Below are 112728 nucleotides of genomic sequence, written 5' to 3' on the forward strand. Positions count from 1 at the left end.
GGGCGTGGGGCGACGCGGAGCGCACCCTCTCCTCGACGCGCGCCGTGACGACGCCCACGCGCAAGGCGGCGGACTTCCTCGAGGCCACGATCGACGTGTCGGATGTCATCCCCGTCAGCTGCGGCATCGACAAGGGCAACTACACCCCCGACCTGGAGCCGCGCGCCGAGAACCGGGTGCTGTTCGTCGGACGCCTCACCAGCGAGAAGCAGATCGACGTCGTGCTGCGGGCGCTCGCCGCCCTCGACCCGGCGCTCCAGGCGGGCTTCGACATCGTCGGGGGCGGGGACCAGCGCAAGAGCCTGGAGAACCTCGTGCACGAGCTCGGGCTCGAGGATCGGGTCGTGTTCCACGGACACGTCTCCGACGAGGAGCTGCGGCGCCTGTACTCCCGGGCCAGCGTCTTCGCGATCGCCTCGATCGCCGAGCTGCAGTCGATCGCCACGATGGAGGCGATGGCCTCGGCGCTTCCCGTGGTCGCCGCCGACGCCGTGGCGCTGCCGCACCTCGTGCACCACGGCGAGAACGGCTACCTGTTCACCCCCGGCGACGTCGACGAACTCGCCGCTCGGCTGACCGACGTGCTCACCGCCGACGCCGATGAACGCCGACGGATGCAGCAGGCATCTCTCGACGGGGTGGCCGTGCACGACATCAACCGCACCCTCGACACCTTCGAAGCCCTCTACCGCGGCGAACCGCTCCCGGAGTGACGCCGTGCACGTGGTGATGTTCGGCGATCAGCACGTCGAATCGCTCGGTGGCGCGCAGGTCTCGATGCGCCTGCAGCGCGAGTTCCTCGAGCGAGCCGGGCACACCGTCACGATCGTCGCCCCCGCCCTCCACGGACGCCGGGCGGCGGCGGTCGCCCCCGACGATGCCTACGTCGACGTGCCGTCGATCCCGATAACGTTCGATCGCGAGTACTCGCTGTCCTGGCCCGGCGGTCGCACCGACCGCTGGGTGGATGACGCGCTGGCCGCGCGCCCGCGCGTCGACGTCGTGCACGTGCAGGCCGATTTCTGGGGAGCCTTCCTCGGACACCGCTACGCCGCCCGCCACGATCGGCCCGTCGTGCACACCATGCACAACCGCGTGGATGTCGGCATCGCCGCGACCACCCCCGCGCCGCGCGCCGTGCTGCGGATCCTCGGCGGTTGGCAGCGGCGCGCGATCGGCTCGCGCACGCGCGGCGCCGACGGCTGGGCCTACCTCCGCCGATTCGCCGAGCGCGCGTCGGCCGTGACGGCGCCCTCGACGCACTTCGCGCGCCGCCTCGAGGCACACGGCGTCTCGCCGGCACGCGGCGAGGGCGTCGACGTCGTGTGGAACGGCATCCACGACGACCTCCTCGATGCCGTGCGCGCCGAGGCGCCGCCCGCTCCCGGCGGGCGACCGCGACTGGTGTGGCTCGGCCGGATGAGCCCCGAGAAGCGCCTGATGCCCTTCCTCGAGGCTCTGGCCTTCGCCCGGCCCGCCGCCGACGTCGAGATCATCGGCGGCGGTGGCCAGCTGCGCGCGGCGCAGCGGTTCGTCACGGCACACGGCCTGCACGCGCCGACCGGGACGAACGTCGGCTTCGCCGGACGACTGCCCTATGCCGAGACGCTGCGGCGCATCCATCGCGCCGATGCCGTCGTGCAGACCTCGATCGGGTTCGAGACCCAGGGGATGACGGTCTTCGAGGCGGCCAGCCTCGGCACACCCGCGATCGTGAGCGACCCCGACATCGGCGCGGAGCTCGGCGCCGGAAGGTGGGATGTCGCCGGTGCGTCGGTCGAAGCCCTCGGCGAGGCGCTCCGGCGGGCGGCGTCCGACATCGCCGCCGGCTCCGCCCCGGTCCCCGAGGAGCGGGTCGCGGCGGCCTTCCGCCAGTCCTCGCGCACCGCGGCGATGCTCGAGGTCTACGCCGGCGTGCTCTGACGCCCGCCGGCGAGACCGGGCCGCGCGACCGAGACCCGGCTGCGCGCACCGGGGTCTCGGACATTCGCCCGGGTCTCGTCGGCCGTGCTCTCGCGTTGCGGGATGCGTGCGGGGTCGGTCGGGATGCGGCGACGCGCGTCGGTGACGAGGGCGACGAGAGTCCCGGCGAGGCCGAGGGCGGCCAGGGCGGCGAAAGCGGTGAGGATGACCATGGCAGAAAAGCTACGCCGAGCGGGAAAAAGACAGAAGTGGCAGAATAGTCACGCATCGGTGTAAAACTGCCATAACGTCCCCGATCCCGGAGGTCGAAGTGAGAACGGTCGCCTGTATCGTCCAGGACGGCTTCGCGCCGTTCGAATTCGGCGTCGCGTGCGAGGCCTTCGGGCTCGATCGCAGTCGCGACGGCATCCAGAACTTCGACTTCCGCGTGCTGGCACCCGACCCGGGAATCGTGCAGTCCGGGATGGGCTTCTCGATCAACGTCGAGCACGATCTGTCGTTCGCCGCCGAGGCCGATCTGGTGATCGTCGCGCCGCTCCCGCGCGAGAAATGGGGCCGCACCGATGCGCGCGTGCTTGACGCGGTGCGTCAGGCCGACGCGCGGGGCGCGTGGCTGCTGAGCCTGTGCAGCGGCGCGTTCATCCTCGCCGAATCCGGCATTCTCGACGGGCGCCGAGCCACCACGCACTGGATGTACACCGACACGATGATCGAGATGTACCCGCGCATCGACGTCGACCCCGACGTTCTCTACGTGCAGGATGGACGGATCATCACGAGCGCGGGCACGGCCGCGGGTCTCGACGCGAGCCTGCACCTGCTGCGACAGGAGCTCGGCGCCGAGGCCGCGAACACGATCGCGCGGCGCATGGTCGTGCCGCCGCAGCGCGACGGCGGCCAGGCCCAGTTCATCGACCATCCTCTCCCCGAAGTCGCCTCGCTGTCGCTGTCGGCGGTCACCGACTGGATGCTGGAGAACCTCGCGCTCGACCTGACCGTCGACCAACTCGCCGCCCGGGCTCACATGTCGCCGCGCACCTTCGCGCGGCGCTTCAAGGCCGATCACGGCACGACGCCCGCCGCATGGCTCGCGCGGCAGCGCGTCATCCACGCCCAGCGTCTGCTCGAGCGCACCGATCAGGGCCTGGACCGCATTGCCGAGGCGTGCGGATTCGGCTCCGCCGCGGTGCTGCGGCAGAACTTCTCCCGCATGCTCGGCGTGACCCCCACGGCCTACCGGTCGCGCTTCGCCTGCGTCGACGAGGCGGTCGCGGCGGTGGCGCCGTCGGTGCCGGCAGCCTGACACGAGGGTCTTGGCGGACCGCCGCCTCCGCGTATCGTGACAGATGTGACTGACGAGCCGTTCCGCGTGATCGTCGTGGAGGACGATGAGGACGTCGCCCTCTATGTCCAGACGATCCTGCACCGTCGCCTGCCCTGTGAGGTGAAGGTGCTCGCCAGTGCGGACGGCTACGAAGCGCTCGAGTCGGAGTTCGATCCCGACGTCGTCATCACCGACCTGGAACTGCCGGGGCGCGGGGGCTTCGAGCTTCTCGGCGACATCCGTGCGCGGCGATCGGATCTCGCCGTGGTGATCATGACCGCTCACGCCGGCGGCGAGTACGCCGAGCGCGCACGACGCGAAGGCGCGAACGACTACCTCGCCAAGCCGCTGTCGTCGAAGGACTTGGTCGCGATCGTCGAACGTCTCGCGCGCGGCCGTCGCGAGCGTCCCGCTGTGGAATGATCCTGGGATGAGCGCTTCACCCGACGTGCTGGTGATCGACGATGTCGACGATCAGCGAGAGCTGCTTCGGACACTCTTCACGCGCGCCGGATGCGACGTGCGCACGGCGGCCGGTACCGGCGCCGCGGAGCCGCTCCTCGTGGAGAAGGCTCCCGACATCGCGGTCGTCGATCTGCTGCTCCGCGGACGAGACGATGGTTGGCGGGCGATGGACCGCGTTCGGGCCCTCGCCCCGGGAGCGAGTATCGTCATCTGCTCCGTGCTCGATCCGGCACAGTTTCCGGCCGCAGACGCGCACCTGCCCAAGCCGTTCACCGCCGCGCAGGTGCGACGGGTCCTTGATCAGCTGAAGCCCTCCCGATGACGCCGACGGCGAGCGCGCGCACGCCTGGCAGTGGTGCCGGCAGGCGCTCGCATCCGGGGCTGCTCCTGCTGCCCACCCTTCTGCTGGTCGTGCTCGCACTTCCGGCGGTGTGGCTGTTCGGAGCCGGTCAGATCACCGACCCGGTCGCGATGTGGTCGTCCGTGATATGGCTCGCGCTCCTGGAAGTCGCGGCCGTCCTGGTCCCCTGGCACCGAGTGCGTCGCGACGGGGTGGCCGTCGTGCCGATCCTGGCGATTCTCGCGATCGGGCTCTTCCGCGTCGGAACCGGTGGCTCGGCGTCGATGTTCTCGGTCATCATCCTCCTCCCGATCGTCTGGGTCGCCACGCTCCCCGGCCGCCGCATGGTGGCCTTCGGGATCGGCGCGCTCGTCGTGGCTTTCCTCGGGCCCTACTTCTCCGGGCTGGAGGCCTGGGGCAACGGGCAACTCGTGCGCGTCGTCTTCGTCGCCGTGGTGATCGCGGCCGTCGCGATCGTCGTGAACGAGACCACGCGCTCGGCGACGGCGCGATTGACAGAAGTGGCCGAACTCTCGGGCGAGCGTGCCCGGCTGCTCGAGGAGGCGGAGCGCGGCAGGACCGAGCTCGCCGCCGCTGCCGAGGGGCTTCGCGAATCCGAGGCATTCGCGAAGAGCATCTGGGAGGCGATGGACAACGAGGCCGTCATCGTCACCGACGAGCGGGGCCGCATCGTGGGGTGGGGGCCGGGGGCTGAGCTGCTCCTCGGCTACGACGTGGCCGATATCCTCGGCGGTGACGGAGCGCACAGCGGCGAGGAGGCCGTCGGCGACCTGTTCGTTCCCCGCACGGTGGGACTTCCTGCTGCCGACGACAGTGTCGCAGACGAAGCCGAGATCCTGCCGCGACTGGTCGAGATCGGTCGCTCTGCCGGTCAGGGCGAGGGTGACCTGCTCGTGCGCTCGGTCGACGGGGTGGAGATCCCGGTCTACCTCACATGCGCTGAGCGGCGCGTCGGCGACGAGAGGGTCGGCTACACCTTCGTTCTGCGCGACGCCCGTCACGCCAAGGAGATCACGCGCCTGAAGGACGAGTTCGTCGGCACGATCTCGCACGAGCTGCGCACGCCCCTCAGCTCCATCCTCGGCTATCTCGAGCTCGTGATCGAGGAGGAGGAGACCCTCTCCGAGGATCAGAAGCGGTTCATCGGGGTAGCGCAGCGCAATGCCAATCGCCTCCTCCAGCTGGTCGGCGACCTCCTGTTCATCGCGCAGGTGGAGGCGGGGAAGATTCCCCTGCGCCGCGAGAGCGTCGACATCGCGGACATCGCGTCTGCTGCGGGCGAGTCGATCCTCCCCGTCGCCGAGCGTGCCGGCGTTGCCGTAGCCGTGCACGTGCCCGACGCGCCGCTGCATCTGCACGCGGACGGCCGCCGCATCGGCCAGTCCATCGACAATCTCGTCTCCAACGCCGTCAAGTTCACCCCGTCGGGCGGTTCGGTCACCATCGTCGTCGGTCGGGAGGACGGGCACGCCGTCGTCACCGTCACCGACACCGGGATGGGCATCGAGCCCGACGATCTCGAGCAGCTCAGCGAGCGGTTCTTCCGATCGAAGATGGCTACACGTCAGGCGATCAAGGGCGTCGGACTCGGCCTGTCGATCACGAAGGCGATCGTCACCGCTCACGACGGCACGATGTCGGCCACGAGCGCCGTTGGCGAGGGGACGCAGTTCCGCATCGCCCTCCCCGCGCGTCCGAACTGAGGGCGGCGGAACGAACCGTACCGGCCGGAGATCCGGTCGTTGCTCGCGTGCATCCACTTCCGGTGCTAAACTTGAGTCAAGCAAACTCAACTTTGGAATCGACGTCAGGAGACGTGACACATGAACGCCACCCAGATGCCCGGGCAGGAGGAGCAGCAGAGCGCCCTCGAACAGTTCGGGATCAACCTCACCGACCGCGCGCGGCAGGGAAAGCTCGACCCGGTCATCGGCCGCGACTCCGAGATCCGTCGCGTCAGCCAGGTGCTCACGCGACGCACGAAGAACAACCCGGTGCTCATCGGGGAGCCCGGCGTCGGCAAGACCGCCGTCGTCGAGGGTCTCGCCCAGCGGATCGTCGCGGGCGACGTCGCCGAGTCGCTCAAAGACAAGGAGCTCATCACGCTCGACATCTCCGCGCTCGTGGCCGGGGCGATGTACCGCGGCCAGTTCGAGGAGCGGCTCAAGAGCGTGCTGAAGGAGATCACCGAGTCCGAGGGGCGCGTCATCACGTTCATCGACGAGCTCCACGTGCTCATGGGGGCCGGTGGCGGGGAGGGATCGGTCGCCGCGGCGAACATGCTCAAGCCCATGCTCGCCCGCGGCGAGCTGCGCCTTATCGGCGCGACCACGCTCAACGAGTACCGCGAGTTCATCGAGAAGGATGCCGCCCTCGAGCGCCGCTTCCAGCAGGTCTACGTCGGCGAGCCGTCGGTCGAGGACACCGTCGCCATCCTGCGTGGACTCAAGGAGCGCTACGAGGCGCACCACAAGGTCGCCATCGCCGACGGCGCGCTCGTGGCCGCGGCATCCCTGTCGCACCGCTACATCCCGAGCCGTCAGCTTCCCGACAAGGCCATCGACCTGATCGACGAGGCCGCGTCGCGGCTGCGGATGGAGATCGACTCCGCGCCGCTCGAGATCGACGAGCTGCGCCGCCACGTCGACCGCCTCAAGCTCGAGGAGCTCGCGCTGAAGAAGGAGAAGGACGACGCCGCCATGGAGCGGCTCGCGGCCCTGCGCGCCGACCTCGCGGCCGAGGAGGCGAAGCTCGGCGAGCTGCAGTCGCGATGGGAGCGCGAGCGCGCCTCGCTCAACCGCGTCGGCGACCTCAAGACCCGCCTCGACGCCGCCCGCATGGAGGCCGAGCGCGCTCAGCGCGAGGGCAACCTCGAGCGCGCCTCGCGCCTGCTCTACGCCGAGATCCCGGCGCTCGAACGCGGCCTGCTCGAGGCCGAGCGCGAAGAGCCCGCCGGCGAGCGGATGGTCGGCGACCAGGTCACCGAGAACGACATCGCCGGCGTCATCGCGTCGTGGACCGGCATTCCCGTCGGACGCCTCATGCAGGGCGAGACCGAGAAGCTGCTGCACCTGGAGAAGGAGCTCGGCAAGCGGCTCATCGGGCAGAAGGATGCGGTCAAGGCCGTCTCGGATGCGGTGCGCCGCTCGCGCGCGGGCATCAGCGACCCGGACCGCCCGACCGGATCGTTCCTCTTCCTCGGCCCCACGGGCGTCGGAAAGACCGAGCTGGCCAAGGCCCTCGCCGAGTTCCTCTTCGACGACGAGCACGCCATGGTGCGCATCGACATGTCGGAGTACGGCGAGAAGCACTCGGTGTCGCGACTGGTCGGCGCCCCTCCCGGATACGTCGGCTACGAGCAGGGCGGGCAGCTCACCGAGGCCGTGCGCCGTCGGCCCTACTCCGTGGTCCTCCTGGATGAGGTCGAGAAGGCGCATCCCGAGGTCTTCGACGTGCTGCTGCAGGTGATGGACGACGGCCGCCTCACCGATGGGCAGGGTCGCACCGTCGACTTCAAGAACGTCATCCTGATCCTCACGTCCAACCTCGGCTCGCCCATCCTCATCGACCCGACCATCCCCCTCGAGCAGAAGCGCGAGCAGGTGCAGGGCCTCGTGCGCCAGGCGTTCAAGCCGGAGTTCGTGAACCGCCTCGATGACATCGTGATCTTCCAGGCGCTCACCGAAGACGACCTCGCGCAGATCGTGGAGCTCGCGGTCGACGCGCTGCAGCGCCGCCTGCGAGATCGTCGGCTGACGCTCGCGGTGACCCCCGACGCACGTGCGTGGCTCGCCGAGCGCGGGTACGACCCGATCTTCGGCGCGCGGCCGCTGCGGCGGCTCATCCAGTCCGAGGTGCAGGACCGTCTCGCGATGGCCCTGCTGTCGGGCCATGTGCGCGACGGCGACGTGGTGCGGGTCGACATGGCCGCCGACGGCTCGACCCTCGTGCTCACCAGCGACGGCCCCGCGACGGCCCCGGCCGCCGCCGAGCCCGACGAGGACGAGGTGATCGAGGCGGAGCTCCTCGACGACTGACGCCCGTGCCGCCGCGCCCCGGGCGGGTGCCGCGGTGAACAACGCAGGTGATTTCGCCGGAATCCGCGCCGCAGCCCCCTCTTGTCGGTCATGCGGCGCGGATCTCCTGTGTTGTCGACGCCGCGCGGGCGAGGCCGTGCGGCCGACGGGCGGTGCCGGGCCGGTAGCGTGCAGGCATGGGGGAGCGGCATCGACGGAGCGTGGCGGGAGTCGTCCGCGCGCTGTGGGGCTCCTCCCACCCCGGCCCGACGCTCGTCGTCACCGCCCTGGCGCTCGCCCTCGGTGCCGCGGCGGGCGTGCCGCCGGCGCACCTGGCCCTGCTGACGGCGGCGGTGTTCTTCGGGCAGCTCTCCGTCGGCATCTCCAACGACGTCATCGACCTTCCCCGCGACCGCGTCGTCGGGCGCACCGACAAGCCGCTCGCGCGCGGCGACGCGACGGCCGCCCAGGCCTGGACGGCCGCCTACGCGTGCCTCGCCCTCGCCGTCGGACTGTCCCTCGCGATCGGGTTCGGGATGCTCGCCGCCCACGCCCTCTTCCTCGCGGCGGCCTGGGCGTACAACGCCGGGCTCAAGGCGACGCCGGTCTCGATCGTTCCGTTCCTCGTCGGTTTCGGGGCCTTTCCCTCCCTCGCGCCGCTGTCCGCCCAGCCCCCGGCCCCCGCCGCACCGTGGGCGTGGATCGCCGGCGCGGCGCTCGGCGCCGCCATCCATCTGGTGAACGTGCTGCCCGACCTCGACGACGACGCCCGCACCGGGGTGCGGGGTCTGCCGCACATCCTCGGCGCCCGCGTCTCGACTCTGCTCGCCATCGGCGGGCTCTTCGTCGGTGCCGTCGCGACGCTGCTGGGTCCGGTCGGGGCGGATGCCGCCGCCATCCCGCCGCTGGGCTGGATCTTCTTCGGGGCTGCCCTCGCCCTCACCGCGGCGACGGTGGTCGTCGCGCTCTCACGCCCCCGCGCGCGTTTGCTGTTCTCGCTCGTCATGGCCGCCGCCCTGCTGCTCGCCGTGCAGCTGGTCGCGACCGGCGGGGCGCTCGCCGCCTGACTCCCCCCCCCCGCATGGTCGCGCTGCCCGCGCTGCCTGCGCTGCCTGCGCTGCCGGCCGGGCCGGGGTCGCCTCAGGCGTCGGCGTCGAAGCCCATCGCGTAGGCGTGGGCGAGAACGAGGGATGCGGGTGTGGCCAGCAGGGCGCGCAGCGCGCCCGTGCGCAGGCGGTCGATGCGGCGCGAGGCGGGGCGCCCGAGCGCGGTGTTGCCGGCCGCGATCGCCGCGGACACGCGTGCCGATCGAACGCGCCGGCGCTCCCACGCGTCGAGGGTCGTCGGCGCGGTGCCCGTGCGCATCCACTTCGCCAGCAGCGGCGCGAGGGTCATCGCGTCGAGCAGACCCAGGTTCATGCCCTGCCCGCCGATCGGGCTCACCTCATGGGCGGTGTCGCCGACGGTGAGGATGCGGTCGCGGCGCATGCGCGGCGCGACCATCCTCCGCACGCCGAACGAGGTCGCCGCAGCCACGCCCTCGCCCGCCTGCGCCTCGCCGCGAACGGCCATCGCCTCGCGCAGGCGCGCGCCTCGCGTCGCGGCGGTGTCGGATGCGTGCGGGGCGGCGTCCCACGCGACGAACCGCCGCCGGCCGCCCGGCAGCGGAAACGACTCCAGCACGCCGGCGGCGTCGAGGTGCACAGCCGCGACCGAGGTGTCCGCGTCGATCGCGGCGGTCGCATCCGTCATCAGGTAGCGGTCCGGATACAAGCGCCGTGCGAGCGCGTCGGTGCGATAGACGACGTCGCGTCCGCCGGAGCCGGTCGCGACGACCACGACGCGTGCGTCGCGCTCGGTGATCCCCCCGGAGACGGCGGCGCGCACGCGCACGTGGTCCGGCGCCGGCAGCACCGCCGTGACGGTCGCCGAGCGCACCGGCTCAGGTGCGGCCTCTGCGAGCACGGCCTCGGTCGCCGCCTGCGGCAGTGTCGCGACGAATGGGAACCGGCGCGAGAGCCGGTCGAACCGCACCACGCCGAGCACGTCGCCTCGGGACCGCGCCTCGCCGCGCGTGACGCGTGCGGCGGAGGCGAGCACCCGCTCCGTGAGGCCCGACGGCTCGAGGGTGGCGAGCACCGGGGAGTGCACGCCGATCGCGCGTGTGCCGCCCCCGGCCGACGGGCGACGCTCGAGAAGCTCCACGTCGACACCGAGGCGCGACAGCTCGCCGGCCAGCAGCATCCCGACCGGCCCCGCGCCGACGACGATCACCTCACGCACGGCCCGACCCCTCGGCCAGCACCCGGAACGGCGCCGGTGTCGAGACCGTCCAGCGCCCCGGAACCGCGGCGAGGGTGGCGCGAAGCTCGGCCGGCGTGAAGCTGCGACGAATGGAGCGAAGTCCGTCGGTGCGCAGGAAGGTACCGGGCGCGAGCGGCGTGATGCCCACCGCATAGAGCCCGTAGGCGAGACGCCCGCGGGCGATGTCGCCGTGCAGCACGGGACCTCGGGCGAGCGACGCGGATGCCGCCACGACGGCGGGCAGAGCGTCGTCGAGGTGATGGAGCACGTGGTTGGAGACCACCGCGTCGAAGCGCTCTCCGCGCGCGACGAGCGCGGCCGCGTCGGCGCACACGAACGCCGCGTTCGGCGGCGCAGGCGTAGAGGTCGCCACCCGATGCGCCCGGGGGTCGGGATCGGCGCCGACGACGGTGACCGCGAGGCCGTCGCGCGCGGTGGCGGCGGCGAGCCGCCGCACCAGGTCGCCTCCGCCGCAGCCCAGGTCGAGCACGCGCGCGGGGCGCTCCAGGCCGCGGAGATACGACCGCAGGCGGGAGCGGTAGACGGTGCCCCAGCCGGACACGAGGCGGTTGACGAGGTCGAAGCGCCGCAGGGTCGCATCCAGTCGCACCGGATCGCAGGCGGGGTCGTCCATCAGCTCGCGCAGCGCCGTGTCGCGCGCGGCGAGCGTCATCGGGGGGTCCGCTTGGTCAGGCGGGCCGACTCGACCGTGAGGCCCGGCCCGAAGGCGAGCGCCCCGACCGTGCGACCGTCGGCGACGGCGTCGTCGGCGAGCTGGTCGCGCAGGATGAACAGCAGCGTCGCGCTGGACATGTTGCCGTAGGTCCGAAGCACATGCCGGGAGGCCTCGAGCGCCTGCGGGTCGAGATCCAGCCCGCTCTCGACGCGGTCGAGCACGCTGCGCCCGCCGGGATGCACCGCCCACGCGTCGACGCCGTCGAGCACCGGTCCCACGGCGTCGCGGATCTCGCGCCCGATGATGCGCGGCACCTCGGCGGACAGGATCATCTCGAACCCGTGGTCGCCGATCGTCCACGTCATGTCGGTCTCGCCCTCCGAGGTGAGGGTCGTCGCGAAATCCGCCAGCTCGAGGCCGCCCGCCCGACCGATCCCGGGCGCGCCGGTGACGATCGCCGCCCCCGCCCCGTCGCCGAAGACGGACGCCGCCACGATCTGCTGCGGATCATCGGAGACCCGGATGTGCAGCGAGCACAGCTCCGCGCACACGACGAGGACGACCGCGCCGGGGTCGGACCGGGCGAGCCGCTCGGCGACGCGCAGGGCGGGAAGGGCCGCGGCGCATCCGATGAACCCCAGGTGGTAGCGCTCGACATCGGGGCGCAGGTCGAGGTGGCGCACGAGACGGTAGTCGGGGCCGGGGGCGAAGAATCCGGTGCACGAGACGGTCACGACGTGCGTGATCTCGGATGCGGCCACCTGCGCGTCGGTCAGTGCGGCCCGTGCCGCCCGTGCGTAGAGTCCGGGCGCGTGCCGCACGTAGAGGTCGTTACGCTCGCCGGTCGTCGGCGCGTGCAGGGTGCCGGCGGCATCCCGGAACAGCGCCTCCGTCGGGTCGGCGGCCTGCCCGGATGCGAGTTGGGACAGCACGCTGTGGCGCGTCTCGATGTCGGCGGCGTCGAACGCGGCGTGGATGAGGCGCTGTGTGAGTCGGCTGGTTCCCGGCTGCGCGGCGAACATGTCGCGCACCTCGTCCTGCGTCAGACGCGCGGTCGGTACGGCGGTTCCGATCGCGACGATCCGGGGGGCGGCCATGTGGCCACTCTAGGCACGCCGCGCACCGCGTCGGGTCGCTTCGCCGGCGGGACTACCCGCGGGACGACCCGGCGGTGGGGGCATCGGGCAGGCGGCGGAGGCTCCAGAACGGACCGAACAGCACGAAGCCGGCGGCCAGAAGCTGCCCGATCGCGCCGATCCACATGGTCGGGATGACGCCGAGCCACGTGCCGAGCCCACCGGCGAGCAGTGCCGCCAGCGGCATGACGCCCCATACGATGAACCGCACCGAGGCATTCATGCGTCCGAGCAGGCGCGGCGGCGTGATCCGCTGCCGGAAGGTCACCTGGGTGATGTTGTACAGCAGCACCAGGAAGCTCAGCACGAACGACTGCACGACCAGCAGGGGGAAGGCGAAGGCCGGGGTGATCGCGGCGACCGGGAGCACGAGGGCGGCGAGGCTGCACCCGATGGCGCTGAGAGGGATGGCGCGGGCTTCGCCCACGCGCGCGACGATGTGCGGTGTCGCGATGGCGCCGAGGAGTCCGCCGACCGCGCCGAGGGAGAACACCACGCCCATCGCGGCGGGGGTGAAGCCCAGCTCGCGCAGCAGGAACAGGGGGAGGAGCGTCGTGGAGATGACGGCGAAGAAGTTCGACGTGGCGGTCGTGCCGACGATCCGCCGCAGGAGTCGCTCGCCGAAGACGAACTGCAGCCCCTCCCGGATCTCGTGCAGGATCGGCGCGCGGTCATCGGCGGCGCGCGGCTCCTCGCGGTCGCGCGTGAGCAGCAGCGCGACGACCGACACGGCGTACGTGCCTGCGGTCGCGAGCATCGCGACCGGGGCGGTGAGCACGCCGACGAGCCAGCCGCCGATGCCGGGGCCGGCGATGTTCGCGAGCTCGTAGGTGGCCTGCAGCTTGCCGTTCGCCTCGGCGATCTGCCGGGGTCGCACGAGCGACGGGACGATGCTCTGATACGACACGTCGAAGAAGACCGTCGCGACCCCGACCACGAACGCGATGGCGACCAGCTGCCAGATCTCCAGAATCCCGAGCATCCACAGCGCCGGCACCGCCGCGAGCGCGAGGGCGCGCACGACGTCGGCCGCGATCATGACGTGGCGCTTGCGCAGGCGGTCGATCCAGGCGCCGGCGGGCAGGCCCACCAGCAGGAAGGCGGCGACGTTGGCGGCGTTGAGCACGCCGATCTCGAACTCGGATGCGCCGAGCAGCAGCACGGCGAGCACCGGAACGGCCAGTTCGGTGATCTGCGCGCCGAACTGCGCGAGGGACTGACCGCTCCACAGGGTGAGGAAGTTCGCGTCGCGCCACAGCGAGGTCTTGGTGGCGGGGACGTCATCCACCCCGTCTGATTGGGACATGCCAATCAGTCTGAGGGGATAGATTGAGTTCTGTCAATCACTGCGGCGTGTCACGTACGGTGGAGGCGTGGAACGAGACGAGCAGCAGCAGGCCGAGTTCGCCGCGCGCGCCCTGAGTTCGCCGCTTCGCCTGCGCATCCTGCGTCTGTGCGGGTTCGACGCACGCACGAACAAGGAGCTCGCCGAGCTGCTGGATGTGAACCCCGGCACGATGCTGCACCACGTGCGCACGCTCGTGGAGGCGGGGATGCTCGCGCCCGAGCCGGAGCGTGCCGGGCGGCGCGGCGCGCGCGAGGTGCCGTACAAGGCGACGGGACTGTCGTGGCGCACATCGCTCGGCGCGAACCAGTCCGTCGTGCTGATCGAGACGATGCGGCAGCAGCTGGAGGGCGTCGATCCGGCGGACGTGCGCTTCACGTGGCTCGGACTGCGCCTGAACGCCGAGCACAAGGCGGAGCTGGACCGGCGCGTGTTCGAGCTGGCGATCGAGTTCAAGGAGCGCGGCCCCGATCCCGACGGCGACGCGTACTCGTTCGTCGCCGTGACACATCCCGACCTCAACCCCCGCCCGGACCAGCTGGCGCAGCGGATCGGCGTGACCGGCGATCAGGCCGGCCCCGCCCCGGCCCCCTGACCCAGCCGGGGCGGCCGGGGGTCACGGGAGGGTGACGCCAGCGGATGCGGGTCAGGCGTCGAGAAGGACCGAGGCGTCGAGGGCGCGACGCACGCGCGGGGCGTTCTCGCGCTGGCGGAGCTCCTCGGAGATGCCGGCGTGGGATCCGATGGTTCCGATGGCGATGATCGTGACCGGTTCGAGGTTCGCGCCGAGCTCGAAGGCCCGCGCGACGGCGTCGTGGTCGAAGCCGCCCATCTGGTGCGTGGCGAGTCCGGCCGCGTGCGCCTGCAGGCTGAAGTAGGCGGATGCCTGTCCGGTGTCGTACTCGGCCCACCGCTGCGGCGTGCCGTCATCGCGCGAGGTCTGGGCGACGAACACGACGAGGGCTGCGGCATCGCGCGCCCACGCCCTGTTGAAGCCGCCGAGGGTGTCGACGAGGGCGGCGTGCGGAGCGGATCCGCGGCGGGCCACGATGAAGCGCCACGGCTGGGAGTTGTTGGCCGACGGCGCCCAGCGGGCGGCCTCGAGGGCTCGGCGCAGCGCTGACTCGTCGAGCGGGGTGTCGGTGTCGAACACCCGCGTGCTCCATCGTTCGGCGATCACGTCGAGCACGGGGTGATCGGTGTCGGCGGTGCGGTCCTGCAGCAGGGTCATGGGAACTCCATTCTCGAAAGGATCCGGCGGGCCCCGTCGTCCGTCGCACTCCTGAAACAACATTCGCGCGAATTCATTCCCGCACGCCGGTAGCGTGGGCGCATGACCGCGACCGCCGATCTCTACGACGAGCGCGGAGACGCCCTCGCCTCCGTCTCCGTGCCGTTCCAGGACCTCGGCGGACGCCGCGCGTTCGAGGGCCCCATCCGCACGATCCGGTGCTTCCGCGACAACGGCCTGGTGAAGGATGTGCTGGCCACGCCGGGCGAGGGAGCCGTGCTCGTCGTCGACGGCGGCGGATCGCTGGAGTCGGCCCTCATGGGCGACATCATGGCCTCCTCGGCGGTCGAGAACGGATGGGCCGGCGTCATCGTCTACGGCGCGATCCGCGACCGCGACGTGCTCGCCACGCTCGACCTGGGCGTGAAAGCCCTCGGATCCAACCCGCGTAAGAGCGTCAAGGACGGCGTCGGCGAGGTCGACGTGCCCGTCGAGATCGGCGGGGTGGTCTTCACCCCCGGCAACCTCGTGTGGGCCGACGCCGACGGCATCCTCGTCTCCTGACGCACGCCGCCACTGGCGCTGAGGGCATCCGCGGGTGGATGCTTGCTTCGACGATTCGGAGGCCCCATGTTCCGCACCACAGACGCCTTCAGCGGGTTCGCCGTCGACGATCTCGACGCCGCGCGCACGTTCTACGGCGACACACTCCGCCTCACCGTGGAAGACAACGCGATGGGCTTCCTCACGCTTCGACTCGAATCCGGCGCGGCGATCTTCGTCTACGCCAAGGATGATCACGTGCCGGCGACCTTCACCATCCTGAACTTCCCCGTGCCCGACATCGACGCCGCGGTCGATGACCTCAACGCCCGCGGGGTCGACACCAGGATCTACCCCGACGTCGGCGACGAGAAGGGCATCGTGCGCGGCGGCGAGAACGGCCCGGACATCGCGTGGTTCCGGGACCCCGCGGGCAACGTGCTCGCGGTGCTCCACGCCTGAGTCGCGGCGGCTGCGCCCGCCTCAGTGCTTGAGCGGCGGGGTCGCGTGCGACGGCCAGCCGGTGGGGTTGGCCGCACCGGCCGGGTACTCGTCCAGCGGCACGTCGTCGGCGCGCCACGCGTCGATCACCGGCTGCACGATGCGCCAGCACTGCTCGGCCGCATCCCCGCGCACCGCGAGGGCGGCATCGCCGTCGAGGATGCTCGAGAGCACCTCGCCGTAGGCCCGGAGCGCGCCGGCGCCGAGGTCGGCGGTCAGGCCGATGCGCTCGAGTTCGAACGGGTCGTCGGCGCCGTTGACGTTGAGCTCGAGCGAGAGCACGTCGGGACCGAGGGAGAAGCGCATGACCGAGCCCGATGCATCCCCGGTGAGCCCCGTCGGCACGTGCCGCACCGGACGGAACTGCACGACGATCTCGCGCACCGGCTCGCCGATCGCCTTGCCCGATCGCAGCGTGAACGGTACGCCCGCCCAGCGCGCGGTGTCGACCGCGAAGGTCACCTCGGCGAGCGTCTCGGTGTGGCGCGACGGGTCCACGCCGGGCTCGTCGACGTAGGAGGGGAACGTCCGGTCTCCGATCGATCCGGCGGTGTAGCGCGCGCGCCGGGAGGCGGACGCGGGGTCGTCGTGCCACACGTGTGTCGCGCGCAGGGCCGCGCCGGTCGCATCCCGCAGATCGCGTTCGTCGAGGGATGCGGGTGCGGTCATCGCGAGGAAGGCCAGCACCTGCAGCAGGTGGCTCTGGATCATGTCGATCATCGCGCCGGCCTTGTCGTAGTAGCCCGCGCGTCCCTCGAGGCCGAGCGCCTCGTCGAAGCGCACGAGCACGCTCTCGACGTGCTCGGCGTTCCACACCGGCTCGATCACGCGGTTCGCGAAGCGCACGCCGAGCAGGTTCAGCAGCGTCGAGCGCCCCAGGAAGTGATCGACGCGGAAGATCTGATTCTCGGGGACGAGCTGCTCGAGCGTGCGGTTGAGCGCGTGCGCGCTGTCGGCATCCGTTCCGAAGGGCTTCTCGAGCGCCAGGATCGTGCCCTCGGGAAGGGTCACGTCGGCGAGGGCCTCGCACGCGCGGGCGGCGATCGCCGGCGGAACGGCGAAGTACAGCGCGAGGGGTCCGTCGACGCCGTGGACAAGGCGCTGCAGGTCATCCGCCTTGGTGATGTCGGCGCGCGTGTACGTGGTCTGATCGACCGCGGCGAAGGCGGCGTCGGCGTCACCGGCAGCGAACGAGGTCTTCACCACATCGCGCCAGTGCGTGTCGTCCCAGTCGTCCATACCGGCGCCGCGCAGGTGCACGTGGCGATCGGGTTCTCGGGTGAGGAGCTCGCCGAGGGCGGGCAGGAGCAGGCGGGAGGTGAGGTCTCCCGAGGCTCCGAGGATGAGCAGCGTCGTGGTCGCGGAGGTCACGGCGCCCACGATAGCGTCGAACCGCTGCCCACCACACTGCTCCCGGGAGGCTGCCGTGCCCGCACCCATCGAGGACTACGCTCTGCTCAGCGACTGCCGCACCGCGGCGCTCGTCTCGCGCGAGGGCAGCATCGACTGGTTCTGTCCGCCCCGCTACGACGCCGCCTCCGTCTTCGGTGCCCTTCTCGGTGACGAGGACCACGGCAGATGGATGCTTCGACCCGCCGACCCGCACGCGACGCCGACGCGCCGCTACGACGGTGACACCTTCACCCTCGTCACCCGATGGGAGAGCGTGGACGGTGTCGCCGAGGTGCACGAGTTCATGCCGATCGACGGCGACCGCACCGACATCGTGCGCCGCATCGTCGGCGTCTCGGGCGAGGTCGCCTTCGATCACGAGCTCGTGGTCCGGTTCGACTACGCGCGCTCCGTGCCGTGGGTGCGTCAGATCGGCGACGACGAAGCGCCCGCGCTGCTGGGGATCGCCGGACCCGACGCGGTCGTCGTGCGGGGTGCCCGCCTCCGCGCCGTCGACCACCGGCATCGCGGCACCGTGACGGTCGGGCCCGGCGACGAGGTCGATGTGACGCTGACGTGGTTCGCATCCCACCTGCCGACCCCGCCGCCGGTCGACGTCGACGCCGTCCGCGCGTCGACGCAGTCGTTCTGGGGCGACTTCGCCGAGACGATCGAGCACCACGGACCGCACCACGAGGAGGTCGTGCGGTCGCTGCTGGTGCTCCGGGCGCTCACCCACCTCGACACCGGCGGGATCGTCGCCGCGGCGACCACGTCGCTGCCCGAGGACTTCGGCGGGTCCCGCAACTGGGACTACCGCTATGTGTGGCTGCGCGACGCATCCCTCACCCTCGAGGCGCTGCTCGAGCACGGCTTCACGCGCATCGCGTTCCGCTGGCGGCGCTGGCTGCTGCGGGCGGTCGCCGGAGACCCCGCCGACGTGCAGATCATGTACGGCATCGCGGGGGAGCGGGAGCTGCCCGAGAGCGAGCTGACGAGCCTGCCCGGATACGAGGGGTCGGCGCCGGTGCGCCTCGGCAACGGTGCCTACACGCAGTTCCAGGCCGACGTGATCGGCGAGGTGATGGTCGCTCTCGAGGCGGCCCGCAACGCCGGCGTCGACGAGTCGGACTTCTCGTGGGCGCTGCAGAAGGCCCTGCTGGATCAGGTCGTGGAGTGGTTCGACCGACCCGACTGCGGCATCTGGGAGATCCGCGGCGAGGAGACGATGTTCACCCACTCGCGGGCGATGGTGTGGGCGGCGCTCGACCGTGGTGTGCGCGCCGTGAGGGAGACGGGGCTGCCGGGGGACGCATCCACGTGGGAGCTCCTGCGCGACCGGGTGCGCGAGGAGATCGACGCGAACGGCTTCGACGCGGAGCGAGGGCACTTCGTGCAGCATTACGGCTCGACGGAGGTCGACGCGTCGCTGCTGCTCCTGCCCCAGGTGGGCTTCTGCGACCACGACGACCCGCGCATGCTCGGCACCGTCGCCGAGATGGAGCGCACGCTCATGCGCGACGGCTTCCTGCTGCGCTACCGCACCGACAGCGGCGTCGACGGCCTCCCCGGCGACGAGCATCCCTTCCTCGCCTGCACGTTCTGGCTCGTCGAGCAGTACGCCAGCAGCGGCCGGCTCGACGACGCCGATGAGCTGATGAATCGGGCGTGCGCCGTCGCGAACGACGTCGGGCTGCTGTCGGAGGAGTACGACGTCGGGCGCGACCGCCACGCCGGGAACACCCCTCAGGCCCTGTCGCACCTCGCCCTCGTGCGCGCCGCGGATGCCCTCGTCGGCCACTCCGGTCGCGCCGCCTACCGCGTCTGACCCGCCCCCGCCTCGGCCGGACGCGCCGTCGCCCCGGGTCGGCGGACCCGTCGTCCTCCCGGACCCCCTTGTGCACCAATTCAGGCTGCGCGGTGACGAAGTAGCCGATTCCGGGCCCGGGGCCAGATTCGGCCGCGCCGAGCCTGAGTTGGTGCACACCGCGCGCGGGTCCGCTCCGCCCGGCCGCATCCCCGGCGCGGGGTCGGCGGGGACGGTGGGGACGGTGGGGTCAGCGGGGCGGGCAGGGCCGGTGGGGACGGCAGGGCTGGTGGGGACGGTGGGGCCGGCAGGGCCGGTGGGGAGGGCCGGGGGAGAACCTCCTGCGCGCCTCAGCCGCTCCGCCCGCCCCACCGCCCGTACACCCAGCCGCCGGCGCTGCCGCCTCCGCCGGCCCTGCCGCCTCCGCCCGCCCTGTCGGTCGCACACCACGTGCACCAATTCAGGCCCTGAGGGGACGAAGCGGCGCCGGGACCGGGATTCACCCGGGCCCGACGCCCGCCAGCCTGAGTACGTGCACGTGCACGTGCACGTGCGCCGCCGTCCGCCGCCCGCCGTCCGCCGCCGTCCGGCGTGCGCCGACCGCCCGCGCGTCAGCGGGAGAGGGCCTCGGAGAGCTTGACGCGGGCGCCCATGCGCAGCAGCGAGTTCTCGTAGATCTTCGCGGCGACGATGATCGCTCCGAGGCACGTGGCGATGAGGATCGCCAGCGACAGCAGCGGCTCCCACCACTGGGCCTCGCCGAGGAACATGCGCATGGGCATTCCCACCGGCGCCGAGAAGGGCACGTACGACATGATCCCGAGCACGACGGGGTTCTCGTAGAAGAAGATCACGAGGAAGTACGGCGCCATGATCAGCATCGTGAGCGGCGTGGTGGTCGAGCCGATGTCCTCCTGGCGCGAGACCATCGACGCGGCGGCGGCGAACAGCGTCGCCAGCAGCACGAAGCCGAAGAAGAAGAACACCGCGAACCAGGCGATCGGCGCCCCGAGGCCCTGCAGCAACTCGGACTGTCCCGTGACGGTCAGGCCCACCACGGCGATCGCCACGAGGATGAGGATCTCCCCCATCGCGAGGATCGTGTTCCCGATCACCTTTCCGGCCAGCAGCGAGCGCACCGGGATCGCCGAGATGAGCAGCTCGACCACGCGCGTCTGCTTCTCCTCGACCACCGATTGCGCGATGGTCCCGCCGAACAGGGATGCCGCCATGAGGAAGACCACGCCGAAACCGATGGCGGCGACGAACCCGAGCGCATCCGACCCGGCGTCGGGGTCGAGCAGCTCCACGGTGGGCAGCTGCGACAGGGAGAGCAGCAGATTGGTCGGCGGGCTGGATTCGGCGACGACCGTGAAGCCCGTCGGCGACGCGGAATCGCCCACGATGGCCGCGTCGACCTCGCCGGAGCTCACGAGCTCGCGCGCTTCGGCGTCGGATGCGGCGTCGGTCACGTCGACGCCGGGCACGTCCACGACGTACTGCTGTGCGTCGGACGTCACCGCGACGGGCGTGCCGGAGGTGTTCTGCGCGGTGAAGCCGCCCCACAGCACCAGCGCGAGCGCGCCCACGAAGAGGATCGCGAACGAGATGATGAAGGCCTTGCTGCGCAGCTTCGAGCCGATCTCCCGCTCGGCGACGAGCCAGACGCTCTGCGCCGTCGTGGGGCCGGCCGTCGTGGGGCCGGCGGTCGGGGTGGCGTTCACTGGATGACCTCCTTGAAGATCTGCGACAGGGTCGGATGCTGCGGGGCGAAGCTGGCGACGTCGCCCTGCGCGACGGCGCGGCGGAGCACCCGCTGGGCCGTCTCGTCGGAATCGGCGTCGAACACGGCGTAGCCGCCGTCGAAGTCGCGCACCTCGACGCCCTCTTCGTCGCGCAGCCACCCGGCGTCGCCGGTGGAGACGAGCTCGTAGCGGCGCTGCGCGTGGGCGGCCCGTAGCTCGTCGCGTGCGCCCTTGGCCCGGATGGTGCCGCCGGCGATGATGACGAGGTCGTCGCACAGCCGCTCGACGACGTCGAGCTGGTGCGAGCTGAACAGCACGGATGCGCCCGCGGCGGCCCGCTCCTGCAGGACGGCGGCGACCACTTCGACGGCGAGCGGGTCGAGACCCGAGAAGGGCTCGTCGAGGATGAGCACGTCGGGGTCGTGCACGAGGGCTGCGGCGATCTGTGCGCGCTGCTGGTTTCCGAGCGACAGCGTCTCGATGTTGTCGCCGAGGCGCTCGCCGAGACCGAGGTCTTCCAGCAGTGCACGCGCGCGCGATTCGGCGTCTGCCTTGCCGAAGCCGTGCAGGCGGGCGAGATAGACGATGTGCTCGAGCACCTTCATCTTCGGGTACAGGCCGCGCTCTTCGGGCATGTACCCGAACCGCCGTCGGTCGGCGGAGGTGACCGTCGCGCCGTCGAGCGTCACGGTTCCGGCGTCACCGCCGAGCACACCGAGCACGATGCGCATCGTGGTGGTCTTGCCGGCGCCGTTGCCGCCGACGAATCCGGTCAGGCGTCCGGCGGCGACGTCGAACGTGACGTCGTCGAGCACCCGGCGCTCGCCGTAGCTCTTGGTGAGGCCCTGCAGTCGCAGCATGTCGCGCTCCTTCCGGCGGAGATCTTCCACCGACACCGACGCTACAAACCCGGGCCGATGTGGACATCCCCCCGTGGGCGGGTCGTCGCCTCCGTCCCGGGGAGGAGGATCAGACCAGGCCGTGCCGGTGCGCGTAGACGACGGCCGCGACGCGGTCGCGGGCGCCGAGCTTCTGCAGCACGTTCGAGACGTGCGTCTTCACCGTCGCCTCGCCGATGTAGAGGCGCTGGGCGATCTCGGCATTGCTCAGCGCCTGCGCGACCAACCGCAGCACCTCGGCCTCGCGCTCGGTCAGCTCCGCCGCCGGCACGGCATCCGGCGTGCCCGCGACGCCGCCCGCACCGCCCGCGCCGGAGGAAGTGGATGCCGCCGACGCCGCCGCGGACGACGCTGCCGCGGGCGGTGCATCCGACGGCGTGGCGTCGGTGGCCGCATCCGTGCCCGCGAAGCGCGCGATCACGCGACGGGTCACCTCGGGGGCCAGCAGCGCGTCGCCCGAGGCGAGCACGCGCACGGCGTGCACGAGCTCCTCGGGGCCGGCGTTCTTGAGCACGAACCCGCTCGCTCCGGCCGACAGGGCGCGGAAGAGGTAGTCGTCGCGGTCGAAGGTGGTCACGATCACGATCGCCGGTCCGTCGGCGGCGCCCGCGACGATCCGTCGGGTGGCTTCGATGCCGTCCATGTCGGGCATCTGAACGTCCATGCAGATCACGTCGGGGTGCAGGGCGGATGCGGCGGCGATCGCCTCGGCGCCGGTGCCGGCCTCGCCGACGACGTCGATCTCTCCCGTCGCCTCGAGGATCATGCGGAACCCCGCGCGCATGACGGCGTGGTCGTCGACCAGCAGCACCCGGATCACGCGGCGACCTCCGCGGTGATGGGCACGTGCGCGCGCACGAGGAACCCGCCGCGCTCGCGGGGCGCGGCGGTGAGGGTGCCGCCGATCGCGGCCGCGCGCTCGCGCATCCCCACGATGCCGAGCCCGGAGCGCGGTGACAGGACGGTTCGTCCGGTGTTGGTGATCTCGAGCTCGACGCCGTCGTCGGTGTAGCGCAGCCGCACCTCGGCGGTGGCGCCGGGGCCGCCATGGCGGCGCGCGTTCGTGAGCGCCTCCTGGGCGATGCGATACAGGCTCACCTCGGTGACGGCGGTCAGCGGATGCGGTTCCCCGACCGTCGTGAGTGTCGTGGGCAGTCCGTGGTCGCGGGCGTGGGCGACGAGGTCGCCGAGGCCGGCGAGGGTGAGGGTGGAGCCGTCGACCGGCTCGGCGTCGTCGGTGCGGAGCGTCTCCAGCAGGTGCCGCAGTTCCGACAGGGCGCCGCGGGCGGAATCCTCCACGCCCGCGAGGGCGGCGCGGGCGGCGGCGGGGTCCCGATCGAGCACCGCGCGTGCGGCACCGGCCTGCACCCCCATCGCCGAGACGTGGTGGGCGACGACGTCGTGGAGTTCGCGGGCGATGCGCACCCGGTCGAGGGCGACCGCCTGCGCCGTCGTCACCTCGCGCTCGCGCTCGAGCTCACGTGTGCGCTGCTCGAGGGCGGTGCGCTGCTCGGCGGCGGTGAAGGCGCGCTCGCCCATGTAGTAGGCGCCGCCGAAGAAGGCGGCGTTGATGAGGAACTGCAGGATCATGAAGGCCGCGAAGGGCGAGAACAGTCCGGCTTGCGACAGCGCCTCGTCGGAGGGGTCGATCGCGGCGCGGAAGGTCGTGACGATCAGCCACACGAACATGCCGGCGATGATGCCCGTGCGCACGATCGTGGCTCGCCGGCGATCGACAAGCCACGCGCCGACGGTGTAGAAGCTCACGAAGATGGCGATGTTGCCGACGTAGACCTCGGGAATGCGGGCGGTCATGCCCACGAAGTACGTCACGGCGACGGCGATCGCGACCGTGGCGGGATAGCGCCGCCGCACCGCGAGCGGGGCGGTGAGGGCGAGCGCGTAGACGAGGCCCCACTCGGGGCCGGGGGCATCGCCGCCGAAGATCCCGGCGACGGAGTTCAGCGCGATGCTGAGCACGGCGGCGATGAACAGTCCCGCGGCGAGCCAGACATCTGACCGCAGCGATGCGCGGGTGGTCGCGCGCACACCGCGCGCGCTGTCGAGGGCGGACATTCCTCCACCGTACGGGCGGCATCGGCGGCGGACATCCCTCGGACGGCGGAGATCCCGCGGCGGGGCGGGATGTGCTGGTTGACTGTGCGGGGGAGGGGAGCCGGATGAACGACCGAACGCGTCGCCGCCGCGAGCATCGCGAAGCGTCGACGTCACGCCGTCAGGACGGCCGCGTCGGCGTCGCCATGGTCGGCATGGCGGTCGTCGTCTGGTGGCCCGCCTTCACCCTCGGCGCGTGGGGGGACCTGTTCTTCGACCAGCTGCTCGCCGTCTGGGCGGCGGCCACGGCGGCGTTCGTCTTCGTGCTCGTCGAGCGTCGCCCCGTCGGCGTGCGGCTGCTGCGCGCGTTCCTGCTGCTGCTTCCGAGCGTGTGGCTGGCGCTGATGTTCTTCATCAACGACGAGGAGGAGGACCTCTTCGTCTTCCTCATCGATCTCGGTGCGATCCTCGCTGTGCTGATCGGGCTGCCGTTCACGCTGTGGCTGCTCGTGCGGATCGTGTGGCCGGAGTTCGGCGACGAGACGCGCGTGAGCACGAAGTGGCTGATCGCGCTGGTCGTGGTCGGGGTGGCGGTGGCGTCGTTCCTGCTGGGCCTGAACCACAAGGCGTTCCTCACGTGCGAGGACTTCACCGAGAGCGGCAACTCCGCCCCGCTGGACTGCACGCCCGAACCGGAGGAGACGCCGGACCCCGCGCCGACGCCGACGACGTCGGCGAAATGAGCCCGGTCACGCGTGGCCGGATGAGGCGACGCGCAGCACGAGCGCGTCGGTGACCCCGAAGATCGCGATCGCCGCCCGATCCTTCTGCGCCATCGGCGTGGTCTCGATCGGCACCACCCGCGGATCGACGACCTCGATCTCCTCGCCGCGCGTGATCAGCGTCGCACCTCCTGCGGCGAGCACGTTCCGAAGCCACTGCGTGCCCGGGCCGTAGGGGATGGTGACGTAGAAGAGGTCGCCCTCCCGGTGCGTGCCGATGGGGGTCTCGTAGACCGTTCCCGACCTGCGGCCGCGGTGACGGATGATCGTCCACGGCGACTCCGTCGTGCCGGCGGTGCGCATCGCGCCGCGGTTCATCACGTCGCGCTGGATCACGCGGGCCGCCCGCAGCACGGACGGATTCTTCGTTCGGACGCCGACGACGAAGGCGGCCAGCACGGCGACGGCGCCCACGAGCGCAACGGTGAGGACGGAGAGCAGGACACGCGCGAGCGGCTTCATGCGACCAGCTTCCCGAGCCGTCCGCGGTGCCACAACCCCGGGAGCGTGTCAGAAGATCATCGGGCGGTCGTCGTCTTCCGCGCCGTCGAGGTCGAGATCGACGACCACCGGCACATGATCGCTCGGCCCCTCGCCCTTGCGCTCGTCGCGATGGATGGATGCGCCCGTCACCGCGTCGGCGAAGGTCTCCGATCCGAGGATGAAGTCGATGCGCAGGCCCTCGTTGCGGGGGAAGCGGAGCCGCTTGTAGTCCCAGTACGTGTAGCCGGTGGGGATGAGCGGGCGCACCACGTCGACCACGCCCGCGGAGGTGAGGGATGCGAAGGCCTGCCGCTCCGGCGGCGACACGTGCGTGGAGAAGCCCGGCACGATCGCGGGGTCTCCGTTGTCGGCGTCGGTGGGCGCGATGTTGTAGTCGCCGACCAGCGCGAGGGGCAGGTCGGGGTCGGCCGCGAGCACGTCTCGCGTGTGCTTCTCGAGGGCGGCGAGCCAGTGCAGCTTGTAGTCGTAGTGCGGATCGCCGAGGCCCCGGCCGTTCGGCACGTACAGGCTCCACACCCGCACGCCGGCGGTGGTCACCCCGATGGCGCGCGCCTCCTGCGGCGCATCCGGCCCCTCGTGCCCCTTCGCGAACCCGGGCATGCCCGGGAAGGCGGTCTCGACGTCGGTCATGGGTTCGCGGCTGGCGACGGCGACGCCGTTCCACTGGGAGAAGCCGTGTGCGCGCACCTCGAATCCGGCGGCTTCGAACGCCTCGTAGGGGAACTGCTCCTCCTTGCACTTGATCTCCTGCATCGCCAGCACGTCGATGTGCTCGCGGACGGCGAAGTCGACGATGCGGTCGACGCGGGCGCGGATCGAGTTGACGTTCCAGGTGGCCAGGCGCATGGATTCCAGCCTAGGCGCGCCCGCCGACTCTCCTAGACTCGACACCATGACCGCCGCCTCCACCGCAGACCTCGAGATCGACCGGCAGAACCTCATCGCGCTGATCAAGGCCGAGGCCGTGTTCCACGGCGACTTCACCCTCTCCAGCGGCAAGAAGGCGTCGTACTACGTCGACATGCGCAAGCTCACGCTCGACCACCGTGCGGCGCCGGCGATCGGGCGCATCATGCTCGACCTCATCCGCGACGTCGACGGCATCGTCGCGGTGGGCGGTCTCACGCTGGGGGCGGATCCCATCGCCAACGCCGTGATGCACGAGTCGGCCCGCACCGACGCACCGCTCGACGCGTTCGTCGTGCGCAAGGAGCCGAAGGACCACGGGCGCGGGCGGCAGGTCGAGGGGGCGGATGTCGCCGGCAAGCGCGTCGTGGTCGTCGAAGACACCTCCACCACCGGTCAGTCGGCGCTCAAGGCGGTCGAGGCCCTGCGGCGAGAGGGCGCCGAGCCCGTCGCGGTCGCGGTCATCGTCGACCGCAAGACGGGTGCGCAGGCCGCGGTCGAGGCGGAAGGCCTGCAGTGGCTGGCCGCCGTCGATCTCGATGACCTGGGGCTCGCTCCGCAGTAGGTCCCGGCTCGGGAATACGGCACCGCGGTGGGGTCGTTGGCGGTCACCATGGATCTCTACTCTCCCGCGACCTTCGGATCGCTGCACCTCGCCAACCGCGTCGTGATGGCGCCGCTCACCCGCACCCGCGCCGGTGCCGACGGCGTGCCCACCGACGCGATGGTCGAGTACTACCGGCAGCGCGCCGGGCAGGGGCTCATCGTCAGTGAGGGCGTGTGGCCTGTCGCGGAGGGCATGTCCTACCCCGGCCAGCCGGGCATCGAGACGCCCGAGCAGATCGAGGGCTGGCGCCTGGTCGCCGACGCGGTGCATGCCGCCGGCGGCGTCATCGTCATGCAGCTGATGCACGGCGGTCGTGTCTCGCACACCGCGATCACCGGCACCGAGCGGATCGTCGCGCCGAGCGCCCTGCCGGCTCCGGGACAGACGCGAACCCCCGAGGGCAAGGTCGACATGCCCGTCCCGCACGCGCTGGAGACCGACGAGATCCCCGCCGTGATCGCGCAGTTCGCGCAGGCCGCACGCAACGCGGTCGCGGCCGGGTTCGACGGCGTCGAGGTGCACGGCGCGAACGGCTACCTCGTGCACGAATTCCTCTCGCCCGCCTCCAACGGGCGCGAAGACGCCTACGGGGGCTCGCCCGAGGCGCGTGCGCGTTTCGCCGTCGAGGTGACGGCAGCCGTCGCCGCCGCCATCGGCGCGGACCGCACCGGCATCCGCCTGTCGCCGCAGCACAACATCCAGGGCGTCCTCGAGACCGACGACGCCGACGCGCACGCGACCTACGCCGCTCTCGCAGCGGGGCTCGCGCCCCTCGGGCTGGCGTTCGTCGACATCCTCCACGCCCACCCCCAGGGCGACCTCGTGCAGCGCATCCGCCGCAGCGTCGGTGCACCGGTGATCCTGAACTCCGGGTTCTCGTCCCCCACCACGCGGGAGGAGGCCGAGGCCCTCGTCGCCGAGGGCTGGGCCGACGCGGTCGGCGTGGGGCGCCCCGTCATCGCTAACCCCGACCTCGTGCACCGCTGGCAGCAGCGCGCCGACCTGAACGAACCGCGCCCCGAGCTCTTCTACGGCCGCACCGCTGAGGGGTACACCGACTACCCGGCGCTCGCCGCGGTCTCCTGACGCATCTCAGTCGTCGCGACGGCGGATCCAGACGACGATCCACGTGATGAGCGTGCCCAGCAGGATCACCGCGGAGCTTCCCAGCAGCAGAGTCTGTTCGAACTCGCTCATGAGGGGCGCCTTCCTTCCCGGGCGGCGGTGACGATGCTCGTGATGCGGGCCAGGCGCGTGGCAGGGCGCCGCGCCAGATCGACCTGAGCGATGCCGAACTTGCGCGCCGAGGGCGGGAATGCATCCCACGCGGCGCGAGCCGCGCCGTCGGCGTCGAGGGCGGCCGCGAGGTCGTCGGGCTCGCGGAGCGCCTCGGAGTTGTCCAGCACGCTCCACGATCCGTTCTCGCGGGCGACGGCGATCGCCCGCCGTCCGGCGTCGGTCATCTCGCCGGTGGCCTCGAGGTCGACCACGCGTGCCTTGTTCGTCGCCGCCCAGCCGCTGCGCGGCCGGCGCGGTGAGAACCACAGGCCGCCGAGGCGCTCGTCGAACGAGCGGGTGGGGCCGTCGATCCATCCGAAGCACAGCGCCTGCCGGATCGCGTCTTCGTACGCGACGACGGTGACGTCGGACCCGGGACGCGCGCACCAGCCACGCGCCCGTCGAGGTGGTGTGGTTCTCGACCAGCCACGCCCGCCACGCCACGGCGTCGGCCACGACCACGCGCTCCCCGTCGTCGAGTGCACCCATGCCGCCGACCCTACGCGCGCCCGCCGACGTCGCGTCCGAGTTCAGTCGCGTCGCCTGCGCCGCCCCATCCGCCGTTCATAACTCCGCAATATCGCCCGGTCACAGCCCCGACAACCCCCAGAGAGCGTCGCGACGCAGATTCTTGCGGAGTTGTGAACGACGAGGGGCGGGTGACGGCTCAGCGCACGGCGCCGGAGGTCAGCCCGCCGACGAGCCAGCGCTGGAAGAAGACGGCGGCAGCGAACACCGGCAGCACGCCGATGACGGATGCGGCGGCGATCTTGCCGAAATGGGGCGTGCGTTCGCCGTAGAACAGCGAGAGCACCACCGGGAGCGTCTGCGCGTCGGGGTTCTGCGTGAGGAAGGTCGCCAGCAGGAACTCGTTGTAGTTCAGCACCCCGACGATGATGCCGATGGCCGCCAGCGCCGGAGCGACCAGCGGGGTCACGATCCACGTGAGCACCCGGAACGACCCGGCGCCGTCCAGCCGGGCGGCCTCCTCGATCTCGCTGGGGAGTTTCCGGAGGAACCCCTCGAGCAGCCAGATCGCGACCGGCACGTTCACCAGGGCGTACACGAGGGTGAGGCCCCACAGGGTGTTGTTGGCCCCGATCACGCGGAGCAGGGTGAACAGCGGCACGACCGCGACGATCGGCGGCAGCAGCCAGGGGCTCATCAGCGTGCCGGCGAGGGTGGTTCCACCGGTGCGGAACCGCACGATCGCCCAGGCTCCGGGCAGGGCGATCGCCAGGGTGAGGGTCGCGCCGCCGATAGCGGCCACGAGGGAGTTCCCGATGCCCTGCAGCAGGTCCGAGCCGGTCAGCACATCCACCCAGTTCGAGAACTGCGGGACGGCGGGCACGAGCACCCCCTGACCGGTCTCGTCCCGTCCCATGAGCGAGACCGACACGAGGTAGAGCAAGGGCGTCACGAAGAAGGCGAGGAGCACCGCGAGCACCACCGTGGCTGCTGCGCCGCGGGATCCGGTCGTGCGGCGTGGCCGGTCGAGGATGCGGTCACTCATGATTCACCTGCCATCGTCGAGCCACGAGAGCGACGGGGATGGTGACCGCCGTCACGAGCACGGCCAGAAGAAGCGTGATGACGGCCGCCTTGCCCACGTCGAACTCCCGCAGCGCCGCCTGGTAGATGAGATACGACGTGGTGGTCGTGGCCTGTCCGGGGCCGCCGGAGGTCATCATGAAGACCAGGTCGAACACCTTGAAGGCGAGCACCAGCCGGATGAAGAAGGCCGCCGCGACGACCCCGGAAACGGCGGGCAGGGTGATGTGGCGGAACGTGCCGAACCCGTGTGCGCCGTCAAGCGATGCGGCCTCGAGCGTCTGCGGGTCCTGGGCGAGGAGTGCCGTGAACACCAGCAGAGCCACGAGGGGCGTCCACTCCCAGACGTCGGCGACGGCGATCGCCGGGAGCGCCCACAGCGTCGACGACAGGGGCGCGATGGTCTCGGAGGGCAGCCCGATGAGTTTGAAGAGGGTCGCGAGGAGCCCGCCCCCGGGGTTGTAGATGAGCTTCCAGAGCGTGCCCACGATCACGGGAGGTGTGATGAGCGGGAGGAGGAGGAGCGTGCGCACGAGCGCCCCGCTCCGCACCGCGCCGTGGAGCGCGAGCGCCGCGACCACCCCGAGCACGACGCTCGCAGACGATACCGCCAGGGCGTATGCGAGGGTGCGCCACAGTGACGCGACGGCGTCGGCATCTGTGAGCACCTGCTCGAACGTGGCCGTGCCGACGAACTCCTGGAACGGCCTGCCGAGAGACGATTCCGTGAACGCGGCAGCCACGATGAACAGCAGCGGATACGCCCCGAGCACGAGCAGCGCGAGCACGCTCGGTGAGACGAACAGGCGGTGCGCCCACGCCGGCCCCCGAGGGAGGCGCCGTGGGCGCACCGTCGCGGATGCGTCAGCCAAGGAGCTCTTCCCACTCCGCCTGCGCGGCATCCAGTGCCTCCTGCGCGGTGACCTCACCCGCGACGAGCTTGGCGAGCTCGTCGGTGAGCACCTCGGCCGCCTGCGTGGCGTTCTTGCCGGTGGGCCAGGCGAGTGCGCCGTCGAGGGTGGCGCGGTTGACGCGCTGCAGGTCGGGATAGGCCTGTCCGTACGCCTCACTCTCGAGCGAGGAGATGCGGTTGGGGTCGATACCGGTCTGCGGGTCGGCGACGAGCAGTTCCTCGTTGATCTCGCTCGAGGCTGCCCACTGGATGAAGTCCCGCGCGAGCTCGGTCTTGTCGGTGTGGGCCGCGATCACCCAGGTGAACCCGGCCACGAGCGATGCGCGCGCCTGGGTGTTCTCCCCGCCGACGGGGAGCAGCGTGACGCCCCAGCCGTCGGCCACCGTGGAGTCGGGGTTGATCTGCGAGCCCACGCCGAGGTCGGTCCAGTTCTCGATGAACGCCGCGTTGCCCGCGTACCACGCGGAGTTGCCTTCGCCGAAGGCGGTCTCGGTGGGTGTGGGGTAGGCGGATTCCAGTGCGTCGGCCAGGGACTGCGCTGCCGCCACGGCCTCCGGGGAGTTGATCACGGGTGCGCCCGCGTCGTCGACGAACTCGCCACCGAACCCCGCAAGGCGGTTGGCGAAGCTCGCTCCCAGGATGAGCGGGGACTTCTGGCCGAAGATCACGTTGCCGTAGACGCCGTCGGCTCCCTCGTTCTCGGTGATCACGCGCGACTGCTCGACGTACTCGTCCCATGTCGCGGGCGGAGCGTCGAAGCCGTTCCGCTGCAGGATCTCGGTGTTGTAGAAGAGCACGTGGGTGTCGCCGTCGAACGGCAGCCCGTACCGGCGATCCTCCACCAGGGTGTACGGATCGTAGATCGAGGGGATGAAGTCGTCTTCGTCGGCGGCGGGGTCGCTCGCGATCCAGTCGGTGAGGTCCTGGATCGAGCCGGAGTCAGCCAGGTCTCCGATCGAGACGTACCAGGGCGCCGCAACGTCGATCGTGTTCGCGCCCGACTGCTGGTCGAGCGCCAGGGTGTTGCCGATCTCGTCGTAGGGGACGATCACCGGGTTGATGCGCACCCCCGTCTCGGCCTCGTAGCGCTCCGCGAGGAGGTCGGAGGCGCCCTCGTGCGATGAGATGAGCAGCACGGTCAGCTCCTGCTCGCCGGCAGCGTCCGATGCGTCGGCGTCGCCGCCGGCGCACGAGGCCAGCATGACCGCGGAGGCGGCGACGACGGTGGGGACGGCGAACCTGCGCAGCGTGCGTGCGCGGCGTGACGAATCGGACATGGCGAGCCTCTCGGATGGATGCGGTGCGCGGCGAGGGCCGCACGAGAGGACATTGTGGAGCGAGCGATACCGGCGCAGCATGCCCTCTCGTAAGACGGCGACATCGTGTGACGTCCTGTGTCGCAGCGTGTCGGCGTGTGTCGGGCTCGTCTCCCGTCGTGAGGGACCGTTGATAGCGTTCCCGCGGCGCGCCGCTTTCGGCGCAGGAAGGAAGGTGCCCGGTGACCAAGCCGATCATCCTCAACGCGTTCGAGATGAGCTGCGTGACCCACCAGGCGCCGGGCCTGTGGCGGCATCCCGACAACCGAGCGGACGAGTATCACCGCCTGGACTACTGGATCGACTTGGCGAAGCTGCTCGAACGAGGCGGTTTCGACGCGGTCTTCCTGGCTGACGTGCTCGGGGTGTACGACGTCTACCGCGACTCCGTCGCGCCCGCCCTGCGCGACGCCGCGCAGGTGCCCGTCGGGGATCCGCTGCTGCAGATCCCGGCGATGGCGGCGGTCACCGAGCGTCTCGGCTTCGGAGTGACGGTCGCGACGACGTACGCCCAGCCCTACGCGCTGGCGCGCACGCTCACGACGCTCGACCACTTCACCGGCGGCCGAATCGGCTGGAACGTCGTGACGTCCTACCTCGCCAGCGCCGCGCGCAACCTCGGACTCGGCGACCAGATCGCGCACGACGACCGCTATGGCATCGCCGACGAGTTCCTGGATGTCGTCTACAAGCTGTGGGAGGGATCGTGGGAAGACGGCGCCGTGCTCCGCGATCGTGACACCGGTGTCTTCACCGACCCCGAGAAGGTGCACCCGATCGACCATCGCGGTGAGCACTTCGACGTGCCCGGCATCCACCTCGGCGAGCCGTCGCCCCAGCGCACCCCCGTGATCTTCCAGGCGGGCGCGTCGCCCCGTGGGCAGGAGTTCGCCGCTCGCCACGGGGAGGCCATCTTCATCAACGGGCTTGCCCCCGAACTCACCCGCCGCACCACCGACGGCATCCGTGACAAGGCCCGCGCCGCCGGGCGCGATGGTGACGACGTGAAGATCCTCACCCTCGCCACCGTCATCGTCGCCGAGACGGACGAGCTCGCGAGAGCGAAGCGCGACGACTTTCGTCGGTACGTCTCGCTCGAGGGCTCTCTCGCTCTGTACGGCGGCTGGTCGGGGATCGACCTCGCCGCGCTCGACCCCGACGAGCCGCTCCGGTACGTCGATACGGATGCCGCCCGCTCCGCCCTGTCGATCTTCACCAAGGCCGACCCCACCCGCGAGTGGACACCGCGCGACATCGCCGAGTACGTCGGCATCGGCGGCATCGGCGCGGTCATCGTCGGAAGCCCGACCACCGTGGCCGACGAGCTGGAGAGATGGGTCGACGTCGGCGGGGTCGACGGATTCAACCTCGCCTACGTCATCACGCCCGGCACGTTCGAGGACATCGCCGAGCACCTCACGCCTGAGCTGCGTCGGCGGGGTCTTCTCGCCGCCGACGCCCGCCCCGGCGCCACGCTGCGCGAGCGGCTCTCCGGCAGCGCCGTGGTGCCCGAGTGGCACCCGGCGCACGCGTATCGGGGTGCGTTCGCCGGTTCGCGCACCGCCGCCGACGGCGGCGCATCCCTCGTTCCCACCACCGTCTGAGGAGAAACGCATGACCGCCACCACCAGCCTCGCCCCGCCCCGTACCCACTGGTCGGGCACCGCCACCGACGCGGAGCTCGCGCGATGGGATGCCGTGGCCGAGGCCGTCGCCGAGACGCTCGGCGCCGACGCCCTCGCCCGGGACCGCGCCAACGCGCAGCCGTTCGCCGAGGCTCGGCTGCTGCAGGATGCCGCTCTCACGACCCTGCTCGATCCCGTCGAGTTCGGCGGCGGCGGGGCCCAGTGGGAGACCGCCGCGAGGGTGGTGCGCATCATCGCCCGACGCGACGCCTCGATCGCGCAGCTGCTCGGATACCACTACATCAACGAGGCGAACATCGCGCTGGTCGCCGCGCCCGACGAGCGGGAGCGCTGGTTCCGCTCCTCGATCGACGGCCGCTGGATCTGGGGCGACTCGGTCAACCCGGTGGATCCGAACCTGACGCTCACGGTGGACGGCGACGGCTACCGCCTCGACGGCTTCAAGCGGTACTCCACCGGGTCGGGAGTCGGTGAGGCGCTGCTCATCAACGCTGTTGTCGAAGACGGCCCCGACGCGGGAGCGTTCGCCTACCTGGTGCTCCCCCATGGGCATCCCGGCGTCGAGCTCGTGGACGACTGGGACAACCTGGGCCAGCGGCTGTCGGCCAGCAACACCGTGACCTACCGAAACGTGCGCGTCGACCCGGAGCATGTTCTCGGGTTCGGCACCGACGAGCCGATCCAGAGCTTCGTGACACCCGGCATCCAGCTGATGTTCGGCAATCTCTACCTCGGAATCGCGGAGGGCGCGCTCGCGCAGGCGCGCGACCTGACCGTTGCGCGGCCGAACGCGTGGTTCCTGTCCGAGGCCTCCACCTACCGGGACGACCCGTTCGTCCGACGTCTCTATGGCGAGCTCGTGTCGAAGACGGCTGCGGTGTCGGCGCTCGCCGATCGGGTGAACCGCCGATTCGACGAGACCATCGCCCTCGGCGCCGACGTCTCCGCGAAGGACCGCGCACGACTTGCCGTCGAGGTCGCGCAGCTCAAGGTGGTCGCCAGCGACACCGCCACCGACGTCGCCCACCGCGTGTTCGAAGCGACCGGCACGAGTTCGACGGCGAGCCGCGTGGGTCTCGACCTGCACTGGCGCAACATCCGCACGCACTCCCTGCACGACCCGGTCGACTACAAGAAACTCGAAGTGGGAGCCCACTTTCTCACCGGTGCCGTCCAGCCGATCTCCCTGTACACGTGAACGGCCAGACGGTGGCGGCCCCTCTCCGCACGGATTTCACCGACCAGGTGTGGGCGGCGGTGCCGCGAGACCTCGAGGAACGGTTCCGCCCGACAGTGGAGCGCATCGCCGAGGAGGCGGCAGCTCGTGACCGCGGGCGAGATCTGCCGTTCGAGGCGGTGCGCGAGCTGCGCGACCTCGGCATCGGACGCGCGCGCGTCAGCGTCGAGGACGGCGGGCTCGGTACCGACTGGGCGAGCCTCACGCCGCTGCTGATCGCGATCGCGGCCGCCGACGCGAACGTGCCGCAGATCTTCCGCGGCCACTTCGCCCTCGTCGAGCAGGCGCTGACCACGACCGACCGCGGGTTCGGTGACCGGTGGATCCGGCGGGTGGTGGAGGGCGAGACCACCGGCAACGCGTGGAGCGAAGCATCCGGATCGACCACGTCACGCGCGGGCACCGAGCTGCGCGTCGACGTCGACGGCACCCTGCGGGTGCGTGGACGCAAGTTCTACACCACCGGTAGCATCTTCGCGGAATGGACCGACGCGGTCGCCCATCGTGTTGCGGACGGCGTCGATGTCGCGGTGCTCGTGCGGCTCGATCAGCCCGGGGTGAGCGTGAGCGACGACTGGGACGGATTCGGGCAGCGAGGCACGGGGACCGGCACCATCGTGTTCGATGACGCCGTTGTCGACGCCGCCGACGTGCTGCCGGTGGCCGAACGCTTCGGATACCAGACGGCGCTCTACCAGCTGGTGCTGCTGAGCGTGCTGGCGGGGATCGCGCATCGGGCGGTTTCCGATGCGGCGGATGCGGTGCGGTCGCGAGCGCGGGTGTACAGCCACGGAACGGCCGATCGCGCGCAGGACGACGTGCAGATCCAGGCTCTGATCGGTGAGCTCGCGGCCTCCGCCTACGCGGTCGAGTCGACGGTGCACGCCGTGGCAGGCGCCGTCGACGACGCCGTCGCCGCCGCGCGAGCGGTGCGCGACGACCCCGGTGACGAGGCGCTGCGAGAGCGCGCGCGGGCGGCCGACGCGATCGCGGAGATCCGGGCTGCACAGGCGCAGTCGTTCGCCACCGGTGCGGTGCAGACGATCGCATCGCGCCTGTTCGACGCGCTGGGTGCCTCATCCACGGCGCGCGGCGCGTCGCTCGACCGGCATTGGCGGAACGCCCGCACGGTCTCGAGCCACAATCCGGTGCTCTACAAGAACCGCTGGGTCGGCGCGTGGGTGCTCACCGGCGACCTGCCGCAGCCGCTCTGGGCGGTGGGGAGCCCGAGCGTCACAGCCCGTGGGTGACTTCGCCCTCGGGCATCTCGGCCTCGATCGGGTCGTCGGCGAGCAGTTCGGCGACGGAGTCCAGGATCTCGTCGGGGCGGAACGGATAGCGCTCGATCTCGGCGTCATCGGAGATGCCGGTGCGCACCAACACGGTGTGCAGGCCCGCTTCGATCCCCGCCACGACGTCGGTGTCCATCCGGTCGCCGATCATGCCGGTGTTCTCGGAGTGCGCGCCGATGCGGTTCAGGGCCGAGCGGAACATCATCGGGTTCGGCTTGCCGACGACATACGGCTCCTTGCCCGTCGCCTTGGAGATGAGGGCCGAGATCGCCCCGGTCGCCGGCAGCACGCCCTCGACCGAGGGGCCGGTCGCATCGGGGTTGGTGGCGATGAACCGGGCGCCACCGCGGATGAAGCGGATCGCCTTCGTGATCGCCTCGAAGGAGTAGTTGCGCGTCTCGCCGATCACCACGTAGTCCGGATCGGTCTCGGTCATGATGAACCCGGCCTCGTGGAGAGCGGTCGTCAGGCCCGCCTCGCCGATGACGAAGGCGCTGCCGCCCGGCATCTGCGAGCGCAGGAAGTCCGCGGTCGCGAGGGCGGAGGTCCAGATGGCCTCCTCGGGCACGACGAGACCGGATGCGCGCAGTCGCGCACTGAGGTCGCGCGGCGTGAAGATCGAATTGTTCGTGAGAACGAGAAACGGCACTCCGAGATCCCGCCACTGCTGGAGAAGCTCGGATGCGCCGGGGATGGGGGTGTTCTCATGGACGAGCACGCCGTCCATGTCGGTGAGCCAGCATTCGACCTCGTCACGGGTACGCATGGGCACAGCCTATGCGGCGCGGCCCGCGCTGTCCGACGAGAGGCCGACCGCGACGCGCCCGCGCGCCCCATTCCGCATCGGGCATGTGCGGCATAGGGTCGTCGTGTGAGTGGACCCGAGTGGCATCTCCCCGACCTCACCGGCCGGACGTACCTCGTCACGGGTTCCAACGCGGGTCTCGGCTACTTCTCGTGCGAGCACCTCGTGCGGGCCGGGGCGGACGTGATCATGTCGGCGCGCAATCCCGCTCGCCTCGCCGCGGCTCGCGCGGCCCTCTTCCGCCGGGTGCCCGAGGCTGCCGGACGCGATGCGGTCGAATCCCTCGTCATCGACACCAGCAACTCCGGCTCGCTGCGCGCCGCCGCCGCCACCCTCCGCAGCCGCGGTGCGCTCGACGGCGTGCTGCTGAATGCCGGCATCGTGCATCCGCCGAAACGGCGCACCCTCACGCGCGACGGCAACGAGCTCGTCTTCGCCACCAACGTGCTCGGCCATTTCGCGCTGGCCGGCGAGCTGCTTCCCGCGCTCGCCGCGGCAGGCGGACGCATGGTGTGGGTGGGGAGCATGTCGACCTCGATGTGGCGATACGACCCGGTCGACCCGCAGCTGTCCGAGGGCTACACGCCCTGGCGCGCCTACGTGCAGTCGAAGATCGCGACCAGCTCGCTCGGGTTCGAAGCCGACCGCCGCCTGCGCGGCGCCGACGTGGCGGTCGCGAGCGTCGTGGCGCATCCGGGCTACTCCACCAGCGGACGCACCGCCGGCATCCGCGGCGTGAACAATCCCTCCCGGCTGACGCGCTTCGCCGACAATATCCAGGCGCCCGTCACCCAGTCCAAGGAGGTCGGCGCGCAGCCCCTCGTGCACGCGCTGGCGGCATCCGATGTCGCCGGGGGCGAGTACTGGGGACCGCGCGCCCGGCTTCGGGGCGAGCCTCGACGCGGCACGTCGTCGCGCGTCACCCAGGACCGTGAGGTCGCCGCGCGCATCTGGGAGGTGTGCGAGCACGCGACCGGCGTCGCCTGGCCCTTCGCCAAAGCCGCCAAGACCAAGCGGCTCAGGCGCTGAGCCACACCGCCTGTCGCACGTCGTCGTCCAGCGCCGTCTCCGCGTCGCCGACCCGCACGCCGGCCGCCGTCACGGTGACCTCGGTGGCGACCGTCATCCCGGCCGCTTCGGCGACGCGCAGCACGTCGGCGTCGCGGTCGCTCACGCGCAGCACCCGGCCGGTGTGGCCGGCCGCCGCATCCGCGAGCAGCACGAACGGCTCGCGCACGACCGTTCCGTCGGCCCGCGGGATCGCGTCGCCGTGCGGGTCGAACAGCGGATGACCGAGGAGGTCGTCGATGCCGGCGAGAAGGCGGTCGCTGATCGCATGCTCGAGCACCTCGGCTTCGTCGTGCACCTCGTCCCACGCGTAGCCGAACTCGCGCACGAGCCACGTCTCGATGAGGCGGTGCCGGCGGATGATGGCGGCAGCGCGACGCTCGCCCGTCGCCGTCAACGAGACCGGACCGTACGGGCGGTGGGTCACCAGCCCGAGGCTCGCCAGCTTCTTCACCATCTCGGTCACGCTCGACGGGGCGAGGCCGAGCACGCCGGCCAGCTGGGACGGCGTCATGCGCTCGTCCTGCCACTCGGTGTGGTGGTAGATCGTCTTCAGGTAGTCGTCGACGGCGGGAGAGGCCACCGCTCCAGGCTACTCAGAGGATGTTTCCGGCGTCGTCACGCGCGGTGGCGTCGTCACGCGCGGTGGCGTCGTTACAGGCGGCGTCGTTACAGGTGGCGTTGTCACAGGAAGGGTCGCGTCTCGTAGACGCCACCGTGCTGTCCGGCGAGGGCCACGGCGCGCCCATCGACGGACTGGACGAATCGGTGGGCCGTGTCCGCACCGCCGGGAATCTGCGCGTCGACCTCGGGATACGTGCCGGCCGACTCGTTCGACAACCACACCACGCGTCGGCCCAGGCGCTCGCCGAGAGACAGCGCGAGGCTGGCGAAACGCGCACGCGAAGGTGTATCGAGGTAGAGGAGCACCGCGCTGTGGAACAGCACCAGCGTCGCGTCTGCGGGGGACTCGGCGGCGAGGGTCGTCACGCGCTCGAGCAGGTCGCCGGTGTCGACGCGCGGCGGATCCGCCGCGGCGATCGCGGCCGCTCCGCGCAGGCGGGCGACGCGCGCATCGTGATCGGGGCCCGGCCAGACGAGCGTGGCGAGCCACGCGACGGCGTCGGGGTCGGCGGGGTCGATCGGTGCCAGGTCCATGCCGGCGCGCCATTCGATGTGAGGCATGCGTGTGGGGGCATCCCGTGCGTCGTCGATACGGCACTCCAGCAGCACGGCGCTCGGGCCGCCCGCGGGGTGCAGGTCATGCACGCCGGCGGGAGAGAGGAACCGATACGAGTACCGGTCGGGGAGCAGGCACAGGCCGGCCGCTGCACCGACCTCGAGGAGGGCTACCGGGCCGTCAATGCGCGACAGCATCGGCAGCAGGGTCGCGCACCGCGCGACTTCGTTGGGCTGTGTGGCGCGGACCGACGCGGTGGCGAGGACCGCATCCCAGTTCTCGGCGAGCCACGATCGCCATCTCTCGTAGTCGTCGAGCGGGGCACCCTCCCAGCGCGCGGCCGCGAAGAGGAGATTCGCCTGCTGCAGGCGAGGTGGGAGGCGGCGGATGCGCGCGATCATCTCGAGGTCGGCAGCGATCCCGGCCGCCCAGTCCTCGTAGAGCGGCGACGTGCCGTGCGCCCACCGCCGCGCGAAGTCGTCGTAGTACGCGACGAGGCGGCCGGCGTCGTCGGGCATCGGTCGGGCGTGCACCATGGCCGCACCCTACGCCCGCGTCGTCCGCCGCGTCCGGTCCACCCGGCATCTCCCGGCCCGGTCCCACCGGCACCCCGCCCCGCCCCGCCCGCCGTTCCGCCGCCCGGTTCGCCGCCCTTCCGCCCCCCGTCCCGCCCCCGTTCCGCCCCCCGTTCCGCCCCGCATCGCGCACCGTGCACCAGCTCAGGCTGCGCGAGGCCGTTTGCCGCGATTCCCGCCCGGGAGGGGCCTCACCGAACCACCCAGCCTGAGTTGGTGCACGTCGGTGGGAGGAGGCGCGCGTCCCGGCGCCGCGTTGATCCCCCGTCCGCCTTCCGCTCACGGGCATTCCCGGTGCCGTCGACATTCCTGGGCGGCATCGTCCGGCATTGCCGGTCCCGCCCCGCATCGTGCACCAACTCAGGCTGCGCGAGGCCGTTTGCGGCGAATCCGGTCCGGGAAGGGTTTCCCCGGACCTCCCAGCCTGAGTTGGTGCACGTCGGCCGGGCTAGCCTTTCGGAGTGACAGAGCCGAGGAACGACGGCGGAACGGCCGCCGCGGATGAGCCGCAGACCGCGCACGGCGTCGGACCGTGGCCGGGCGGCGCGGCGGCGTGGCCCGACGACCCGCGGTACGACCGCGAGCTACTCGCCGATGGTGACCGCCGCAATGTGGTCGACGGCTACCGGTACTGGACGATGGATGCGATCGTCGCCGACCTCGACGCCCGGCGGCACCCGTTCCACGTCGCGATCGAGAACTGGCAGCACGACCTCAACATCGGCTCCATCGTGCGCAGCGCCAACGCGTTCCTCGCGGCGGAAGTGCACATCATCGGGCGCCGGCGGTGGAACCGCCGCGGCGCGATGGTCACCGACCGCTATCAGCACGTGCGTCACCACGACGACGTCGCCGCGTTCACCGCATGGGCGGTGGATGCGGGTCTGCCGATCGTCGCGGTCGACAACGTCGCGGGATCGCAGCCGGTCGACCGCGCCGAACTGCCCGAGGCGTGCGTGCTGCTGTTCGGGCAGGAGGGCCCCGGGCTGTCGCCCGAGGCCCTCGCCGCGGCATCCGGCGCCGTGCAGATCACCCAGTACGGCTCCACGCGCTCGATCAACGCGGGTGCTGCGGCCGCCGTCGTGATGTACGAGTGGTGCCGCCGCTACGCGGCCGGCTGATCGACCGCTCCGTCGCTTCCCTCACGCCCCGGCGGTGAGCCACGCCCGGCCGCGCACGCGCCAGCCGAGTGTGGCAAGGCGCGCGAGCATGAACACGCCGAAGAAGGCCACCGCCAACCACGCCAGCCCGGCTGCTCCTGCGAGCGACAAGACGTTCAGCGCCACGAGGACCGGAACGTAGGGGATGAGGTTCAACCCGCCCGCGATCGCGAGGTACCGTGCATCCCCGGCGCCCATGAGCACGCCGTCGAGCACGAACACCGCTCCGGCAACCGGCTGCGCGACGGCGAGCACGATGAGTGCCGGCTGCACGAGCGCCGCCAGCTGCGGATCCCCGGTGAAGACGAGCCCGATGACCCCGGAGGACGCCCCGATGACGAGCCCGACGAGCACCCCGAAGGCCACTCCCCATGCGAGCGTTCGCTGCAGGACCCGCCGCACTCCGGCCTCATCTGCGGCGCCGAGCCCCTTGCCGATGAGTGCCTGGGCGGCGATCGCGAGCGCGTCGAGGGCGAACGCGGCGGTGGAGAAGATGGTGAAGGCCACCTGCCACCCGGCGAGCTCCTCGGTGCCGAGCGTCGTGGCCACGGCGACGGTGGCGAGCAGCGCGACGCGCAGCGCGACGGTGCGCAGGAACAGCCACCCGCCGGAGCGGGCGCTGCCCGAGATTCCGTCGCGCTGCGGCCGCAGGCCCGCGCCGTGCCGGCGGGCGTGGCGGCCGATCACGACGACGTAGGCGGTCACCATGCCCCACTGCGCGAGCACAGTGCCGACGGCCGATCCGGCGATACCCCATCCGAGCCCGTAGATGAAGAAAGCGTTGAGCAGGGCGTTCGCGGCGAAGCCCAGGCCGGCGATCCACAACGGGGTGACGGTGTCCTGCAGGCCGCGCAGCAGGCCGGTCGCGGCGAAGACGATGAGCATCGCCGGCAGCCCCCACATCGAGATGCCGAGATAGGTCTCCGCATCGGCGGTGACCGCCTCCGTCGCGCCGAAGAGGCCGACGAGGAACGGCGTCGTCAGGTAGCCGGCGAGGGCCAGCAGCGCTCCGAGGCCGAGTGCGAGCCACATGCCGTCGATGCCCGCCGAGACCGCTCGCGTGGGATCGCCGGCGCCGAACCGGCGCGCGACGGCCGGCGTGGTCGAGTACGCGAGGAAGACCATGAGCCCGACGATCGTCTGCAGGATGGCCCCGGCGATGCCGAGCGCAGCCAGCGGGGTCGTGCCGAGATGGCCGACCAGTGCCGAATCGACGATGAGGAAGAGCGGCTCGGCGACCAGCGCACCGAGTGCGGGCACCGCAAGACGCAGGATGTCCCGGTTCAGGGTGTCGCGTGCGGTGGCCACGCTCCGAGCCTAGAGTCGCCCGCGGACACCCACGCGCCGTCCGACGGCCCAGACTCCGACCGACGACCCAGACTCGGTGCTTATCCTGTACGCATGACCGACGCCCCCGCATCCGGTCTCGCGCTCGACGAGCTCAGCGACGAGATCCGCCCGCAGGACGACCTGTTCCGTCACGTCAACGGATCGTGGCTGGACCGCACCGAGATCCCCGAGGACAAGGCCCGGTGGGGCGCGTTCCACCTGATCGCCGAACAGGCCGAGAAGGATGTGCGCGCCATCATCGAGGAGTCCCAGCGCGCCGACCCGGGCACCGAGGCCCGCAAGATCGGCGACATGTACTCCAGCTTCATGGATGTCGACCGCGTCAACGAGCTCGGCGCGAGCCCGCTGTCGGCGCAGCTGGCGATGGTCGATGAGGTGACGACGATCCCCGAGTTCCTCCGCGTCGTCGGCGTGCTCGAGCGTGACGGCGTCGGCGGCATCATCGATCTCTACGTCGAGCCCGATCCGGGCGATCCGCAGCGATACGTGCCGTTCGTGCTGCAGGGCGGCCTGTCGATGCCCGACGAGAGCTACTACCGCCTGGACAACTTCGCCGAGACCCGCACCGCCTTCCGCGCGCACGTCGAGCGCATCCTCGACCTCGCCGGTGTCGCCGGGGCCGCGGATGCCGCCGATCGCGTCTTCGCGCTCGAGACCGAGGTGGCCGCGCACCACTGGGACAACGTGCGCAGCCGCGACGCGGTCGCCACCTACAACCTGCGCACGTGGGACGAGACGGTCGGCCTCGCCGGCGCCGACCTGGTGCCGTGGCGCGAGGGCATCGCGCCGAACCATCCCGACGCCTTCGCCGAGGTCGTCGTGTCGCAGCCGAGCTTCCTGGAGGGTCTCGCCGGCCTGCTCGTCGAGGAACGCCTGGATGACTGGAAGGCGTGGCTGCGGTTCAAGATCGTGCACGCGGGAGCTGCGTTCCTCACCGACGCGTTCGTCGCCGAGAACTTCGCCTTCTACGGCACGCAGCTCACCGGCGTGCCGGTGAACCGGGAGCGCTGGAAGCGCGGCGTGAGCCTCACCGAGGCCGCGCTCGGCGAGGCGATCGGCAAGGTCTACGTCGAGCGCCACTTCCCGCCGCGGGCCAAGGCCGAGATGGACGACCTGGTCGCCAACCTGGTCGAGGCGTATCGCGAGAGCATCTCGTCGCTGGAATGGATGACGCCCGAGACGCGCGAGCGCGCCCTCGCCAAGCTCGCCGCGTTCACCCCCAAGATCGGCTACCCCGAGACCTGGAAGGACTACTCGTCGCTCGAGATCGACGCCGCCGACCTCGTCGGCAACGTGCGTCGCGCTCACGTGTGGGAGCACGACCGTCAGCTGTCGAAGGTCGGCCAGCCGATCGACCGCGACGAGTGGTACATGACCCCGCAGACGGTCAACGCCTACTACAACCCGCTGATGAACGAGATCGTCTTCCCTGCGGCGATCCTGCAGTATCCCTTCTTCGACGCGGACCGCGACGCGGCGGCGAACTACGGCGGCATCGGCGCGGTCATCGGTCATGAGATCGGTCACGGCTTCGACGACCAGGGCAGCCGCTTCGACGGCGACGGGTCGCTGCGGGACTGGTGGACGGATGCCGACCGCGCGGCCTTCGAGGAGCGCACGGCGGTGCTGATCGACCAGTACAACCACCTCGTGCCCCGAGGCCTCGCCGATGAGCACACCGTCAACGGTGCGCTCACGATCGGCGAGAACATCGGGGACCTCGGAGGTCTCGGCATCGCGATCAAGGCCTATGCCCTGTCGATCGCGAGCGACGACGCCGGCCCCGAGATCGCCGACGCCGCCCCCGTCATCGAGGGCTACACCGGCATCCAGCGGCTTCTCCTCAGCTGGGCCCAGGTGTGGCAGCAGAAGGGGCGCGATGCCGAGACCATCCGCCTGCTGACGATCGACCCGCACTCGCCCAACGAGTTCCGGTGCAATCAGATCGTGCGCAACATCGACGCGTTCTACGATGCGTTCGGGGTGACCGAGTCGGACGAGCTGTGGCTCGACCCCGACAAGCGCGTCACCATCTGGTGATCACGAGCCCGAGCAGAGAGGACACCGTTCGTGGGCACGCCCCCTGAGCCCAGGCGCGGCACCGAGGAGCCCCTTCGGAGTTCCCGTCGGATCAGACCCCACGACAGGCGACTGCCCCGCCGGGCAGCCGCCGGCCGTCGATCGTTCGCATCGACGCTCGCGGCGCTCGACGAGCTCGCCGAGTCGGGTGCGAAGGTCGCGGTGCGCGTGACCGACCTCGATCGCGGTGACGCGGTGCTCTCCGGCGACGACTTCATCACCCTGCCGATCGGCGGCCTCGGCGTCGTGCCGCTGCTCGTCGAGGTCGCGGCCGCATTCGACGACGGGCGCCTCGACCCCGCCGAGGTCGTCGATCGCACGAGCACCGATGGGGTGTCGGTGGCCGGTCTCTGGCACCACCTCGCCGCGCAGAGGTTCAGCCTCGGCGATCTCGCCGTGCTCGCCGCGTCGGCCGGTGACGCGCTGGCGGCCAATGTGCTGCTGGAGCGGGTCGGGCTCGAGGCGGTGCGCAACCGGCTGGGGCAGCTCGGGATGCCGCGCTCCGCGCTGCTCGACGGGTTCCGCGACAGCCGCGGTCCCGACGACGCGCCCCACGTGGCGCTCGGCACGGCGGCGGAGATGTCGGAGCTGTTCTCGGCCCTGGTGAACTCGTCGGCGGTGAACCCGTCGGTGAGTGCGCACGTCGCGGAGTGGTTGAGCCGCAACCACGATCTGTCGCTGGTCGCTTCGGCCACGGGCCTCGATCCGTTCGCGCACGACAACGACGACCACGGGCTGCTCTTCATCAACAAGACGGGTCGCGGCGCCGGGATCCGCGCCGAGGCGGGCGTGCTCGCCGGCCCGCGCGCGGGTGTCTCCTACGCGCTCATCGTGTGCTTCGACGACCTGTCGATCATGCACCGCTCACGGGCGCACGCGGCCTTCCGCGTGCTCGGCACCGACCTCATGGAGTACGTGTACTGAGGCCGCGGCGAGGGTGGGATCAGAAGACGATCGTGTGATTGCCCTGGCGGATGACGCGATCCTGCGCGTGCCACAGCACGGCACGGGAGAGCACCTGACGCTCGACGTCGGCGCCGCGCCGGGCGAGTTCGAGCGAGCTGTCGGCGTGGGTCACACGAACGGTGTCCTGCTCGATGATCGGACCCTCGTCGAGGTCGCTCGTGACGTAGTGCGAGGTGGCGCCGATGAGCTTGACGCCGCGCTCCTTGGCCTTCTTGTAGGGGTCGGCGCCGATGAAGGCGGGCAGGAACGAGTGATGGATGTTGATCACCGGCACACCGACCTTCTCGAGGAAGTCCCCCGACAAGATCTGCATGTAGCGGGCGAGCACGACGAAGTCGACGTTGCCGACGAGCAGCTCCAGGATCTTCTCCTCGGATTCGGACTTGTCCGGACCCGGCGCGGACGGCACGTGGAAGAACGGCACACCGAAGGTGCGCACGTCCTCGGCCGCCGTCGTGTGGTTGGACACGACCATCGGGATCGTCACGGGCAGCTCCCCGCGACGGTGGCGCCACAGGAGGTCGAGGAGGCAGTGGTCCTGCTTCGAGGCGAGGATCGCCATGCGCTTGGGGGTCGACTGGTCCGTCAGCGACCATCGCAGGTCGAATCCGCCGCCGAGCGTGCGCGCGAGGTCGTCCTCGATCATCGGCAGCGCCGCCGCGAGATCGGGCCGGTGGAAGACCACGCGCTGGAAGTAGTCGCCGCCCGTCGGGTCGTCGGAGTACTGGTCGAACGCGACGATGTTGCCGTCGTGGCGCGTGATCAGTGCCGAGACGGCGGCGACGATTCCGGGTCGGTCGGTGCCGTGGACGATGAGACACGCGTGGTCGGGCAGAAGGTGGGGGCTGGGAGCGGCCATGCATCGATTCTGCCGTGTCCGCCGGTCGGGCGCGCGCGGGTCGGGCACGCTAGCACGGGCGCCGCCGCTGCGGGAGTCCGGGGTGAGGACGCGTCGCCGTCCGTATCCTCGACCGCAACCCGAGGGAAGAATCCCGCGACCCGAGGGCGGAAGACACCCGAGGGAGGAAGTCACCGTGCAACCGTGGCCGCTGTGGCCGAGCGTCATCGCCCTTGTCGCCGCCGTCGGCATCGTCGTCGTGGCCGGCTCGCGGCTGGCCCGCGCCGCGGATGAACTGGCAGACCGCACGGGACTCGGCGAGGCGGTCGCCGGCGCGGTGTTCCTCGGTGCGGTCACCTCCCTCCCCGGGATCGTCACGACCGCCACCGGCGCGCTCGAGGGCGACGCGGCCTTCGCCTTGGCGAATCCGATCGGCGGCATCGCCCTGCAGAGCGTCTGGCTCGCGATCGCCGATCTGCTGTATCGACGAGCGAATCTCGAGCACGCGGCGGCGTCGATCGAGAACCTCTTCCAGGCCGTCGTGCTCGTTGCGCTGCTCAGCCTGCCGGTCATCGCCTTCGCCACGCCGCAGCTGACGGCCGGCTGGATCCATCCGGTGACCGTTCTCATCCCGGTCTTCTACTTCTACGGTCTGCACCTGCAGCGCCGCATGCACCAGGCCCCGATGTGGACGCCGATCCGCACGCGTGAGACGCGCGACGACGAGGAGGGGCAGGAGCACAGCGGACCGCTCTCGCGCCTGTGGTTCACCTTCGCGGCGCTCGGGCTCGTCGTCGGCGTGACCGGGTGGGTCATCGGGCAGGCCGGCCTCGGGGTCATCGCGGCGACCGGATGGCCGAGCGGGGTCACCGGGTTCACGGTGACGACGGCGGTGACATCCCTCCCCGAGCTCATCGTGCTGATCTCCGCGATCCGCATCGGAGCCCTCACCCTGGGGGTCGCCAACATCATCGGCGGCAACGTCTTCGACGTGCTCACCCTCACCGTGGCCGACGCCTTCTTCCTCGACGGCACGATCTATGCCGCCGCCGGCGACGAGAGCCTCGTGCTCCTCGGCGGGACCCTCCTCATCACGGCGGTGCTCGCCGCCGGGCTCATCATCCGGGATCAGCGCGGCATCGGGTTCGAGGGGATCGGCATTCCCGCGATCTACGCCGGCACCATCGGCCTCGCACTGTTCGCGATCTGACCCTTATCCGACCGCCGCGCACGCGATAGCGTCGAGGGGAATCGGCACCTCGACACATGGGAGCAGGGATGAACATCGCAGGCAAGGTCTTCGTCGTCACGGGGGCGGGAAACGGCATCGGCCGCGAGGTCACCCTTCAGCTTCTGCGCTCCGGGGCCTCGGTCGCCGGCGTCGACCTCAACGCCGACGGGCTCGCCGAGACGGTGGCGCTCGCCGCGGCAGGCAACCGCCTGTCGACGCACACCGTGAACATCACCGACCGTGAGGCCGTCGAGGCGTTGCCGGCTGCCGTCGCCGACATCCACGGAGCGGTCGACGGCATCGTCAACGTCGCCGGCGTCATCCAGAAGTTCGTCAAGATCATCGACCTCCCCTACGAGGAGATCGAGAAGGTCATGACCGTGAACTTCTGGGGGACGCTCCACATGGTCAAGGCGTTCCTGCCGGTGCTGGTCGAGCGACCGGATGCCGCCATCGTCAACGTCGCGAGCATGGGAGCCTACGCCGCCGTGCCCGGTCAGGCCGTCTACGGCGCCTCGAAGGCCGCCGTCGGCCTGCTCACCGAAGCGCTCTACGCCGAACTCCAGGGCACGTCGGTCGCAGTGACGGCGATCTATCCCGGCGCGATCGGCACGAACATCGCGGCGAACTCCGGCGTGGTGATGGACATGCCCGACGGCGACGCGGCAGCATCCGCCCGCAAGACCACGACGCCGGCCGAAGCGGGTCGCGTGATCGTCGAGGCGATCGCGAAGGGCAGGTTCCGCGCGACGATCGGCAAGGACGCCGCGACGATGGACAAGCTGTCGCGGCTGAACCCCAAGTACGCCACCGAGCTCATCGCGAAGCAGATGGGCGATCTCCTCGGCTGACTGGGGAGGGTCGGCGCATTCGCGAAGAGCTGAGGCGACGGCATCCGTCAACCCCCCTTTCCGCGGTGAGTCGGAAGTGCTTCGCTGGATCGTGGGCGCATCCGCCCGGCAATCGCGATCCGCGAAGGAGAACCCATCCCATGCCTCAGCTTCCCGAGCCCACAGACGGCACCTCGGTCGCCCAGAATCCGTCTTCCGAGGCGGAGATCGGCTCGACCACCGACACCGGCGCGCCCGCGCCGAGTGATCGCAACAGCCTGACGGTCGGGGCCGACGGCCCGATCGTGCTGCACGACGTGCACTTCCTGAACCAGATGGCGCACTTCAACCGCGAGCGCATCCCGGAGCGCAACGTGCACGCGAAGGGCTCCGGTGCCTTCGGCGTCTTCGAGACCACCGGAGACGTCACCGCCTACACGAAGGCCGGCCTGTTCCAGCCGGGCGTGAAGACCGAGATGCTCGCGCGGTTCTCGACCGTTGCCGGCGAGCAGGGCTCGCCCGACACGTGGCGCGACCCGCGCGGATTCGCGCTGAAGTTCTACACCGACGAGGGCAACTACGACCTCGTCGGCAACAACACCCCGATCTTCTTCATCCGCGACACGATGAAGTTCCCGCACTTCATCCGCTCGCAGAAGCGACGCGGCGGAAACGGCCTGCGCGACAACAACATGCAGTGGGACTTCTGGACCCTGAACCCGGAGTCCGCGCACCAGGTGACGTACCTCATGGGCGACCGCGGCATCCCCACCTCGTACCGGCAGATGAACGGCTACGGCTCGCACACCTACATGTGGGTGAACGAGGCCGGGGAGAAGTCGTGGGTGAAGTATCACTTCCACAGCGACCAGGGCGTGGCCGGCCTGACGGATCAGGATGCCACGCGCATCGCGGGGGAGGATGCGGACTTCCACCGCCGCGACCTGTACGACGCCATCGATCGCGGCGAGTTCCCGTCGTGGACGCTGTCGGTGCAGGTCATGCCGTATGAAGATGCCAAGACCTACCGCATCAACCCGTTCGACCTCACGAAGGTGTGGCCGCACGAGGACTATCCGCTCATCCCCGTCGGCACGATGACGCTGAACCGCAACCCGGAGAACTTCTTCGCCCAGATCGAGCAGGCCGCGTTCGAGCCGTCCGCGCTGGTGCCGGGCATCGGCTTCTCGCCCGACAAGATGCTGCTCGGCCGGGCGTTCGCCTACTCCGACACGCACCGGCACCGCATCGGCGCGAACTACCTGCAGCTGCCGGTGAACCGCCCGCGCGTCGAGGTCAACACCTATACGCAGGACGGGCCGATGGCCTACGAGCACCGCGGCGACGACCCGGTGTACGCGCCGAACTCCTTCGGCCGCGGCTACGCCGACAACGTCGGCGAGGTCGACCCCGGCTGGGAGGCCGACGGTGCGATGGTGCGGCAGGCTTACACGCTGCGTCCCGACGACGATGACTTCTCGCAGGCCGGGGCGCTCGTGCGCGACGTCTGGAACGACCAGCAGCGCGCCGCGTTCGTGAAGACCGTGGCCGGACACCTGCTCGGCGGCGTGACCGGCGACGTGCTCGAGCGGGCCTTCCAGTACTGGAAGAACGTCGATGCCACCACCGGGGCCGAGATCGAGAAGCTCGTGCGAGACGGTGCCGACCTAGGTGCGCCCGGAGCTCAGCCCGGCGCCGCGCAGGACGACGCCGATCAGCCGATCGTGGAGCCGAACACGCACGCCGACCGCTGAGCCGACACCGCCGGAAGCCCGGTCGCGCTCGCCGCGACCGGGCTTTCGCGTGCCCGCCGGGCGGCCCCTCAATCGCCCGTACGCGTGAGGGGCAGGGAGAGGATGCGGTCGTCGCCCTCGCGTGGGGATCCTCGGCCGTCGGTGTTGTTCGTGAGCACCCACAGGGTGCCATCGGGTGCGACGGTCACGTCGCGGATGCGTCCGTACTCGTCGCGAAGGAGCTGCTCGGACGTCTCGGGCGCGGAAGCGTCGATGGTGAACAACCGCTCGCCACCCAGTCCGGCGACGAAGACGGTGCCGCCGGTGACGGCCAGCCCGCTCGGGCTCGCCTCGTCGGGGTTCCACTGCTGCACGGGGTCGATGAAGCCCCGCTCCGCCCCGCCGGTGCCCTCCACCTCCGGCCATCCGTAATTCCCGCCCGGAACGATGATGTTCAGCTCGTCCCACGTGTCCTGTCCGAACTCGCTGGCGAACATCGTCCCGTCCGCGGCCCATCCGATGCCCTGCGGGTTGCGGTGCCCGAAGCTGTAGACGAGCGAGCCCTCGAAGGGATTGTCGGCCGGCGGGTCGCCGTCCGGCGTCATGCGCAGGATCTTCCCCGCGAGGCTGTCGACATTCTGCGCCGACGGGCGCCGGTCGGCGTCACCGGTGGTCGCGTAGAGCATGCCGTCCGGTCCGAAGGCGAGGCGCCCGCCGTTGTGGATGCGCGCGGCGGGAATTCCGTCGAGCACGGTCTCGTGGTCGCCGAGCGCGAGCGACCCCGGCGCCCCGGTGACGGCGAATCGATCGATACGGTTCTCGCCCGACCCGGTGGCGTAGGCGTAGAGCCGGTCCTGATCGTCGACGGCGAGCCCGAGCAGGCCACCCTCCCCGCCCGCGACCACGCCGCCGACCGTGCCGATCTCTCGGGTCGAGCCGTCGGCTGCTACCTCGAGGATGCGGCCGGTATCGCGCTCGGACACGAGGGGCGTGCCGTCGGAGGTGAAGGCGATCGACCAGGGGGCTGTGAGGCCGGTGGCGACCGTCTCGACCGAGCCCTCGAGGACGAGTCTTCCTTCGGGTGGCGGAGTGGTCGCGGCGGTGGGCGCCGATGTCACCGACGTCTGCGGTGTCGGCGGCGGACCGGCGGTGCAGGCGCTCAGGGCCACGGCGGCGGTGCCTGCCAGCAGCGCGGCGCGTGCCCGTCGGAATTCGACCATCGGTCCGCCTCCGCCCTCGTCCTCGACCGGAGCTTCACCCTACGTCGCGTGCGACCCGTCGAGGGCCGCTCGGTTCAGCGCAAGCTCCTCAGCCCTCGCCGCCGAGGTTGCCGGTCAGGCGCGCGTGCATCGCCGAGCTCGACTCGTTCATGCCCTCGATCACGACACGCTTGCCGTGGTTCTCGTACTTCGTCACGATCGCATCCAGGGCGGCGACGGTGGAGGCGTCCCAGACGTGCGAGCGCGACATGTCGATGACGACGTCGTCGGGATCGTCGGCGTACTCGAACTGCGTCGTCAGGTCGTTCGACGAGGCGAAGAACAGCTCGCCGTCGACGCGGTAGTGCGCGGTCGGCACCTCCGCATCCCGGTCCACCGTGCGCGTCACGGTGGTGAAGTGCGACACGCGCCGCGCGAAGATCACCATCGCGACCACGACCCCCAGCACGACACCGATCGCGAGGTTGTGGGTGATGACGACGGCGACGACGGTGGCGACCATCACGATCGTCTCGCCGATCGGCATGCGCTTGAGGGTGCCCGGGCGGATGGAGTGCCAGTCGAAGGTCGCGACCGAGACCATGACCATCACGGCCACGAGCGCCGCCATCGGGATGAGCCCCACGATGTCGCCGAGGCCCACGACGAGGATGAGCAGGAACACGCCCGCGAGGAAGGTCGAGATGCGGGTGCGGGCGCCGGAGGCCTTCACGTTGATCATCGTCTGGCCGATCATCGCGCACCCGCCCATGCCGCCGAAGACGCCCGACAGCACGTTCGCGGCGCCCTGGCCGAGAGCCTCGCGGGTCTTGTGGGAATGCGTGTCGGTGATGTCGTCGACGAGCTTGGCCGTCATGAGCGACTCCATCAGGCCGACGAGGGCCATCGCGAGGGCGTACGGGGCGATGATCGCGAATGTCTCACCGGTCAGCGGCACGTTCGGGATGATGAGCTCGGGCAGGCTGTCGGGCAGCTCGCCCTGGTCCGACACGGTCGGGACGGCGATGGCGAAGGTGACGGTGATGATTGTGAGGATGACGATCGCGACCAGGGGTGCGGGGATCGCCTTGGTCAGGCGCGGCATCCCGACGATGATCACCAGTCCCGCGATCACGAGCGGGTAGACCGGCCACGGCACGTCGATCAGGTGCGGAATCTGCGCGGTGAAGATGAGGATCGCCAGAGCGTTGACGAAGCCGACCATGACGCTGCGGGGGATGAAGCGCATGAGCTTGGCGACGCCCACCGCGCCGAGGACGACCTGGAAGACGCCGGCGAGGATCACGGTCGCGAGGAAGTAGTCCATGCCGTACTCGCGGGCGACCGGGGCGATCACGAGGGCGACGGCACCGGTCGCGGCGGTGATCATCGCGGGGCGTCCGCCGAGGAACGCGATGGCGACGGCCATCACGAACGACGAGAACAGCCCCACGCGCGGGTCGACCCCGGCGATGATCGAGAACGAGATCGCCTCGGGGATCAGGGCGAGGGCGACGACGAGACCGGCGAGCACCTCCCTGGTGAGGATGCGCGGACTGCGCAGCGCCTCGAGGACGGATGGGCGCGGTCGGTATCGGTCGGACGCGGTGGCGCGCGCGGCGGTGGCCATGGGATCTCCGGGAAGGCAGGAAGGCTCGAACGAGCCGGGCGGGCGCGCGCGGGAGGTGCAACGCGGCGTGGTTCCGGTCATCCAGGGTACGGGACGCGCCTGGACGCGTGCGTGCCGGACCGCGTCAGCCCACCTCGCCGACGAGTGCGGTCCTGTCGGGCAGGCGTGCGAGAAACCCCTCCGCGACGGCATCGAGCCACGCGCCGACGGAGGCGACGGCCTCATCGGTGTCGGGGTATCGGCACCGCAGATGCAGGCCGCGTCGGTTCACGACGAACCACACCATGACGTCGTCGCTCGCGGCGACCGCCGAGACGTACTGCGCGTCGAGGTCGTCGTCGAGCTCGACCGGCAGGCGCCGGGTGTCCAGCCACGACAGGGCGAACATGCCGCGCGGCACCTTCATGCCGCCGTAGGGCTCCAGGATCGGGGCGAGGGGATGCGACCCCAGGGTGATGGCCTCTTTGACGGATGCCGCGCACGCCGCGGGTGCGTCGTCGACGCATTCGAGCACCGAGTTGGTGATGAACCAGCCCGAGGAGTCGTGCCAGCGCGGCTCGTGCCGGCTGTGCACGGGGAACACGGCCCGCAGCGGGGCGTCCGCCACGCGGCGGGTCACTTCGGTCAGGGCCGACATCGCCAGCCCGATCGTGGACGTGCCCGCAGCCTTGGCCGCGCCGGCGAACGCGTCGTAGTCGATCGCATCCAGCACCTCGCGCACCTCGACGACCGGGAGGGCACCGGGCGCCGGGTCGCCGACCGGGAGAGGGAAGCGCGGCATCTCGCCCCCGCACACCTCGAGGATCTCCGCCCATCGGGCCGCGACCTTCTCGGGTGCCGGACCGCGATCTTCCAGCGCAGCGGTGTGCGCGGCGAACGGCGGGGCGTCCGGGAGGTCGTCGGCGCCCGCCTGCCCGGCAGCTGCGTCGAGGTAGGCGATGACATCCCGCGCCACCACCACGAGCGACCACATGTCGACGTGGGCGTGGTCGGCGCCGACGACGACGCACGGGCGCGGATCGTCGGCGGCGCCATCCGGTTCGATCACGCACAGGCGGTGGGACGGCGCCGCGAGCGGGCGGCAGGCGAGGTCGAACACCTCCCGCACGACTTCGCGGGTCGCGATCCCCTCGGGAACGTGATGCTCTTCCCAGGCGCCGTCGCCCAGCGTGATCTCGTGCAGCGTGGGCTCGCCGGCGTCGTCGAGGCCGAACACCGTGCGGAACGTGCCGTGCCGGTCGACCGCGCGCTCCCACGCGGCCGCGAGCGCATCGCGCGTGGTGCCCGGCGGCAGGCGCAGCGCGATCGACATCCAGGATCCCGGCCGGTCTCCGGCGCCGACGTGACGGCCCTGATCGAACGACACCGGCAGAGCGCGGCCACGGGGACCGACCGGGCGCAGGGCGTAGCTGTGCACCGCTCCGGGCGGAAGCGTGGCCTGCGCGATATTCGTGAGCCGCATCGCCCGTAGTGTAGAGGCCCGGTGTTTCGTTCCCGCGACGGCATGTCACAACCGGCGACGGTGCACCGGAGATGGAGGAACGGTGCCCACTCTCGAGGTTCCGCACGGGGCTGCGCTCGACTACGAGATCACCGGCGACGCCGGCCCGCTCGTGGTGCAGCTGCACGGCCTGACGTCATCCCGCGATCGTGACGCCCAGCTCGGGCTCGATCTCGCCCGCTCCCTGCGCGGCCATCGCGTGCTGCGGTACGACGCCCGCGGACACGGCGGATCCACCGGCGACCTCGATCCGAGGTCGTACCAGTGGAACCGCCTCGCGAAAGACCTCCTGGCCCTGCTCGACCACGTCGCGCCGGGAGAGCCCGTGCACGCCGTCGGGCCGTCGATGGGATCGGCGACCCTGCTGCATGCCGCGAAGAAGCATCCGGAGCGGTTCGCCAGTCTCACCCTGGTCGTGCCGCCGACCGCGTGGGAGACCCGGTCGGCGCAGACGCAGCTCTACCGCGCGAACGCGGCGCTCATCGAGAAGGAGGGCCTCGGGGTCTTCCACGCCAACCACACCGCGCCCGTGCCCCCGGCGCTGTCGGATGCGCCCTCGACGACGCCGACCGTGCCCGAGGACCTGCTTCCCACGGTGCTGCGCGGCGCGGCGAGCACCGACTTCCCGAGCGAGAAGGCGGTGTCGCGCATCACGACGCCGACGCTGATCCTCGCCTGGACGGGGGATGCGGCGCATCCGGTCTCCACCGCGAAGCGCTTGAAGAAGCTGCTGCCCGACGCGCGGCTGGTCATCGCGAGGACGCCCTACGGGATCATGGCCTGGCCGGGCCTGTTCGCCGAGCACGTCACGACGACGGACCCGCGCTGAGCCGGCACGTCAACCCCCGCCCCGGTGTCGGGACCGCTGCCTAGCATCGACCCATGGCACAGGCGAATGATGACCGTGAGATGCTCGGCGCCACCGACGACGGCGACACCGCCGCCGAGAAGGACCCGTCGACGTGGGTCACCGGCGACGAGCCGATGACCGCTCCCCAGCGCAGCTACCTCGACACCCTGGCGCGTGAGGCGGGCGAGGAGATTCCCGCTGACATCAGCAAGGCCGAGGCCTCGGAGCAGATCGATCGGCTGCAGCAGGAGACCGGGCGCTCACCGCAGTGAGCGCCTTGCCGCCCGCGTATCGTGGGCGGCATGATCGCGGAGCACGGGGAGACGTCGGCCGGGCTCGACATCCGGCCACTGGCGACCGTGGACGACGCGGTCGTCGCGAGTGAGGTGCTCGCGCGCGTGTGGGGCGGTGATCGCGCCGCGATGCCGCCGCAGCTGCTGCGCGCGATGGCCCATGCCGGGTCGTACACCGTGGGCATCTGGCGCGAAGCCGAGATGGTCGGTGCTTCGGTGGCTTTCTTCGGAGCGCCGCCCGAGCGCACGATGCACTCCCACATCACCGGCGTCCTGCCGGAGCATCAGGGGCGGGGCGTCGGTCGGCTGCTGAAGCAGCACCAGCGCGAATGGGCGCTCGCCCGCGATGTCGGCACGATCACCTGGACCTTCGATCCGCTCGTGCGTCGCAATGCCCACTTCAACTTCCGTGTTCTCGGCGTGCGCGCCGTCGAGTACCTGGTGAACCACTACGGCGCGATGGATGACGGCGTCAACCGCGGCGACGAGACGGACCGCATCCTCGTCGCGTGGGCGATCGCCTCGGCTCCCGCCCTCACTCCGCCCGATGACAGCGTCGTCGCCGCCGTGGAGGTGCCCGCCGACATCGAGACGCTCCGCCGCAGCGACCCCATTGCCGCGAGCGCCTGGCGTCTCCGGGTGCGCGAGCAGCTGCTGGCGCATCTGGCCGACGGGCTCGTCATCGGTGGGTTCGACGACGCCCGCGGCTACCTCCTCGTGCGTCCTTGACCGGCAGGCGCCCAACCGGTGGGACGAGGAGCCGGCTCAGTCTTCTTCCGGGACCTGCGGGCCCCCCGGCCGCACCTCGGCGTCGTCGCGCACGTCGATCCGCGTGATGCCGTCGTGCTCGGTGATCTCGATCCGCGGAGCCGCGTCGTCTTCCGTGGCCGCCGGCGCCGAGGTCAGCTGGTCGTGCCGCTTCTCCTCGGGGGTCATCTCGTCCGCTCCCGACATCAGATCCTCCATTCGTCGCTGTTCAGATGGGAGCCCGCCTGCGGTCCCATCTGAAGCATCCCACCGTCGACCACCCAGCTCGCGCCCGTCACATAGCTTGAGGCCGGCGAGGCGAGGAACGCGACCACCGCGGCGACCTCCTCGGGCGCACCCGGACGAGCCAGCGGGATGCCGGCGCGGTGGGTCTGCTCGGCGTCGCCGGCCTCCATGTCGTTGATCGGCGTCGCGATCTCGCCGGGTGCTACGGCGTTCGCGGTGATGCCGTGCGCTCCGAGCTCCTGCGCCATGACCTTCAGCAGGCCACCGAGGCCGTGCTTGGCGGCGACATACGGGGCGGACTCCACGCGCGGCTGATGCTCGTGCACGCTCGTGACGGCGATCAGGCGGCCGCCGGTGCGCTGCGTCGCCATCCTGCGAGCAGCCGCCTGCAGGGCGAGGAACGCGCCGTCGAGGTTGAGCGAGACGATGCTGCGCCACGTCGCCAGGTCGAGATCGAGGAACGGGCCCCCGTTGCCGCCGCCGGAGTTGTTCACGAAGACGTCGAGGCCGCCGAGCTCGTCGGCCATGCTGTCGATGTCGGCTTCCACCCGGTCGAGATCGGTCGCGTCGAACTGCCGCACATGCGCGCGGCGGCCGCGATCCCGCACACCCCGCGCGGTCTCCTCCGCACCGTCCTGGTCGCTGTGCCAGGTCACGACGACGTCGAGACCCGCGTCGGCGAGCGCCAGCGCGGTGGCCGCGCCGATGCCCGAGTCCGAGCCGGTCACGATCGCGCGTCGAGGATGGAATGTCGTCTGCATGGTGCCGACGCTACGACCCGAATCCGACGCGGGAGAGGGGCTTTACAGGCGTCCTGCCTGGCGTTAGACGCCGAACGCTCGACGACCGTCTGCGGTACCTCGCTAACGTGGGGGGATGCCGGTCACCCGCCCCGCAGCATCCGTCGACCTCGACGGATTCGAGCTGCGCGTGCTGCACATCCCGCTCGTCTCGCCGTTCACGACGTCGTTCGGCACCGAGACGGTTCGCGAGGTGATCGTCGTGCGCGCTCTCGCCGACGGGGTCGAGGGATGGGGTGAGATCGTCACGCAGCAGGCGCCGCTGTACTCGAGCGAGTACACCCAGGGCGCGTGGGATGTCGCGACGCGCTTCCTCATCCCGGCGCTGCTGGCCGAGCGAACCATCGCGCCGGAGCGGATCGCGAGCGTGCTCGAGCCCTTCGTCGGGCACCGGATGGCCAAGGCGGGGCTCGAGCTCGCCGTGCTCGACGCCGCCCTGCGGGGCGAAGGGCGTTCGTTCGGGTCCTACGCCGGTGCGGTCGCCGACCGGGTGCCCTCCGGGGTGTCGGTCGGCATTCAGCGCGACCCCACCGCCCTCGTCGAGACCGTTCGCGGATACCTCGACGACGGCTACGTGCGCATCAAGATCAAGATCAAACCCGGTCGCGACATCGACGACACCGCCGCGGTGCGCGAGGCGTTCGGCTCGATCCCCCTGCAGGTCGACGCCAACTCGGCCTACACCCTGGCCGACACGGACACCCTCGCGCAGCTCGACCGGTTCGACCTGCTGCTCATCGAGCAGCCGCTGCAGGAGGACGACCTGGTGGATCACGCCACCCTCGCCGGCAGCCTGTCGACGCCGGTCTGCCTCGACGAGTCGATCACCTCGCGCAAGGCCGCCGCCGACGCGCTCGCGCTCGGGTCGGCCGCGATCGTGAACATCAAGGCCGGGCGCGTGGGTGGCTATCTCGAGGCGATCGCCATCCACGACCTGTGCCGCGACGCCGACGTGCCGGTGTGGTGCGGCGGCATGCTCGAGACCGGCATCGGCCGGGCGGCGAACGCCGCGCTCGCCGCTCTGCCGGGCTTCACCCTTCCCGGTGACGTCTCCGCCGCTGACCGGTTCTACGCCCGCGACATCGTGACCGAACCCGCCGTGCTCGACGACGGGCACGTGCGCGTGCCGACCGGACCGGGCCTCGGTGTCGATATCGACCCCGATGCTCTCGACGCGTTCACCGTCGAGAAGGCCGTCATCCGCCCCTGACCCGGGCCCGGCCCGCCGCCCTCTTCCCGCTGCTTCGAGAGGATTTCCCTCCCCGAGAGGACGGATTCGCGAGCAGGATCCTCTGGAACGGCGATGTCCTCCCGAGGAGGGAGCGGCGGGCGTAGCGTGAGCGCATGCGAGGGGCGGCGCGGATGCGTGTGAGGCGACGCGCGCTGGTCGCGGCGTTCGCGCTCGCGGTGCTGACGGGGTGCGCCGGCGGCCCGACGGACGGATCCGGCGGGAGCGGCGAGCCGGAGCTGCGGGCGGCCCTGATCCAGCTGCGCGCGGACGTGGCGGAGCGGCACGCGCAGGTGCGAGTGGAGAACCTCTCCGGGGCAGCCGTGCGGATCGGTGAGGTCGCCGTCGTCGATCCGCGGTTCGTGGCGGATGCGGTCCGGCTCGTGGACCGGGGGAGCACGGTTCCCGCCGGGGGATCCATCGACATCCGGGTGCAGCTGCCTGCGGTCACGTGCGATATCGCATCGAGTGCGGATCCGTCGGTGCGCCTCGAGCTCATCGCCGACGGCACCTCTCGCGGCGTCACTCTTCCGATCGCGGATCCGCTCGGGTTCGCCGGTCCCCTCCACGACCGGGAGTGCCGGGCCGAGGCGCTCGCCGCCGCGGCCGACATCGCGTTCACGGGGTTCTCGCCGTCACCCTCGGGCGAACCGGCGCTGTTGCACATGGAGATCGTTGCGGTGGGCGACGGCGAGGCGGAAGTGACCGCGGTCCAGCAGACCAACCTGCTCACCTTCGGCGACGCCACCATCGACGGCGTGCTCCCGATCGGGGTGCTCGTGCAGCCGGGGAAGGAACCCACGACCCTCGACCTGCCGGTCGTCCCCACCCGCTGCGACGCTCACGCGGTGCAAGAGGACAAACGCGGCACGATCTTCGATGTGCGGGTCTCGGTGGCAGGGGAGTCCGGCGAGGTCGAGCTCTTCGTCGGCGACGCGCTGCGCGGCCGCATCCTCACGTGGGTCGCCGACTGGTGCGGGTTCAGCGAAAGCTGACCCCGCCGGCGGCCGTGAGCGGCGTGAACAACACAGGAGATTCGCGGGCCGGACGGCGCGTCAGGCGCCGTGACGAGCCCATGGCGCGCGGATCTCCTGTGTTGTCGACGGCGAAGGTGTCAGAGCTCGCCGCGCTCGCGGGCCTCGCGCCGTGTCAGCGGCTCGTCGCCGGCCGGTTCGTCACCGTCGGCCCAGGGGGCGTGGTGGGCGCGCTCGAGCTTGGCGCCCTCGACGTCGACGTTCGGGATGATCCGGTCGAGCCATCGGGGCAGCCACCAGGCCGAGCGGCCGAGCAGGTGCATGAGCGCGGGCATGAGCAGCATTCGCACGACGAAGGCGTCGAGCAGCACACCGAAGGCGAGACCGAACCCGATCGAGCGGATCATGGTCGACTCGGCGAAGATGAACCCGCCGAACACCGAGACCATGATCAGGCCCGCCGCCGTGACCACGGCGCGGCCGGCGCGAAGCCCCCGCATCACGGCGAGGCGGGCAGGGGCGCCGTGGACGAACGCCTCCCGCATGCCGGAGGACAGGAACAGCTGGTAGTCCATGGCGAGGCCGAAGAGGATGCCCACGAGCAGCACCGGCAGGAAGCTCAGGATGGGGCCGGTCGCGTGCAGGCCGATGATGTCGGCGCCCCAGCCCCACTGGAACACCGCGACGGTCGCGCCGTAGGTGGCGAACAGCGACAGGATGAACCCGCCCGTCGCGATGATCGGCACGAGCAGCGACCGGAACACCACGATCATGATGATCAGGGACAGTCCGACGACGACCGCGATGTACAGCGGCAGCACCGCGGCGAGGTTCTCGGAGATGTCGATGTTGATGGCGGCCTGGCCGGCCACGCCGAGTGCGTATTCGCCGTCGACGGGGGGCAGGGTGCGCAGGTCGCGCACGAGCTCCTCGGTCGACACCGAGCTCGGCCCGTCTTCGGGCACCACCTGGAACGCCGCCAGGGTGCCGTCATCCGATACGGCGATCGGTGCGACGGCGACGACGCCGTCGAGGTCGGACAGGGCGGTGGCGATGTCGAGCTGCGCCTGCAGCTCGGCCGTGTCGTCGAGGTCGCCGGGCAGCGTCGCCGATACGAGCAGCGTGCCGTTGACGCCGGCGCCGAACGCCTCCTCGGTGAGCGTGTACGCCTGGTAGGCGTACGACTCTTCGGGCTCGCTCGAGCCGTCGGGCAGTCCGACGCGCATCGACAGGGCCGGGATGGCGATCACCAGCAGCGCGATGATCGCACCGGCCGCCGTGAGCACGGCTCGCCACGTGCCCATGGGGGCGGCGCCGGAATCCTCGTGGTGGACGGTGCCGACCTTCGCCCGGGCGCGCCGGTTCAGCACGCGGGGACCGATGAGCCCGAGCAGCGCGGGCGTGAGCGTGACGGCGATCAGCACGGCGATGAGCACAGCGAACGCGCCGACGGTTCCCATGAGCCCGAGGAAGGGGATGCCGGTGATGTTCAGCGCCAGCAGCGCGATGATGACGGTGGAGCCGGCGAAGGTGACCGCGTTTCCCGCGGTGCCGTTGGCGAGTCCGATGGATTCGCGCATCTCCGCGCCCTCGAGCAGCTGTTTGCGGTGGCGGTTGATGATGAACAGCGAGTAGTCGATGCCGACCGCCAGCCCGAGCATGATGCCGAGCACCGGCGTGACGCTCGACATGTCCAGCACGCCGGACAGGGACAGGGCGGCAAGCACCGCGATGCCTACGCCGACGAGAGCGGTGACGATGGGCAGCGCTGCGGCGATGACCGTGCCGAGCATGACCAGCAGCACGACCGCGGCGATCGCGAGGCCCGCGATCTCTCCGACGCCGATCAGGTTCGGAACCGACTGGGCGAGGGTCGACGAGAAGGCGTACTCGACGCCGTCGATCGGATTCGCCTCGACGTAGGAGATCACGGCCTCCTTCGATGCGGCGTCGAGCTCCAGCAGCGGCACGTCGAACGAGACGTTCACCAGCGCGGTCGCGCCGTCCTCGGACACGACGCGGATGCCGTCCGAGAGCGCGAGCAGATCGGCGCCGAGCTCGAGCTGCTCCGCGCCCTCGACGAGATCGGCGCGACCCTCGTCGAGCTCGGCCTGCTGCGCGGCGATCTCCTCGCGGGCCGCGGCGAGCTGCTCCTGCTGGGCGTCGAGCTCGGCCTGCTGCGCATCGAGCGCGGCGATCTGCTCGGCGGGTGCGCCGGCGGCTTCGGCCTGTTCGCGAGCGGCGTCGAGCTGCTCGTGCCCGGCGTCGAGCTGCTCCTGCCCGGCTTCGAGGTCGTCGAGCGCGGCATCCAGCTGCTCCTGGCCGGCGTCGAGCTGCTCCTGGCCGTCCTCGATCTCGGCGCGACCGTCGACGATCTCCTGTTCGCGGTCCGCGCGCTCCTGCTCGGTCTCGAAGGGATCGACGACCTGCGCGACGTCGGGAAGGTCGGAGAGCCCCTCGGCGACGGCGGCGATGTCGGCCTGCTGGTCGGCGGTGAGGGCCTCGCCGTCCTCGGCGTGGTAGACGACCTGACCCGATGCGCCGGCATAATCCGGCAGCTCCTCGGCCAGCTCGTCGATCACCTCGCCCGATGCGGTGCCGGGCACGTCGAAGCTCGTCGCGAGGGTGCCGAAGCCGACGGCGAACGCGCCGCCGGCGAGCCCCAGGACCGCCGCCCACGCGACGATCACGATCCACGCGCGCTTCGCGGAGGCCTTGCCGAGCCGGTACAGCAGTTCTGCCATGATCACCTTTCGTGGCGGATGCGATCGGGAGCGACGACAGCATACGATACGAACCGTCTCGTAACCTGAATCGAGGATGACCGTGACAGACCGACGAGGTGGTGCGCCCCGCAGCGAGGCGGCGCGGCTGGCGATCCTCCGCGCGACGGCGCGGCTGTTCCTGGAGAAGGGCTTCGGGCAGCTGAGCATCGAGGGCATCGCCGCCGAGGCGGGCGTCGGCAAGCAGACGATCTACCGGTGGTGGCCGACCAAGAGCGACCTGGTCGCCGAGGCGCTCATCGAGGGCATGCTCATGCCCGAGCAGGTGGTGCCCCGCTTCGACGGCACGCTGCGCGACGACCTCGCACGGTGGATGCGCACGGTGCTGGCGTTCGTCGACGACCCGGAGCACGACGAGATGCTGAAGTCGCTCGTCGCGGCCGGCACGATCAACCCCGCCATCGGCGAGCGGGTGCGCGACAACCTCGGCGCCGATGCCGACCTCGTGCGACGACTCGAGCAGGGGGTGTCCGACGGGGAGCTTCCCGCGGAGGCGCCCATCGCGTCGATCGTGGAGCTTCTCATCGGTGCGATCGTGCTGCGGATCGTCGCACGCTCCGACGCCGACGACGGCGAAGCCGAACGCCTCGTCGACATCGTGCTCGGCCGGTACGCGCCCGCCCGCGAGTGAGCGCGACGGTGCGGTCGGCATCCGCTCATTAGAATCGGGGGATGCCGGCGTCGCCGGTTCCGCGCGATCGGCGCACACACCCCCAGAACGACCATTGGAGCCACCGTGGCCGAGCAGTCCCGTCTCGACAAAGTCATCGCCCTCGCCCGTCATCGCGGGTTCGTGTTCCAAGCGGGTGAGATCTACGGCGGGTCGCGGTCGGCATGGGACTACGGTCCCCTCGGCACGGAGCTGAAGGAGAACATCCGCCGCCAGTGGTGGCAGACCTTCGTGCGCGGCCGCGGCGACATGGTGGGGCTGGACTCCTCGATCATCCTCCCCAAGCGCGTGTGGGAGGCATCCGGTCACGTGGCGACCTTCACCGACCCCCTGGTCGAGTGCCTGCAGTGCCACAAGCGCTTCCGCGCCGACAATCTCATCGAGGACTTCGAGGCACGCAAGGGGCGCCCCGCCGAGAACGGCCTCGCCGACGTGCCGTGCCCGAACTGCGGCACCAAGGGGCGCTACACCGAGCCCAAGGCGTTCTCCGGCCTGGTCAAGACCTACCTCGGGGTCGTCGACGACGAGTCGGGCCTGCACTTCCTGCGCCCCGAGACGGCGCAGGGCATCTTCGTGAACTTCTCCAACGTGCTCACCGCCAGCCGCAAGAAGCCGCCGTTCGGCATCGGCCAGGTCGGCAAGGCGTTCCGCAACGAGATCACGCCGGGCAACTTCATCTTCCGCACCCGCGAGTTCGAGCAGATGGAGATCGAGTTCTTCACCGCGCCCGACGAGGCCGGCGAGTGGTTCGACCACTGGGTCGAGGCCTGCTGGAACTGGTTCATCGACCTCGGCGTGAGCGCCGACAACATGCGCCGGTTCGACGTGCCCGAGGAGGATCGCGCGCACTACTCCGCCGGCACGATCGACGTCGAGTACCGCTTCGGCTTCCCCGGCAAGGAGTGGGGCGAGCTGATGGGTGTCGCCAACCGCACCGACTACGACCTGAAGAGCCACACCGAGGCGTCGGGGCAGAGCCTGACGTTCTTCGACCAGGCCTCGGGTGAGAAGTACATCCCGTATGTCATCGAGCCGTCGTTCGGCCTCACCCGCGCGATGATGGCGTTCCTCGTCGACGCCTACCGCGAGGAGGAGGCGCCGAACGCCAAGGGCGGCACCGACACCCGCACGGTGCTGGGACTCGACCCGCGCCTGGCGCCGGTGAAGGTCGCGGTGCTGCCGCTGTCGCGCAACGAGAAGCTGTCGCCGCTGGCCCGTGAGGTCGCCGACCGCGTGCGCGGCCACGGCTGGAACACCGACTTCGACGACGCCGGCGCGATCGGTCGCCGTTATCGTCGCCAGGACGAGATCGGCACGCCGCTGTGCGTGACGGTCGACTTCGACTCGCTCGACGACCGCGCCGTCACGGTGCGCGACCGCGACACGATGGCGCAGGAGCGCGTCGCGCTCGACCAGCTCGACGCCTACCTCGCCGAGCGCCTCCGCGGCGCCTGACCGGCGGGGTTCGCGTCAGTCGATGACGGTGATCTGCGCGTACTCGCCGCCGCCGCCCTCGGTGTAGGCGAGCGAGCGTTCCAGGATGCCGCGCAGCACGGCGTCATCGATCTGCTCGAGGTCTTTGATGTAGAGGCAGCCGACGCCGCTGGTGTGCGGGCCGAGATCGGCGAGGGCCTGCTCGTGAGCCTCGATCGAGTCGAGGTAGATCGTCGAGGCGGCCTTCCGCGGAGCGAAGGCCATGACGGGCATGTCGCCCTCGTTGCCGGTGGGGTAGCGGTAGTGGCAGCTGCCGAATCCGACGATCGTGCCCCACAGCTCGGGTTCGCGTCCGCTGATCTCGCGCATCATGTCGACGAGGGCGTGCGCGTCGCGCTGCCGCTTCGTCGGGGCGACCTCCGCGATGAACGCCGCCACGCTTCCGCCGGTCTTCTTCACGTCTTCGCCTCCGCCTTCATCGCGCGCTTGTACTCCCGCACCTTCGTCAGCGACTCGGGGGATGTGATGTCGGCGACGCTGCGATAGGAGCCCTCCTCGCCGTAGGATCCTGCGGCCTCACGCCAGCCGGCGCCGTCGTAGCCGTACTGCTTGCCGAGAAGGGCGAGGAAGATCTTCGCCTTCTGGTCGCCGAAGCCCGGGAGGGCCTTCAGGCGCTTCAGCACCGTCGCGCCGTCGGGGTCGTCCTGCGTCCACAGTGCTGCGGCGTCGCCTCCCCAGTCGTCGGCGATGGTGCGGCAGAGCGCCTGCACGCGTCCGGCCATCGACCCCGGGAAGCGGTGCACCGCGGGCGGCTGTGAGAAGGCCGCGGCGAAGTCGTCCGGATCCACGGCGGCCAGTGCCGCCGCGTCCGTCGTGCCGAGGCGCTGCTGGATCTTCAGCGGACCCGCGAAAGCGACTTCCATGGCCACCTGCTGATCGAGCAGCATCCCGATGAGGAGGGCGAGCGGGTCGTCGGAGAGCAGCCGGTCGGCGGCCGCGTCGTCGGTGATGCGAAGGTCCATGAACACAGTGTGACAGCGGCCTCGGGCGCCGGGCCAGATCGTCCGAGCTCCCTTCCGCACCATTCGATGGGGCGATATCATGGCGATATGGGTGAGGCATTGCGGGACCGGCGCGAGCGAGCGGGGCTCAGCCAGGCACAGCTCGCCACGCGCACCGGTGTGGCGCAACCCAATATCGCCGCCTACGAGTCCGGCAGCCGGAAGCCGTCGGCGGCCATGCTCGAACGTCTGCAGGCCGCCATGCGCCCCTTGCCCCATGAAGCGCTCGAGCAGAACCGCGAGAGAATCAAGGACCTCGCCGCGGACTACGGACTGAGCAACGTTCGCGTCTTCGGATCCGCCATCAACGGCACAGACACGACGGAAAGTGATCTCGATCTCCTCGTCACGCGGTCGTCCTCCGTCGGGCTGCTGGCGATCGCCGAGTTCACGATCGCCGCTGAAGAGATGCTCGGCGTTCCTGTCGATGTCGTCACTGACGGCGCGCTTCCCCTCGATCATCCGATCCTCCGGTCAGCCGTGGCGGCGTGAAGGAACGGGACCGGCGGGCGCTACGTGAGATCGTGCGATTGTGCGATGACGGCGCTCGACTCGCCGCGCGAGGCCGCGATTGGTACCGCTCGGACGATCTGAATACGCCGGGCCTCGCGGCCGAGTCGATCATCATCAAGATCGGTGAGAACGTTGCACGGTTGAGCGACGAGACGATCCTCGCGAACCCGCAGGTCCCCTGGTCGAGCATCAAGCGCATGCGCGATCGGCTGGCGCACCACTATGAGGCGACGGATTACGACGCGGTGTGGGCGACGATCAACGTCGACCTCCCTCGCGTCAACGCGGCAGTCAGGCCGCTCCTCGGTGACTGAACACAGTGTGACAGCGGCCGTCGCGGCGTGAGACTTCTTTCATCTGGTCTTCGGGCTCCGTATCGGCGGGTATTTTCGTATCGTTGTTTTCGGATGCGTCCGAGTTGGGTCGGACGGAACGAGAGGTCGGGGGCGACATGAAGTTCGCGATGGGAGCAGACACCCTCGGGGTGCTGACGAAGTCCACGTCGGGATCGAGTGACGATCTGCAGGTGCTGGTGCGCCAGCTCTTCGAGGCGGCAGAGCCGCTCGAGGGGCGATTCCAGGGAGCGGGCCGCGCGGCCTTCGACCGCTTCAAGTCGCGCACCGATGTGATCTCGGCCGAGCTGAAGGCATCCCTCGACGGTGTGCTCGGCGGCATCGGCGGCATGAACCGGTCCTTCCTCGAGGGGGAGGGCGCCATGATCGACAGCACGTCGAGCCTCGAAGGCGGCGCCTCGTTCGATGCCGCACGCTTCGGCGGACGGTGAGGGGCGGCATCATGGTGAATCAGAACGACCGCCGCGACTACGACATCGCGGCCTCGCAGAACGCGCAGGACAACTTCAACCGCGTCGCCGCGCAGCTCGAGGCGGTCATCGATCAGCACGACCGCGACGTGGCCGCCGCGATGGCCGACTACACCGCCGAGGGCGTGTCCGAGGACTACCGCGCCAAGGAGCAGCGGTGGAAGGCGGCCGCCGGCGAGGTGCGCACGATCATCACCACGCTGCGCACGTCGCTCGAGCGCAACGACGAGACGGCGCAGGAAGCGCTGCGCAAGGCGCGCGCGGCCGTCGAATCCATCGGCTGACCGGGTCGTCACGCACGTGACCACCTGGAGCATCGACCCGTCCGGCGTCGCCGGAGTCCTCACCGCCGTGAACCCGCACGCCGAAGCCCTCGGCGAGGCGTTGAACGCGCTCGGCGCGCCCCTCGGCGCCGCCGTCACGGCCACGCAGTCCGGCGCGATCGCCGAGGCCGTGCAGTCCTACTTCGACACCGTCGAGTCGCCCCGTATCCAGGGCATGAGCGCCCGCATCGGCGCCGCCACCAGCGGTGTCGTGTCAGCGACCGAGGCGTACGTCACCGGAGACCTCGCGATGGCCGCCGACGCGCAGGCAGCGAGCGTCGCCGCGATCACGCCCGCCTCCCTGCCGCTCGGGGCCGACTGATGCCGGCGGCGATCGACCCGGAACAGATCCCGGGCAGAGATCTGGATCCTGAGGCGATCGAGACCAACGCGGCGACGGTCACCTCGCTCGCGGGCACCGTGCGCGACACCGGCTCGCAGGTGCAGCTGTCGTGGCAGCGCATGGCAGGCGTCTACGAGGCCCCCGAGTCGGCGACCCTGCTCGGGCTGATGGATCCGGTCTCGAGCCAGGCGACCGCATCCGGCGACGGCATCGAGACGGTCGGCGGTGCGCTCACCGCGTTCGCCGCCGACGTGCGCCCGATCAAGGCGGAGTTGGATGCGCTGCGCCTGGAGGCGCAGACGTTCGTCGCCGAGATCTCCGGTGGCGTGAGCGTGCGCGAGCTGAACCCGGCCTGGGTGAGCACGCAGGGCTACCAGGGGTCGTGGAACGCGTACGGCGCGTACTCGTCGTCGTCGACGGGCGGCACCGCCACCGCGACGGAGGTCTCCCAGTACCGCACCGTCACGAAGGAGTGGCATGAGGTGCAGGAGTACGTCGACCGCAACAACGATCTGATCGCACGGGTCAATGCGCAGCAGGTGCTCCTGTGGGAGGCCGAGCGCACGTGCGCGAATGCGATCCGCGCGCTGTACTGTGCCGCGCCGCTGCGGGCGGCCACGAGCGAGGATGACGCTCTCGCCTACGGCATCGACGAGATCCCGGCCGGCACCGAGATGCCGTGGGGCGCCGAGGTGGAGCGCACCGAGGGGTGCGGCGAGGCGACCGTCAACGTCGTCTTCAAAGACTTCCTGTGGGAGGGCATCGCCGTCGGCGGCGTGTGGGGAACCGTCGAGGGCCTCGGCACGCTCGTGCTCGGCTACGACCCGTCGACGGGCGACTTCTTCTCCGGGGACGCCTACGGTGCGGCGTGGGGGAGTCTCGGTTCGCTCGCCCTGAGCGGGGTGATCGCGGCGACGCCGCCGCTGAACGTCCTGTTCGCGGTCGATGACGGGATGCGGCAGTTCGGCGGCGACGGATTCCTCCCGGACGAGGTCGCCGAGTTCAAGGACGGCCTGGATGAGACCGCGAAGAACACCGGCAAGGCGCTCATCGCATGGGACAAATGGGCGGATGACCCCGGCACGGCCCTCGGTGAGTCGGTCTTCAACGTCGGCACGATCCTCATTCCCGGCGGCGCCGCCGTCGCGGGTGTCAAGACCGCGGGCACAGCGGCGTCGGTGCTGTCGAAGATGGCGCGGTTCACCGATCTGATCGACCCGGGTGCATGGGCGGTGAACGGCGCGGTGCGCGTGGGCGGCCACGCCTTCTCCGGCGTCGGCGACCTCGCGGCGCGACTGGATTCACCGACCTTCAGCGGCCTCGACGTCGTCGACCTCGGCGACGATCTCGGCCAGCCGGCCGTGCTGCGCGCCGACACCGGCCAGACGGCGATGACCGCCCTCGTCGACGAGCTGGGCATCCACCCGGACGCGATCGTGGCGCGCGTCGACGACGGTGTGCCCGTGCTGGAGGCCCCCGGCGTACGGGTCGAGCTGCCCGAGGGTGCGTTCGGTGACGCGGCCCAGGCCGGTGATGACGTCGACCACCTGAGCGATACCGGCGATCCGGGCGCACCCGATCTCTCGGCGGACGAGCGCTATTCCCAAGCGATGGCAGTCGTCTCGGAGGGCGCGGTCACGTTCGCCGACGACGCAGCGGCGATCGAGTACGGACGAGCGGAATGGGCAGGAGTCGCCGACTCTCTGCCAGAGGATGTCGCGGATGCCGTCTACGATTACACGCGCGAAGTCCCCGGGGACTCCGGCATCACCTATCGCGAGATCAATGGCTCACTCCGTGGAGGGCCGATGAGCGAGGAGATCGCCCAACACGTGAGCAGGATTGATGAGGCGATGCGGGCGCATCCGCTGACCGAGGACGTCGTCGTGACCCGGGGGACGGGGACGGCGCACTGGTCGGTGCTTCCGCAGGATGCGGCGGGGACGACGTTCGATGAGAGCGCCTACCTCTCGACCTCGTTGGGGGACGCTGCAGATGCTTTCAGCGGGCAGGACGCGGTGCTTCATCTCCGTGTGCCAGAGGGCACGCCGGCTCTGTGGGTCGAAGCCGTTTCTGATTTCGGGGCGACGGAGCGGGAGCTCCTTCTCGGACGCGACCTCCGTTGGACGGCCGAAGACACGGTCTTCCGTGATGGACAATGGCATGTGTTCGGAAGCGTGGCGAAGTGATGGACGTCGACGACGTGCAGGGCCGGGCGGTCGCAGGTCCGCCCCGGTACAACGCCGCCCCGGCGGGGGCGGTGAAGGCTGCTGCTGTCGTTCGTGATGGGGCGACGGTCGGGTATCTCTACCTCGGGGTGGATGATGATGACTCCGCCGGCCTCGTCGCCACGCGTGCCGGAGACTTCCAGCCCGAGGGGTCGGGCTACTGGCTCACGAGGCTGCGCGACCTCAAGCAACGGGGAGTGCCCGCCTCTGCAGCCATCGAAGGGCTCCTCGGCGTCGAAGGGCCTGCACCCGCCGGAAGAGTCTCTCCCACCCTTGAGGAGTACCCCTCGAAGGCGGATCTGGAACGCTTCGTCAATCCGGAGAGCACGTCATCGTCACGCAGAGTGCGCTCGGCGTCACCTTCGCGTGACGAGATCGACGCCGCTCTCAGCGGGAAAGCGCCGATGACACCACCCATCCGCGATCGGGTCGCGCAGCTGGACGATGCTCTGGCGCGGAAGCCGACGCCGGAGGCGATCGTCGTGACGTTGACGGACAGGGGAGATGAGCGCTTCTCCCCGGGGCAGAGCATCCGCGAGTCGGGTTATCTCACGGCTCGGCTTCTGCCGGTGGACCGGACGGTCCCCGGGGTGCGATCGGTGGTCAGGTTGCGCGTGCCTCCAGGGATACCGGCTCTTTTCCAGCCGCCGCGTCAGCAGGGAGATTCGGGGATCCTTCTTCTCGCTCGGGGGATCGAGTGGCTCGTCGACGACGTGATTGATCTCCCGGGTCAGACAGCAGTCGTGGGACACGTGATCGAGGTGAGCCCGACGCGATGACGCGCGCGCCCGTCTGTTGTCCCAGCCTCAGAGCAGGGGATCGTGGTCGATGCGCGCGCCGAGCGATTCGGCGAGGGTGTCGAGCACGGCGATGCCGATGAGGCCGCCCGGCGTCCACGGGGTGTAGGCGTCGGTCCAGAACGCCGGCGTCGGCAGCGCGTCGAGCTTCCACCCTGGCCGCAGGCGTCGCGCCTCGGCGAGGCCGGCGAGCGGTCGGGGGCGCAGCACGGTGAGGACGAGGTCGCCGTCGGCGGAGACCGTCAGCGCCGCACCGGCATCGAGCGGCTGCAGCACGAAGTCCGGCGATTCCCCGGTGGCGCCGAGGCGGTCGCGCACGATGGCGACGGCGCGAGCGACGGCGTCCGCCCCGACCGGCTCCGGAGAGACGAGTGTCGAGCTACGAGGCATCCGGCTGCTCCCGTCGGCGGCGGCGCAGCGGCGGCGCATCGGTGGGTGGCGGTGTCTCGGTGGGAGACGGCTTCTGGGTCGGCGTCGGCGCGGGAGCGGCATCCGCCGGTGTCGGCGCGAAGTGCGCCACCTGCACGAGGGCGGCGTGGCGGCCGCGGCGCGCGATGCGCCCACGGCCGGCGATCATCGGCTCGGCGTAGAGCTTGGGCAGCAGCTGCCCCTCGGCCCGATCGCCCGACATGACGAGTGTCGTGCCGCCGGTGTCGCGGATGCCCTGCAGGGCGAGGTCGAACATCGCCCGCGACGCGCCCGCGACCGGGCGGCTGACGACGACGTTCAGGCGCAGGTCGCGCGCCGACGCCAGATACGGCAGCAACGGCCGCAGCGGCTCGACGCCGCCGGCGGCCAGCACGTCGAAGTCGTCGGCGACCACGAGGATGCGCGGTCCGGTGCCCGGCCCCTCGACCTGACGCTTCTCCAGCTCCTGCGCGATCGACTCCGCCAGCTGCCGGGCCATGCGCCCCGTCTTGGCATGCCCGCCGAGGTAGGCGTCGGGCACATCGTCGACGAGTTCCCCGCGGGTGTCCATGAGGGCGACGACGATCTCCTCCGGCGAGTGACGGTCGATCGCCCCGTGCACGATCCCGCGCAGCACCGTCGTCTTGCCGCAGCGACTGTCGCCGAGCACGAGCAGATGCGGATCGGTCGCGCCCAGCTCCAGCAGCTCCGGCTCCATCGTGTCCTGCCGCAGCCCGACCGGGATCGCGTCGGGTTCGGCGAAGGCGTCGGGCAGCTCGGCGGGGGCGAGATCGTCGGGCAGCAGGCGGATGGGCGCGGCCCCGGGCCCGCCCCACTCGGCCGCGCTGCGACGAGCGAGCGCCTCCAGCGCCTCGCCGACGTCGGCGGCGTCGACGTCGTCGAGCAGTGGCAGCGCCACCTGGGCGAGCAGCTTGTCGTCGGTGAGGATGCGACCGGGTTCGTCGGCGCGGAGGGTCGCGGAGAGCTTGCGCGCGATCTGCGAGTCGGCCGGGTCGTTCAGCCGCAGCTCGAGACGCGTGCCCACGAGGCTCTGCGCGTTCATCCGCAGCTCGTTGAATCGGGTCAGGGCGACGACCACGTGGATGCCGAAGCTTCCGCCGCGCTCCAGCAGCTGCGAGACGGCGCCGTCGAGGTCTTCGAAGTCGCCTCTCAGCGCGCCGAACCCGTCGATCAGCAGCACGACATCGGCCGAGGGGAGCTGCGGCAGGCGCCCGGCGGCATGGGCGGCGCGCATCTCCGCCAGCGAATCGAGGCCGTGATCGCGGAAGACGTGTTCGCGCACTGCGACCATCGCTGTGAGCTCCTCGACGAGCCGCTGGAGGCGTTCGCGGTGGCCGCGCGTGGCGATGCCGCCGACGTGCGGGAAGTGCTCCAGCCGTGACAGCCCCCCGCCGGTGAGGTCCATGCCGTAGATGCTCACCTCGCGGGGCGTGTGGGTGAGCGCGAGGGATGCCGCCAGCGTGCGCAGGAACGTCGATCGACCCGACTGCGGAGCGCCGGTGACCGCGACGTGCCCGCCGCTGCGCGAGAGATCGAGGTGCCAGGGCTCCTGGCGCTGTCGCGCGGGCTCGTCGATCACGCCGATCGGCGCCCGCAGGGTGCGATGCTCGTCGGCGCGGGAGAGCACGCTGCCGAGCGTGACCCGGGGCGGGAGCGGCGACAGCCACACCGGACGCGTGCGCTCGACGCCCTGCGCGAGCCGCGATGCGGCGACCTGCACGAGGGTGCGGCCCGTGGCGGGGCGATCCGGCTCGGTCGGCAGTTCGATCTCGGACTCTTCGGCGCCGGACGAGACGACGTCGTATGCGGGGAGCTCGCGGGCACGCGGAGCATCCACCACCTCCGGACCGTCGGAGGCGACCAGCTCCGGAACGGGACCCGAGACGAAGCCGGCGCGGAACCGCGTGTAGACCGAGGTATCGACCTTGAGGTAGCCGTAACCGGGGATGGCCGGCAGATGGAACGCGTCGGGGGTGTCGAGCACGACCGCGCTCTCCGACTCCGAGAACGTACGCAGGCCGATTCGGTACGACAGGTAGGTGTCGAGGCCCCGCAGCCGGCCCCCCTCGATGCGCTGACTCGACAGCAGCAGGTGCACGCCGATCGAGCGGCCGATGCGTCCGATCGTCAGCAGGAGCTCGACGAAGTCGGGCTCGGCGGTCAGGAGCTCGCCGAACTCGTCGATGACCAGGAACAGGTGCGGCAACGGCGGCAGGTCGGGGCGAGCCTCACGCAGCTGCCGGTAGTGCCCGATGGATGCGGCGTTGTCGGCCTCTTTGAGCAGGCGCTGGCGACGCACGACTTCGCCGTTGATGCTCGCGCGAGCGCGTTCGGTCAGCTGCGGGTCGTCGGCGAGGTTGTCGATGATGCCGGCCACGTGCGGGAGCCGGGCGAACGGGGCGAACGCGGCACCGCCCTTGTAGTCCACGAGGATCATCGACAGGTCGTCGGGGGAGTGGCTGAGAGCGAGTCCGAGGACGAGGGTGCGCAGCAGTTCGCTCTTGCCCGACCCGGTCGCGCCGATGCAGATGCCGTGTGGGCCCATGCCCAGCTGCGCGGACTCCTTGAGGTCGAGCATCACCGGCACGCCGCGGTCGTCGACCCCGATCGGCACGCGCAGGAAGTCAGCCGCCGACCTCGGCGTCCAGGCGGTGGTCGGCTCGAGCTGCTCGACGTCGCCGACGCCGAGCAGCTCGGTGACGTCGGGCACGTCGCCCGACTGCGCGTCGACCGCGCTCGTACGGGTCAGCCGCAGCGGGGCGAGCGGGCGGGCCACCGCCTCCAGCAGGGCCGTGCCGACCGCATCCACCGTCACGCCGCCGATCGTTTCGGTGCCTGCGCCGGGCGACTCGATCGTGGCGTCGTCGGCGTGTGCGGTGAGCCGGATCGAGACGGTGGCCGGCTCCTTCAGGCGATCGTCGACGAGATGCACGACGGTCACGCCGATGTCGGTGTAGTCCAGGGTCGCGTCGAGCCGGGGAAGGGTCGGCGCGGCGTCGGTGTCGGCATCCACGAACACGATGAGTCGCGCCGGCTTGCGGCGGCGCCCGGCACGTCGGGCGGCGGATGCGGTCGCGAGGCGGTCGCGCAGTTCGCCGCCGATGATCTGGAACAGGTCGGGCAGGCTCGGCGCGATGCGACGCACGCTGCCGGTCGCGGAATCGGCGGCAGCCGCCTGCACGTGCGGCAGCAGATCGAGTCCGCGCCACTGGCCGCGACGCTCGGCCGGCACGACGAGGGCCAGCTGCACGTCGTCGGGGGAGTGCAGCGCGGCGATCTGCGCGACGAGGGCGCGCGCGGCCGAGACGGTCAGGTCGCGATCCCCGACGAGCGAGACCTGGCCGCCGCGCTCCAGATCGATCACCGACGGCAGGGACGGAACGATCCCCGACAGGCGCACGAGCCTGTCGGCCGCGCCCTTCATGATCGGGTCGAACGGCTGCACCGGGTTCTGCTCGTCGGGCAGCCGCACCGGAAGCGCCCGCACGTCGGCCAGCCCCACCCGCACGCGCAGGAAGTCGGCGTCTCCCGGGCGACGTTCCCACCGCCGCGCGGCGTTCCCGGTCAGCTCGATGAGCGCCTGAGGATCCGGATGCTGCCGCCACATCGCCGTGCGGTGCTCGGCGGCACGCTCGGCCAGCCGGGCACGCGTGGTCTCGAGGTAGTCCAGGTACCGCTCTCGCTGCACCCGCCGCTGCCGAGCGGCGTTGCCCCGCGCGGTGAAGGCCATCGTGACGCCGCCGACGAGGGCGACCACGAGGATGACCGCGCCCACGACCACCATGATCGGGTTGTTGCGCAGCAGCACGATCATGGTGATCGACGACAGGCTGCCCACGATGGGAAGAAGCGACTGGATCGGGAACCCGCCCGCCGCTTCGGACATCGGCGGCGGTGGGGCCAGCACCAGCTCATCGGGGGCCTCGACCGGCTCGGTGATGCGGGCCGGACGGTGCACGATGCGGGTCGTCACGAGCGGTCTCCGGCCATCAGGTCGGCGCCGAGACCGAGCAGGGCGACGCGGGTGGCGAAACGCCGCGGTGCGGCGTCGCGGGTGAGATCGCCGTCGTGCGGGATGACGCTCACCGACGTCTCCTTCCGGGCGGCCACGATGCGTCCCGCTGTGCCGGTGCCGCCGCGGTCGACGAGCGCGACGACGACCCGCGGGCTCTCCGGCAGGGCCGACAGCCCCGGGGCGAGCGACACGGCGGCCTCCGCCGACGCGCGGTCGGCGTCGGCGACCAGCAGGACGGTGTCGCCGAGCGCCGCGCAGGGTGCCAGGTCGGTGGCGGGATGCCGCCGGCCGAAGTCCGTGACGACGACGTCGAAGAAGCGCGAGATCGGAGCGGCTTCGTCGAGCCACGCACCGACCGGGTCGGTGGCAGCGGCCGCGGGGGCGAGGCCGCGCGCACCCTCGAGCACGCGGGCGAGGTGCGCGGTCGCCTCGGCGCTCGTGCGGGGCGGTGCCGTGCGTGCGCGGTCGGGGTGGAGCCGCCAGTGCGCGGCCAGTGCGCCGTCCTCTGCGGCGTCGACGGCGAGCACGCGATCGCCGCGCGCCGCGGCGACGATCCGCACCAGGTGACGGGTGAGGGTGGTCGCGCCGGCCCCCGCTCCGAGCGAGATGACGCCGATCCGTCGGGCCGTCGACAGCGGCGTGGAGATCTCGCGCTGCCACTGCGGCAGCAGGGGGCGCCATCGTGCGGCACCGCCGAACAGCGCGGCCGGCAGCGGCGACAGGCGCGTCACGATCCGCCCCCGAACATGCCGAGCAGCTCCGCGTAGACGCCGAACACCCCGAACAGCAGCGGGAGGAGGGCGACCACGGCGAGCATCTCGAGGGCGTTGCCGAGTCCGCGGAGCCGAGCGCGGGTGTTCTCCCGCGGGGAGACCAGGGCGAGGACGGCGATCCCGGCGGCGGCGAGCAGGCACACGGCCACTCCCCACGCGCCGACGGGACCGCCGAGCAGGGCGAGCACCGCCGTCGCGCCGCCCAGCACGAGCGGCGACCAGAGCACCGCTGATGAGATCCGCAGCGGGAACGCCCGCGAGCGGAGCGCACCGGCGAGCGCGATCGCGAGGGCGAGCAGCGGACTCCACACCGGCGCGCCCAGGACGAGGGCCACGGTCGCGATCGTCGCGAACGCGCTCGTTATGGCCGTGCTCCACGTGAGCACGCTGTATGCGTCGTCGATGCGGTCTCGCGCCGTCGCGCGGTCGAGGCGCTCGCCCTCGGCGACGCGCTGATCGAGGCCCGTGAGGCCCGCGCTGCCCAGGGCGACCCACGGGAGCACGCCGGTGGCGAAGACCGCGACGACCCCGACCACCCCGACCGCTGCGGAGGTGCCGACACCCGCCACGAGCAGGGCGAGCACCAGAAGCGAGAGAAGGATCGCCATCACGCCGGCGGCGCCCGCGCCCACCCGCCGCAGACCGCCGCCGATCGCCACGGCGAGCACGGTGCCGAGCAGGGCGAGGCCCACCCCCGCTCCCGCGACCGCGGATGCGACCGGATCGACGTCACCCGAGACCTGCGCCGCGACGACGCCGGCGACGACGCCCGCGGGGAGGGCGCATCCGGCAGCCGCCGCCGCGACGAGCACGGCGGCGGACCGCATCCGCAGCAGTCCGAGCACCAGGGCGGCGGCGGTGACCACGACCGTGCCGCCGGCGAGCACGACCAGCGCGACCGTCGGTGAGGCGAACGGCGCGACGAGACCGGCGGTCGCGGTCGCGATCGCGGCGGCGACGCCGGCGAGTGCGAGGCGCGAGCGCTCGTCCCACCGGTCCGAGCGCCGCGCGTGCGCGTCGGTGGCGGCGTCGGTGAGATCGATGACGGCCGGAGGAGGCGGCGCGGCGTCGAGCCGCACGAGGGTCAGCGACGTGCCGTCGAGCAGGTCGAGCTCCTCGCTCGTGCGCGCGAGGTCGAGCTGCTCGCCGTCGGGGCGCACGAGCACGGCCGGGTGGGTAACGGTGCCGGTCGGCTCACCGAGCAGATCGAGGATGGTCGGCAGCACGACCCCGAGCGGCTCCGCCCGCGGCACGACGAGATCCGCACGGCGGGTGCGCCCGGCGACCGTGATGCGCGTGAACCCGGTCATCGGATCTCTCCTTCTGCGGTGGTCGAGGTGATGTCGGAATCGACGATCGACGCGGCATCGGCGCTGAGCAGCTGCGACACGTAGGACACCCCCACGCACGCGGCGCACGCGATCGCCGTGACGACGATCGACGCGATGAAGCGGCGCACGTTGTCGTTGACGGTGCGCCGTTCGTCGAGCGCGCCGTGGAGCAGGGCCGACCCCAGCCGCATCCGCTGGATCTTCGCCTGCTCGATGAGCACGACGTCACGCTGATCGGGCATCGTCTCCTCCTTCGGGGTCGGCTTCGCGCAGCGCCTGCGCGATCGCGGGATCGAGCTGAAGCAGCCGGGTCAGCGCGTCGGGCTCCGCGCCGCCGAGCACGCGGGCCAGGGTGTCCCAGCCGCCGCCTCGCGTGTCGCCGAGGCGAAACAGCAGCCCGGGCAGGCGCGGGCTCCCGACGCGTTCGCCGCCGGCATCGCGCACGACTGCGTCGGGCAGTCGGAGAGCGGCGACGGCGGGCGGCCCCAGCAGCAGAGCGAGCGGCTGCGGCGTCGCGGGGGCGCTGGCGCGGCGCGCGAGGTCGGGTGCCCCGATCGCCGCCATCGCCAGGGCGATCAGGGGCATGCCGTGACCGGCGGTCGCCCGCAGCGCGGCGGTCGCGTCGTCGGCGAGCGAACCGGCGCTGCGCGCGCCGGCGGAGCCTGCATCCACCCACGCCCGCGTGGTCTCCTCGAGACCCTCTCGGGTGCGCGCGATGCGGAGCGTCGCCAGCAGTGCCGTCTCGTCGGCGCGCCGGCCCGCCAGCGCCCACAGCGACTCGTCGGGCATGCGACGCCGTGTGCGCTCGGTCATGTCGTCGCGGCTCCATCGGGCTGCGAGCGGTTCGGTCGCGCCCCACGTCGCGAGGTCGATTCCGAGCGCGCCGGCGATGCCCTCCACGGCGCCGCCGAGACGCACGGGACGACTCACCCGGTGCCGCGTCGCGCCGGTGAACACGAGCTGCAGGTGCGATCGCACCGCACTCGCGAGGAAGCGCTCGTGAGCCGGACCGGGGGCGGAGCCCGTGAAGACGTCGCGGGGGGTCGCGAGCGGACGACCCGTGCGGGCGTCGAAGAAGGCTTCCTCGGTGCGCACCACCCAGGCTCCGCCCGTCGCCTCGAGCGCCGATGCCGCCGCCGGGGTCAGGCGGGTGTGGGCCGGCGTCACGACGAGCGTGCGCACCCCTTCGAGCGTCGCCCGGTGGAGCACGTCGCTGAGGCCGGTCCCGAGCGCGAGCACATCGCCGCGGTGCTCCCACGTGATGCACCCCGGCGAGACGGCGTCGACGAGGGGATGCGCCGCCCGCTCGCCCGTCGCATCGCCCGTCACGTCGGCAGACCGACGGTCAGGTCGCGGTCGCCGAGCTCCAGGCGTGCATCGGGTGGTAGCGGCGTGCGGTGGAACGGCACGAGCGGCACGCTGAGCTCGCCCCGCCGAACCGCGGTTCCGTTGAGCGAGCCGAGGTCGACCGCCCACACCTGCTCGCCGTCCCACTCCAGCCGCACGTGCGACTTCGACAGCGTGCGAGAGAGGTCGGGCCATTCGTAGGTGGCCGCGGGCGCGTCGGCGGGCGCCTCCGGATCGCGTCCGATGATCAGCGAGTCCGCGAGGGACAGCGTCTGGCCAGAGTCCAGGCGCACGGTGGCCGGTCGCACGAAGCGGCTGGGGCGGCGTGCGCGGTCGTTCACCTCGGGAAAGGCATACGGGGCGAACAGCGGCGACAGCGGGTCGCGGCCGCGGGAGAGATCCGTCGTGCGCAGGCGACGCCCGACCGCGGCGCCGATCAGGTCGCGCCCGGCCGGGGCGGCCGTCCGCACATCCACCGAGCGGGTGGATGCCACCGCGTGGCCGAGGCTCGATCCCCGCCGCGCGAGGAGCGCCACCCACACGACCAGCGCCGCTGCGGCCAGGAGCACGGCTGCGGCCGCAGCGCCGGGCGCGCCGATCACGGCGAGCACCACGCCGACGATCGCCGGGGCGACGACGGTGCTCGCGTCGACGGTCGTGCTCAGCGCCCGCTGCGATGACCGCGCCGGGACCGTGCCGACGAAGAGGTCCGTCGCGCGATCCCGTGCGGGCAGTTCCTGCAGATCCATCCGCCCCCTCCGGCGTGAAACCCTCCCATCCTAGGAGCGTGGCGCATCCGAAGCGGGGCTTGTCCACAGGTCGACATGCGAACCGGATCCGGGCGGGGGAGGATGGGGGAGTGACCCAGGAGTTCGACGAGCTGGTTTCCCACGCCCATGACACGCGCGTCGTGGTGGTCGGCGGCGGTATCGCGGGCCTCGTGGCCGCCCTCGAGTGCGCGAAGGTCGGGATGCGGGTGACGGTCCTCGACGCGGCCGACCGGCCGGGGGGAGCGATCCGCACCGCCGAGGTCGCCGGCATCCGGCTCGACACCGGTGCCGAGAGTTACGCCACTCGCGGCGGGGCGGTGCACGCCCTCATCGATGAGCTCGGCCTCGCAGACCGGATCACGACACCCGACGCCGCCGGCGCGTGGCTCGTCGGGATCCCCGGCGTCGGTGCTGCTCCCCTGCCGAAAGGCGGTGTGCTCGGCATCCCGGCCAACCCGTGGGCGCCCGACGTGCGCCGCATCATCGGCTGGACCGGCGCCTGGCGCGCCTACCTCGACCGGCTGCGCCCGCCCCTGACGATCGGCCACGAGCACAGCCTCGGGCGCCTCGTGCGCACGCGCCTGGGGGCCAAGGTGCTCGATCGGCTCGTCTCGCCCGTCACCACGGGCGTGTACTCCGCGCGCCCCGACGACATCGACGCCGACGTGGCGGCACCGGGCCTCAACAACGCCCTCACCCGCACCGGGTCTCTCACGGGGGCCGTGGCCCAGATGCGGAGCGGGTCGGGGAGCCGGCCCGGAAGTGCGGTCGAAGGCCTCGCGGGCGGCATGTCGACGCTCGTCGACGCGCTCGTCGCGCGACTTCAAGAGCTGGATGCGACCGTCACTACGAGCGCGCAGGTCACCGCGGTCGCACGCGAAGGCGGAACGTGGCGCGTCGCTGTGGCGCGCGAGGAGGCAGACGTCGAGGCCGACCTGCTGATCATGGCCGCGCCCGAGGACACCGCTCGGCGGCTGCTTGCCGCTACCGTGCCCGGACTCGCGCGCGAACTCGGCCCCGCGCCGGTCGTCGAGGTGGTCACGATGGTCCTCGACGCGCCGGCGCTTCATGCTGCACCGCGCGGCACCGGTGTGCTGACCGTGCCGGGCGCGTTCCGCGCCAAGGCGCTCACGCACTCCACGGCCAAGTGGTCGTGGGTGGCCGACGCCGCCGACGGGCGACACGTCGTGCGCGTCTCCTTCGGCGCGCAGGGCGAGCCTCCGGCGACGGAGGGGCTCGACGACACGGCCGCCGCCGCTCTCGCGCTGGCCGAGGCCTCGGCGATGCTCGGCGTCGAGCTGGAGCCCCGTGCTCTCCTCGGGGCCGTCCGCGAGCGCTACACCCAGTCCCAGCCCGGCGCCGCGCTCGGTCGTGCCGCCGAGGTCGCCGAGATGCGACGCACCGTCACCGCGACGCCCGGTCTCGCTGTCGTCGGGGCGTGGCTCGCCGGAGCCGGGCTCGCGCAGGTGGTGCCCGATGCTCGGCGCGAGACCGATCGCATCCGCCGCGCAGCCCTCTTCGGGAACGCCACCGAAACCGTCGAGGGTGACGCCACGGCGTAACGGAATCCGGCTCACCCGCCGATGTCAACCCAGGATGCCGACGCGGGCATACATCGCTACCCTGGAGTCGACCAGCATCTCCACCGATCGTGAGGAGACCCCATGAGGGGCAAGGTAGGACTCGTCATCGGACTGGCCGCGGGCTACGTCCTCGGCACACGCGCCGGCCGTGAGCGGTACGAGCAGATCAAGACCCAGGCCGACAAGCTGTGGAGCGCCGCGCCGGTGCAGAGCCAGGTCGACAAGGTGAAGGACTTCGCCAAGTCGAGCGCCGCGGCACTGCCCAGCACCGTGTGGGATACCGCGGTGAAGGTCACCAAGGCCGCCACCACCAAGGGCACCCCCGGGCAGCGTCTCGACGCAGCGCTGAAGACCGGCGAGAAGGCCGAGGGAGACCTCCAGAAGGCCGCGAAGGAGTCGGCGGAGGCCGTGAAGGACGCCGTCGACGACGGCGAGGTCACGGTCGAACCTCGCGGCGGGGCCTGAGATGTCGACGCCCCGTGGTTTCCGCGACCGCGCGGACGACAGTCTGCTGACCCTCCTCGGCGAGATCCCGGAACTCGTCCGGGCGCTCGTCATCGCCGAGGTCGACGCCGCCAAGGCGTGGCTCGCCCGCACGGCGAAGGACGGCGGCTGGGGGGCGCTGTGGATGGTCGCCGCGCTCTTCGTGCTGTTCTGGTCGGTTCCGGCCCTGGGTGCCTGGGCCATCGCCGGCCTGTCGTCGTGGTGGCCGGTGTGGCTGTCCGCACTCGTGGTGTTCTTCGCGATGGTGCTGATCGCGGTCGTGCTCGCCCTGTTGGGCGTGATGCGGTTCCGCCGGCTCGTGAAGCGCCAGAACCCCGTCCAGTCCATCGCCCAGGATGTGAAGGAAGTCCGCGATGAGCTCTAACGCTCCGCTGCCCCGCACGGCCGTGCCCCTCGGCATCACCGATCCGGTCGAGAGTGCCCGCGCCGAGTTGAAAGCCGCTCTGCTCGCGATCGAAGAGAAGGCGAACGTACCGCGTCGGGTGGCCGTTGCCACGGATCGCACGATCACCGATGCCCGGGCGTTCAGCCAGCGCAATCCCGCGGCCGCGGTCGCGATCGTCGTCGCCGGAGCCGCCGCGATCGGCGTCGGCGTGTGGGGCCTCGTTCGCCTCTACACCCGCTGATTCATCTCGGCGGTCCCGAGCACCGTTCCCGGCTTTCATCCAGCGGGGTATGCTCAGGACTGGCAGTGCAATGGTGCGATTGCTGCCGACGGTGCGAGCCCGAGACCCGGATTCGTTCCGCCCGTCGGTTGCTCGAACGCCCGGGCGGCCGACTCGTGCATCGACGAGAGCCTCCCGAATGAATCACACTTCACCGCAGCCCAAGCCCCTCACCGGATGGCGGCTGCTCGTGCCCCGCGGGGGACCGTGGGGCGACGGCGTCGCCGCGACGATCCGCCGCAGCGGCGGAACCCCGGTCATCGCGCCGCTCATCAACTTCGCGCCCTCGACCGATCAGGCGACGCTCGAGCAGTCGCTCGCCGACCTCGCCGACGGCGCCTTCGACTGGCTGACGGTCACGAGTGCCACCACGGTCGACGTGCTCTACGCCTACCACGCCAAGATCCCGGCCTCGACGAAGGTCGCCGCGGTCGGCGAGACGACGGCGGCCGCGCTCACCGCGGTCGGCTACAAGGTCGACCTCGTGCCGGAGCGCGACAACTCCGCTGCGGGCATGGCCGAGCAGATGATCGCCGCCGAACCTGAGCCGCGGCAGGTGCTCACCCTCCGCAGCGAGATCGCCAAGCCGGTGCTCACCCGCATGCTCGTGGAGGCCGGTCACCACGTGCGCAGCGTCGTCGCCTACCGGACCGTGGGCGTGCCCGCCTCCGACAAGGTCATCGGAGACGTGCGCACGGGCCGCATCAACGCGATCCTTGTCACCAGCGGGTCGGTTGCCGACCAGGTTCGCGAGCAGTTCGCGGTGATCCCGGAGACGACGATTATCGCGGCCATCGGGCCACGGACCGCGAAAGACGCCAAGCGCGCCGGTCTCCTCGTCGACGTGATCGCCGAGATGCAGTCGGTCGATTCCCTTCTCGCTGCCGTGTCCCGGTTCCCCCTTCCGCAACCGGCTGACGAATACGCCCCCTGAGCGTGGGGGTTCGGGGCGGCGGCACGCCGCGCATCGTAGTGCTCGCCGGCGGCGTCGGCGGGTCCAGGTTCGTCCTGGGCGCGCGGGAGGCGCTCCGGCGACGCGGCGTCGCCGCATCCGCCGATCACCTCACCGTGGTCGTCAACACCGGTGACGACCTGTGGCTGTCGGGTGTGCGCCTGCAACCCGACGTCGACTCGATCACGTACGCGCTCGCCGGGGTCAACGACACCCAGCGCGGCTGGGGTCGTCAGGACGACTCCGAACGCGTGAACGCCGAGCTGCAGGCGTGGGGCGCCGGGTGGCCGTGGTTCACCCTGGGCGACCTGGACCTCGGCACCCACCTCGCGCGCACGGGATGGCTGCGCGACGGGGCGACGCCGACCCGAGTGCTGGAGCTGATGGCGGCCCGGTGGGATCTCGGCGCGCGCCTGCTGCCGATGACCGACGCCGAGGTCGACACGATCGTGACCGTCGACGAACCGGAGACGGGGCCGCGGCCGATGCACTTCCAGGAGTGGTGGACCCGGCACCGGGCCAGCCTGCGCCCGCTCGCCTTCGACAATCCCGGCATCGAAGCGGCTGCGCCGGCGCCCGGTGTCGCCGACGCGATCGCCGCCGCCGACGTCGTGCTCGTCGGCCCGTCGAACCCGGTCGTGTCGATCGGACCGATCCTGGCCGTTCCCGGCATCCGTTCGGCCCTGCGCCACACCGACGCACCGGTCGTCGGGGTCTCGCCGATCATCGGCGGCCGGGTCGTGCGCGGCATGGCCGACGTGTGTCTGACCGCGATCGGCGTGGAGACCTCGGCCGTCGGCGTCGCCGGACTGTACGGTGCGCGCAGCGGCGACGGCGTGCTGGATTCCTGGCTCGTCGCACAGGAGGACGCTGCCGCCGTCAACGCCGTCCGCGCGCTCGGACTCGACGCGCACGCCCGGCCGCTGTGGATGACCGACCCCGCGCGGTCGGCTGACATTGTCGACGCCGCGCTCGCCCTGGCCGGCGTGTGATCGTTCCCGACCTCGCCGTGTGGGCGTGGCTGCTGCTCGGCCTGTCGGCGTTCGTCGTCGGGGTGTCCAAGACGGCGATCCCCGGGGTGAACACGCTGTCGGTGGCGGTGTTCGCCGCCGTTCTGCCGGCTCGGGAATCGACCGGAACGCTGCTCGTCCTCCTCATCGTCGCCGACCTGTTCGCGATCGTGTCCTACCGGCGTGATGCGAACTGGAGGGCGCTGGTGCGGCTCGCGCCCGCCGTGCTGGTCGGTCTCGTGCTGGGTGCCGTCTTCCTCGCGGTGGCGAACGACGAGTGGGTCAGCCGGGTGATCGGTGTGATCCTGCTCGCCGTGGTCGCCTTCACTCTGCTGCGTCGCCGTTTTGCGCCCGTCGTCGCCGGCGCCGGCCCGCACCCGGTCGCCGCGGCCGGTTACGGCACGCTCGGCGGCTTCACGACGATGGTGGCCAACGCGGCGGGACCGGTGATGTCGATGTACTTCCTCGCGTCGCGTTTCGCCGTGAAGGAGTTCCTCGGCACTGCGGCGTGGTTCTTCTTCCTCGTGAACATCGCCAAGCTGCCCTTCTCCATCGGCCTCGGGATCATCACACCTGCGGGCCTGGTGCTCGACGCCATCCTCGTTCCGCTCGTCGTGGTCGGCGCTCTTCTCGGGCGCTGGTGGGCGAACCGCCTCGATCAGCGCCTCTTCGAGCGTCTGGTCATCGTCTTCACCATCGTCGGCGCCGTCTACCTCCTGTTCTGACCCGCCTCCGGCCGGGGCTGCCGGCCCCGACCCAGGCCCGTCTCCGTCACCCGATGTGCCGCCATCCCCAGGCCCGTTTCCGTCACCCCAATGTGCCCCAATTCAGGCTGTGGAGGTGTGCAAGAGCCCGGGAAGGCTGCCTGCGGCGCGCTGAGCCTGAGTTGCGGCACGCGGGGGCGGGGTGACAGACGTGACGGACGGACCGGGCCGGCGTGGCGGACGGACCGGCGTCGGCGTGCCGGCGGTGTGCGGCAGCTACAGCAGCGCGGCGGTGCGCGGGCCGACGCCGAGGGTCGCGGCAGTTTCCAGCTGCTCCGGTGTATCCACGTCTCGACGGACGGTCGAGTCGCGTGGGATGTCGAGCGCCGCGCACCCCATCTCGAGGTGACGCGCGAAGGATCCGTCGCCGAAGGCCGACGTCCATTCCTCCCCTGCCGTCGCGGTCACCAGCGTCGAGCCGGTGCCTTCGGCATCGGCGACCACGGCCCGCGGATGAGCGGTGGCGGCTTCGAGCGCCGCGGCGAGGTCGTCGGGCCGGAGCGCCGGAAGGTCGCCGAGAAGCGCGGCGCGATGTGCGTCCGTTCCCGCTGCCGCCATGCCGAGTGCGATCGCCGCGTCGAGGCCGCGAGCCTCCTCCTCGGCGACGAACCGAAGTCCGGGGATGTCGGCCGCGGCCAGCGGCAGCCCCGCGTCGTCGGTCACGACGAACACCTGCGCGACCACCGGGGACGAGGCCGCCGCGGCGATGGTATCCAGCGCGATCGCACGCGCCAGACCCTCACGCGACGCCCCGGATGCGAGTCGTGATTTCCCCCGTCGCGCGGGCTTCACCGGAATGACGACCTGCCACCGCTGAACCGCCGGCTCGTCCCCTCCCGCCGGGTCGCCCCCTCCCACCGGGTCGCCCCCACCCGCCGGCTCGTCCCCACCCGCCGGGTCATCTCCGACGCCGTGCACCAACTCAGGCTGTGCGGGGGTCATTCCGCCTCATCCGGGCCAACGGGGTGTCTCCAGCCTGAGTTCGTGCACGCGCACGCGCACGCGCGCCACGACGAAGCAGCCACGACGCGGGTCACGAGGCGTACTTCGCGCGCAGGCGCGGGAGGATCTCCGCCCCGTACATGCGCAGGAACTCGGCCTGGTCGTGGCCGGGGTCATGGAAGACGAGGTGCCGGAAGCCGAGTTCGATGTACTCCGAGATCCGCCCGACGTGCTCGTCGGGGTCGGTCGAGACGATGAAGCGCGAGGCCGCCCGCTCGATCGGCAGCTCGGCCGCACGCCGCTGCATCTCGATCGGATCGTGCACGTCGCGCTTCTCCTCGGGCGTGAGCGCGAGCGGGGCCCAGAACCGCGTCTTCTCGAGGGCGGTGTCGTGGTCGGGGTGATACGACACCTTCACCTCCATGAGGGTGTCGATCGCGTCGGATGCGCGCCCGGCCTTGCCGAGGCCGTCCGCCAGCGCGGGCAGCAGCGTATCGGTGTACAGCTCGCGCTTCTTGCCGCTGGTGGTGATGAACCCGTCCGCGATGCGTCCGGCGAGGCGGGTGGCGGCGGGTCCGGCGGCGCCGATGTAGATCGGCACGGGATGCTCGGCGCCGGGCCGGTCGTAGATGGTCGCGTCCTTCACGGAGTAGTAGGTCCCGTCGTACGTGACGCGTTCGTCGGCCCAGAGCTGCTGGATCATCAGGATCGCCTCCTTGAGGCGCTGGAACCGCTCCGGCGCGTCGGGCCACTCCAGCCCGAGCGTCACCTCGTTGAGCGCCTCGCCGGTGCCGACGCCGAGAACGACGCGGTCCGGGAACATCACCCCCAGCGTCGCGAAGGCCTGCGCGATAACGGCGGGGTGGTAACGGAAGCTCGGCGTCAGAACGGATGTGCCGATGAGCACCCGTTCGGTGCGGGCCCCGAGCGCCCCGAGCCATGGCAGGGCGGCGGGGGCGTGGCCGCCGTCGTGCATCCAGGGCTGGAAGTGGTCGGAGAGGAACACGGAGTCGAAGCCCATCTCCTCGGCCAGCACGCCGAACTCGACGAGTTCGCTCGGGCCGAACTGCTCGGACGATGCCTTGTAGCCGAAGCGCAGCGGAAAGGTCATGATGCTCCTCCTGGAAGGGGACGTGGGCGCAGCGTGGGGGCGGATGCGGTGGTCGCCGCAGCGGGTGCCGGGGCGAGGAACTCGGACCCGTCGGCGCGTGCGAGCCGGTCGCGGAAGGCCTCGACGGTGCCGGGCCACAAGAGCGTCAGGCGCCCGGACCGGGGGTCGACGTACCAGTTGCGACAGCCGCCGGTGATCCAGGGGGTGGATGCGGCGGCGCGGTCGATCTCGGCCGTGTAGGCCGCTTCGGCGGCCGGGTCCACCCGCAGCACGCCGCCGGCGACGCGTTCGCGGCGCGCGAGGGTGCGCACGGCGTACGCGGCCTGTTCCTCGAGCATGAGCACGGAGGAGTTGTGGCCGAGCGAGGCGTTGGGTCCGTTGAGCACGAAGAGATTGGGGAACCCGGCGACCACGGTCGAGGCGTACGAGGTCATCCCGCTGCTCCAGTGTTCGGCGAGGGTGCCGTCTTCACCGGTCACGAGGTCGGCGTACGGCTGCTGCGCCGAGGCGAACCCCGTTGCGAGCACCAGCGCATCCACCTCGTGTCGGGAGCCGTCGGCTGCGGTGAGAACATCGCCGTCGACGGCGTCGAGCGCGGCCGGAACGAGGGTGACCGCATCCGAGACCACCGCCGGATAGAACGCATCCGACAGCAGCACGCGCTTGCAGCCGAAGGCGTAGGCGGGGGTGAGGGCGTCGCGCAGCGCCGGGTCGGCGACCTGCGCGCTCAGGTGGTCGAGGGCTATGCCGCGCGCGAGGTCGGCGGCCGCGGCATCGCCGGAGCGTGAGGCGAACCGCGCCTCGCCCTCGGCATACAGCGTCGCTCGAAGGTCGGCGAGGGCTTCGGGATGCTGCGCGAAGCGTCGACGCTCGGCGGAGGAATACGCGCGCTCGCCGCGGGGCACGATCCACGCCGGCGTGCGCTGGAACAGGGTCACGTGCGCACCGCGGCGCACGAGTTCCGGCACGAGCTGCACGGCGCTCGCTCCGGTGCCGACGACGGCGATGCGGCGCCCCGCGACGGGAACGGAGTGGTCCCAGCGGGCGGAGTGGAACAGCGGCCCAGGGAACGTCTCGAGCCCGGTGATCTCGGGGATGAGCGGTTCCGTCAGGCGGCCGCACGCGATGGCGAGGGCATCGGCGATCACGGTGTCGCCGTCGGACGTGCTCACGCGCCAGGTCGACGAGTCGCGGTCCCACCGCGCGCCGGTCATGCCCGTCCGCAGACGGGTGCGGTCGGTCACGCCGGCGCGGTCGGCCACGTCGGCGAGGTAGCGGTGGATCTCGGCACCCGGCGCGAACACGCGGGACCAGTCCGGATGCGGGTGGTCGGCGAACCCGTACAGGTGCGAGGGCACGTCGCACGCGACGCCCGGGTAGGTGTTGTCGCGCCACGTGCCGCCGACGCTGTCGCCGCGCTCGAGGAGCACGAACGACTCCCGCCCGTCGCGGAGCAGGGCCAGCGCCATGCCGATCCCGGCGAAGCCCGCACCGACGATCGCGATCTCGACGCGCACGGTCATCGGATCCGGGTCTTCCGATTCGCCGGCGGTTCGCGGTAGTCGGTGGTGCGCTGGCGGAAGGGGCGGAAGAGCCGCGCGACGAGGGCAGCGGCATCCGGAACCGGCAGGTCCTGGCCGTGCTCGATGCCCGCTTCGGGCTTGACGCGTCCGTCGAGCAGAGTGCCGCCGAGATCGTCGGCACCCGACTGCAGCAGGATGGCGGCGGCCTCGCGGCCGACGCGGGGCCAGGGCGCCTGGATGTGCGAGATCGAGCCGGAGAGCATGAGGCGTGAGACGGCGACCATGGCTCGGTGCTCGTCGATCGCCGGGCGCCCGGCGACGAGCGCCACGCCGCCGCGCGGCCCGGGGAGGGGAATCGGGACGAACTCGCGGAACCCGCCTGTCGCGGACTGGATCTCGCGCAGGCGGCGCAGGTGGGTGATGCGCTCGCCGGCGGTCTCGACGTGTCCGTAGAAGAGCACCGACGTCGAGGAGAATCCCGCACGGTGCGCGGCGGTGATGCCCTCGACCCAGCGATCGGTCTCCAGGTCGGTTGGGGCGATCTCGGCGCGCACGCGTTCGCTCAGCACCTTCACGCCGGTGCCCGGCACGGTGTCGACGCCGGCGTCTTTCATCGCGGCTAGGGCGGCCGCGAGGCCGATGCCGGCGCGGTCGGCGAGGTCCCACACGTCTTGTGGGCGGTAGGCGTGCAGGTGCAGGTCGGGCCGCGTGGCCTTCACGGCTCGTGCGATGTCGAGGTAGGTGTCCGGGGAGACGTCGGCGGGCAGCATCCCCTGCACGCACAGCTCGGTCGCGCCGAGCTGCCACGCGTCGTCGGCGATGGCGGCGACGTCGGCAAGGTCGAACTGCGCCGGGTCGGCGGCATCCGGTGCGGTGCGGAACCCGCTGGAGGTCAGGTTGCGGTTGACGACCAGGCTCACGGCTTCGCCGACGGTGTAGCGACGCACGTCGTCTGCGGCAGCGGCGAGGGCGTCGAGGTCGGCGCCGGTCGCCCGCAGCAGGTCCTGCCACTCGCCGTCGTCGAGTGATCCGGCGTCTGCGGCGGCGCGTGAGATCAGTCTGCCGAGGTCTCCGGCGCGCGGGCCGTCGACTCCAGCCTTTCCTGCCGAACCCACCTCTTCGCCGCGCTGGGAGGGCGTTGTCTCGGCGGAATCGGGGGGACTCGACGCTCCAGATGAGTCGCCCGGCCGCGGCGGACCCGGCACGGCGAGCCCCGTCGCCGGGTCGGTGACGGCAGCGACGGACGCGTGCATCGTGGGATCGAGCCACTCGTCGGGGTCGGCGATGAATTCCGGATGCGCCGTGAGACGCTCGCGCAGGTGGAACCCGAGGTCTTCGGTGGCCGTCGCGAGGTCGTCGAGGTGCGGCCAGGGGCGCTCCGGGTTGACGTGGTCGGCGGTGAGGGGGGAGACCCCGCCCCAGTCATCGGCGCCGGCGCGCACGAGGAGGGCGAACTCGGTCGTGTCGGAGAGGTTCGGCGGCACCTGCACCCGCATCCGGGGACCCAGCACGAGGCGGGCCGCGGCGACGGTGGCGACGTATTCGAGGAGGTCGGCGTCGGGCGCCGACCGCATGGCGGTGCGGGGCTTGGCGCGGAAGTTCTGCACGATCACCTCCTGCACGTGACCGTGGCGGGCATGGGCGTCGCGCAGGGCGATGAGCGACTCCGCCCGATCGCGAACGGTTTCGCCGATGCCGACGAGGATGCCGGTGGTGAACGGGATGCGGGCGCGCCCGGCATCCTCGATCACGCGCAGTCGCACGTCGGGGTCTTTATCGGGGGATCCGTAGTGCACCTGCCCGGGCTCTTCGTAGAGGCGGCGGGAGGTGGTTTCGAGCATCATGCCCATGGAGGGGGCGGTGGGGCGGAGCGTGCGGAGCTCGTCGGCGGTCATCACACCGGGGTTCAGGTGCGCGAGCATGCCGGTCTCGGCGGTGATGAGGCGGGCGATGTGGGCGACGTAGTCGAGTGTGGAGGCGAAGCCGTGGTCGTCGAGCCACGCGCGTGCTTCCGGCCAGCGCTCTTCGGGGCGGTCGCCGAGGGTGAGCAGGGCTTCCTTGCATCCGAGTGCCGCGCCCTGGCGCACGACCGAGAGCACCTGTTCGTCGCTCATGAACACGGGCTTGCGCTTCTTCAGGAGCTGGCCGGGGGTGTCGACGAAGATGCAGTAGTGGCATCGGTCGCGACAGAGGGTCGTGAGCGGCACGAACACCTTGCGCGAGTAGGTGATCACGCCGGGGCGGCCGGCGCTTTCGAGGCCGGCATCGCGCATGGTTCCGGCTGCTGTCAGCACGGCGTCGAGGTCGTCGCCGGCGGTGAGTAGCGTGACGACCTCGTCGACGGTGAGGTCGACCTCGGCTTCGGCGCGGGCGATCGCGCTCCGCACCGCTGGCGCACTCGCGGCCCCGGTGGTCCGGGAGGGTTCGAGCAGGGTCACCTCTCCAGTCTCGCACCGAGCGTCTGTGCCGGCTCGATCGACTGTTGCGGATCGGTCGACAGTGGGCTGCGTCGACGCGCGCCATCGTGACACACGCCATCTTCGAGACGCGCCGCGTCGACACGAGCCAGGCCGACACGAGCCAGGTCGGCGCGCGGCACCCTCGACGCGGTGGGATGCGGCGGGCGCGACGATGAGTTGCTCAGAAGGGCGCGGCGGATGCTTCTGCCGGGGGCGGGTCGGCATCTCCGGGCGTGCCGGGTGGGTCGGGCATGAACATGACCCGTGGTGGTGGGTCGTCGTCGTATTCCAGGCCGGAGGGTGCGGTGAAGTGGAGTCTTCCGCCGGGCATTTGGACGACGGTCCATCCGGCGGCTTGTTTCAGGGTGTGGTGGCTTTCGCAGAACGCGCCGAGGTTGTCGATGTCTGTTTTGCCGCCGAGGGCCCAGTCTTCGCGGTGGTCGATGTCGCATTCGGTGGCGGGTCTGCGGCATCCGGGGAACCGGCACCGGATGTCCCGCGCGACCAGGTACCGCTTCTGCGCGGGGGTGGCGAAGCGTCGGTCGACGGCGAGGACGGTTCCGGTGATGGGGTCGAGGAAGACCCGGTCGAAACCGGGGGCGTTGCCGGCGAGGATCTTCGCCGTCTCCGGGTCCACCGCGCACTTGCCGTTCAGCTGCGCCCCACCGGCGGTGGTTCCCGCGAGTGTGGTGGCGGGGACGGTCACCTGCACGTGCCCACGGATCGCACCCAACCCGCCCTCGACCCCGGTCGGGTCGACGGAGGGGGAGGCGGTGAGCAGCATGTCCAGCAGCAGGTCGGTGCGGATCTGATCCAGCGTCCGCTCATCGAACCACAAGCTCTCCGACGTGTAGTCTCCGTCGGCGCCGCATGAATCTTCCGGTTCGTCCGCCCCGAAACGTGCGCCAGCGCGCTCGGTGGTGTTGCGGCGTGCGGCGCGGTCGGCGGCTTTGATCGTCTTCCCTTGCCGGGTGAGCCGGTCGTAGACCCCGTGGACCTCCACGGACGGTCCGATCGTGCCGAGCATCGACATCCCATCCCGCAGGTCCTCCACCCAGATGCGTCGATCGAGCACGGCATCATCGTGACGTTCCTGCATGCTCTTCGGGTTGAGGTTCTCCGCGACCTGCTCCGCATACGACCGCACCCTCGCCGCAGAGGTGGTTTCGGCGTAGTCGAGCACGTCCCGCTCGTAACTCTCCCGAGCCCCCGGATCGGCAAGCTCCGCACCGGTGTCGACGATCACCTTCACATGTGCCCGGGACACCCGGCCCGCCCGCCACGACTCCCACGCCGCCGGGAACTGGGTCACCGTGCGGTGCGCTTCGAACAACCGGGTCTGCATCGTGCGGTCACTGACCCGCTTCGCCACAGCAAGCTCCGCCGCCATCGCCCGCAGCGGCATCTCCCGCTCCCGCGTCGAGGCATCCCGCAACCGTGCCGTCTGCTGCTGGGCGAGGTCATACGCCTCGGCATACAACCGCTCACGCTCCGCCTGAATCCGCGCCTCCGCCGCATCGAACGCCGCGATCTCCGCAACCAGCTCACGCGTGCGAACCCGGTCCGCCCCACCCTGCTGGTCGATCGCCATCACAACCCCCGCTCGATCTCCGACTACCCCCAAGCGTAGAACCAACCTCAGACATTGATGCGACGCAATGTGGGGCATGGGGGCAACTCATTCATACACAAGTACGAACCGATGAAGACGCGCCATTTGACCGACAACCTGCAGCCAGCGGCGAGTGTCAATCTGACGAGGGCGGCAGTGCGATCGGGCGGTGTCCTGGACCATCATCACGATCGCGGGACTGCTGGTACTTGCGGCCTAGCCACTCGCGGTCACCTGGCGTCCACGGAGTGAGTTCGGCTCCGCGCGGTCGCGTGCAACCTGCTGGGCCGAGTTCTCGAGCCGGGAGGTCGGCGGCGAGGCTACTCGTTGTCCTCACGCTGCGTGCTTGGCGAATCCCTCACATCCGCCTCGAACTGGCGTGGGTTTGAGAAAGCGAATGCGGGGTCGGAGAGGCGCCAGAGCGCGATGCCCATGCCGAAGCAGAAGCACGCGGCAATGAGGAACAGCGGCCAACCCGGTACCGGAGACACGGCGAAGGCTACGAACACGGGGCTAGCGACCCACACGGCCACCGCCCATCGCCGAATTCGTGATGTCCTGGGGTTCATCGGTTCTCGGGCGCCCGTCACCTTGAGTACCTGCCGAGTTCGTCGAGGCTCTCGACGCGGGTCGCCGATCGAGTCGTGGACACCAGGACGCTTGCGCCGGAGAGAGCGCCGACGGCACCGGCGACGATCGCACCGGTCCAGATCGGGTTCGGCCCGGTGTGGACGGTCGCTCCGGTCGTTGGGGATTCGAACACGCACGTTGCGCCGTAGGGGATGAAGGTGAGCTCCGTCCGGACATTCCATGAGGCCTCTCCGGGCGGTAAGCCGGAGGAGATACATCTCTCTGTGCCCAGGATGAGCGGCAGGAGCCCGAGGGCGAGGCTCAAGAGCAGGAGCCAGGTTCCGACGCTCAGCATCATGATGCCCGCGATGGTCGCTCGTGGCCGCGCGTCGTCCATTCGGGGACTCTACGCGTCGGACCCGAGTGTCATGCGCTTGCTGGATGTGACTTGCTCGTTCAGGGGGGTAACTGACTGTTGTCGAAGCCGTACCAAGACCACGCGGCAGCTGCGGCGCCGACACCGAGGGCCGCGAGGATCCAGAACGCGCGGCGTTGTCGCGAGATCCGGTCGGAGTCGTTGGTCAATGCATCGCTCCCGGGGTCGTTCCTCTTGCAGATCGGTGTGATTGCTCCGGCAGCATGGCCGCGAGGCCACACCTCCGTGTCTCTCGGCCGCCCGCCGCCCAGCGTAGGCGCGAGACCCGGCCCGACACCGTGCTTCAGCTGGTGGGTGGGCTGAGGGATGCGGGTTCGCCTTCTGATCGAGGCGTGTAGCTCTCGAAGATGCTGTATCCGACGATGCGTTCGGCGAGGGAGCCGATGGGGCTGCAGCTCGTCATGGTGAGGTACCGACCGCCGGCGGGCACGTCCGGTTTCTGGGGGACATCGAGGAGGATGTCGACCTGGGTGGGGACCACGTACTGGTGGTTCCGAAACCGGTAGGTGTACCAGCCGTTGGGCGCTTCGATGACGATTGCGTCGCCGACCTGCAACTCTGCGAGGCGGTTGAAGGGGGCACCGAAGGTGGTGCGGTGGCCGGCGAGGGCGAAGTTTCCGACCTGTCCCGGCATCTCTGAGCCGGGGTAGTGTCCGACGCGGACGGTGTCGAGGGTGCGGGCGCGGGAGGTGCCGCCGGCGACTTCGAAGACGTAGTCGGCCCCGAATCGCGGGATTCGTATGTTTGCGAACGTCTCCGCGTCGGCGGGTTGCTCGAGCAGTGGCGGCTCGACGGGAGCTGGTGTGCCTGCTGCGGGTCTGGGTGATGTCGTCGGATCGGCGTTTGGGGTGACGTATTCCTGGACCCATCGTTCGGAGAGTGCTTCTCCGTCGTTGCGGGCTTGTGCACCGTAGATCATGTCGCCGATCCAGAACTGCCAGGCGACGTAGAGCAATGCGACGACGCCGAGCGTGATCAGGAGCTCCCCGAGCACGCCCGCAAACGAGGGGCGGGGGTGGCGCGGCCTGCTGGGCGTGCGGTGGCCACGCCTGGTGGTGCCCGACTGATCTGTTTCGGTTTCCACGCGGCAATCCTGCCACTCGAACCCCGCCACCTGCCCGTCAGGAGAGCAGCCTCTCGTTGACCCGATCGGCTCCGAACGTCAGTCGTGCCAGATCGCGCGGAGGAGACGGATGGTGTCGTCGAGCGAGAGGTTGGCGTTGGCGCTTTCGGTGTTGAGATGGTGTGCGGCGTCGAGGACCGGGCGAGGCGTGGTGGTCGCGGTGGTCGCAACGCGGGTCCCGGCGCCGATACGGGTGACGAGGATGCCGTCTTTCTCGAGGGTGCGGTATTCCTTCGCGACGGTCCCAGGGGCGACTCCGAGGTCGTTGGCGAGTTGGCGGACGGAGGGAATGCGTTGGTCTGCGGCAAGTTGGTTCCGAACGATAGCCGCCTTCGTGAACGCGGGGCTCCCCGTTATGCTCGGCTCACTTGGTGCACTCTTCGCGGATGGGAATCGGCGGCCGTGGGCGGCTCTTCTTCCTGCACCGTTCCTGCCGCTGAAGGGGGTCCTGCTCGTCATCGGCGACCTGGAGGCCACACCCAACCTCGCCGAGCAGGTCGGGCAGAGACTTGCGGACAACATCGCGTTGTCTGTTCTCTTCTTCACCACCTACGTCGTTGGATTGATAGGCATGATCGCGCTGCCGATGATCGCGAGGCGGGAGGGCCGGGTTGGCCGATGGCGAGTCACCCTGAAGGGCGCTGTCATCGCACCCGCAGTCGTCGTCCTTGCGGGTGCAATGGGTGCATCTCTCGTCTGCGGATTCGGGTAGACGGCGGCGGCGCGGGAAGAAGAGGACGACGACCGTACCCCGCCGCCGATGCTCGCGTCAAAGACGCAGACCGCCGGCGCTCACTCCGCTGAAATGGGGTGAACCTCGACGAAGCCGTACAGGGGCGCGCGTCGCGCATAGCGCGCGGCCTCGTCCCGGTCGGTGCACTCCACCATGTAATAGCCGACGAGAGTTCCCGCCGCGTCGATGGGTGGATTCTCTGTGCGGTCGTCGCGGCTCGTGGATGACAACTCTGTTCTGATCGCGCGTGCCGCCTCGGAGTCAAACTGACCCGACGCGAGGAATACGCCGTCGCGCTTCAGGGACTCCTCGTACTCAGCCCATGCAGCATAATCCGCGGCTTGCTCACCCTCGGTGTAGCTGCCGTCGGACCGCATCAAGAGCATCGCTTTCATCGGGTCTCCCTCCAGACACGCTCACTGTCTCATCGGCAGACGAGAAAAACTAGCCCACGCCGTCCGGATCCGTCTGAACCTCCGAGGCAGCCGCAACTTCCCCCGCTGTGGCATTGGTAATGGATCGGGGCTGCGCCTCGCGGATGCGGAGCGCGGCGAGCGCGCCTGGCCGCGCTCAAGTCCGCTACCGGCGCGACGAGTCCGGACGATGCTGCTCGTCATGCACGGGAGACCGAGGACTGGGAGAGCACGGAACTGGCCGACGCTTCGTGACGTCGCCTGATCTCGACCGCCTCACAGGGGTCACCGGCGAGGTCTCGCCCACGTCTCTGCCGCTAGGCGCCGCGCAGCTCCTGTCTGTCAGATCGCCTCCGGAGGGCGTCTGCGATGGGGAGTGCTGCAGCCGCGATGAGCGCGACCGTGCTGAAGAGATAGAGAGCCGTCGACCACCCCGAGTGGTCGCCGCCGGAGACGAGGAATGTGTCCGCCACGGCCATTCCGGCCGGAAACGAGGCGATGAACAGAGCAGGGGCGCCCAGGGCGAGCATGGTGAGGTAGCCCAGGGCTGCGGCCACAGGCGTCGTCGCTCGGTTCCGCAGCAGAAGGGCGGCGAGCGCGAGCGCCAGGACGATTCCGCCGCCGAGCACGGTGAGGGTCAGCGGGATGCCGGGAGATTCGCCCGCTTGCGAGATTCCGCCGTAGATCTCGGACAGGCCCGCTCCGGGAACCGCCGCCAGCGGGTTCACTACCAAGATCTGCAACGCCGCGAGAACGGCGTAGAGGATGACCGTGCCACATCCGATCACCACCACCACCCACACGGGCGCCGGCTGCTTCGGGAGAACCCGCACAGCCGGAACCGAGCGCTCAGCGGACCTCACTCCTCCGCGCCCCGCACCGCGTACTCGGTGGTCACCCATCCGGAGCCGACATGGCTGGCGACCTGGGTCATGACGGTCTGTTCGAGATCGGATGGGGTGGGCCCGCGTCCGCTCCCGATCAGGCTGGGGATGTGACGAAGGCGCAGCACGTCGACCAGATCGGCCCGGAAGAGCGCATCCGTGAGTTGCAGGCTTCCCCACACGAGCAGATCGCCATCGGTCTCGTTGCGGAGTCGCACGTGCGTCTCGAGCGGATCTCCGGGTTCGACGATTCCCGGCGCATGGTCACCCCACGGCGCTGCTCCGATCGAACTGCTGACGATGTGCTTGGGGAGAGTGTTGATCGGCCCCGCGACGGGCTCGTCGCGGGGATCGACGTTCGGCCAGTACTCGACGAACATCTCATACGTCTTCCGTCCGAGCACGATCGCACCGACGTGCTCCAGCATCTCGAGCTGGTCTGAGTCGGTGCTGTCGATCGGCGCCGCGTCCATGAAACTCATCCCACCGTCGGAGTCCTGCACGAAACCGTCGGCGGTGATGATCTGCTCCACGATGATGCGACCCATGCGTCGACGCTAGGCGCGCCATCCCTGGTACGCCACCCCTGGCGCGTCAGGGATAGCCGAGGTCCCGGCGCGGCGTCCCATCGTGCGGACTCCTGCCGACCGCCCGCGCCGGATCAGCCGCGCTCGACGGGGAGCCAGAGCTCGCACGTGGCCGTGCTGAAGTCGGGCGCCCTGTCGAGCACCGAAACGATCGAGGGGCCCGGCCGCAGTCGCCACGGGTTCGACGGGAACCAGTCGGTCGCCGTCGCCGCCCAGGTGCGCTGCAGCTCGGCCGGGTAGGCGCCCTCGGAGCGGAACGCCGCCCACGTGCCGGCGGCAAGCTCGATCACGTCGAGATCGCTGGGCACGGCGACGTCGTCGCTCACCGCGACGCCGTGCAGATACGTCAGCTCGCTGCCCTCGGCGTAGTCCGCATCGACGTCGGCACTCACCTGCAGCAGGCCTGCCGGCTCCGTGTCGCCGAGCTCCTTCAGCCGCGCGTGCGCGGTCTCAGGTAGCCCGGCGATATGGGCCTGGATGTGCGGATTGACGCCCTCGTGAATGAGCGGCACGCGCACGGCGTGTCCGACGAGCCGGAAAGCGGGGCGATCGATGAGACGCGTGTCCATGGGGGTGTTCCCTTCGACGGTCAGGCGAAACCTGAGTTGCGGTTGCGTGCGAAGAGGAGCCGCGTGCCGGCGCACATCCGACGGTGAGACACGGTGGACCGAGCGGAACGCCCGGTTGAACGCCTCCGTCGAGCCGTAGCCCCAACGGACTGCCACCTCGAGCAGGTCGTCCGATCCGCGCAGGTCGGCCGCCGCGAGCGTCATGCGACGGCGTCGCACGTACTCCGACAGCGGCATGCCCGCCAACGACGAGAACATGCGACGCAGGTGATACTCCGTCGTTCCCCACGTGCGCGCGAGGCCGGCGACGTCGATCTCATCCGAGATGTTCGCTTCGATGTGCTCGACCAGACGGTTCAGTGATCCGATCACGGCTTCCTCCTTCGCTCCACAGCCTTCCGCGGCCGAACGAACCGCGCCCGACAATCGTGGCCCGATCGAGTCGTCTCGATTGTTGCCTGTCCGTGAGCAAAACGGTTCTGACGGGTCGGATGCCGCTGGCAGACTAGAGGGCATGGTCACGCTCCTGCTCGATTCGGCGCACCTCGAGGTCGCGCTGTCGGGCGCCGAACGTGCTCTGGCATTCCGCAAGGAGAACATCCGCGTGGACCGGTCGGCGATCGCGAAGGTGCAGTTGACGGAAGACCCGTGGCACTGGCTGCGCGGCGTCGCCCACCCCGGAACGTACGTGCGCGGCGTCATCGCGATGGGAACGTGGGAGTCGACCGGCGCGAAGGACTTCGCGATCGTGCGCCGTCGCCGCGCCGGCGTCGTGATCGACCTCGACGGCCACCCGGACTTCCAGCGTCTCGTGCTCACGACCCGTCACGGCATCGAACTCGTGCAGGCTCTGCGTCTCGACGCCGAGGACGAGCCCGCCGATGTCGTGACCCTCGCCGCGACCGGAGCGATCCCGACCGCCTCGGCCGAGGAACAGAACTCCGCAACCTGATCCGGGGTGGATGCGCGCGATAGCGTGAGGGGGTGAGTGAAACCACACCCGCCGCCGCTGCTGCAGGCGATGCCGACGTGCTCGTGCGGGTGCACGCTGCCCTCGGTCATCTCACGCTGAACCGGCCGCGGGCGATCAACGCGCTCACCCTCGAGATGGTGCGCCACCTCACCGACGCGCTGGACACCTGGCGCCACTCGCCCCACATCGACCTCGTACTCCTCGACGGCGCCGGTGATCGCGGACTGTGCGCGGGCGGCGACGTGCGGGGCCTCCGGGAACAGATCATCGCCGGGAACCCCGAGGCCACCGGGGAGTTCTTCCGGGCCGAGTACGCCCTCAACGCGGCGATCGCGGAGTACCCGGTGCCGATCGTCGCGTATGCCGACGGCATCACCATGGGCGGCGGCATCGGGCTCGCGGGCCACGCCCACATCCGGATCGTCACCGAACGCTCGCGCCTCGCCATGCCCGAGACCCGCATCGGCTTCACCCCCGACGTCGGCGGCAGCCTGCTTCTGGCGCGTGCGCCGGGTCGCCTCGGCGAGTACCTGGCGCTCACCGGCGCCACGATGACAGCCGCCGACGCCCTCTACGCCGGATTCGCCGATCACCTCGTGCCTTCGGTGCACCTCGGCCCGCTCTCCGAGGCGCTCGAGACCCGCGCCGACCCGGGGTCGCCGTCGGAGATCGTGCTGCTGTTCGACGACACCCCCGACACCTCCGCGCTCGAGCAGGCACGCGGATGGATCGACGACGCCTTCGCCGCCCCCACCGTCGCCGAGATCGTCGAACGGCTTCTCGCCAGCGAAGTGCCGGAAGCGCGGGAGACCGCCGCCACCCTCGGCGAGCTCTCCCCGACCTCGCTGACCGTCACGCTCGAAGCGGTGCGCCGTGCGCGGGGGCTCACCCTGCGGCAGGCGCTCGACCAGGAGTACCGCCTGGCCCAGTGGTTCGCCGTGACACAGCCCGACCTCGCCGAGGGCATCCGTGCGCAGCTGGTCGACAAGGACCGCTCGCCGCGCTGGAAGCCGGCATCCCTCGACGACCTCGCCCCCGACCTGGTCGACGAGGCGTTCTCGTTCGTTCCGTCCGCGCCGCTCTGGGGGTGACGCCATGGTCCGCCGACCCATCACCCGGCACCGTCGCCGATGGTCCATCGGGATCGCCGTCGACTGGTTCTTCTTCACGTTCGCGGGACTCGCTGCGATCTGGCTCGCCTACCTGAGCTTCACCGAATCGTTCAGCCTCGGATGGTGGGGCATCCTCGGCGTGCTCGCTTTCTGGGTGCTGCTGGCATACCTCGTCCTGCCGCGCCTGCATCGCATCCTCACGACGGTCTACGTGCCGGAGTACTTCATCGGCCGTGCCCGCACCAGCGACGGACTGCTCGGCGACCCCGTCAACCTCGCCTTCATGGGCGAGGGCGACCAGATCGAGGCCGCGCTGCGAACCGGCGGATGGACGCGCGCCGACGACGTCACCCTCGCGTCGTCGTGGCGCATCATCAGCTCGACGATGACCCGACGCAGCTACGAGCACGCCCCGGTCAGCCCGCTCTTCCTCTTCGGCCGCCAGCAGGACTTCGCCTACCAGCAGGAGGTCGACGGCAACCCCGGCCAGCGGCACCACGTGCGGTTCTGGCGGTGTCCGGACGGATGGCTGCTGCCCGGCGGCCGCCGCGTCGACTGGCTCGCCGCCGGCACCTTCGACACCTCCGTGGGCCTGTCGCTGTTCACCCTCCAGGTCACCCACAAGATCGACGCCGACACCGACATCGAGCGCGACCACATCGTCGCCACCGTCTCCGCCGACCCGCGTGTGCGGGTGGAGGTCATCGAGGACTTCTCCACGGGCTATCACGCGCGAAACGGCGGCGGCGACAGCATCCGCACCGACGGAGACCTGCCGATCGTCGACGTGCGCGGCGTGCCGGCCGCGCCAGACGCTGCGCCTGCGTCGGGCGCCGCGCCGGGGCCCGGAAGCGAGGTGACCGCATGAGCACACCGGAGTCCCCGCGCCCCTCGCCGCGCGACGTGCCCAAGCGTCACGCCTACGAACCGCCCGCGAGTCTCCTTCGCCGACCGGGCTTCGATCCGCACATGAAGCGCCCGCTCAGCACGCTGGCCGGGGGCATCCTCGTCATCCTCAGCGCCTTCGCCGCCGCGCTGTTCATCGCCGACGTCGCCCTGCGATGGTTCACCGACACCGCCGACGAGGTCGTGTGGATGCTCGGAGACAGCGTGACCCCGGACGCTCGCCTCGCGGGGCTGTATGCCTTCCTCGGCATCGGCGGATTCTTCGTGCTCGCCGAGCTCGTGCTCGCCGTCTTCGTGCTCCGGGGACGCAACGGCCCGCGCGTGATCGTCATGACCTACTCCACGATCACCATCTGCGCCTCGTTCGCGGGCTGGTGGGCCGGCGGACAGGACGTCACGTTCGAGACCAGCCTCATCTCGGTCGCGACGGACGTGCTCATCCTGCTCGCGCTGTCCTCGCAGGACGCCGCCGCCTATGCCCGCCGCTTCGAGGTGGTCGCCGATACCCCTGATGAGCCTCCGGCGAACCTGGGAGCCGGGCAAAGGGAATCTCAGTAGCCTGGATTCCTCACCGCCGCGCCCGCGACGGGAGGAGTGGGAGGCGCCGTGTTCGACAGTCCGCTGTCCGCGTCCGCCTACGATCTGCTCGGTGTGGACCCCGCCGCCGACGCCGAGACGCTCCGCCGGGCCTATCGCCTGAAGCTGCGGCAGTCGCATCCGGATGTCGGCGGGGATGCCGCCGTGTTCGTGCAGGTGCAGCGGGCGTGGGAGCTGGTCGGCACCGCCGACGCGCGCGCATCGTACGACCGCCGCAACGGGTTCGCCGACGCCGGCGAGCCGGGAGCGCCGTCATCCGAACCCGCTGCCGACGCCGAGAAGCCGGCGTGGAGCAGTCCCGCGCCGCCTCGCGCGAACGCGCGCCCCGACACGCGCCCCCGCGCCCGCAGCCACGGGCAGCCCGGCGGATGGCGCCGCGAGAAGTACCTCGAGCTCATCCGCGAATGGGTCGGCCGCGGCGTCGAGATCCCCGATCCGTACGCCCCGCACCTGGTGCGCTCGGCCCCCCACGAGGTGCGCCGGCTGCTCGCCGACGCGCTCGCCGAAGAGGCCACCGCCGTGACCGTCTCCGAGCTCGGCATGGGCTACACCGCGTGGCACGACATCGACGCGGGCCGGGCGAAGCTCGATCACATCGTGCTCGGGCCGAGTGGCCTCTACGGCATCCTCTCCGAGGACTTCGGCCGCCCGGTGCGCATCAAGCGCGGCGAGGTCGCCGACGTCGACGGCGGTCCGATCTCGACGCACGTCGCCGCGATGCGCACAGTCGGGCGCGCGGCGCGGGTGAAGTTCGGCGGGGCGATCGTCGTGCTTCCGGATGACGACGTCGAGCACGCCATGCAGGAGATCGGCAAGGTGCGCGGTGTGCCGACCGCCGTCGTGGGCCGGTCCGCGCTGTCGACCGTGCTGCGGCGGGGAATCACCGGCACCCGGCCGCTGGGCGGCACCGAGGTCTTCGAGATCCGCACGCGCCTGCAGGCCGCGGTGCGCTTCGCCTGACCTGAAGCCGGCTCAGCCGGCCAGGCCGAAGAGGTCGAGCGGATGCGTCAGCCGCCACCACGGGTCGGGGTCCTCGATGTCGTCGGCGAGCTCGAGCGTGACGGTGGTGGCGTCGAGGGGACCGCCCACCGACAGGGTCCCGACCACCTCGCCGTCGCCGCGCGCATCGTCGAGATCGTAGGACGCGTCGACGGTCGCGCTGCCCCCGTCCCACAGGATCACCGACGCGTCATCCGACACGACGATGTCGACATCCGACCCCCACAGCGTCGTGACGGCACCGGCCACCGTGCCGGCGGTCACCGACGGCTCCGGCTGAAGGTTCGCGACGGCCTGCTCGTACAGTGAGCGCGAGGCGTCGTCGCGTCCCTCGGCGTCGACCTCGCCGAGCACCGAGGCGTAGAGGCGCACGGTCGTGTCCCCGATCGCCACCTCTTCGGCCGACAGGAGGTTCCAGCTCTCGTCGAGCGTGCCGGTCTTCACGCCGATGACGCCCTCGTCCGCCAGCAGACTGTTGGTGTTCTCGACCAGGCCGGCTCCGGGCAGCTCGACCGAGCGCGTGGCCACGATCTCGGCGATCACCGGGTCGGCGAGAGCCCGGGAGGCGAGCGCCAGCAGCGATGCCGGATCTGCGGTGTTGCCCGGATCGATGCCGGTGGGTTCGACCACGGTGACCCCGTCGAGGCCGTGCTGGGCGAGCCAGGTGTTCGCGGCGTCGGCGAACAGGGCGTCCGAGGCCCAGATGCGGCTGGCGAGACGGTCGGCGTAGTTGTTCGCCGACCCGATGAGCATGCCCTGCAGCATCTGGTATTCCGTCAGTGTGCCGCCGACCGGCACATCCAGCGCCGACTCGTCGCGATAGCGGTACTCCCAGTACTCGGCGCTGTCTGCGGCCGAGAAGGAGTAGTCCGGACCCGACTCGCCGACCGCGAGCGGCATCCGGTCGAGCACGAGCAGTGCGGTCACGACCTTCGTGATGCTCGCCATCGGCACGACCGCGTCGGAGGAGGCGAGGGTCGACGAGATGCCCGCGACGGACACCGCGGATGACCCCGGCTCGGGCCACGACATCTCGAGCGGTGCGGATGCGATCGGCGCGACCTCGATCGGCGTGACCGTCGGGGCGACGGCGTGGAGCGGCCACAGGAGCGTCGTCGCGGCGTACGCGCCGACGACGAGCGCCGCTGCCGCGGTCGGCCACACGACGCCGGGGCGCCAGAGGCTCCGGCGCGGACGCTTCGCGAGCAGGTCGGCTCCGACCGAGGTGTACGACGTGGTCGCGGAGGACAGGTCCACCGGCGCCGCGGTGCGGGCGAGCGTGGCCGCGTCGACCCAGGCGAGCGCAGCCGTGGTCGGTCCCGTCGTGGGGGCGTCGGTCGGCTCCGCGGTGCCTTCGGGCTCCGTCGTGACGTCGGGCTCCACGGTGACGTCGGGCTCCACGGTGCCTTCGCGCTCCGTTGTGGCGTCGGCGGGCCGGGCGGACTCGGCCGCGGACGAGCCCCCGCGCTGCCGCAGCGACCGGCGCGTCGTCGGCGGTGCGTCCTCCACAGTCACCCCGCCAAACTATCGCGTCGCTCCCGCGTTATACTCATCGGCACACACCGCGGGAGTCCGACGAGTCGGGCTGAGAGGGAGCGAAACGCGCTTCGACCGCCGAACCTGATCCGGATCATGCCGGCGCAGGGAGGGAGTAATCATGCACGCGTCCACGCGCACGTCCACATCCGATTCCGTCACGACGGGCCGGTTCCGCTGGCGCATCGTCGACATCGTCGTCGCCAGCGTCATCGCCGTCGCCTGCGCCGGGATCTTCCTGGTCTGGAACGTCGCCTACGAGGGGCCGTCGTCCCTCCTCACCCCGCTGCTGCCGGGGGTGCAGGGCCTGCTCGCGGGCCCGTGGCTCATCGCCGGTGTGCTCGGCGGCCTCATCGTGCGCAAGCCCGGCGCCGCGCTCTACACCGAGACGGTCGCCGCGGTCATCTCGGCCCTCGTCGGCAACGCGTGGGGGCCGCTGACGATCGTGTCCGGCCTCGTGCAGGGTCTCGGCGCCGAGCTGATCTTCCTGGTCTTCGCCTACGCCGTGTGGCGTCTGCCGGTGGCCCTGCTCGCCGGGGCCGGTGCCGGTCTCGCGTGCGGCATCAACGATCGAATCCTCTGGTACCCCGGCGCCGACGTGCTGTTCACCACCGTCTACATCGCTTCCACCACGGTGTCCGGCGTCGTCATCGCCGGCCTCGGCGGCTGGCTGATCATGCGCGGCCTCGCCGCCACCGGTGCGCTCAGCCGCTTCGCCGCCGGGCGTGACGTCGCCCAGCGCGTGTAGTGGCCGCATCCGCGACACCCGCCGTCGAAGCGCAGGGGTGGGGATGGCGCTACGCCACGCGTCACGCGTGGGCGGTGCGGCAGACCAGCTTCCGGATCGACCCGGGCGAGCGCGTGCTGCTCCTCGGCGCATCGGGGTCGGGCAAGTCGACGCTGCTGCAGGGCATCGCCGGCGTGCTCGGCGGCGCGGACGAGGGGGAGCAGGAGGGTCGGCTGCGCGTGGCGGGGGCTGCGCCCGCCGCGCGCGGCGCATCCGGACTCGTGCTGCAGGACCCCGACGGCCAGACCGTGCTCGCCCGCGTCGGTGACGACGTCGCCTTCGGATGCGAGAACCTCGGGGTGCCGCGCGAGGAGATCTGGCCGCGGGTGCGGCATGCCCTCGACGCCGTGGGTCTCGACGTGCCCCTCGATCGCGCGGCGGCCGCGCTGTCGGGCGGGCAGAAGCAGCGTCTCGCGCTCGCCGGCGCCGTGGCGATGCGACCCGAGGTGCTGCTGCTCGACGAACCGACGGCGAATCTCGACCCGGCGGGCGTCGTGGAGGTGCGCGATGCCGTCGCACGCGCGCTCGACGCCACCGGGGCGACCCTCGTCGTGATCGAGCACCGCACCGACGTGTGGCTCCCGCTGGTCGACCGCATCATCGTGCTCGCCCCCGGTGAGGGCGTGGTCGCCGACGGTCCGCCGCACGACGTGCTCGGCCCCGCCGCATCCCGCCCGCCGAGCCCTTCCCGGCTGTCGAGTACACGGGAACTCGCCGAGCGCACGGGTTCTGGCCCGCGAGAGGCCGTGCACTCGGTGGAAAGTCGTGCACTCGATGCGGCGAAGGCTGGCGGCGCCGCGGGCGAAGCCGCGCGCGATAACGCCGCGAGGGGTGAGGATGCGGTGCCGCGGCGCGCGCGAGAGCTCGCGGCAGACGGGGTGTGGGTTCCGGGCGTGCCGCCGGCCTACCCGCCGGAGCCGATGGCACGCCCGGGCGAGGTGCTGCTCAGGGCGCGCGACCTCGTCGTCGCGCGTGTGCCGGGAACGCCGGTGGCCGGCCCGTTCGATATCGACGTGCGCGCCGGCGAGGTGCTCGGCGTCGTCGGGGCGAACGGTGCCGGAAAGTCCACGCTCGGTCTCACACTGGCGGGGCTCCTCCCGCCCGAGTCGGGTGTCGTCGAGGCCGCGGTGCATTTGGCCGCCGGCGCGACGCCACGACGACGGCGCGACGGCGCGAGCCGGCATCCGGTGCAGTGGTCCTCGCGCGCGCTGCTCACCCGCATCGGCGCCGTGCTGCAGGATCCGGAGCACCAGCTCCTCGCGCGGACGGTGCGGGAGGAGCTCGAGGTCGGCCCGCGCGCCCTCGGGCTGCCGGCCGATCGCATCGCCGAGCGCGTGGATGAGCTGCTCGAGCGCCTTCGCCTCGCGCCGCTCGCCGCCGCGAACCCCTACACGCTGTCCGGAGGTGAGAAGCGACGCCTCACCGTCGCGGCGGCCCTCGCGACCCGGCCGCGTGTGCTCGTGCTCGACGAACCCACGTTCGGGCAGGATGCGCGCACGTGGGCGGAACTCGTCGCGATCATCGCGCGGCTCCGCGACGGCGACGGCGACGATCCTCCCCTCGCGGTCGTCGCCGTCACGCACGACGCCGCGGTGCTCGAGGCGCTCCACGCCCGCCGGTTCGTCGTGGGCGGGGTGCGGGCATGAGTCCGAATGCCGGGCGCGGCGTCGTCGCGCGCCTGAACCCGGTCGCCAAGCTCGGTGCGGCCCTCGCGATCGCGCTGCCGCTCGTGGTGACGATCGATCCCGTCTCGGCGCTGGTGGCCCTGCTGCTCGAGCTTCCCCTCCTTCTGGCCGCGGGACTCCCGCCGCGCCAGTTCTGGCTGCGCACCCTGCCGCTGTGGATCGCCGCACCCGCCTCGGCGGTGACGATCGCGCTGTACGGTGCCGCGTCGGGGGAGGTCTACGTCGAGTGGCTGTTCGTGCGCATCAGTGAGGGATCGCTGATGCTGGCGCTCGCGACCTTCCTGCGGGTGCTCGCGATCGGGCTCCCGGCCGTGGTGCTGTTCGTCACCGTCGACCCCACCGACCTCGCCGACGGGCTGGCGCAGATCGTGCGCCTTCCGGCGCGGTTCGTGCTCGGAGCGCTCGCCGGCATGCGCATGCTCGGGCTCCTGACCGACGACTGGCGCGCGCTCGCTCTGGCTCGGCGTGCGCGCGGCGTTGCCGACACCGGCCGCCTCCGGCGCGGGTTCGGGATGGCGTTCGCGCTGTTCGTCCTGTCCATCCGGCGGGGTTCCTCGCTCGCCACCGCCATGGAGGCGCGGGCGTTCGGAGCCCCCGGCCCGCGCACGTGGGCGCGCGAGTCCCGCTTCGGCCGCGGCGACACCCTGCTGCTCCTCGCGGGCTTCGCCATCAGTGCGACGGCGCTCGCCGTCTCGATCGCCGTCGGCGCGTTCAATCCCATCCTCGGCCCCTCCTGACGCATCCACGCCCGCCGCCCGCCGTCGCGCGCATCCCCCCCCGGCCCCCGCGCGCATCCCCCCGGCCCCGCGCGCATCCACCCCGCCGAGAAACGCCGATCGGCCCGAGACACACCGCGTTGCGTGGTTTCTCGCGGCCGAAGTGGTTTCTCGCCGGGGTCGTTGTGTGCGAGCGTCGGTCAGGTCGCGTTCCAGAGCGACCGGTAATACGCCTGACGCTCGGGATCGGGCGCGACGCCATAGGCGTCGAGGAGCGTCGCCTCCCAACCCGGACCGTAGTTCCACTCCGTGCTCATCGCGGCGACGGCGATGTCGGCCCAGCGGTCGGCGACGCCGAGGGCACCGAGATCCACGTGTCCGGCGATCCGGCCTTCTCCGTCGAGGATCGTATTGGGGCTGCATGCATCGCCGTGGCACACGACCGCTCGATCGATCCGGGGCGCCTTCCGCAGATCAGCGGGCAGACGGATGCCGCGCCGCGCCGCGTTCGCCACGCGGGCCTCGACGCCCCAGTCGAACGGGCAGGAGTCGACCGGGAGAACGTCATGGAAAGCCCGCAAGCCACGGCCGATGGCCCGGACGGCGATCTCGCTGCGACCGGAGTCGATCGTCCACCGGGGCGCCACCGCGCTCTCGCCGGCAAGCGCGACCGTGACGAGCCACTCGTGATCCTCGTCGCCGCCGACCTCCAGAACCCGCGGCACCGGCACGAATCCGCCCGCCCACGCGAGCCGCTCGGCCTCCCCGGCCATCGAGCCCTCCTCGTTGCGCGGGCCGTACTTCACGTACCTGCCGTCATCCGCTCGGAACGTCACGCCGCCGACCCCGTTGCGCCACACCGGTGTGAGCGCGGCGTCGCCGGCGAGATCGCGCACGCGCGGCGGCACCGGCTCGCCGGCATCCGGGATCGACACGTGACCATCCTTCCGCCTTTGGCGTGCGAGAAACACCGTTCGACGCGAGAAACGCCGCGATGCGTGGTGTCTCGCGGCGGGGGTGGTTTCTCGGGGAGCCCGCGTGGGGCGGGATGCGCGGGGCGCGGGCGGGGTGCGCGGGGCGCGGGCGGGGCGGGGGCGATGGATGCGGTGGCCGGGGCGCGGGGGCTAGCCTGGGGATGACCGCGCGCGGTGGTGAGACGGCGTCTCACGTAGGCTGGAACTCGATGTCGCCGGTGGCGTTCGCCGCCGGCATCCGTTCGAAGGAGAACCGATGGAGCTCACGCACGCCTCCGCCCTCGTCACCGGGGGTGCGAGCGGACTCGGGCTCGCCACGGCGAAGCGGCTCGCCGCGGCGGGTGCGGCGGTCACGATCGTCGACCTGCCCTCGTCGCCCGGCGCCGATGTCGCGGCGGGCCTCGGCGGCACGTTCGCCGCGGCCGACGTGACCGACGCCGACCAGGTCGCCGCGGCCGTCCGCACCGCATCCGAAGCCGCCCCGCTGCGGGTCGTGGTCAACTGCGCCGGCATCGCCCCGCCGGCCAAGGTGCTCGACCGCGACGGCGCTCCGACGCCCCTCGACGCGTTCGAGCGGATCATCCGCATCAACCTCATCGGCACCTACAACGTGATCGCGCAGGCGTCGGCGGTCATCGCGAAGACCGAGCCGACCGCCTCTGGAGACCGCGGCGTCATCGTGGGCACCGCCAGCGTCGCCGCCTTCGACGGCCAGATCGGCCAGCCCGCCTATGCCGCCAGCAAGGGCGGCGTGCACGCCATGACCCTGCCGATCGCCCGCGAGCTCGCCCGCTACGGCATCCGCGTGTGCACGATCGCACCGGGCATCATGGAGACCCCGATGCTCGCCGGGCTTCCTCAGGCCGCGCAGGACTCCCTCGGTCAGCAGGTGCCCTACCCGCAGCGGCTCGGCCGCCCCGACGAGTACGCCGCGATGGTGATGTCCATCGTCGACAACGGATACCTCAACGGCGAGACCATCCGCCTCGACGGCGCGATCCGCATGGCGCCGCGCTGAGCCACCCCGGCCGCGTCGGCATCCGCACATATACAAGGAGCACGATGAGCGAATCGATCCTCATATCGGTCGAGCAGGGCGTCGCCCGGCTGACCTTCAACCGTCCGACGCGGCTGAACGCCATGGACTTCGAGATGGGCACGCGCTGGCGCGATCTCGCCCACCAGGTCACCGACGATCCGGCGGTCGAGGCGATCATCCTGGATGCGACCGGCCCCGCCTTCTGCGCCGGCGGCGACGTGATCATGATGGCGACCTCCGGCGCGACGGGGGAGCAGGTCACCGAGACCGCCCACGTGATCCACGACGGCATCCGCACCCTCGCGCACAGCGACAAGCCCATCGTCGCCGCCGTGCAGGGCGCGGTCGCCGGCGGCGGACTCGGCCTCATGCTCACCGCCGACTACGTCGTCGCCAGCGAGAAGGCGACCTTCGTCAGCAAGTACGCCAACATCGGCCTGACTCCCGACCTCGGTGTCTCGACGCTCCTTCCGGCGGCGATCGGTCAGCGCCGCGCCCTCCAGCTGCTGCTGCAGGATCGCACGGTCGATGCGGCCACCGCTCTCGAGTGGGGCCTCGTCGCCGAGGTCGTCGCCCCCGACGCGCTCGCCGACCGTGCCGCCGAGATCGCCCGGTTCTGGATGGCGGGCGCGACCGCCGCGTTCGGGCAGGCCACGCGCCTCGTCCGGGTCGGCGCCGAACGCGACCTCGCCGCCAATCTCGACGACGAAGCCCGCACGATCGGGGCGGCCTTCGCCACCGACGAATCGAAGACCCGGGTGGCCGCGTTCGCCGCATCCGCCCGCTCGTCCGCCCGCCCCACCACCGAAGGGACCGCACGATGACCGACGCACCGCTTGCCGGCAAGACCATCCTGATGTCGGGCGGCAGCCGCGGCATCGGCCTCGCGATCGCCGTGCGCGCCGCTCGCGACGGCGCCAACATCGCGCTGCTGGCGAAGACCGACACCCCGCATCCCAAGCTCGAGGGCACCGTGCACACCGCGGCTGAGCAGATCGAGGCTGCCGGCGGCCGGGCGCTCCCGCTGGTCGGCGACGTGCGGAACGACGACGACATCACCGAGGCCGTGCTGAAGACGCAGGGCGAGTTCGGCGGCATCGACATCGTCGTCAACAACGCCAGCGTCATCGACCTGTCCGGGTCGCTCGACCTGTCGGCCAAGAAGTACGACCTGATGCAAGACGTCAACGTGCGCGGCACCTTCATGCTCTCGCGCGCGGCGCTGCCGATGCTGAAGGATGCCGCCAACCCGCACATCCTGTCGCTGTCGCCGCCGCTGAACACCACGCCCCGCTGGCTCGGCGCCCACACCGGGTACTCGATGGCGAAGTTCGGCATGACGATGGCGACGCTCGGCATGGCGGCTGAATTCGCCGACGACGGCGTCGCGGCCAACACGCTATGGCCGGCGACGACGATCGCGACCGCCGCGGTGCAGTTCGCGCTCGGCGGTGAGCGCATGATGAAGGTCAGTCGCACGCCGGAGATCTACGCCGACGCCGCCTACGAAGTGCTGTGCCAGCCCTCGCGGGCGTACACGGGGCAGACGCTCATCGTCGAAGACGTGCTGCGCGCGGCCGGCGTGACCGATCTCTCCGCTTACGCCGCGACCCCCGGCACCCCCGACGAGGAGCTCTTCCCCGACATCTTCCTCTGACCCGCGCCCAGCGCATCCGCCCTCGACCGCGCCGACAAACGCCGAACCCCGCGAGAAACGCGGCGATGCGTGGTTTCTCGGCGCGATCGGTGTTTCTCGGTTCGGGGTGTGCGGCGTCGGCGGAGTCAGACGAGAGGCTTGCGGAGGAAGACCTGGGCAATGCCGTCGCCCTCGTCGACGCGCTGCGTCTCGCGATAGCCCTCGCGTTCGTACAGGCGCAGATTCGCCTCGCTGAGCGAGCCGGTGAACAGCTCCGCCGCGGTGGCGCCGGCCTCCCGACCGCGGCGCTCGACCGCCGTCAGCAGCGCCGTTCCGATCCCGTTCCCCTGCTGGTCGGGAGCGATGGAGATCCGCCCGATCAGCAGCAGGCCGCCATCCACACGGGCGCGCACGGCACCCACGATCCGCGACCCGTCGACCGCGACGCATCCCAGGTTCTCGGTCAGCTCGTGTTCGAGCTCCTCGAGGGTCTGCGTCAGCGGAGGCATGTCGGGGTCGCCGTAGATCAGGGCCTCCTGCACGAAGGCGGCGCGCTGCAGGGTCAGGACTTCTCCGGCGTCGGCGGGCCGGATCTCTCGCACGTCGGTCACGGCCTCGACGCTACGGCGTCGGCGGACGGAAGGGTGTGGGGTTGCGCTCGCGGGGTCAGGAGCTGCCGACAAACGCCGAACCGCGCGAGAAACGCCGCGATGCGTGGTTTCTCGCGGCGAACCGCGTTTCTCGGTGTGATGCGGGGGCGGTGCGGGCGGGGCGGTGCGGGGCGGTGCGGATGCGCGGCGCGCGGGCCCGCGTCAGATGAGGCCGTGGCGGCGGAAGGCATTTGCCACACCGTCGGCGGACACGCTCGTGGTCACATCGTCGGCGAGGGCCTTCAGCTCGTTGGGCGCGTTCCCCATCGCGATGCCGGTGCCGCACGCCTGGAACATCTCGACGTCGTTCCAGCTGTCGCCGACGCCGATCGCGTCGTCGCGACGGAGGCCGAGGTGCTCGAGCACCGTCTCGATGGCGGAGCCCTTGGTGACGCCGAGCATCCCGATCTCCCCGTTGGTGCCGCCCGGCAGCGGCATGCTTCCGGCCACCACGTGGAAGCGGTCGCCGAGCGCCGCGGTCGCCCGGTCGACGGTGGCTGGATCGTCGCTCACGAAGACCGCCTTCGCGATGGTGCCGAGATCGACCTCGGCGAGGTCGCCGAATCGCGGCGGTCGCTGGGGTGACGTCTGCGGCTCGTCGCCCGAGTGCGCGCCCTGCCACCGCGAGACGAAGGCGGCGATCATCTCACGCACGTGCGCCGAGGCGTACACGCCGTGGTTCGTCTGCAGGAAGTACGGAACGCCGGCCTCGGTGAACCACGTCTGCAGACGATCGACCGCACCCCGTGGCATGGGGCGGGCGACCACGACGTCATCGCCGCTGGTGGCATAGGAGCCGCCGTTCGTGATCGCGCCGTCGAAGCCGATCGCGGCGACGTCGGGATGGATGTCGCCGGCCGACCGCCCCGTGCACAGATACACGAGATGCCCCGCCGCGCGGGCGGCGCGCACGGCGTCGACGGTCGAGGCGGCGACGGTGCGGCCGTGGTCGAGGATCGTGCCGTCGACATCGAGGAAGGCGATCCGCCCCGTGCTCATCGTTCTCCCGCCCGGCCCCGCGGCGAGGCCCCCTCGACCCTACCCGGGCCGGGCGACGCGCTCGCCGTGAACAACACCGGAGATCCGGCGCCCCGCTGCCGGAGACGGGCCGAGGTCGGTGGCTGCCGCCCAGAATCTCCTGTCGAATTCACCGTGCGCGCGCGAGAGCCGAACAGGCAGTGTGCAGGTGCGTCCCCTACCCTCGGAGCATGCCCGAACAGCCGCCCGTGCGATCCACGACGCCGCCCGAGGCCGCCGCCGTGCGGCAGGTGCGCCCGAAGACCGAAGGGTGGTCGCAGAAGAAGGACGCCGAGGGGCGTCCGCTGCTGCAGTTCGCCAGCCCCAAGCGCGGCAAGCCGCCGGTGCACCTGGCCGACCTCACCGCCGAGCAGCGCGTGGAGAAGGTGAAGGAGCTCGGACTGCCCGGGTTCCGCGCCGCGCAGCTCGAGAAGCACTACTTCACGCACTACACAGCCGACCCCGACCGGATGACCGACCTGCCGGCGGCGAACCGCGAGGAATTCGTCACCGGGATGCTGCCGCCGCTGCTGAGCGAGGTGCGGCGCCTGACCACCGACCGCGGCGACACGATCAAGTTCCTGTGGAAACTGCACGACGGCGCCCTCGTCGAGTCGGTGCTGATGCGCTACCCGGGCCGCATCACACTGTGCGTGTCGAGCCAGGCCGGATGCGGCATGAACTGCCCGTTCTGCGCCACCGGCCAGGCCGGGCTCACCCGCAACATGTCTGCCGCCGAGATCGTCGATCAGGTCGTTCGCGCCAACGCCCTGATCCGCGCCGGCGAGCTCGGCGAGCCGGAGCATCCCGATGAGCGGGTCACCAACATCGTCTTCATGGGCATGGGGGAGCCGCTGGCGAACTATGCCCGCCTCATGCAGGCGGTGCGGGTGATGACCGATCAGAAGCACGGGCTCGGGATGAGCGCGCGCGGCATCACGGTCTCCACCGTGGGCCTGGTGCCGGCGATCACGAAGCTCGCG

112 protein-coding genes and 1 riboswitch (2 of these 113 cut by a window edge) are annotated in these 112728 nt (G+C 71.1%); of the genes, 59 read left to right on the plus strand and 53 right to left on the minus strand.

Annotated features, from left to right (window positions below; translation table 11 throughout):
• Both ACGG9C_RS07530 and ACGG9C_RS07535 read left to right on the plus strand, forming a co-directional pair.
• Positions 1–713: the 3' portion of a glycosyltransferase gene (locus ACGG9C_RS07530; RefSeq protein WP_390178495.1), read on the plus strand. It extends 484 nt beyond the left edge of the window; the window shows 713 of its 1197 coding nt (coding positions 485–1197); the start codon falls outside the window, past its left edge; it ends in the stop codon at positions 711–713.
• Positions 714–717: 4 nt separating this feature from the next.
• The gene (locus tag ACGG9C_RS07535) at positions 718–1923 is read left to right on the plus strand and encodes a glycosyltransferase family 4 protein (protein ID WP_390178496.1); all 1206 of its coding nucleotides are present in this window, start codon (positions 718–720) and stop codon (positions 1921–1923) included.
• On the opposite strand, the gene ACGG9C_RS07540 is transcribed toward ACGG9C_RS07535, so the two are convergent.
• Positions 1905–2135 carry a hypothetical protein gene (locus ACGG9C_RS07540; RefSeq protein WP_286795636.1) on the minus strand — a complete coding sequence of 77 codons (231 nt, stop codon included), beginning with the start codon at positions 2133–2135 and terminating at the stop codon, positions 1905–1907. The two genes, ACGG9C_RS07535 and ACGG9C_RS07540, sit on opposite strands and share 19 nt — an antisense overlap.
• A gap of 98 nt (positions 2136–2233) precedes the next feature.
• On the opposite strand from ACGG9C_RS07540, the gene ACGG9C_RS07545 reads away from it, so the two are divergent.
• The 6 genes from ACGG9C_RS07545 (at position 2234) to ACGG9C_RS07570 (ending at position 9156) form a co-directional block, all read left to right on the plus strand.
• Positions 2234–3226, plus strand: coding sequence for a GlxA family transcriptional regulator (locus ACGG9C_RS07545; protein WP_390178497.1), 993 nt, complete (start codon positions 2234–2236; stop codon positions 3224–3226).
• A 45-nt stretch (positions 3227–3271) separates the two neighbouring features.
• Positions 3272–3670, plus strand: a complete 399-nt coding sequence (locus tag ACGG9C_RS07550) for a response regulator (RefSeq protein WP_176759444.1) — start codon at positions 3272–3274, stop codon at positions 3668–3670.
• Positions 3671–3677: 7 nt separating this feature from the next.
• Entirely contained in the window at positions 3678–4034 is a 357-nt protein-coding gene (locus ACGG9C_RS07555) for a response regulator (RefSeq protein ID WP_390178498.1), read from the plus strand.
• On the plus strand, positions 4031–5776 hold the full coding sequence (locus ACGG9C_RS07560; protein WP_390178499.1) for an ATP-binding protein: 1746 nt from the start codon (positions 4031–4033) through the stop codon (positions 5774–5776). The genes ACGG9C_RS07555 and ACGG9C_RS07560 overlap by 4 nt, the downstream gene beginning before the upstream one ends.
• Positions 5777–5896: 120 nt before the next feature.
• Positions 5897–8110 carry an ATP-dependent Clp protease ATP-binding subunit gene (locus ACGG9C_RS07565; protein WP_390178500.1) on the plus strand — a complete coding sequence of 738 codons (2214 nt, stop codon included), beginning with the start codon at positions 5897–5899 and terminating at the stop codon, positions 8108–8110.
• A 176-nt stretch (positions 8111–8286) separates the two neighbouring features.
• Positions 8287–9156 (plus strand): UbiA family prenyltransferase, encoded by an 870-nt coding sequence (locus ACGG9C_RS07570; protein WP_194383983.1) that lies wholly within the window; start codon positions 8287–8289, stop codon positions 9154–9156.
• Between the two features lie 73 nt (positions 9157–9229).
• On the opposite strand, the gene ACGG9C_RS07575 is transcribed toward ACGG9C_RS07570, so the two are convergent.
• Genes ACGG9C_RS07575 through ACGG9C_RS07590 form a run of 4 tightly spaced genes read right to left on the minus strand, consistent with a single transcriptional unit; the run spans position 9230 to position 13511 of the window.
• Positions 9230–10372 carry an NAD(P)/FAD-dependent oxidoreductase gene (locus ACGG9C_RS07575; RefSeq protein ID WP_194383982.1) on the minus strand — a complete coding sequence of 381 codons (1143 nt, stop codon included), beginning with the start codon at positions 10370–10372 and terminating at the stop codon, positions 9230–9232.
• Entirely contained in the window at positions 10365–11066 is a 702-nt protein-coding gene (locus tag ACGG9C_RS07580; protein WP_194383981.1) for a methyltransferase domain-containing protein, read from the minus strand. Before ACGG9C_RS07580 ends, ACGG9C_RS07575 begins: the two co-directional genes overlap by 8 nt.
• Positions 11063–12166: a type III polyketide synthase gene (locus ACGG9C_RS07585; protein WP_194383980.1), complete on the minus strand. Its 1104-nt coding sequence runs from the start codon at positions 12164–12166 to the stop codon at positions 11063–11065. The genes ACGG9C_RS07580 and ACGG9C_RS07585 overlap by 4 nt, the downstream gene beginning before the upstream one ends.
• A 52-nt stretch (positions 12167–12218) precedes the next feature.
• Positions 12219–13511, minus strand: coding sequence for an MFS transporter (locus ACGG9C_RS07590; RefSeq protein WP_194383979.1), 1293 nt, complete (start codon positions 13509–13511; stop codon positions 12219–12221).
• Between the two features lie 67 nt (positions 13512–13578).
• Here ACGG9C_RS07590 and ACGG9C_RS07595 point away from each other — a divergent pair, with 67 nt between their 5' ends.
• A complete protein-coding gene (locus ACGG9C_RS07595) occupies positions 13579–14145 on the plus strand; it encodes a transcriptional regulator (RefSeq protein WP_194383978.1) in 567 nt (188 codons plus the stop codon).
• A gap of 51 nt (positions 14146–14196) precedes the next feature.
• Here ACGG9C_RS07595 and ACGG9C_RS07600 read toward each other — a convergent pair whose 3' ends face one another.
• Complete coding sequence (locus ACGG9C_RS07600; protein WP_194383977.1) at positions 14197–14781, minus strand: nitroreductase family protein; 585 nt, start codon at positions 14779–14781, stop codon at positions 14197–14199.
• A gap of 102 nt (positions 14782–14883) precedes the next feature.
• On the opposite strand from ACGG9C_RS07600, the gene rraA reads away from it, so the two are divergent.
• Entirely contained in the window at positions 14884–15345 is a 462-nt protein-coding gene (rraA, locus tag ACGG9C_RS07605) for a ribonuclease E activity regulator RraA (protein ID WP_071045418.1), read from the plus strand.
• A gap of 66 nt (positions 15346–15411) precedes the next feature.
• On the plus strand, positions 15412–15786 hold the full coding sequence (locus ACGG9C_RS07610) for a VOC family protein (RefSeq protein WP_194383976.1): 375 nt from the start codon (positions 15412–15414) through the stop codon (positions 15784–15786).
• Positions 15787–15807: 21 nt separating this feature from the next.
• Here ACGG9C_RS07610 and ACGG9C_RS07615 read toward each other — a convergent pair whose 3' ends face one another.
• Entirely contained in the window at positions 15808–17205 is a 1398-nt protein-coding gene (locus ACGG9C_RS07615; RefSeq protein ID WP_228480855.1) for a glucose-6-phosphate dehydrogenase, read from the minus strand.
• A 46-nt stretch (positions 17206–17251) separates the two neighbouring features.
• Between ACGG9C_RS07615 and ACGG9C_RS07620 the strand changes: the two genes are divergently transcribed.
• Positions 17252–19045, plus strand: coding sequence for a glycoside hydrolase family 15 protein (locus ACGG9C_RS07620; protein WP_228480854.1), 1794 nt, complete (start codon positions 17252–17254; stop codon positions 19043–19045).
• A gap of 590 nt (positions 19046–19635) precedes the next feature.
• On the opposite strand, the gene ACGG9C_RS07625 is transcribed toward ACGG9C_RS07620, so the two are convergent.
• The 4 genes from ACGG9C_RS07625 to ACGG9C_RS07640 form a co-directional block, all read right to left on the minus strand.
• Positions 19636–20748: an ABC transporter permease gene (locus ACGG9C_RS07625; RefSeq protein WP_194383974.1), complete on the minus strand. Its 1113-nt coding sequence runs from the start codon at positions 20746–20748 to the stop codon at positions 19636–19638.
• Positions 20745–21629, minus strand: a complete 885-nt coding sequence (locus ACGG9C_RS07630) for an ABC transporter ATP-binding protein (RefSeq protein WP_194383973.1) — start codon at positions 21627–21629, stop codon at positions 20745–20747. Before ACGG9C_RS07630 ends, ACGG9C_RS07625 begins: the two co-directional genes overlap by 4 nt.
• Positions 21630–21738: 109 nt before the next feature.
• Entirely contained in the window at positions 21739–22452 is a 714-nt protein-coding gene (locus tag ACGG9C_RS07635; RefSeq protein WP_390178516.1) for a response regulator, read from the minus strand.
• Between the two features lie 32 nt (positions 22453–22484).
• Positions 22485–23744 (minus strand): sensor histidine kinase, encoded by a 1260-nt coding sequence (locus tag ACGG9C_RS07640; protein ID WP_286717962.1) that lies wholly within the window; start codon positions 23742–23744, stop codon positions 22485–22487.
• A gap of 104 nt (positions 23745–23848) precedes the next feature.
• Here ACGG9C_RS07640 and ACGG9C_RS07645 point away from each other — a divergent pair, with 104 nt between their 5' ends.
• Entirely contained in the window at positions 23849–24466 is a 618-nt protein-coding gene (locus ACGG9C_RS07645) for a hypothetical protein (RefSeq protein ID WP_286717964.1), read from the plus strand.
• A gap of 6 nt (positions 24467–24472) precedes the next feature.
• Here the strand turns inward: ACGG9C_RS07645 and ACGG9C_RS07650 are convergent, their stop codons facing one another.
• Complete coding sequence (locus ACGG9C_RS07650; protein WP_071045412.1) at positions 24473–24967, minus strand: nitroreductase/quinone reductase family protein; 495 nt, start codon at positions 24965–24967, stop codon at positions 24473–24475.
• A gap of 48 nt (positions 24968–25015) precedes the next feature.
• The gene (locus ACGG9C_RS07655; RefSeq protein WP_286717968.1) at positions 25016–25855 is read right to left on the minus strand and encodes an exodeoxyribonuclease III; all 840 of its coding nucleotides are present in this window, start codon (positions 25853–25855) and stop codon (positions 25016–25018) included.
• Positions 25856–25901: 46 nt separating this feature from the next.
• Between ACGG9C_RS07655 and pyrE the strand changes: the two genes are divergently transcribed.
• Both pyrE and ACGG9C_RS07665 read left to right on the plus strand, forming a co-directional pair.
• The gene (gene pyrE / locus ACGG9C_RS07660; RefSeq protein WP_390178501.1) at positions 25902–26480 is read left to right on the plus strand and encodes an orotate phosphoribosyltransferase; all 579 of its coding nucleotides are present in this window, start codon (positions 25902–25904) and stop codon (positions 26478–26480) included.
• A 48-nt stretch (positions 26481–26528) separates the two neighbouring features.
• Complete coding sequence (locus tag ACGG9C_RS07665; RefSeq protein ID WP_390178502.1) at positions 26529–27608, plus strand: alkene reductase; 1080 nt, start codon at positions 26529–26531, stop codon at positions 27606–27608.
• Positions 27609–27715: 107 nt separating this feature from the next.
• On the opposite strand, the gene ACGG9C_RS07670 is transcribed toward ACGG9C_RS07665, so the two are convergent.
• From ACGG9C_RS07670 to ACGG9C_RS07685, 4 genes are all read right to left on the minus strand, one after another.
• Positions 27716–28285 (minus strand): YdeI family protein, encoded by a 570-nt coding sequence (locus ACGG9C_RS07670; RefSeq protein ID WP_390178503.1) that lies wholly within the window; start codon positions 28283–28285, stop codon positions 27716–27718.
• A 182-nt stretch (positions 28286–28467) separates the two neighbouring features.
• On the minus strand, positions 28468–29313 hold the full coding sequence (locus tag ACGG9C_RS07675; RefSeq protein WP_071045407.1) for a carbohydrate ABC transporter permease: 846 nt from the start codon (positions 29311–29313) through the stop codon (positions 28468–28470).
• Positions 29306–30223: a carbohydrate ABC transporter permease gene (locus ACGG9C_RS07680; protein WP_390178504.1), complete on the minus strand. Its 918-nt coding sequence runs from the start codon at positions 30221–30223 to the stop codon at positions 29306–29308. The genes ACGG9C_RS07675 and ACGG9C_RS07680 overlap by 8 nt, the downstream gene beginning before the upstream one ends.
• Complete coding sequence (locus tag ACGG9C_RS07685; protein WP_071045406.1) at positions 30216–31541, minus strand: ABC transporter substrate-binding protein; 1326 nt, start codon at positions 31539–31541, stop codon at positions 30216–30218. The genes ACGG9C_RS07680 and ACGG9C_RS07685 overlap by 8 nt, the downstream gene beginning before the upstream one ends.
• Positions 31542–31762: 221 nt before the next feature.
• Between ACGG9C_RS07685 and ACGG9C_RS07690 the strand changes: the two genes are divergently transcribed.
• Genes ACGG9C_RS07690 through ACGG9C_RS07700 form a run of 3 tightly spaced genes read left to right on the plus strand, consistent with a single transcriptional unit; the run spans position 31763 to position 35713 of the window.
• A complete protein-coding gene (locus ACGG9C_RS07690) occupies positions 31763–33184 on the plus strand; it encodes an LLM class flavin-dependent oxidoreductase (protein ID WP_143003762.1) in 1422 nt (473 codons plus the stop codon).
• A 10-nt stretch (positions 33185–33194) separates the two neighbouring features.
• A complete protein-coding gene (locus ACGG9C_RS07695) occupies positions 33195–34424 on the plus strand; it encodes an acyl-CoA dehydrogenase family protein (protein ID WP_194383965.1) in 1230 nt (409 codons plus the stop codon).
• Entirely contained in the window at positions 34421–35713 is a 1293-nt protein-coding gene (locus ACGG9C_RS07700; RefSeq protein ID WP_228480851.1) for an acyl-CoA dehydrogenase family protein, read from the plus strand. Before ACGG9C_RS07695 ends, ACGG9C_RS07700 begins: the two co-directional genes overlap by 4 nt.
• On the opposite strand, the gene ACGG9C_RS07705 is transcribed toward ACGG9C_RS07700, so the two are convergent.
• Positions 35697–36521 carry an HAD-IIA family hydrolase gene (locus ACGG9C_RS07705; protein ID WP_194383964.1) on the minus strand — a complete coding sequence of 275 codons (825 nt, stop codon included), beginning with the start codon at positions 36519–36521 and terminating at the stop codon, positions 35697–35699. The genes ACGG9C_RS07700 and ACGG9C_RS07705 overlap by 17 nt on opposite strands.
• A 105-nt stretch (positions 36522–36626) precedes the next feature.
• On the opposite strand from ACGG9C_RS07705, the gene ACGG9C_RS07710 reads away from it, so the two are divergent.
• A complete protein-coding gene (locus ACGG9C_RS07710) occupies positions 36627–37589 on the plus strand; it encodes an SDR family NAD(P)-dependent oxidoreductase (protein ID WP_194383963.1) in 963 nt (320 codons plus the stop codon).
• Here the strand turns inward: ACGG9C_RS07710 and ACGG9C_RS07715 are convergent.
• Together ACGG9C_RS07715 and ACGG9C_RS07720 are read right to left on the minus strand one after the other, a co-directional pair.
• On the minus strand, positions 37579–38211 hold the full coding sequence (locus tag ACGG9C_RS07715) for a metal-dependent transcriptional regulator (RefSeq protein WP_194383962.1): 633 nt from the start codon (positions 38209–38211) through the stop codon (positions 37579–37581). The genes ACGG9C_RS07710 and ACGG9C_RS07715 overlap by 11 nt on opposite strands.
• 101 nt (positions 38212–38312) lie before the next feature.
• A complete protein-coding gene (locus ACGG9C_RS07720; protein WP_390178505.1) occupies positions 38313–39344 on the minus strand; it encodes a DUF2332 domain-containing protein in 1032 nt (343 codons plus the stop codon).
• Between the two features lie 500 nt (positions 39345–39844).
• On the opposite strand from ACGG9C_RS07720, the gene ACGG9C_RS07725 reads away from it, so the two are divergent.
• Positions 39845–40504 carry an RNA methyltransferase gene (locus tag ACGG9C_RS07725; protein WP_071045178.1) on the plus strand — a complete coding sequence of 220 codons (660 nt, stop codon included), beginning with the start codon at positions 39845–39847 and terminating at the stop codon, positions 40502–40504.
• 21 nt (positions 40505–40525) lie between these two features.
• Here ACGG9C_RS07725 and ACGG9C_RS07730 read toward each other — a convergent pair whose 3' ends face one another.
• Positions 40526–41851, minus strand: coding sequence for an MATE family efflux transporter (locus ACGG9C_RS07730; RefSeq protein ID WP_194383961.1), 1326 nt, complete (start codon positions 41849–41851; stop codon positions 40526–40528).
• 93 nt (positions 41852–41944) lie between these two features.
• Here ACGG9C_RS07730 and ACGG9C_RS07735 point away from each other — a divergent pair, with 93 nt between their 5' ends.
• Positions 41945–43933: a M13 family metallopeptidase gene (locus ACGG9C_RS07735; protein ID WP_194383960.1), complete on the plus strand. Its 1989-nt coding sequence runs from the start codon at positions 41945–41947 to the stop codon at positions 43931–43933.
• Between the two features lie 30 nt (positions 43934–43963).
• A complete protein-coding gene (locus ACGG9C_RS07740; RefSeq protein ID WP_194383959.1) occupies positions 43964–44896 on the plus strand; it encodes a serine hydrolase in 933 nt (310 codons plus the stop codon).
• A 19-nt stretch (positions 44897–44915) separates the two neighbouring features.
• Here ACGG9C_RS07740 and purU read toward each other — a convergent pair whose 3' ends face one another.
• A complete protein-coding gene (purU, locus tag ACGG9C_RS07745; RefSeq protein WP_390178506.1) occupies positions 44916–45797 on the minus strand; it encodes a formyltetrahydrofolate deformylase in 882 nt (293 codons plus the stop codon).
• 175 nt (positions 45798–45972) lie between these two features.
• Here purU and ACGG9C_RS07750 point away from each other — a divergent pair, with 175 nt between their 5' ends.
• The 3 genes from ACGG9C_RS07750 (at position 45973) to ACGG9C_RS07760 (ending at position 49591) form a co-directional block, all read left to right on the plus strand.
• Entirely contained in the window at positions 45973–46986 is a 1014-nt protein-coding gene (locus ACGG9C_RS07750) for a sodium:calcium symporter (protein ID WP_071045182.1), read from the plus strand.
• Positions 46987–47054: 68 nt separating this feature from the next.
• Entirely contained in the window at positions 47055–47858 is an 804-nt protein-coding gene (locus ACGG9C_RS07755) for an SDR family oxidoreductase (protein ID WP_071045183.1), read from the plus strand.
• A 140-nt stretch (positions 47859–47998) separates the two neighbouring features.
• Positions 47999–49591 (plus strand): catalase, encoded by a 1593-nt coding sequence (locus ACGG9C_RS07760; protein ID WP_390178507.1) that lies wholly within the window; start codon positions 47999–48001, stop codon positions 49589–49591.
• A 68-nt stretch (positions 49592–49659) separates the two neighbouring features.
• Here the strand turns inward: ACGG9C_RS07760 and ACGG9C_RS07765 are convergent, their stop codons facing one another.
• The 3 genes from ACGG9C_RS07765 to ACGG9C_RS07775 all read right to left on the minus strand — a co-directional run bounded on the left by ACGG9C_RS07765 (position 49660) and on the right by ACGG9C_RS07775 (position 53861).
• Positions 49660–50790 carry a sorbosone dehydrogenase family protein gene (locus ACGG9C_RS07765; protein WP_194383956.1) on the minus strand — a complete coding sequence of 377 codons (1131 nt, stop codon included), beginning with the start codon at positions 50788–50790 and terminating at the stop codon, positions 49660–49662.
• A gap of 88 nt (positions 50791–50878) precedes the next feature.
• Entirely contained in the window at positions 50879–52399 is a 1521-nt protein-coding gene (locus tag ACGG9C_RS07770) for a SulP family inorganic anion transporter (RefSeq protein ID WP_194383955.1), read from the minus strand.
• Positions 52400–52523: 124 nt separating this feature from the next.
• Positions 52524–53861, minus strand: coding sequence for a peptide synthetase (locus tag ACGG9C_RS07775; protein ID WP_194383954.1), 1338 nt, complete (start codon positions 53859–53861; stop codon positions 52524–52526).
• 82 nt (positions 53862–53943) lie between these two features.
• On the opposite strand from ACGG9C_RS07775, the gene ACGG9C_RS07780 reads away from it, so the two are divergent.
• Genes ACGG9C_RS07780 through ACGG9C_RS07790 form a run of 3 tightly spaced genes read left to right on the plus strand, consistent with a single transcriptional unit; the run spans position 53944 to position 55772 of the window.
• Entirely contained in the window at positions 53944–54729 is a 786-nt protein-coding gene (locus tag ACGG9C_RS07780) for an alpha/beta fold hydrolase (RefSeq protein ID WP_071045186.1), read from the plus strand.
• 53 nt (positions 54730–54782) lie between these two features.
• Complete coding sequence (locus ACGG9C_RS07785; protein WP_071045187.1) at positions 54783–55022, plus strand: DUF3072 domain-containing protein; 240 nt, start codon at positions 54783–54785, stop codon at positions 55020–55022.
• Between the two features lie 30 nt (positions 55023–55052).
• Positions 55053–55772: a GNAT family N-acetyltransferase gene (locus tag ACGG9C_RS07790; RefSeq protein WP_071045188.1), complete on the plus strand. Its 720-nt coding sequence runs from the start codon at positions 55053–55055 to the stop codon at positions 55770–55772.
• A 36-nt stretch (positions 55773–55808) separates the two neighbouring features.
• Here ACGG9C_RS07790 and ACGG9C_RS07795 read toward each other — a convergent pair whose 3' ends face one another.
• Positions 55809–55997, minus strand: a complete 189-nt coding sequence (locus ACGG9C_RS07795; protein ID WP_071045189.1) for a multidrug transporter — start codon at positions 55995–55997, stop codon at positions 55809–55811.
• Positions 55997–56797, minus strand: a complete 801-nt coding sequence (locus ACGG9C_RS07800; RefSeq protein WP_194383953.1) for an SDR family oxidoreductase — start codon at positions 56795–56797, stop codon at positions 55997–55999. Before ACGG9C_RS07800 ends, ACGG9C_RS07795 begins: the two co-directional genes overlap by 1 nt.
• A 115-nt stretch (positions 56798–56912) precedes the next feature.
• Between ACGG9C_RS07800 and menC the strand changes: the two genes are divergently transcribed.
• Together menC and ACGG9C_RS07810 are read left to right on the plus strand one after the other, a co-directional pair.
• Positions 56913–58046 (plus strand): o-succinylbenzoate synthase, encoded by a 1134-nt coding sequence (menC, locus tag ACGG9C_RS07805; RefSeq protein WP_194383952.1) that lies wholly within the window; start codon positions 56913–56915, stop codon positions 58044–58046.
• A 134-nt stretch (positions 58047–58180) separates the two neighbouring features.
• Positions 58181–59059: a hypothetical protein gene (locus ACGG9C_RS07810; protein WP_194383951.1), complete on the plus strand. Its 879-nt coding sequence runs from the start codon at positions 58181–58183 to the stop codon at positions 59057–59059.
• Positions 59060–59178: 119 nt separating this feature from the next.
• Here ACGG9C_RS07810 and ACGG9C_RS07815 read toward each other — a convergent pair whose 3' ends face one another.
• Positions 59179–61782: an MMPL family transporter gene (locus ACGG9C_RS07815; RefSeq protein WP_194383950.1), complete on the minus strand. Its 2604-nt coding sequence runs from the start codon at positions 61780–61782 to the stop codon at positions 59179–59181.
• Between the two features lie 82 nt (positions 61783–61864).
• On the opposite strand from ACGG9C_RS07815, the gene ACGG9C_RS07820 reads away from it, so the two are divergent.
• A complete protein-coding gene (locus ACGG9C_RS07820; RefSeq protein WP_390178508.1) occupies positions 61865–62452 on the plus strand; it encodes a TetR/AcrR family transcriptional regulator in 588 nt (195 codons plus the stop codon).
• Positions 62453–62557: 105 nt separating this feature from the next.
• A complete protein-coding gene (locus ACGG9C_RS07825) occupies positions 62558–63946 on the plus strand; it encodes a glycine--tRNA ligase (protein WP_286718026.1) in 1389 nt (462 codons plus the stop codon).
• Between the two features lie 15 nt (positions 63947–63961).
• On the opposite strand, the gene ACGG9C_RS07830 is transcribed toward ACGG9C_RS07825, so the two are convergent.
• Both ACGG9C_RS07830 and ACGG9C_RS07835 read right to left on the minus strand, forming a co-directional pair.
• The gene (locus ACGG9C_RS07830; protein ID WP_286718028.1) at positions 63962–64384 is read right to left on the minus strand and encodes a DUF1801 domain-containing protein; all 423 of its coding nucleotides are present in this window, start codon (positions 64382–64384) and stop codon (positions 63962–63964) included.
• Complete coding sequence (locus ACGG9C_RS07835) at positions 64381–64947, minus strand: HhH-GPD-type base excision DNA repair protein (RefSeq protein ID WP_390178509.1); 567 nt, start codon at positions 64945–64947, stop codon at positions 64381–64383. The genes ACGG9C_RS07830 and ACGG9C_RS07835 overlap by 4 nt, the downstream gene beginning before the upstream one ends.
• Positions 64948–64956: 9 nt before the next feature.
• Between ACGG9C_RS07835 and ACGG9C_RS07840 the strand changes: the two genes are divergently transcribed.
• The 7 genes from ACGG9C_RS07840 (at position 64957) to ACGG9C_RS07870 (ending at position 69995) form a co-directional block, all read left to right on the plus strand.
• Positions 64957–65478, plus strand: coding sequence for a helix-turn-helix domain-containing protein (locus tag ACGG9C_RS07840; protein WP_390178510.1), 522 nt, complete (start codon positions 64957–64959; stop codon positions 65476–65478).
• A 32-nt stretch (positions 65479–65510) separates the two neighbouring features.
• Positions 65511–65813, plus strand: coding sequence for a DUF86 domain-containing protein (locus ACGG9C_RS07845; protein WP_286718034.1), 303 nt, complete (start codon positions 65511–65513; stop codon positions 65811–65813).
• A 137-nt stretch (positions 65814–65950) separates the two neighbouring features.
• Positions 65951–66283: a hypothetical protein gene (locus ACGG9C_RS07850; RefSeq protein ID WP_071045198.1), complete on the plus strand. Its 333-nt coding sequence runs from the start codon at positions 65951–65953 to the stop codon at positions 66281–66283.
• A gap of 11 nt (positions 66284–66294) precedes the next feature.
• Positions 66295–66606, plus strand: a complete 312-nt coding sequence (locus tag ACGG9C_RS07855) for a pore-forming ESAT-6 family protein (protein ID WP_071045283.1) — start codon at positions 66295–66297, stop codon at positions 66604–66606.
• A gap of 16 nt (positions 66607–66622) precedes the next feature.
• Positions 66623–66967 (plus strand): DUF6507 family protein, encoded by a 345-nt coding sequence (locus tag ACGG9C_RS07860; protein ID WP_071045199.1) that lies wholly within the window; start codon positions 66623–66625, stop codon positions 66965–66967.
• Complete coding sequence (locus ACGG9C_RS07865; protein ID WP_286718042.1) at positions 66967–69177, plus strand: ADP-ribosyltransferase; 2211 nt, start codon at positions 66967–66969, stop codon at positions 69175–69177. The genes ACGG9C_RS07860 and ACGG9C_RS07865 overlap by 1 nt, the downstream gene beginning before the upstream one ends.
• On the plus strand, positions 69174–69995 hold the full coding sequence (locus ACGG9C_RS07870) for a hypothetical protein (RefSeq protein WP_194383940.1): 822 nt from the start codon (positions 69174–69176) through the stop codon (positions 69993–69995). The genes ACGG9C_RS07865 and ACGG9C_RS07870 overlap by 4 nt, the downstream gene beginning before the upstream one ends.
• Before the next feature lie 27 nt (positions 69996–70022).
• Here ACGG9C_RS07870 and ACGG9C_RS07875 read toward each other — a convergent pair whose 3' ends face one another.
• Genes ACGG9C_RS07875 through ACGG9C_RS07905 form a run of 7 tightly spaced genes read right to left on the minus strand, consistent with a single transcriptional unit; the run spans position 70023 to position 78657 of the window.
• The gene (locus ACGG9C_RS07875; protein WP_194383939.1) at positions 70023–70403 is read right to left on the minus strand and encodes a hypothetical protein; all 381 of its coding nucleotides are present in this window, start codon (positions 70401–70403) and stop codon (positions 70023–70025) included.
• Positions 70393–74415 carry a type VII secretion protein EccCa gene (gene eccCa / locus ACGG9C_RS07880; RefSeq protein ID WP_194383938.1) on the minus strand — a complete coding sequence of 1341 codons (4023 nt, stop codon included), beginning with the start codon at positions 74413–74415 and terminating at the stop codon, positions 70393–70395. The genes ACGG9C_RS07875 and eccCa overlap by 11 nt, the downstream gene beginning before the upstream one ends.
• A complete protein-coding gene (locus ACGG9C_RS07885; protein ID WP_194383937.1) occupies positions 74412–75188 on the minus strand; it encodes a hypothetical protein in 777 nt (258 codons plus the stop codon). The genes eccCa and ACGG9C_RS07885 overlap by 4 nt, the downstream gene beginning before the upstream one ends.
• The gene (locus ACGG9C_RS07890; RefSeq protein WP_194383936.1) at positions 75185–76540 is read right to left on the minus strand and encodes an EsaB/YukD family protein; all 1356 of its coding nucleotides are present in this window, start codon (positions 76538–76540) and stop codon (positions 75185–75187) included. The genes ACGG9C_RS07885 and ACGG9C_RS07890 overlap by 4 nt, the downstream gene beginning before the upstream one ends.
• Positions 76537–76803, minus strand: a complete 267-nt coding sequence (locus ACGG9C_RS07895; protein WP_194383935.1) for a hypothetical protein — start codon at positions 76801–76803, stop codon at positions 76537–76539. Before ACGG9C_RS07895 ends, ACGG9C_RS07890 begins: the two co-directional genes overlap by 4 nt.
• On the minus strand, positions 76787–77890 hold the full coding sequence (locus ACGG9C_RS07900; RefSeq protein ID WP_194383934.1) for a DUF6177 family protein: 1104 nt from the start codon (positions 77888–77890) through the stop codon (positions 76787–76789). The genes ACGG9C_RS07895 and ACGG9C_RS07900 overlap by 17 nt, the downstream gene beginning before the upstream one ends.
• On the minus strand, positions 77887–78657 hold the full coding sequence (locus tag ACGG9C_RS07905) for an FHA domain-containing protein (protein WP_194383933.1): 771 nt from the start codon (positions 78655–78657) through the stop codon (positions 77887–77889). Before ACGG9C_RS07905 ends, ACGG9C_RS07900 begins: the two co-directional genes overlap by 4 nt.
• 110 nt (positions 78658–78767) lie before the next feature.
• Between ACGG9C_RS07905 and hemG the strand changes: the two genes are divergently transcribed.
• From hemG to ACGG9C_RS07940, 7 genes are all read left to right on the plus strand, one after another.
• Positions 78768–80240, plus strand: coding sequence for a protoporphyrinogen oxidase (gene hemG / locus ACGG9C_RS07910; protein ID WP_286718054.1), 1473 nt, complete (start codon positions 78768–78770; stop codon positions 80238–80240).
• A 102-nt stretch (positions 80241–80342) separates the two neighbouring features.
• Positions 80343–80726, plus strand: coding sequence for a hypothetical protein (locus tag ACGG9C_RS07915; RefSeq protein ID WP_071045208.1), 384 nt, complete (start codon positions 80343–80345; stop codon positions 80724–80726).
• A gap of 1 nt (position 80727) precedes the next feature.
• The gene (locus ACGG9C_RS07920; RefSeq protein WP_071045209.1) at positions 80728–81129 is read left to right on the plus strand and encodes a phage holin family protein; all 402 of its coding nucleotides are present in this window, start codon (positions 80728–80730) and stop codon (positions 81127–81129) included.
• Positions 81119–81391, plus strand: coding sequence for a hypothetical protein (locus tag ACGG9C_RS07925; RefSeq protein WP_071045210.1), 273 nt, complete (start codon positions 81119–81121; stop codon positions 81389–81391). The genes ACGG9C_RS07920 and ACGG9C_RS07925 overlap by 11 nt, the downstream gene beginning before the upstream one ends.
• Before the next feature lie 178 nt (positions 81392–81569).
• Complete coding sequence (locus ACGG9C_RS07930) at positions 81570–82364, plus strand: uroporphyrinogen-III synthase (protein ID WP_071045211.1); 795 nt, start codon at positions 81570–81572, stop codon at positions 82362–82364.
• A gap of 2 nt (positions 82365–82366) precedes the next feature.
• Positions 82367–83374: a 2-phospho-L-lactate transferase gene (gene cofD, locus ACGG9C_RS07935; protein ID WP_390178511.1), complete on the plus strand. Its 1008-nt coding sequence runs from the start codon at positions 82367–82369 to the stop codon at positions 83372–83374.
• On the plus strand, positions 83374–84117 hold the full coding sequence (locus ACGG9C_RS07940) for a sulfite exporter TauE/SafE family protein (RefSeq protein ID WP_194385603.1): 744 nt from the start codon (positions 83374–83376) through the stop codon (positions 84115–84117). Before cofD ends, ACGG9C_RS07940 begins: the two co-directional genes overlap by 1 nt.
• A gap of 255 nt (positions 84118–84372) precedes the next feature.
• On the opposite strand, the gene cofC is transcribed toward ACGG9C_RS07940, so the two are convergent.
• The 8 genes from cofC to ACGG9C_RS07980 all read right to left on the minus strand — a co-directional run bounded on the left by cofC (position 84373) and on the right by ACGG9C_RS07980 (position 94289).
• A complete protein-coding gene (gene cofC, locus ACGG9C_RS07945) occupies positions 84373–85098 on the minus strand; it encodes a 2-phospho-L-lactate guanylyltransferase (RefSeq protein ID WP_194383931.1) in 726 nt (241 codons plus the stop codon).
• A 91-nt stretch (positions 85099–85189) separates the two neighbouring features.
• On the minus strand, positions 85190–86209 hold the full coding sequence (gene fgd / locus ACGG9C_RS07950) for a glucose-6-phosphate dehydrogenase (coenzyme-F420) (protein WP_194383930.1): 1020 nt from the start codon (positions 86207–86209) through the stop codon (positions 85190–85192).
• Positions 86206–87732: an NAD(P)/FAD-dependent oxidoreductase gene (locus tag ACGG9C_RS07955; RefSeq protein ID WP_194383929.1), complete on the minus strand. Its 1527-nt coding sequence runs from the start codon at positions 87730–87732 to the stop codon at positions 86206–86208. The genes fgd and ACGG9C_RS07955 overlap by 4 nt, the downstream gene beginning before the upstream one ends.
• A complete protein-coding gene (gene cofG / locus ACGG9C_RS07960; RefSeq protein ID WP_390178512.1) occupies positions 87729–90170 on the minus strand; it encodes a 7,8-didemethyl-8-hydroxy-5-deazariboflavin synthase CofG in 2442 nt (813 codons plus the stop codon). The genes ACGG9C_RS07955 and cofG overlap by 4 nt, the downstream gene beginning before the upstream one ends.
• A gap of 202 nt (positions 90171–90372) precedes the next feature.
• Complete coding sequence (locus ACGG9C_RS07965) at positions 90373–91782, minus strand: HNH endonuclease signature motif containing protein (RefSeq protein WP_194383927.1); 1410 nt, start codon at positions 91780–91782, stop codon at positions 90373–90375.
• 607 nt (positions 91783–92389) lie between these two features.
• Positions 92390–92770 carry a hypothetical protein gene (locus ACGG9C_RS07970; RefSeq protein ID WP_194383926.1) on the minus strand — a complete coding sequence of 127 codons (381 nt, stop codon included), beginning with the start codon at positions 92768–92770 and terminating at the stop codon, positions 92390–92392.
• 322 nt (positions 92771–93092) lie between these two features.
• A complete protein-coding gene (locus ACGG9C_RS07975; protein ID WP_194383925.1) occupies positions 93093–93893 on the minus strand; it encodes a class E sortase in 801 nt (266 codons plus the stop codon).
• Between the two features lie 78 nt (positions 93894–93971).
• A complete protein-coding gene (locus ACGG9C_RS07980; protein WP_390178517.1) occupies positions 93972–94289 on the minus strand; it encodes a GntR family transcriptional regulator in 318 nt (105 codons plus the stop codon).
• Between ACGG9C_RS07980 and ACGG9C_RS07985 the strand changes: the two genes are divergently transcribed.
• Positions 94267–94644, plus strand: a complete 378-nt coding sequence (locus ACGG9C_RS07985; RefSeq protein WP_390178518.1) for a hypothetical protein — start codon at positions 94267–94269, stop codon at positions 94642–94644. The genes ACGG9C_RS07980 and ACGG9C_RS07985 overlap by 23 nt on opposite strands.
• Before the next feature lie 80 nt (positions 94645–94724).
• On the opposite strand, the gene ACGG9C_RS07990 is transcribed toward ACGG9C_RS07985, so the two are convergent.
• The 4 genes from ACGG9C_RS07990 to ACGG9C_RS08005 all read right to left on the minus strand — a co-directional run bounded on the left by ACGG9C_RS07990 (position 94725) and on the right by ACGG9C_RS08005 (position 97490).
• Entirely contained in the window at positions 94725–95060 is a 336-nt protein-coding gene (locus tag ACGG9C_RS07990) for a YciI family protein (protein ID WP_194383924.1), read from the minus strand.
• Positions 95061–95395: 335 nt separating this feature from the next.
• The gene (locus ACGG9C_RS07995; RefSeq protein WP_194383923.1) at positions 95396–95911 is read right to left on the minus strand and encodes a hypothetical protein; all 516 of its coding nucleotides are present in this window, start codon (positions 95909–95911) and stop codon (positions 95396–95398) included.
• 26 nt (positions 95912–95937) lie between these two features.
• Positions 95938–96510, minus strand: a complete 573-nt coding sequence (locus ACGG9C_RS08000) for a dihydrofolate reductase family protein (RefSeq protein ID WP_194383922.1) — start codon at positions 96508–96510, stop codon at positions 95938–95940.
• A gap of 113 nt (positions 96511–96623) precedes the next feature.
• Positions 96624–97490, minus strand: a complete 867-nt coding sequence (locus tag ACGG9C_RS08005; RefSeq protein WP_194383921.1) for an AraC family transcriptional regulator — start codon at positions 97488–97490, stop codon at positions 96624–96626.
• 142 nt (positions 97491–97632) lie between these two features.
• Between ACGG9C_RS08005 and ACGG9C_RS08010 the strand changes: the two genes are divergently transcribed.
• Genes ACGG9C_RS08010 through ACGG9C_RS08030 form a run of 5 tightly spaced genes read left to right on the plus strand, consistent with a single transcriptional unit; the run spans position 97633 to position 101666 of the window.
• Entirely contained in the window at positions 97633–98070 is a 438-nt protein-coding gene (locus ACGG9C_RS08010) for a hypothetical protein (RefSeq protein WP_071045478.1), read from the plus strand.
• Positions 98071–98102: 32 nt separating this feature from the next.
• The gene (locus ACGG9C_RS08015; protein WP_194383920.1) at positions 98103–99182 is read left to right on the plus strand and encodes an enoyl-CoA hydratase/isomerase family protein; all 1080 of its coding nucleotides are present in this window, start codon (positions 98103–98105) and stop codon (positions 99180–99182) included.
• Positions 99183–99186: 4 nt separating this feature from the next.
• On the plus strand, positions 99187–100071 hold the full coding sequence (locus tag ACGG9C_RS08020; RefSeq protein ID WP_194383919.1) for an LssY C-terminal domain-containing protein: 885 nt from the start codon (positions 99187–99189) through the stop codon (positions 100069–100071).
• On the plus strand, positions 100068–100667 hold the full coding sequence (locus tag ACGG9C_RS08025; protein ID WP_071045481.1) for a hypothetical protein: 600 nt from the start codon (positions 100068–100070) through the stop codon (positions 100665–100667). The genes ACGG9C_RS08020 and ACGG9C_RS08025 overlap by 4 nt, the downstream gene beginning before the upstream one ends.
• A 48-nt stretch (positions 100668–100715) precedes the next feature.
• Complete coding sequence (locus ACGG9C_RS08030; RefSeq protein WP_194383918.1) at positions 100716–101666, plus strand: DnaJ domain-containing protein; 951 nt, start codon at positions 100716–100718, stop codon at positions 101664–101666.
• Between the two features lie 12 nt (positions 101667–101678).
• On the opposite strand, the gene ACGG9C_RS08035 is transcribed toward ACGG9C_RS08030, so the two are convergent.
• Positions 101679–103220, minus strand: coding sequence for a D-alanyl-D-alanine carboxypeptidase family protein (locus ACGG9C_RS08035; RefSeq protein WP_194383917.1), 1542 nt, complete (start codon positions 103218–103220; stop codon positions 101679–101681).
• A 39-nt stretch (positions 103221–103259) separates the two neighbouring features.
• A riboswitch (TPP riboswitch) is annotated at positions 103260–103370 on the plus strand.
• Between ACGG9C_RS08035 and ACGG9C_RS08040 the strand changes: the two genes are divergently transcribed.
• From ACGG9C_RS08040 to ACGG9C_RS08050, 3 genes are all read left to right on the plus strand, one after another.
• Positions 103363–103989, plus strand: coding sequence for an ECF transporter S component (locus ACGG9C_RS08040; protein WP_071045484.1), 627 nt, complete (start codon positions 103363–103365; stop codon positions 103987–103989). (Overlaps the previous riboswitch by 8 nt.)
• Positions 103989–105674, plus strand: a complete 1686-nt coding sequence (locus tag ACGG9C_RS08045; protein ID WP_228480845.1) for an ABC transporter ATP-binding protein — start codon at positions 103989–103991, stop codon at positions 105672–105674. Before ACGG9C_RS08040 ends, ACGG9C_RS08045 begins: the two co-directional genes overlap by 1 nt.
• On the plus strand, positions 105671–106450 hold the full coding sequence (locus ACGG9C_RS08050) for an energy-coupling factor transporter transmembrane protein EcfT (protein WP_194383916.1): 780 nt from the start codon (positions 105671–105673) through the stop codon (positions 106448–106450). The genes ACGG9C_RS08045 and ACGG9C_RS08050 overlap by 4 nt, the downstream gene beginning before the upstream one ends.
• 179 nt (positions 106451–106629) lie before the next feature.
• Here ACGG9C_RS08050 and ACGG9C_RS08055 read toward each other — a convergent pair whose 3' ends face one another.
• Positions 106630–107364 carry an aminoglycoside 3'-phosphotransferase gene (locus ACGG9C_RS08055; protein ID WP_194383915.1) on the minus strand — a complete coding sequence of 245 codons (735 nt, stop codon included), beginning with the start codon at positions 107362–107364 and terminating at the stop codon, positions 106630–106632.
• A gap of 295 nt (positions 107365–107659) precedes the next feature.
• Here ACGG9C_RS08055 and ACGG9C_RS08060 point away from each other — a divergent pair, with 295 nt between their 5' ends.
• The 3 genes from ACGG9C_RS08060 to ACGG9C_RS08070 are packed head-to-tail and all read left to right on the plus strand — an operon-like array spanning position 107660 to position 110099.
• Positions 107660–108421 (plus strand): SDR family NAD(P)-dependent oxidoreductase, encoded by a 762-nt coding sequence (locus ACGG9C_RS08060; RefSeq protein WP_071046010.1) that lies wholly within the window; start codon positions 107660–107662, stop codon positions 108419–108421.
• Positions 108422–108465: 44 nt separating this feature from the next.
• Positions 108466–109266, plus strand: a complete 801-nt coding sequence (locus ACGG9C_RS08065) for an enoyl-CoA hydratase/isomerase family protein (protein ID WP_194383914.1) — start codon at positions 108466–108468, stop codon at positions 109264–109266.
• Positions 109263–110099, plus strand: coding sequence for an NAD(P)-dependent oxidoreductase (locus tag ACGG9C_RS08070; RefSeq protein WP_194383913.1), 837 nt, complete (start codon positions 109263–109265; stop codon positions 110097–110099). Before ACGG9C_RS08065 ends, ACGG9C_RS08070 begins: the two co-directional genes overlap by 4 nt.
• Before the next feature lie 125 nt (positions 110100–110224).
• Here ACGG9C_RS08070 and ACGG9C_RS08075 read toward each other — a convergent pair whose 3' ends face one another.
• On the minus strand, positions 110225–110689 hold the full coding sequence (locus tag ACGG9C_RS08075) for a GNAT family N-acetyltransferase (RefSeq protein WP_071046005.1): 465 nt from the start codon (positions 110687–110689) through the stop codon (positions 110225–110227).
• 201 nt (positions 110690–110890) lie between these two features.
• A complete protein-coding gene (locus ACGG9C_RS08080; RefSeq protein ID WP_194383912.1) occupies positions 110891–111727 on the minus strand; it encodes a Cof-type HAD-IIB family hydrolase in 837 nt (278 codons plus the stop codon).
• 209 nt (positions 111728–111936) lie between these two features.
• Between ACGG9C_RS08080 and rlmN the strand changes: the two genes are divergently transcribed.
• On the plus strand, positions 111937–112728 hold the 5' portion of the coding sequence (gene rlmN / locus ACGG9C_RS08085; RefSeq protein ID WP_286717767.1) for a 23S rRNA (adenine(2503)-C(2))-methyltransferase RlmN. It continues 450 nt past the right edge of the window; only the first 792 of its 1242 coding nucleotides appear in the window; it begins with the start codon at positions 111937–111939; the stop codon falls past the right edge of the window.

It is taken from the genome of Microbacterium sp. MTN4-26, from assembly GCF_042846595.1.
Lineage (GTDB): Bacteria > Actinomycetota > Actinomycetes > Actinomycetales > Microbacteriaceae > Microbacterium > Microbacterium luteum.

What these genes read in the sequence shown, in the direction of transcription:
- ACGG9C_RS08000 (WP_194383922.1), bottom strand. Translation starts at nt 96,510, where the DNA reads ATGGGTCGCATCATCGTGGAGCAGATCATCACCGCCGACGGTTTCGTG.
- ACGG9C_RS07895 (WP_194383935.1), bottom strand. Translation starts at nt 76,803, where the DNA reads ATGCCCGATCAGCGTGACGTCGTGCTCATCGAGCAGGCGAAGATCCAG.
- ACGG9C_RS07635 (WP_390178516.1), bottom strand. Translation starts at nt 22,452, where the DNA reads ATGCGCGCGGGGTTCCGCATGATCCTCGAGGCGACGGGAGAGATCGAC.
- ACGG9C_RS07855 (WP_071045283.1), top strand. Translation starts at nt 66,295, where the DNA reads ATGGTGAATCAGAACGACCGCCGCGACTACGACATCGCGGCCTCGCAG.
- ACGG9C_RS07915 (WP_071045208.1), top strand. Translation starts at nt 80,343, where the DNA reads ATGAGGGGCAAGGTAGGACTCGTCATCGGACTGGCCGCGGGCTACGTC.
- ACGG9C_RS07970 (WP_194383926.1), bottom strand. Translation starts at nt 92,770, where the DNA reads ATGGACGACGCGCGGCCACGAGCGACCATCGCGGGCATCATGATGCTG.
- ACGG9C_RS07800 (WP_194383953.1), bottom strand. Translation starts at nt 56,797, where the DNA reads ATGCAGACGACATTCCATCCTCGACGCGCGATCGTGACCGGCTCGGAC.
- ACGG9C_RS07580 (WP_194383981.1), bottom strand. Translation starts at nt 11,066, where the DNA reads ATGACGCTCGCCGCGCGCGACACGGCGCTGCGCGAGCTGATGGACGAC.
- ACGG9C_RS08065 (WP_194383914.1), top strand. Translation starts at nt 108,466, where the DNA reads ATGAGCGAATCGATCCTCATATCGGTCGAGCAGGGCGTCGCCCGGCTG.
- ACGG9C_RS07560 (WP_390178499.1), top strand. Translation starts at nt 4,031, where the DNA reads ATGACGCCGACGGCGAGCGCGCGCACGCCTGGCAGTGGTGCCGGCAGG.
- pyrE (WP_390178501.1), top strand. Translation starts at nt 25,902, where the DNA reads ATGACCGCCGCCTCCACCGCAGACCTCGAGATCGACCGGCAGAACCTC.
- ACGG9C_RS07755 (WP_071045183.1), top strand. Translation starts at nt 47,055, where the DNA reads ATGAACATCGCAGGCAAGGTCTTCGTCGTCACGGGGGCGGGAAACGGC.
- ACGG9C_RS07585 (WP_194383980.1), bottom strand. Translation starts at nt 12,166, where the DNA reads ATGGCCGCCCCCCGGATCGTCGCGATCGGAACCGCCGTACCGACCGCG.
- purU (WP_390178506.1), bottom strand. Translation starts at nt 45,797, where the DNA reads ATGGCCGCTCCCAGCCCCCACCTTCTGCCCGACCACGCGTGTCTCATC.
- ACGG9C_RS07865 (WP_286718042.1), top strand. Translation starts at nt 66,967, where the DNA reads ATGCCGGCGGCGATCGACCCGGAACAGATCCCGGGCAGAGATCTGGAT.
- ACGG9C_RS07925 (WP_071045210.1), top strand. Translation starts at nt 81,119, where the DNA reads ATGAGCTCTAACGCTCCGCTGCCCCGCACGGCCGTGCCCCTCGGCATC.
- ACGG9C_RS08080 (WP_194383912.1), bottom strand. Translation starts at nt 111,727, where the DNA reads ATGAGCACGGGGCGGATCGCCTTCCTCGATGTCGACGGCACGATCCTC.
- ACGG9C_RS07735 (WP_194383960.1), top strand. Translation starts at nt 41,945, where the DNA reads ATGACCGACGCCCCCGCATCCGGTCTCGCGCTCGACGAGCTCAGCGAC.
- ACGG9C_RS07600 (WP_194383977.1), bottom strand. Translation starts at nt 14,781, where the DNA reads ATGACCCTGCTGCAGGACCGCACCGCCGACACCGATCACCCCGTGCTC.
- ACGG9C_RS07835 (WP_390178509.1), bottom strand. Translation starts at nt 64,947, where the DNA reads ATGGACCTTCGCATCACCGACGACGCGGCCGCCGACCGGCTGCTCTCC.
- ACGG9C_RS07590 (WP_194383979.1), bottom strand. Translation starts at nt 13,511, where the DNA reads ATGTCCCAATCAGACGGGGTGGATGACGTCCCCGCCACCAAGACCTCG.
- ACGG9C_RS07815 (WP_194383950.1), bottom strand. Translation starts at nt 61,782, where the DNA reads ATGGCAGAACTGCTGTACCGGCTCGGCAAGGCCTCCGCGAAGCGCGCG.
- ACGG9C_RS07675 (WP_071045407.1), bottom strand. Translation starts at nt 29,313, where the DNA reads ATGAGTGACCGCATCCTCGACCGGCCACGCCGCACGACCGGATCCCGC.
- ACGG9C_RS08025 (WP_071045481.1), top strand. Translation starts at nt 100,068, where the DNA reads ATGAGCACACCGGAGTCCCCGCGCCCCTCGCCGCGCGACGTGCCCAAG.
- menC (WP_194383952.1), top strand. Translation starts at nt 56,913, where the DNA reads ATGCCGGTCACCCGCCCCGCAGCATCCGTCGACCTCGACGGATTCGAG.
- ACGG9C_RS07990 (WP_194383924.1), bottom strand. Translation starts at nt 95,060, where the DNA reads ATGAAAGCGATGCTCTTGATGCGGTCCGACGGCAGCTACACCGAGGGT.
- cofC (WP_194383931.1), bottom strand. Translation starts at nt 85,098, where the DNA reads ATGACCCCCGCACAGCCTGAGTTGGTGCACGGCGTCGGAGATGACCCG.
- ACGG9C_RS08060 (WP_071046010.1), top strand. Translation starts at nt 107,660, where the DNA reads ATGGAGCTCACGCACGCCTCCGCCCTCGTCACCGGGGGTGCGAGCGGA.
- ACGG9C_RS07655 (WP_286717968.1), bottom strand. Translation starts at nt 25,855, where the DNA reads ATGCGCCTGGCCACCTGGAACGTCAACTCGATCCGCGCCCGCGTCGAC.
- ACGG9C_RS08070 (WP_194383913.1), top strand. Translation starts at nt 109,263, where the DNA reads ATGACCGACGCACCGCTTGCCGGCAAGACCATCCTGATGTCGGGCGGC.
- ACGG9C_RS07905 (WP_194383933.1), bottom strand. Translation starts at nt 78,657, where the DNA reads ATGGATCTGCAGGAACTGCCCGCACGGGATCGCGCGACGGACCTCTTC.
- ACGG9C_RS07955 (WP_194383929.1), bottom strand. Translation starts at nt 87,732, where the DNA reads ATGACCGTGCGCGTCGAGATCGCGATCGTCGGTGCGGGCTTCGCCGGG.
- ACGG9C_RS07540 (WP_286795636.1), bottom strand. Translation starts at nt 2,135, where the DNA reads ATGGTCATCCTCACCGCTTTCGCCGCCCTGGCCGCCCTCGGCCTCGCC.
- ACGG9C_RS07705 (WP_194383964.1), bottom strand. Translation starts at nt 36,521, where the DNA reads ATGCGTACCCGTGACGAGGTCGAATGCTGGCTCACCGACATGGACGGC.
- ACGG9C_RS07630 (WP_194383973.1), bottom strand. Translation starts at nt 21,629, where the DNA reads ATGCTGCGACTGCAGGGCCTCACCAAGAGCTACGGCGAGCGCCGGGTG.
- ACGG9C_RS07610 (WP_194383976.1), top strand. Translation starts at nt 15,412, where the DNA reads ATGTTCCGCACCACAGACGCCTTCAGCGGGTTCGCCGTCGACGATCTC.
- ACGG9C_RS07790 (WP_071045188.1), top strand. Translation starts at nt 55,053, where the DNA reads ATGATCGCGGAGCACGGGGAGACGTCGGCCGGGCTCGACATCCGGCCA.
- ACGG9C_RS07685 (WP_071045406.1), bottom strand. Translation starts at nt 31,541, where the DNA reads ATGTCCGATTCGTCACGCCGCGCACGCACGCTGCGCAGGTTCGCCGTC.
- ACGG9C_RS07720 (WP_390178505.1), bottom strand. Translation starts at nt 39,344, where the DNA reads ATGGTGCACGCCCGACCGATGCCCGACGACGCCGGCCGCCTCGTCGCG.
- ACGG9C_RS07645 (WP_286717964.1), top strand. Translation starts at nt 23,849, where the DNA reads ATGAACGACCGAACGCGTCGCCGCCGCGAGCATCGCGAAGCGTCGACG.
- ACGG9C_RS07665 (WP_390178502.1), top strand. Translation starts at nt 26,529, where the DNA reads ATGGATCTCTACTCTCCCGCGACCTTCGGATCGCTGCACCTCGCCAAC.
- ACGG9C_RS07555 (WP_390178498.1), top strand. Translation starts at nt 3,678, where the DNA reads ATGAGCGCTTCACCCGACGTGCTGGTGATCGACGATGTCGACGATCAG.
- ACGG9C_RS07695 (WP_194383965.1), top strand. Translation starts at nt 33,195, where the DNA reads ATGACCGCCACCACCAGCCTCGCCCCGCCCCGTACCCACTGGTCGGGC.
- ACGG9C_RS07875 (WP_194383939.1), bottom strand. Translation starts at nt 70,403, where the DNA reads ATGCCTCGTAGCTCGACACTCGTCTCTCCGGAGCCGGTCGGGGCGGAC.
- ACGG9C_RS07760 (WP_390178507.1), top strand. Translation starts at nt 47,999, where the DNA reads ATGCCTCAGCTTCCCGAGCCCACAGACGGCACCTCGGTCGCCCAGAAT.
- ACGG9C_RS07810 (WP_194383951.1), top strand. Translation starts at nt 58,181, where the DNA reads ATGCGAGGGGCGGCGCGGATGCGTGTGAGGCGACGCGCGCTGGTCGCG.
- ACGG9C_RS07775 (WP_194383954.1), bottom strand. Translation starts at nt 53,861, where the DNA reads ATGCGGCTCACGAATATCGCGCAGGCCACGCTTCCGCCCGGAGCGGTG.
- ACGG9C_RS07565 (WP_390178500.1), top strand. Translation starts at nt 5,897, where the DNA reads ATGAACGCCACCCAGATGCCCGGGCAGGAGGAGCAGCAGAGCGCCCTC.
- ACGG9C_RS07770 (WP_194383955.1), bottom strand. Translation starts at nt 52,399, where the DNA reads ATGGCCACCGCCGCGCGCGCCACCGCGTCCGACCGATACCGACCGCGC.
- ACGG9C_RS07640 (WP_286717962.1), bottom strand. Translation starts at nt 23,744, where the DNA reads ATGTCCGCCCTCGACAGCGCGCGCGGTGTGCGCGCGACCACCCGCGCA.
- ACGG9C_RS07570 (WP_194383983.1), top strand. Translation starts at nt 8,287, where the DNA reads ATGGGGGAGCGGCATCGACGGAGCGTGGCGGGAGTCGTCCGCGCGCTG.
- ACGG9C_RS07795 (WP_071045189.1), bottom strand. Translation starts at nt 55,997, where the DNA reads ATGTCGGGAGCGGACGAGATGACCCCCGAGGAGAAGCGGCACGACCAG.
- ACGG9C_RS07930 (WP_071045211.1), top strand. Translation starts at nt 81,570, where the DNA reads ATGAATCACACTTCACCGCAGCCCAAGCCCCTCACCGGATGGCGGCTG.
- ACGG9C_RS08010 (WP_071045478.1), top strand. Translation starts at nt 97,633, where the DNA reads ATGGTCACGCTCCTGCTCGATTCGGCGCACCTCGAGGTCGCGCTGTCG.
- ACGG9C_RS08040 (WP_071045484.1), top strand. Translation starts at nt 103,363, where the DNA reads ATGCACGCGTCCACGCGCACGTCCACATCCGATTCCGTCACGACGGGC.
- ACGG9C_RS08020 (WP_194383919.1), top strand. Translation starts at nt 99,187, where the DNA reads ATGGTCCGCCGACCCATCACCCGGCACCGTCGCCGATGGTCCATCGGG.
- rraA (WP_071045418.1), top strand. Translation starts at nt 14,884, where the DNA reads ATGACCGCGACCGCCGATCTCTACGACGAGCGCGGAGACGCCCTCGCC.
- ACGG9C_RS07965 (WP_194383927.1), bottom strand. Translation starts at nt 91,782, where the DNA reads ATGGCGATCGACCAGCAGGGTGGGGCGGACCGGGTTCGCACGCGTGAG.
- ACGG9C_RS07920 (WP_071045209.1), top strand. Translation starts at nt 80,728, where the DNA reads ATGTCGACGCCCCGTGGTTTCCGCGACCGCGCGGACGACAGTCTGCTG.
- ACGG9C_RS07890 (WP_194383936.1), bottom strand. Translation starts at nt 76,540, where the DNA reads ATGACCGGGTTCACGCGCATCACGGTCGCCGGGCGCACCCGCCGTGCG.
- ACGG9C_RS07785 (WP_071045187.1), top strand. Translation starts at nt 54,783, where the DNA reads ATGGCACAGGCGAATGATGACCGTGAGATGCTCGGCGCCACCGACGAC.
- ACGG9C_RS07765 (WP_194383956.1), bottom strand. Translation starts at nt 50,790, where the DNA reads ATGGTCGAATTCCGACGGGCACGCGCCGCGCTGCTGGCAGGCACCGCC.
- fgd (WP_194383930.1), bottom strand. Translation starts at nt 86,209, where the DNA reads ATGACCTTTCCGCTGCGCTTCGGCTACAAGGCATCGTCCGAGCAGTTC.
- ACGG9C_RS07850 (WP_071045198.1), top strand. Translation starts at nt 65,951, where the DNA reads ATGAAGTTCGCGATGGGAGCAGACACCCTCGGGGTGCTGACGAAGTCC.
- ACGG9C_RS08050 (WP_194383916.1), top strand. Translation starts at nt 105,671, where the DNA reads ATGAGTCCGAATGCCGGGCGCGGCGTCGTCGCGCGCCTGAACCCGGTC.
- ACGG9C_RS07650 (WP_071045412.1), bottom strand. Translation starts at nt 24,967, where the DNA reads ATGAAGCCGCTCGCGCGTGTCCTGCTCTCCGTCCTCACCGTTGCGCTC.